The organism is Mycobacterium sp. M23085 (assembly GCF_045343915.1).
Taxonomy (GTDB): Bacteria; Actinomycetota; Actinomycetes; order Mycobacteriales; family Mycobacteriaceae; genus Mycobacterium.
The window spans coordinates 3,481,295-3,592,831 of the sequence record NZ_CP174280.1 but is presented as its reverse complement, the minus strand read 5'-3'; the positions used below and the strand labels follow the sequence as shown (position 1 = coordinate 3,592,831).

At 67.1% G+C, this 111,537-nt stretch carries 113 protein-coding genes, 5 tRNA genes, 1 other RNA gene and 3 pseudogenes (2 of these 122 only partly in view); 51 read left to right on the top strand and 71 right to left on the bottom strand.

What is annotated here, in order from left to right:
• A protein-coding gene (locus tag ACIUM1_RS16675) for a glutamate--cysteine ligase (RefSeq protein ID WP_406813743.1) crosses the window boundary here: on the top strand, nt 1-766 show its 3' portion. 710 nt of this gene lie to the left of the window's left edge; only the last 766 of its 1,476 coding nucleotides appear in the window; the start codon falls outside the window, past its left edge; its stop codon occupies nt 764-766.
• 71 nt (nt 767-837) lie between these two features.
• Here ACIUM1_RS16675 and egtE read toward each other — a convergent pair whose 3' ends face one another.
• The 12 genes from egtE to ACIUM1_RS16615 all read right to left on the bottom strand — a co-directional run bounded on the left by egtE (nt 838) and on the right by ACIUM1_RS16615 (nt 13,773).
• Entirely contained in the window at nt 838-1,944 is a 1,107-nt protein-coding gene (egtE, locus tag ACIUM1_RS16670; protein WP_406817715.1) for an ergothioneine biosynthesis PLP-dependent enzyme EgtE, read from the bottom strand.
• Between the two features lie 47 nt (nt 1,945-1,991).
• On the bottom strand, nt 1,992-2,957 hold the full coding sequence (egtD, locus tag ACIUM1_RS16665) for an L-histidine N(alpha)-methyltransferase (RefSeq protein ID WP_406813742.1): 966 nt from the start codon (nt 2,955-2,957) through the stop codon (nt 1,992-1,994).
• Complete coding sequence (gene egtC, locus ACIUM1_RS16660; RefSeq protein WP_406813741.1) at nt 2,957-3,667, bottom strand: ergothioneine biosynthesis protein EgtC; 711 nt, start codon at nt 3,665-3,667, stop codon at nt 2,957-2,959. Before egtC ends, egtD begins: the two co-directional genes overlap by 1 nt.
• Nucleotides 3,667-4,983 carry an ergothioneine biosynthesis protein EgtB gene (egtB, locus tag ACIUM1_RS16655; RefSeq protein ID WP_406817714.1) on the bottom strand — a complete coding sequence of 439 codons (1,317 nt, stop codon included), beginning with the start codon at nt 4,981-4,983 and terminating at the stop codon, nt 3,667-3,669. The genes egtC and egtB overlap by 1 nt, the downstream gene beginning before the upstream one ends.
• Before the next feature lie 98 nt (nt 4,984-5,081).
• A complete protein-coding gene (gene egtA, locus ACIUM1_RS16650; RefSeq protein WP_406813740.1) occupies nt 5,082-6,398 on the bottom strand; it encodes an ergothioneine biosynthesis glutamate--cysteine ligase EgtA in 1,317 nt (438 codons plus the stop codon).
• A 179-nt stretch (nt 6,399-6,577) separates the two neighbouring features.
• Nucleotides 6,578-7,204: a sensor domain-containing protein gene (locus ACIUM1_RS16645; RefSeq protein WP_406817713.1), complete on the bottom strand. Its 627-nt coding sequence runs from the start codon at nt 7,202-7,204 to the stop codon at nt 6,578-6,580.
• A gap of 77 nt (nt 7,205-7,281) precedes the next feature.
• Complete coding sequence (locus ACIUM1_RS16640; RefSeq protein WP_406813739.1) at nt 7,282-8,730, bottom strand: catalase; 1,449 nt, start codon at nt 8,728-8,730, stop codon at nt 7,282-7,284.
• 241 nt (nt 8,731-8,971) lie between these two features.
• Entirely contained in the window at nt 8,972-9,514 is a 543-nt protein-coding gene (locus ACIUM1_RS16635) for a hypothetical protein (protein ID WP_406813738.1), read from the bottom strand.
• A 154-nt stretch (nt 9,515-9,668) separates the two neighbouring features.
• Complete coding sequence (locus ACIUM1_RS16630; protein WP_406817712.1) at nt 9,669-10,106, bottom strand: hypothetical protein; 438 nt, start codon at nt 10,104-10,106, stop codon at nt 9,669-9,671.
• A 188-nt stretch (nt 10,107-10,294) separates the two neighbouring features.
• Nucleotides 10,295-11,446 carry a DUF4185 domain-containing protein gene (locus tag ACIUM1_RS16625; protein ID WP_406813737.1) on the bottom strand — a complete coding sequence of 384 codons (1,152 nt, stop codon included), beginning with the start codon at nt 11,444-11,446 and terminating at the stop codon, nt 10,295-10,297.
• 17 nt (nt 11,447-11,463) lie between these two features.
• Nucleotides 11,464-12,507 carry an aspartate-semialdehyde dehydrogenase gene (locus ACIUM1_RS16620; protein ID WP_406813736.1) on the bottom strand — a complete coding sequence of 348 codons (1,044 nt, stop codon included), beginning with the start codon at nt 12,505-12,507 and terminating at the stop codon, nt 11,464-11,466.
• Nucleotides 12,508-13,773: an aspartate kinase gene (locus ACIUM1_RS16615; protein ID WP_406813735.1), complete on the bottom strand. Its 1,266-nt coding sequence runs from the start codon at nt 13,771-13,773 to the stop codon at nt 12,508-12,510. It lies immediately after the preceding gene.
• A 293-nt stretch (nt 13,774-14,066) separates the two neighbouring features.
• Here ACIUM1_RS16615 and leuA point away from each other — a divergent pair, with 293 nt between their 5' ends.
• Entirely contained in the window at nt 14,067-15,923 is a 1,857-nt protein-coding gene (gene leuA / locus ACIUM1_RS16610; RefSeq protein WP_406813734.1) for a 2-isopropylmalate synthase, read from the top strand.
• A gap of 31 nt (nt 15,924-15,954) precedes the next feature.
• On the opposite strand, the gene ACIUM1_RS16605 is transcribed toward leuA, so the two are convergent.
• Nucleotides 15,955-17,595 (bottom strand): chloride channel protein, encoded by a 1,641-nt coding sequence (locus ACIUM1_RS16605; RefSeq protein ID WP_406813733.1) that lies wholly within the window; start codon nt 17,593-17,595, stop codon nt 15,955-15,957.
• Nucleotides 17,596-17,784: 189 nt separating this feature from the next.
• Nucleotides 17,785-18,780: a DEDDh family exonuclease gene (locus ACIUM1_RS16600; protein WP_406813732.1), complete on the bottom strand. Its 996-nt coding sequence runs from the start codon at nt 18,778-18,780 to the stop codon at nt 17,785-17,787.
• A gap of 79 nt (nt 18,781-18,859) precedes the next feature.
• On the opposite strand from ACIUM1_RS16600, the gene ACIUM1_RS16595 reads away from it, so the two are divergent.
• The 3 genes from ACIUM1_RS16595 to ACIUM1_RS16585 are packed head-to-tail and all read left to right on the top strand — an operon-like array spanning nt 18,860 to nt 21,231.
• Entirely contained in the window at nt 18,860-20,098 is a 1,239-nt protein-coding gene (locus ACIUM1_RS16595) for a MurT ligase domain-containing protein (RefSeq protein ID WP_406813731.1), read from the top strand.
• A 4-nt stretch (nt 20,099-20,102) separates the two neighbouring features.
• Nucleotides 20,103-20,807, top strand: coding sequence for a type 1 glutamine amidotransferase (locus ACIUM1_RS16590; RefSeq protein ID WP_406817711.1), 705 nt, complete (start codon nt 20,103-20,105; stop codon nt 20,805-20,807).
• A 1-nt stretch (nt 20,808) separates the two neighbouring features.
• Nucleotides 20,809-21,231, top strand: coding sequence for a hypothetical protein (locus ACIUM1_RS16585; protein ID WP_406813730.1), 423 nt, complete (start codon nt 20,809-20,811; stop codon nt 21,229-21,231).
• Nucleotides 21,232-21,242: 11 nt separating this feature from the next.
• On the opposite strand, the gene recR is transcribed toward ACIUM1_RS16585, so the two are convergent.
• Nucleotides 21,243-21,854 carry a recombination mediator RecR gene (gene recR, locus ACIUM1_RS16580; RefSeq protein WP_008263246.1) on the bottom strand — a complete coding sequence of 204 codons (612 nt, stop codon included), beginning with the start codon at nt 21,852-21,854 and terminating at the stop codon, nt 21,243-21,245.
• Nucleotides 21,855-21,868: 14 nt separating this feature from the next.
• Nucleotides 21,869-22,213: a YbaB/EbfC family nucleoid-associated protein gene (locus ACIUM1_RS16575; RefSeq protein WP_406813729.1), complete on the bottom strand. Its 345-nt coding sequence runs from the start codon at nt 22,211-22,213 to the stop codon at nt 21,869-21,871.
• Between the two features lie 98 nt (nt 22,214-22,311).
• Here ACIUM1_RS16575 and ACIUM1_RS16570 point away from each other — a divergent pair, with 98 nt between their 5' ends.
• Nucleotides 22,312-23,073: an Rv3717 family N-acetylmuramoyl-L-alanine amidase gene (locus ACIUM1_RS16570; protein WP_406813728.1), complete on the top strand. Its 762-nt coding sequence runs from the start codon at nt 22,312-22,314 to the stop codon at nt 23,071-23,073.
• Between the two features lies 1 nt (nt 23,074).
• Here the strand turns inward: ACIUM1_RS16570 and ACIUM1_RS16565 are convergent, their stop codons facing one another.
• A complete protein-coding gene (locus tag ACIUM1_RS16565; RefSeq protein ID WP_406813727.1) occupies nt 23,075-23,512 on the bottom strand; it encodes an SRPBCC family protein in 438 nt (145 codons plus the stop codon).
• An 81-nt stretch (nt 23,513-23,593) separates the two neighbouring features.
• Between ACIUM1_RS16565 and ACIUM1_RS16560 the strand changes: the two genes are divergently transcribed.
• The gene (locus ACIUM1_RS16560) at nt 23,594-24,997 is read left to right on the top strand and encodes an FAD-binding oxidoreductase (RefSeq protein WP_406813726.1); all 1,404 of its coding nucleotides are present in this window, start codon (nt 23,594-23,596) and stop codon (nt 24,995-24,997) included.
• Nucleotides 24,998-25,002: 5 nt separating this feature from the next.
• Nucleotides 25,003-26,313 (top strand): class I SAM-dependent methyltransferase, encoded by a 1,311-nt coding sequence (locus ACIUM1_RS16555; protein WP_406817710.1) that lies wholly within the window; start codon nt 25,003-25,005, stop codon nt 26,311-26,313.
• A 37-nt stretch (nt 26,314-26,350) separates the two neighbouring features.
• Here ACIUM1_RS16555 and ACIUM1_RS16550 read toward each other — a convergent pair whose 3' ends face one another.
• The 3 genes from ACIUM1_RS16550 to ffs form a co-directional block, all read right to left on the bottom strand.
• Complete coding sequence (locus tag ACIUM1_RS16550) at nt 26,351-28,216, bottom strand: DNA polymerase III subunits gamma/tau (RefSeq protein ID WP_406813725.1); 1,866 nt, start codon at nt 28,214-28,216, stop codon at nt 26,351-26,353.
• Between the two features lie 51 nt (nt 28,217-28,267).
• Nucleotides 28,268-29,572: an aminotransferase class I/II-fold pyridoxal phosphate-dependent enzyme gene (locus ACIUM1_RS16545; RefSeq protein WP_406813724.1), complete on the bottom strand. Its 1,305-nt coding sequence runs from the start codon at nt 29,570-29,572 to the stop codon at nt 28,268-28,270.
• Between the two features lie 82 nt (nt 29,573-29,654).
• Nucleotides 29,655-29,751: signal recognition particle sRNA small type (ffs, locus tag ACIUM1_RS16540), an RNA gene on the bottom strand.
• A 76-nt stretch (nt 29,752-29,827) separates the two neighbouring features.
• Here ffs and ACIUM1_RS16535 point away from each other — a divergent pair.
• Both ACIUM1_RS16535 and ACIUM1_RS16530 read left to right on the top strand, forming a co-directional pair.
• A tRNA-Ser gene (locus ACIUM1_RS16535) sits at nt 29,828-29,916 on the top strand.
• A gap of 88 nt (nt 29,917-30,004) precedes the next feature.
• Nucleotides 30,005-30,823 (top strand): hypothetical protein, encoded by an 819-nt coding sequence (locus ACIUM1_RS16530; RefSeq protein ID WP_406813723.1) that lies wholly within the window; start codon nt 30,005-30,007, stop codon nt 30,821-30,823.
• Here ACIUM1_RS16530 and ACIUM1_RS16525 read toward each other — a convergent pair whose 3' ends face one another.
• Together ACIUM1_RS16525 and ACIUM1_RS16520 are read right to left on the bottom strand one after the other, a co-directional pair.
• Complete coding sequence (locus ACIUM1_RS16525) at nt 30,824-31,564, bottom strand: enoyl-CoA hydratase/isomerase family protein (RefSeq protein WP_406813722.1); 741 nt, start codon at nt 31,562-31,564, stop codon at nt 30,824-30,826.
• A gap of 13 nt (nt 31,565-31,577) precedes the next feature.
• The gene (locus ACIUM1_RS16520) at nt 31,578-31,958 is read right to left on the bottom strand and encodes a hypothetical protein (RefSeq protein WP_406813721.1); all 381 of its coding nucleotides are present in this window, start codon (nt 31,956-31,958) and stop codon (nt 31,578-31,580) included.
• 201 nt (nt 31,959-32,159) lie between these two features.
• On the opposite strand from ACIUM1_RS16520, the gene ACIUM1_RS16515 reads away from it, so the two are divergent.
• Nucleotides 32,160-33,227 carry a dihydrodipicolinate reductase gene (locus ACIUM1_RS16515; protein WP_406813720.1) on the top strand — a complete coding sequence of 356 codons (1,068 nt, stop codon included), beginning with the start codon at nt 32,160-32,162 and terminating at the stop codon, nt 33,225-33,227.
• A gap of 112 nt (nt 33,228-33,339) precedes the next feature.
• Here ACIUM1_RS16515 and ACIUM1_RS16510 read toward each other — a convergent pair whose 3' ends face one another.
• Complete coding sequence (locus tag ACIUM1_RS16510) at nt 33,340-33,501, bottom strand: hypothetical protein (protein ID WP_406817903.1); 162 nt, start codon at nt 33,499-33,501, stop codon at nt 33,340-33,342.
• A gap of 61 nt (nt 33,502-33,562) precedes the next feature.
• On the opposite strand from ACIUM1_RS16510, the gene ACIUM1_RS16505 reads away from it, so the two are divergent.
• Genes ACIUM1_RS16505 through ACIUM1_RS16495 form a run of 3 tightly spaced genes read left to right on the top strand, consistent with a single transcriptional unit; the run spans nt 33,563 to nt 35,472 of the window.
• Nucleotides 33,563-33,736, top strand: a complete 174-nt coding sequence (locus tag ACIUM1_RS16505; protein WP_066954818.1) for a CsbD family protein — start codon at nt 33,563-33,565, stop codon at nt 33,734-33,736.
• Nucleotides 33,736-34,458, top strand: a complete 723-nt coding sequence (locus ACIUM1_RS16500) for a cutinase family protein (RefSeq protein ID WP_406813719.1) — start codon at nt 33,736-33,738, stop codon at nt 34,456-34,458. Before ACIUM1_RS16505 ends, ACIUM1_RS16500 begins: the two co-directional genes overlap by 1 nt.
• Nucleotides 34,459-34,485: 27 nt before the next feature.
• Nucleotides 34,486-35,472, top strand: a complete 987-nt coding sequence (locus ACIUM1_RS16495) for an SDR family NAD(P)-dependent oxidoreductase (RefSeq protein ID WP_406813718.1) — start codon at nt 34,486-34,488, stop codon at nt 35,470-35,472.
• 12 nt (nt 35,473-35,484) lie between these two features.
• Here the strand turns inward: ACIUM1_RS16495 and ACIUM1_RS16490 are convergent, their stop codons facing one another.
• Complete coding sequence (locus tag ACIUM1_RS16490; RefSeq protein WP_406813717.1) at nt 35,485-35,874, bottom strand: PPOX class F420-dependent oxidoreductase; 390 nt, start codon at nt 35,872-35,874, stop codon at nt 35,485-35,487.
• 248 nt (nt 35,875-36,122) lie between these two features.
• On the opposite strand from ACIUM1_RS16490, the gene ACIUM1_RS16485 reads away from it, so the two are divergent.
• Nucleotides 36,123-36,680, top strand: coding sequence for a TetR/AcrR family transcriptional regulator (locus ACIUM1_RS16485; RefSeq protein ID WP_406817709.1), 558 nt, complete (start codon nt 36,123-36,125; stop codon nt 36,678-36,680).
• A gap of 9 nt (nt 36,681-36,689) precedes the next feature.
• Here ACIUM1_RS16485 and ACIUM1_RS16480 read toward each other — a convergent pair whose 3' ends face one another.
• Entirely contained in the window at nt 36,690-37,892 is a 1,203-nt protein-coding gene (locus ACIUM1_RS16480) for a cytochrome P450 (RefSeq protein WP_406813716.1), read from the bottom strand.
• A gap of 220 nt (nt 37,893-38,112) precedes the next feature.
• Nucleotides 38,113-38,706 carry a TetR/AcrR family transcriptional regulator gene (locus ACIUM1_RS16475; protein ID WP_406813715.1) on the bottom strand — a complete coding sequence of 198 codons (594 nt, stop codon included), beginning with the start codon at nt 38,704-38,706 and terminating at the stop codon, nt 38,113-38,115.
• Between the two features lie 91 nt (nt 38,707-38,797).
• Between ACIUM1_RS16475 and ACIUM1_RS16470 the strand changes: the two genes are divergently transcribed.
• The 3 genes from ACIUM1_RS16470 to ACIUM1_RS16460 all read left to right on the top strand — a co-directional run bounded on the left by ACIUM1_RS16470 (nt 38,798) and on the right by ACIUM1_RS16460 (nt 41,171).
• Entirely contained in the window at nt 38,798-39,376 is a 579-nt protein-coding gene (locus ACIUM1_RS16470; RefSeq protein ID WP_406813714.1) for a PaaI family thioesterase, read from the top strand.
• A gap of 15 nt (nt 39,377-39,391) precedes the next feature.
• Entirely contained in the window at nt 39,392-40,156 is a 765-nt protein-coding gene (locus tag ACIUM1_RS16465; RefSeq protein WP_406813713.1) for an SDR family oxidoreductase, read from the top strand.
• A 187-nt stretch (nt 40,157-40,343) separates the two neighbouring features.
• A complete protein-coding gene (locus ACIUM1_RS16460; protein WP_406813712.1) occupies nt 40,344-41,171 on the top strand; it encodes a rhomboid-like protein in 828 nt (275 codons plus the stop codon).
• Here the strand turns inward: ACIUM1_RS16460 and ACIUM1_RS16455 are convergent.
• Both ACIUM1_RS16455 and ligD read right to left on the bottom strand, forming a co-directional pair.
• The gene (locus tag ACIUM1_RS16455; protein WP_406817708.1) at nt 41,112-43,124 is read right to left on the bottom strand and encodes a glycoside hydrolase family 172 protein; all 2,013 of its coding nucleotides are present in this window, start codon (nt 43,122-43,124) and stop codon (nt 41,112-41,114) included. The two genes, ACIUM1_RS16460 and ACIUM1_RS16455, sit on opposite strands and share 60 nt — an antisense overlap.
• A 923-nt stretch (nt 43,125-44,047) precedes the next feature.
• Entirely contained in the window at nt 44,048-45,079 is a 1,032-nt protein-coding gene (gene ligD, locus ACIUM1_RS16450; protein WP_406813711.1) for a non-homologous end-joining DNA ligase, read from the bottom strand.
• Between the two features lie 26 nt (nt 45,080-45,105).
• On the opposite strand from ligD, the gene ACIUM1_RS16445 reads away from it, so the two are divergent.
• Nucleotides 45,106-46,176, top strand: coding sequence for an ATP-dependent DNA ligase (locus tag ACIUM1_RS16445; RefSeq protein ID WP_406813710.1), 1,071 nt, complete (start codon nt 45,106-45,108; stop codon nt 46,174-46,176).
• A gap of 27 nt (nt 46,177-46,203) precedes the next feature.
• Here ACIUM1_RS16445 and ACIUM1_RS16440 read toward each other — a convergent pair whose 3' ends face one another.
• Nucleotides 46,204-46,494, bottom strand: coding sequence for a hypothetical protein (locus ACIUM1_RS16440; protein WP_406813709.1), 291 nt, complete (start codon nt 46,492-46,494; stop codon nt 46,204-46,206).
• Between the two features lie 114 nt (nt 46,495-46,608).
• On the opposite strand from ACIUM1_RS16440, the gene ACIUM1_RS16435 reads away from it, so the two are divergent.
• Complete coding sequence (locus ACIUM1_RS16435; protein ID WP_406813708.1) at nt 46,609-46,977, top strand: hypothetical protein; 369 nt, start codon at nt 46,609-46,611, stop codon at nt 46,975-46,977.
• Here the strand turns inward: ACIUM1_RS16435 and ACIUM1_RS16430 are convergent.
• From ACIUM1_RS16430 to ACIUM1_RS16410, 5 genes and pseudogenes are all read right to left on the bottom strand, one after another.
• Complete coding sequence (locus ACIUM1_RS16430) at nt 46,974-48,233, bottom strand: cytochrome P450 (RefSeq protein ID WP_406813707.1); 1,260 nt, start codon at nt 48,231-48,233, stop codon at nt 46,974-46,976. The two genes, ACIUM1_RS16435 and ACIUM1_RS16430, sit on opposite strands and share 4 nt — an antisense overlap.
• Nucleotides 48,234-48,268: 35 nt before the next feature.
• A pseudogene (locus tag ACIUM1_RS16425) lies at nt 48,269-49,174 on the bottom strand (haloalkane dehalogenase).
• A 1-nt stretch (nt 49,175) separates the two neighbouring features.
• Nucleotides 49,176-49,661, bottom strand: coding sequence for an NUDIX domain-containing protein (locus tag ACIUM1_RS16420; RefSeq protein ID WP_406813706.1), 486 nt, complete (start codon nt 49,659-49,661; stop codon nt 49,176-49,178).
• A 6-nt stretch (nt 49,662-49,667) separates the two neighbouring features.
• Nucleotides 49,668-51,023: a WS/DGAT/MGAT family O-acyltransferase gene (locus ACIUM1_RS16415; protein WP_406813705.1), complete on the bottom strand. Its 1,356-nt coding sequence runs from the start codon at nt 51,021-51,023 to the stop codon at nt 49,668-49,670.
• Between the two features lie 120 nt (nt 51,024-51,143).
• The gene (locus ACIUM1_RS16410) at nt 51,144-51,527 is read right to left on the bottom strand and encodes a DUF1330 domain-containing protein (RefSeq protein WP_406813704.1); all 384 of its coding nucleotides are present in this window, start codon (nt 51,525-51,527) and stop codon (nt 51,144-51,146) included.
• Nucleotides 51,528-51,697: 170 nt separating this feature from the next.
• Here ACIUM1_RS16410 and ACIUM1_RS16405 point away from each other — a divergent pair, with 170 nt between their 5' ends.
• From ACIUM1_RS16405 to ACIUM1_RS16395, 3 genes are all read left to right on the top strand, one after another.
• Nucleotides 51,698-52,783, top strand: coding sequence for a dihydrodipicolinate reductase (locus tag ACIUM1_RS16405; protein WP_406813703.1), 1,086 nt, complete (start codon nt 51,698-51,700; stop codon nt 52,781-52,783).
• A gap of 61 nt (nt 52,784-52,844) precedes the next feature.
• On the top strand, nt 52,845-53,618 hold the full coding sequence (locus tag ACIUM1_RS16400; protein ID WP_406813702.1) for an SDR family NAD(P)-dependent oxidoreductase: 774 nt from the start codon (nt 52,845-52,847) through the stop codon (nt 53,616-53,618).
• Nucleotides 53,615-54,223, top strand: a complete 609-nt coding sequence (locus tag ACIUM1_RS16395) for a TetR/AcrR family transcriptional regulator (protein ID WP_406813701.1) — start codon at nt 53,615-53,617, stop codon at nt 54,221-54,223. The genes ACIUM1_RS16400 and ACIUM1_RS16395 overlap by 4 nt, the downstream gene beginning before the upstream one ends.
• A 7-nt stretch (nt 54,224-54,230) precedes the next feature.
• Here the strand turns inward: ACIUM1_RS16395 and ACIUM1_RS16390 are convergent, their stop codons facing one another.
• Complete coding sequence (locus tag ACIUM1_RS16390; protein ID WP_406813700.1) at nt 54,231-55,220, bottom strand: D-2-hydroxyacid dehydrogenase family protein; 990 nt, start codon at nt 55,218-55,220, stop codon at nt 54,231-54,233.
• Between the two features lie 223 nt (nt 55,221-55,443).
• On the bottom strand, nt 55,444-56,364 hold the full coding sequence (locus tag ACIUM1_RS16385) for a zinc-binding alcohol dehydrogenase family protein (RefSeq protein ID WP_406813699.1): 921 nt from the start codon (nt 56,362-56,364) through the stop codon (nt 55,444-55,446).
• A 130-nt stretch (nt 56,365-56,494) separates the two neighbouring features.
• Between ACIUM1_RS16385 and ACIUM1_RS16380 the strand changes: the two genes are divergently transcribed.
• The gene (locus ACIUM1_RS16380; RefSeq protein ID WP_406813698.1) at nt 56,495-57,379 is read left to right on the top strand and encodes a ribokinase; all 885 of its coding nucleotides are present in this window, start codon (nt 56,495-56,497) and stop codon (nt 57,377-57,379) included.
• On the opposite strand, the gene ACIUM1_RS16375 is transcribed toward ACIUM1_RS16380, so the two are convergent.
• Entirely contained in the window at nt 57,369-58,793 is a 1,425-nt protein-coding gene (locus ACIUM1_RS16375; RefSeq protein ID WP_406813697.1) for a short-chain fatty acyl-CoA regulator family protein, read from the bottom strand. The genes ACIUM1_RS16380 and ACIUM1_RS16375 overlap by 11 nt on opposite strands.
• A 118-nt stretch (nt 58,794-58,911) precedes the next feature.
• Between ACIUM1_RS16375 and prpD the strand changes: the two genes are divergently transcribed.
• From prpD to ACIUM1_RS16355, 4 genes are read left to right on the top strand one after another with little or no spacing between them, the layout of a single operon-like run.
• Entirely contained in the window at nt 58,912-60,417 is a 1,506-nt protein-coding gene (gene prpD / locus ACIUM1_RS16370) for a 2-methylcitrate dehydratase PrpD (protein ID WP_406813696.1), read from the top strand.
• The gene (gene prpB / locus ACIUM1_RS16365) at nt 60,417-61,334 is read left to right on the top strand and encodes a methylisocitrate lyase (RefSeq protein WP_406813695.1); all 918 of its coding nucleotides are present in this window, start codon (nt 60,417-60,419) and stop codon (nt 61,332-61,334) included. Before prpD ends, prpB begins: the two co-directional genes overlap by 1 nt.
• Nucleotides 61,331-62,458, top strand: a complete 1,128-nt coding sequence (locus tag ACIUM1_RS16360; RefSeq protein WP_406813694.1) for a bifunctional 2-methylcitrate synthase/citrate synthase — start codon at nt 61,331-61,333, stop codon at nt 62,456-62,458. Before prpB ends, ACIUM1_RS16360 begins: the two co-directional genes overlap by 4 nt.
• Nucleotides 62,459-62,463: 5 nt before the next feature.
• Nucleotides 62,464-65,847: a pyruvate carboxylase gene (locus tag ACIUM1_RS16355; RefSeq protein WP_406813693.1), complete on the top strand. Its 3,384-nt coding sequence runs from the start codon at nt 62,464-62,466 to the stop codon at nt 65,845-65,847.
• On the opposite strand, the gene ACIUM1_RS16350 is transcribed toward ACIUM1_RS16355, so the two are convergent.
• The 3 genes from ACIUM1_RS16350 to ACIUM1_RS16340 are packed head-to-tail and all read right to left on the bottom strand — an operon-like array spanning nt 65,844 to nt 69,328.
• Entirely contained in the window at nt 65,844-66,770 is a 927-nt protein-coding gene (locus tag ACIUM1_RS16350) for an HpcH/HpaI aldolase/citrate lyase family protein (protein WP_406813692.1), read from the bottom strand. The two genes, ACIUM1_RS16355 and ACIUM1_RS16350, sit on opposite strands and share 4 nt — an antisense overlap.
• Before the next feature lie 16 nt (nt 66,771-66,786).
• Nucleotides 66,787-67,971 carry a CaiB/BaiF CoA transferase family protein gene (locus tag ACIUM1_RS16345; protein WP_406817707.1) on the bottom strand — a complete coding sequence of 395 codons (1,185 nt, stop codon included), beginning with the start codon at nt 67,969-67,971 and terminating at the stop codon, nt 66,787-66,789.
• Complete coding sequence (locus tag ACIUM1_RS16340) at nt 67,964-69,328, bottom strand: LLM class flavin-dependent oxidoreductase (RefSeq protein ID WP_406813691.1); 1,365 nt, start codon at nt 69,326-69,328, stop codon at nt 67,964-67,966. The genes ACIUM1_RS16345 and ACIUM1_RS16340 overlap by 8 nt, the downstream gene beginning before the upstream one ends.
• A gap of 67 nt (nt 69,329-69,395) precedes the next feature.
• Here ACIUM1_RS16340 and ACIUM1_RS16335 point away from each other — a divergent pair, with 67 nt between their 5' ends.
• Nucleotides 69,396-70,046 carry a GntR family transcriptional regulator gene (locus ACIUM1_RS16335; RefSeq protein ID WP_406813690.1) on the top strand — a complete coding sequence of 217 codons (651 nt, stop codon included), beginning with the start codon at nt 69,396-69,398 and terminating at the stop codon, nt 70,044-70,046.
• A gap of 18 nt (nt 70,047-70,064) precedes the next feature.
• On the opposite strand, the gene ACIUM1_RS16330 is transcribed toward ACIUM1_RS16335, so the two are convergent.
• The 6 genes and pseudogenes from ACIUM1_RS16330 to ACIUM1_RS16305 form a co-directional block, all read right to left on the bottom strand.
• Nucleotides 70,065-70,343 (bottom strand): hypothetical protein, encoded by a 279-nt coding sequence (locus ACIUM1_RS16330; RefSeq protein ID WP_406813689.1) that lies wholly within the window; start codon nt 70,341-70,343, stop codon nt 70,065-70,067.
• Between the two features lie 86 nt (nt 70,344-70,429).
• Nucleotides 70,430-71,401, bottom strand: a complete 972-nt coding sequence (locus ACIUM1_RS16325) for an LLM class flavin-dependent oxidoreductase (RefSeq protein WP_406813688.1) — start codon at nt 71,399-71,401, stop codon at nt 70,430-70,432.
• Nucleotides 71,402-71,414: 13 nt separating this feature from the next.
• Entirely contained in the window at nt 71,415-71,909 is a 495-nt protein-coding gene (locus tag ACIUM1_RS16320) for a VOC family protein (protein WP_406813687.1), read from the bottom strand.
• Nucleotides 71,906-73,144 (bottom strand): MBL fold metallo-hydrolase, encoded by a 1,239-nt coding sequence (locus tag ACIUM1_RS16315; protein WP_406813686.1) that lies wholly within the window; start codon nt 73,142-73,144, stop codon nt 71,906-71,908. The genes ACIUM1_RS16320 and ACIUM1_RS16315 overlap by 4 nt, the downstream gene beginning before the upstream one ends.
• A 14-nt stretch (nt 73,145-73,158) precedes the next feature.
• Nucleotides 73,159-74,430: a sulfotransferase family protein gene (locus tag ACIUM1_RS16310; RefSeq protein WP_406813685.1), complete on the bottom strand. Its 1,272-nt coding sequence runs from the start codon at nt 74,428-74,430 to the stop codon at nt 73,159-73,161.
• Nucleotides 74,431-74,528: 98 nt separating this feature from the next.
• Nucleotides 74,529-74,911: pseudogene (locus ACIUM1_RS16305) on the bottom strand (DUF2237 family protein).
• Nucleotides 74,912-75,042: 131 nt separating this feature from the next.
• On the opposite strand from ACIUM1_RS16305, the gene ACIUM1_RS16300 reads away from it, so the two are divergent.
• Nucleotides 75,043-75,528, top strand: coding sequence for a TM2 domain-containing protein (locus ACIUM1_RS16300; protein WP_406813684.1), 486 nt, complete (start codon nt 75,043-75,045; stop codon nt 75,526-75,528).
• 232 nt (nt 75,529-75,760) lie between these two features.
• The gene (locus ACIUM1_RS16295) at nt 75,761-76,894 is read left to right on the top strand and encodes a cellulase family glycosylhydrolase (protein WP_406813683.1); all 1,134 of its coding nucleotides are present in this window, start codon (nt 75,761-75,763) and stop codon (nt 76,892-76,894) included.
• Nucleotides 76,895-76,942: 48 nt separating this feature from the next.
• Here the strand turns inward: ACIUM1_RS16295 and ACIUM1_RS16290 are convergent, their stop codons facing one another.
• From ACIUM1_RS16290 to ACIUM1_RS16270, 5 genes are all read right to left on the bottom strand, one after another.
• Nucleotides 76,943-77,419: a CAP domain-containing protein gene (locus ACIUM1_RS16290; RefSeq protein ID WP_406813682.1), complete on the bottom strand. Its 477-nt coding sequence runs from the start codon at nt 77,417-77,419 to the stop codon at nt 76,943-76,945.
• A 118-nt stretch (nt 77,420-77,537) separates the two neighbouring features.
• Entirely contained in the window at nt 77,538-78,542 is a 1,005-nt protein-coding gene (locus ACIUM1_RS16285; RefSeq protein ID WP_406813681.1) for a glycoside hydrolase family 6 protein, read from the bottom strand.
• Nucleotides 78,543-78,613: 71 nt separating this feature from the next.
• A tRNA-Ser gene (locus ACIUM1_RS16280) sits at nt 78,614-78,703 on the bottom strand.
• Between the two features lie 29 nt (nt 78,704-78,732).
• Entirely contained in the window at nt 78,733-79,191 is a 459-nt protein-coding gene (locus ACIUM1_RS16275) for a nucleoside deaminase (RefSeq protein WP_406813680.1), read from the bottom strand.
• A complete protein-coding gene (locus ACIUM1_RS16270) occupies nt 79,188-79,709 on the bottom strand; it encodes a tRNA adenosine deaminase-associated protein (RefSeq protein ID WP_406813679.1) in 522 nt (173 codons plus the stop codon). The genes ACIUM1_RS16275 and ACIUM1_RS16270 overlap by 4 nt, the downstream gene beginning before the upstream one ends.
• Before the next feature lie 167 nt (nt 79,710-79,876).
• On the opposite strand from ACIUM1_RS16270, the gene ACIUM1_RS16265 reads away from it, so the two are divergent.
• On the top strand, nt 79,877-80,782 hold the full coding sequence (locus ACIUM1_RS16265; protein ID WP_406817706.1) for a prephenate dehydrogenase: 906 nt from the start codon (nt 79,877-79,879) through the stop codon (nt 80,780-80,782).
• Here the strand turns inward: ACIUM1_RS16265 and ACIUM1_RS16260 are convergent.
• The 5 genes and pseudogenes from ACIUM1_RS16260 to ACIUM1_RS16240 all read right to left on the bottom strand — a co-directional run bounded on the left by ACIUM1_RS16260 (nt 80,745) and on the right by ACIUM1_RS16240 (nt 84,778).
• Nucleotides 80,745-81,344, bottom strand: a complete 600-nt coding sequence (locus ACIUM1_RS16260) for a putative glycolipid-binding domain-containing protein (RefSeq protein WP_406813678.1) — start codon at nt 81,342-81,344, stop codon at nt 80,745-80,747. The two genes, ACIUM1_RS16265 and ACIUM1_RS16260, sit on opposite strands and share 38 nt — an antisense overlap.
• A gap of 4 nt (nt 81,345-81,348) precedes the next feature.
• Nucleotides 81,349-82,061: pseudogene (locus ACIUM1_RS16255) on the bottom strand (ABC transporter permease).
• A complete protein-coding gene (locus ACIUM1_RS16250) occupies nt 82,058-82,744 on the bottom strand; it encodes an ABC transporter permease (protein WP_406813677.1) in 687 nt (228 codons plus the stop codon). Before ACIUM1_RS16250 ends, ACIUM1_RS16255 begins: the two are co-directional and overlap by 4 nt.
• Nucleotides 82,745-82,746: 2 nt before the next feature.
• Nucleotides 82,747-83,859 carry an ABC transporter ATP-binding protein gene (locus ACIUM1_RS16245; protein ID WP_406813676.1) on the bottom strand — a complete coding sequence of 371 codons (1,113 nt, stop codon included), beginning with the start codon at nt 83,857-83,859 and terminating at the stop codon, nt 82,747-82,749.
• A gap of 1 nt (nt 83,860) precedes the next feature.
• Nucleotides 83,861-84,778: an ABC transporter substrate-binding protein gene (locus ACIUM1_RS16240; RefSeq protein ID WP_406817705.1), complete on the bottom strand. Its 918-nt coding sequence runs from the start codon at nt 84,776-84,778 to the stop codon at nt 83,861-83,863.
• 129 nt (nt 84,779-84,907) lie between these two features.
• Here ACIUM1_RS16240 and ACIUM1_RS16235 point away from each other — a divergent pair, with 129 nt between their 5' ends.
• Nucleotides 84,908-85,258: a lipopolysaccharide assembly LapA domain-containing protein gene (locus tag ACIUM1_RS16235; RefSeq protein WP_406813675.1), complete on the top strand. Its 351-nt coding sequence runs from the start codon at nt 84,908-84,910 to the stop codon at nt 85,256-85,258.
• On the opposite strand, the gene ACIUM1_RS16230 is transcribed toward ACIUM1_RS16235, so the two are convergent.
• Together ACIUM1_RS16230 and ACIUM1_RS16225 are read right to left on the bottom strand one after the other, a co-directional pair.
• Complete coding sequence (locus ACIUM1_RS16230; protein WP_406813674.1) at nt 85,255-86,304, bottom strand: phosphotransferase family protein; 1,050 nt, start codon at nt 86,302-86,304, stop codon at nt 85,255-85,257. The two genes, ACIUM1_RS16235 and ACIUM1_RS16230, sit on opposite strands and share 4 nt — an antisense overlap.
• Before the next feature lie 63 nt (nt 86,305-86,367).
• On the bottom strand, nt 86,368-87,006 hold the full coding sequence (locus ACIUM1_RS16225) for a histidine phosphatase family protein (RefSeq protein ID WP_406813673.1): 639 nt from the start codon (nt 87,004-87,006) through the stop codon (nt 86,368-86,370).
• 127 nt (nt 87,007-87,133) lie between these two features.
• On the opposite strand from ACIUM1_RS16225, the gene ACIUM1_RS16220 reads away from it, so the two are divergent.
• The 6 genes from ACIUM1_RS16220 to ACIUM1_RS16195 all read left to right on the top strand — a co-directional run bounded on the left by ACIUM1_RS16220 (nt 87,134) and on the right by ACIUM1_RS16195 (nt 92,577).
• The gene (locus ACIUM1_RS16220) at nt 87,134-87,805 is read left to right on the top strand and encodes a class I SAM-dependent methyltransferase (protein ID WP_406813672.1); all 672 of its coding nucleotides are present in this window, start codon (nt 87,134-87,136) and stop codon (nt 87,803-87,805) included.
• 71 nt (nt 87,806-87,876) lie between these two features.
• Nucleotides 87,877-88,935, top strand: a complete 1,059-nt coding sequence (locus ACIUM1_RS16215; RefSeq protein ID WP_406813671.1) for a phosphotransferase family protein — start codon at nt 87,877-87,879, stop codon at nt 88,933-88,935.
• Nucleotide 88,936: 1 nt separating this feature from the next.
• Nucleotides 88,937-89,701 (top strand): SDR family NAD(P)-dependent oxidoreductase, encoded by a 765-nt coding sequence (locus tag ACIUM1_RS16210; RefSeq protein WP_406813670.1) that lies wholly within the window; start codon nt 88,937-88,939, stop codon nt 89,699-89,701.
• Nucleotides 89,702-89,721: 20 nt separating this feature from the next.
• Nucleotides 89,722-91,005, top strand: a complete 1,284-nt coding sequence (locus ACIUM1_RS16205) for an acyl-CoA dehydrogenase family protein (RefSeq protein WP_406813669.1) — start codon at nt 89,722-89,724, stop codon at nt 91,003-91,005.
• A complete protein-coding gene (locus ACIUM1_RS16200) occupies nt 90,986-91,609 on the top strand; it encodes a TetR/AcrR family transcriptional regulator (RefSeq protein ID WP_406813668.1) in 624 nt (207 codons plus the stop codon). Before ACIUM1_RS16205 ends, ACIUM1_RS16200 begins: the two co-directional genes overlap by 20 nt.
• Nucleotides 91,609-92,577, top strand: a complete 969-nt coding sequence (locus tag ACIUM1_RS16195) for an NADPH:quinone oxidoreductase family protein (protein WP_406813667.1) — start codon at nt 91,609-91,611, stop codon at nt 92,575-92,577. The genes ACIUM1_RS16200 and ACIUM1_RS16195 overlap by 1 nt, the downstream gene beginning before the upstream one ends.
• A 9-nt stretch (nt 92,578-92,586) precedes the next feature.
• Here ACIUM1_RS16195 and ACIUM1_RS16190 read toward each other — a convergent pair whose 3' ends face one another.
• Nucleotides 92,587-94,467: an alkyl/aryl-sulfatase gene (locus ACIUM1_RS16190; RefSeq protein ID WP_406813666.1), complete on the bottom strand. Its 1,881-nt coding sequence runs from the start codon at nt 94,465-94,467 to the stop codon at nt 92,587-92,589.
• 171 nt (nt 94,468-94,638) lie between these two features.
• On the opposite strand from ACIUM1_RS16190, the gene ACIUM1_RS16185 reads away from it, so the two are divergent.
• The gene (locus tag ACIUM1_RS16185; RefSeq protein WP_406813665.1) at nt 94,639-95,124 is read left to right on the top strand and encodes a lipoprotein LpqH; all 486 of its coding nucleotides are present in this window, start codon (nt 94,639-94,641) and stop codon (nt 95,122-95,124) included.
• Here the strand turns inward: ACIUM1_RS16185 and ACIUM1_RS16180 are convergent.
• From ACIUM1_RS16180 to ACIUM1_RS16155, 6 genes are all read right to left on the bottom strand, one after another.
• Nucleotides 95,121-96,659 (bottom strand): sensor histidine kinase, encoded by a 1,539-nt coding sequence (locus ACIUM1_RS16180; protein WP_406813664.1) that lies wholly within the window; start codon nt 96,657-96,659, stop codon nt 95,121-95,123. The genes ACIUM1_RS16185 and ACIUM1_RS16180 overlap by 4 nt on opposite strands.
• Nucleotides 96,637-97,341, bottom strand: coding sequence for a response regulator transcription factor (locus ACIUM1_RS16175; RefSeq protein WP_406813663.1), 705 nt, complete (start codon nt 97,339-97,341; stop codon nt 96,637-96,639). Before ACIUM1_RS16175 ends, ACIUM1_RS16180 begins: the two co-directional genes overlap by 23 nt.
• 151 nt (nt 97,342-97,492) lie before the next feature.
• Nucleotides 97,493-97,648 carry a hypothetical protein gene (locus ACIUM1_RS16170; protein WP_406813662.1) on the bottom strand — a complete coding sequence of 52 codons (156 nt, stop codon included), beginning with the start codon at nt 97,646-97,648 and terminating at the stop codon, nt 97,493-97,495.
• A 23-nt stretch (nt 97,649-97,671) separates the two neighbouring features.
• Complete coding sequence (locus tag ACIUM1_RS16165) at nt 97,672-97,911, bottom strand: hypothetical protein (RefSeq protein ID WP_406813661.1); 240 nt, start codon at nt 97,909-97,911, stop codon at nt 97,672-97,674.
• A 105-nt stretch (nt 97,912-98,016) separates the two neighbouring features.
• Nucleotides 98,017-98,427 (bottom strand): MmcQ/YjbR family DNA-binding protein, encoded by a 411-nt coding sequence (locus ACIUM1_RS16160; protein WP_406813660.1) that lies wholly within the window; start codon nt 98,425-98,427, stop codon nt 98,017-98,019.
• 94 nt (nt 98,428-98,521) lie between these two features.
• Nucleotides 98,522-99,466: a class I SAM-dependent methyltransferase gene (locus ACIUM1_RS16155; RefSeq protein WP_406813659.1), complete on the bottom strand. Its 945-nt coding sequence runs from the start codon at nt 99,464-99,466 to the stop codon at nt 98,522-98,524.
• 426 nt (nt 99,467-99,892) lie between these two features.
• Between ACIUM1_RS16155 and ACIUM1_RS16150 the strand changes: the two genes are divergently transcribed.
• From ACIUM1_RS16150 to ACIUM1_RS16140, 3 genes are read left to right on the top strand one after another with little or no spacing between them, the layout of a single operon-like run.
• Complete coding sequence (locus ACIUM1_RS16150; RefSeq protein WP_406817704.1) at nt 99,893-100,891, top strand: phosphotransferase family protein; 999 nt, start codon at nt 99,893-99,895, stop codon at nt 100,889-100,891.
• A gap of 18 nt (nt 100,892-100,909) precedes the next feature.
• On the top strand, nt 100,910-101,383 hold the full coding sequence (locus ACIUM1_RS16145; RefSeq protein WP_406813658.1) for a hypothetical protein: 474 nt from the start codon (nt 100,910-100,912) through the stop codon (nt 101,381-101,383).
• Between the two features lie 9 nt (nt 101,384-101,392).
• The gene (locus tag ACIUM1_RS16140) at nt 101,393-101,965 is read left to right on the top strand and encodes an N-acetyltransferase family protein (RefSeq protein WP_406813657.1); all 573 of its coding nucleotides are present in this window, start codon (nt 101,393-101,395) and stop codon (nt 101,963-101,965) included.
• On the opposite strand, the gene ACIUM1_RS16135 is transcribed toward ACIUM1_RS16140, so the two are convergent.
• The 3 genes from ACIUM1_RS16135 to ACIUM1_RS16125 form a co-directional block, all read right to left on the bottom strand.
• Nucleotides 101,962-102,090 carry a hypothetical protein gene (locus tag ACIUM1_RS16135; RefSeq protein ID WP_267880497.1) on the bottom strand — a complete coding sequence of 43 codons (129 nt, stop codon included), beginning with the start codon at nt 102,088-102,090 and terminating at the stop codon, nt 101,962-101,964. The two genes, ACIUM1_RS16140 and ACIUM1_RS16135, sit on opposite strands and share 4 nt — an antisense overlap.
• Before the next feature lie 289 nt (nt 102,091-102,379).
• A tRNA-Arg gene (locus ACIUM1_RS16130) sits at nt 102,380-102,452 on the bottom strand.
• 43 nt (nt 102,453-102,495) lie between these two features.
• Nucleotides 102,496-102,584: transfer RNA gene (locus tag ACIUM1_RS16125), tRNA-Ser, on the bottom strand.
• 83 nt (nt 102,585-102,667) lie between these two features.
• Between ACIUM1_RS16125 and hisC the strand changes: the two genes are divergently transcribed.
• The 3 genes from hisC to ACIUM1_RS16110 all read left to right on the top strand — a co-directional run bounded on the left by hisC (nt 102,668) and on the right by ACIUM1_RS16110 (nt 105,570).
• Complete coding sequence (gene hisC / locus ACIUM1_RS16120; protein WP_406813656.1) at nt 102,668-103,735, top strand: histidinol-phosphate transaminase; 1,068 nt, start codon at nt 102,668-102,670, stop codon at nt 103,733-103,735.
• A 10-nt stretch (nt 103,736-103,745) separates the two neighbouring features.
• Nucleotides 103,746-104,207: a DUF4334 domain-containing protein gene (locus ACIUM1_RS16115; protein WP_406813655.1), complete on the top strand. Its 462-nt coding sequence runs from the start codon at nt 103,746-103,748 to the stop codon at nt 104,205-104,207.
• A 316-nt stretch (nt 104,208-104,523) separates the two neighbouring features.
• Complete coding sequence (locus tag ACIUM1_RS16110; RefSeq protein WP_406813654.1) at nt 104,524-105,570, top strand: IS30 family transposase; 1,047 nt, start codon at nt 104,524-104,526, stop codon at nt 105,568-105,570.
• Between the two features lie 34 nt (nt 105,571-105,604).
• Here the strand turns inward: ACIUM1_RS16110 and ACIUM1_RS16105 are convergent, their stop codons facing one another.
• Entirely contained in the window at nt 105,605-106,204 is a 600-nt protein-coding gene (locus tag ACIUM1_RS16105; protein WP_406813653.1) for a TIGR03086 family metal-binding protein, read from the bottom strand.
• Nucleotides 106,205-106,227: 23 nt separating this feature from the next.
• On the opposite strand from ACIUM1_RS16105, the gene ACIUM1_RS16100 reads away from it, so the two are divergent.
• Genes ACIUM1_RS16100 through ACIUM1_RS16085 form a run of 4 tightly spaced genes read left to right on the top strand, consistent with a single transcriptional unit; the run spans nt 106,228 to nt 109,689 of the window.
• Nucleotides 106,228-107,052, top strand: coding sequence for a crotonase/enoyl-CoA hydratase family protein (locus tag ACIUM1_RS16100; protein ID WP_406813652.1), 825 nt, complete (start codon nt 106,228-106,230; stop codon nt 107,050-107,052).
• A gap of 25 nt (nt 107,053-107,077) precedes the next feature.
• Nucleotides 107,078-108,316 (top strand): lipase LipE, encoded by a 1,239-nt coding sequence (gene lipE / locus ACIUM1_RS16095; protein WP_406813651.1) that lies wholly within the window; start codon nt 107,078-107,080, stop codon nt 108,314-108,316.
• Between the two features lie 29 nt (nt 108,317-108,345).
• A complete protein-coding gene (locus ACIUM1_RS16090) occupies nt 108,346-108,537 on the top strand; it encodes a hypothetical protein (RefSeq protein WP_406813650.1) in 192 nt (63 codons plus the stop codon).
• Between the two features lie 36 nt (nt 108,538-108,573).
• The gene (locus tag ACIUM1_RS16085; RefSeq protein WP_406813649.1) at nt 108,574-109,689 is read left to right on the top strand and encodes a hypothetical protein; all 1,116 of its coding nucleotides are present in this window, start codon (nt 108,574-108,576) and stop codon (nt 109,687-109,689) included.
• A 6-nt stretch (nt 109,690-109,695) separates the two neighbouring features.
• On the opposite strand, the gene ACIUM1_RS16080 is transcribed toward ACIUM1_RS16085, so the two are convergent.
• A tRNA-Ser gene (locus tag ACIUM1_RS16080) sits at nt 109,696-109,782 on the bottom strand.
• A gap of 37 nt (nt 109,783-109,819) precedes the next feature.
• Between ACIUM1_RS16080 and ACIUM1_RS16075 the strand changes: the two genes are divergently transcribed.
• On the top strand, nt 109,820-110,788 hold the full coding sequence (locus ACIUM1_RS16075) for an NAD(P)H-quinone oxidoreductase (RefSeq protein ID WP_406813648.1): 969 nt from the start codon (nt 109,820-109,822) through the stop codon (nt 110,786-110,788).
• A gap of 68 nt (nt 110,789-110,856) precedes the next feature.
• On the opposite strand, the gene ACIUM1_RS16070 is transcribed toward ACIUM1_RS16075, so the two are convergent.
• A protein-coding gene (locus ACIUM1_RS16070; RefSeq protein ID WP_406813647.1) for a cysteine desulfurase-like protein crosses the window boundary here: on the bottom strand, nt 110,857-111,537 show its 3' portion. 516 nt of this gene lie beyond the right edge of the window; 681 of the gene's 1,197 nt are visible here — the last part of the coding sequence; the start codon falls outside the window, past its right edge — the gene reads right to left on this strand; it ends in the stop codon at nt 110,857-110,859.

The following is a 111,537-nucleotide window of genomic DNA, read 5'->3' as shown; positions in this document are numbered from 1 at the left end:
CGAGCTGTTCGCCCAGTCCACCGACACCCGGCCCGAGGAGCTGAAAGCTCAAGGCGTGCGCCCACGAGTGTGGTTCGGCGAGCGGTGGATCGGCTCGGTCCTCGACCTGTACCGGGAAAACATCCGCTATTTTCCGTCCCTGCTGCCCGAGGTATCCGACGAGGACCCGGCCGCCGAACTGGCCGCCGGGCGCATCCCGCAGCTCTCCGAACTGCGCCTGCACAACGGGACCGTCTACCGGTGGAACCGTCCGGTGTACGACGTGGTCGACGGCCGCCCCCACCTGCGCCTGGAGAACCGGGTGTTGCCGGCCGGGCCGACCGTCATCGACATGCTGGCGAACTCGGCCTTCTTCTACGGCCTGCTGCGCAGTCTGTCCGAAGCCGACGACCCGCTGTGGAACAGCATGGATTTCGCCGTGGCAGAGGCCAATTTCCTGGACGCGGCGCGCTACGGCATCGACGCCCGGCAGCGCTGGCCCGGGGTGGGCGAGGTGAGCGCACGCGAACTGGTGCTCGACAAGCTGCTGCCGATCGCCGACGAAGGATTGCGCCGCTGGGGGGTCGACACCGCGGTGCGTGACCGGTTCCTCGGGGTCATCGAGGGCCGGGCCCGAACCGGACGCAACGGCGCCAGCTGGCAGGTGTCCACCGTGCGGGCACTGCAAGACGGCGGCATGAGCAGGGCCGCGGCGCTGGCCGAGATGCTGCGCCGGTACTGCGACCACATGCACGCCAACGAGCCGGTGCACACCTGGGATTCCTGACCGCGGGTCCGGTGGGCAGTACCGGAAGATCGACGAGATCCGGCCTACCTGGTGACGGCGCACAACGCCCGCTAGCCGGTCGCGGTCGCCGCGGTGGCGGCGATGAGCGCCTCGGCGAACGTCTCCAGGTCATCAGCCGTGATGTCCACATGCGGCGAAATCCGCAGCACCGGTTCGGTCAGCTCCAGCGGCGCACGCTGCACGCCGGCGAACGTGACCAGGATCCGTCGCTCGGCGAGCAACCAGGCCCGCACCGCCTGCGGATCCGCGCCGTCGTTGGGCACCAAAGTGGTGATGACACTGGGTTCTTCGACCTCTTCGACCACCGTCCAGCCGGCCACATCGGCCAGCACCGTACGGCTCAGGCCGCCCACCTCAGCCAGCCGTGCGTACACCGCCTGCGGCCCGTACGCCAGGTGTTCGCCCAGCGCCAGCGAAAATCCTACCCGCGCAGCGACATTGGCCTCGCCGAATTCCAGCTGTTGGGCCACCGTCGGCGAACCGTCGGTGCTGGCCCAGTCCGGCGCGGCCAACCGTGGGCGCAGGCTTTCCATCAGCTCCCGGCGCACCCCGAGCATCCCGACACCGCGCGGACCGGCGATCCACTTGCGCGACGAGGAATACGTCACGTCGGCATCCACCGCGCAGTCCACCTGGCCCAGCGCCTGGGCCGCATCGACGACCAGCGGCAGCCCCAACTCGCGGCAGAGCCGGGCGATCATCGAAACCGGTTGCACCACACCGCAGTGGCTGGCCACCGCGGTCAGGTGCACCAAGTCCGGCGGGTCGGTCTGTAAGGCCAGCGCCGCGTCGTCCAGCGCGACCCGGCCGTCTTCCAGGGTCGGCAGCAGCTGCCGGTCGAATCCGTGCGCGGCCATCATCGCCAGGTTCGGCCCGTATTCGCCCGGCAGGCAGGCCACCGTTCGGCGCTCTGCCGGCCAGCTGCCCAGCAGCAGGTCCAGCGAATTCAGCGAGCCGGTGGTGAAAACCACCTCGGCATCCGGCATCCCGGTCAGCGCGGCGAACGCAACGCGCCCGGCGTCGAGCACCGGGGTGGCCGCGTCCGCCGCGACGTAGCCCCCGAGCTCGGACTCGTTGCGGGCGTGCTGCGCGGTGGCCTCGATCACCGCGAGGCTCTGCCGTGAACAGGCAGCGTTGTCCAGGTGCAGCCCAGCCATCGGCGGGCGGGCCGACCGCCATTGTTCGGCCAGCGCGAGTCCCCCGGTCACTTGACGGCCAACGACAACCCGAAGTCGCCCGCCTCGTCGGTCCACCACCGGGTGCGGCGCAATCCCGCGGCGGCCAATTCGCCAGTCACCTTGTCGGAGCGGAACTTGCATGACACCTCGGTGAGCATCTCCTCGCCCGCCTCGAAGTCGACGGTCAGCCCGAGCGAGGCGACCCGCACCCGCTGGCGCCGGTCCGAGCGCAGCCACATCTCGATGCGTTCTTCCGCCGCGTTCCACCGGGCCACGTGCCGATAGGCGTCGACATCGAAGTCGGCGTCGAGTTCCCGGTTCACCACCGCCAGCACGTTGCGATTGAACGCGGCCGTCACCCCGGCGGCGTCGTCATACGCGCGCACCAGCCGCTCGGTGTCCTTGACCAGGTCCGTGCCCAGCAGCAAGCTGTCGCCGGGCCGCATCTGCGCGGACAGTGCGGCGAGGAACCGCGCGCGCGGCCCGGGCGTCAGATTGCCGATGGTTGACCCCAAGAACACGAACAGTCGCCGGCCGCCTTCGGGAATCTCGGTCAGGTGCTCTTCGAAATCGCCGCAGACGGCCTTGATTTCGACACCGTGGTATTCCCGCTGGATGGCCGCGGCGGCGGTGGACAGGATGCTGGCGTCGACGTCGAACGGGACGAACCTGCGCAACGAATGCCGGGCGCGCAGTGCGTCGAGCAACACGCGCGTCTTCTCCGAGGTGCCGCTGCCCAGTTCCACCAGGGTGTCGGCCTCGCTGGCCGATGCGACCTCGCCCGCGCGGGCGCGCAAGATCTCGGCCTCGGCGCGGGTCGGATAGTACTCGGGTAACCGGGTGATCTGGTCGAACAGATCGCTGCCCACGGAGTCGTAGAACCATTTGGGCGGCAAGGATTTCGGTGTCTTCTGCAGGCCGTCCAGCACGTCGCGGCGCAACGCGTGGTACGCGGAGTCGGCGGCCAGGTGGTTCGACAGCGACAGCGTCATCAAGATCCTCTCGACTGGTCCAGTGGCGTCAGCGTGACACCATCCGCGGTGACTTCGACAAGATGACGGTTTGGCACGTCCTCCCAGTCGGAGTCGTTGTCATAGGGCTCGCTGGCCAGCACCACACCGTCCGGGCGGCGCAGAATGGACAGCGTGTCCCCCCACGCCGTCGCCAGCATGCGAGAGCCGTTGGCGGCCAATATGTTCAGCCGGGCGTTGGGGTCGGCCGCTGCTATCTCGGCGATGGTGTGCGCCAAGGTGTCGAGGCCGCGCTCGAAGATGGTGGCCGCCAGCATCGCGCTGTCACAAACCGATTCGGCGCGCGGCGTCGCCGGCAACACGGCCCGGTCGACGATTCCGTTGTGCGACAACAACCATTGTCCATCGGTGAACGGCGCACACGCACTGGCCTCGATCGGCATGCCGACGGTGGCCGAACGCACCGCGGCCACCACGCAGTGGCTGCGCAGCCCGGGTGCGATGGAATCGAACGACACATCGCCCCACAGCGGCGCCTGGCTGCGCCAGCGGCGCGGCACCGAGCCCGTCGGTGAGCTGTCGAAAAACCCGACGCCCCAACCGTCGGCGTTGAGCAGGCAGTGCTTCTGGCGGCGCGGAGCATAGGACTGCACCCGCAGCCCGAACGGCGGGTCCAGCACCAGCGAGGAGACCGTGACGTCGGTCCCCAGCCAGCCCAGGTGGCGGCACATCAGGCGGGATCCCCGGCGTCGGAGACGTCCCACGCCAACCGGACACCGGAGAAGATCTGGCGCCGGTACGGGTGATCCCAATTGCGGAAACTCGGCCGGATGATGCCCGGCTCCACGGCCCACGAGCCGCCGCGCAGCACCCGGTAATCGCCGTCGAAGAAGGGTTGGGAATAGCGCTCGTAGAGCATCGGGACGAACCCCGGCCAGGGCCGCAGCGGGGAGGTGGTCCACTCCCAGACGTCGCCGAGCATCTGCTCGGCCCCGCACGCCGAAGCACCGCCGGGGTAGGCGCCGACGGGCGCCGGCCGCAGCGCCGTGCCGCCCAGGTTGGCCAGCGTGTCGTCCGGTTTGCGCTCTCCCCAGGGGTACCGGCGCCTCGTGTTCGTGGCCGGATCCCAGGTGCAGGCCTTCTCCCATTCCATCTCGGTGGGCAGCCGCGCACCGGCCCAGGCCGCGTAGGCCTCGGCCTCGAAATAGCTGACGTGCTGGACGGGTTCGTCGGGCGGGATGTACTCGACGTGGCCGAACCGGGTGCGGGTCGCGCCGTCGGAGCTCCAGAACTGCGGCGCGCTCAGGCCCGCGCCCTGGCGGTGCTGCCAGCCGCGCTCGGACCACCAACGCGGCTGGTCGTAGCCGCCGTCGTCGACGAAGTGCCGCCATTCGCCGTTGGTGACCGGAACCCGCCCGATCCGGAACGCGGGTAAGCCGACGACGTGCGCGGGGCGCTCGTTGTCCAACGAGGACGGCTCGCTGGCGGCGTCCACACCGAGCACGAACTCACCGCCGGGCACCAGCACCGACGTCCCGGCCAGACCGGCTCGACCGGACGGCAGCCCCGGCGCGTCCCGCAACAGCGGCGCGCCGCTGCGTAAGTTCAAGGCCTGCAGCATCGTCTCGTCGTGCTGGTTTTCGTGGCTGACCACCATCGCGTACACGAAGGCGGCCTCGTCGCCGGCGGGATCGTCGGGCAGCACGTCAAGGGTGTCGAGCACCGCGGACCGCACGGTCCGGCAGTATGCCCGCGCCTGGTCCGGTGACAGCAGCGGCAGGTCCACCCGGCTGGCGCGGGAATGCACGAAGGCGTCGTAGAGCCCCTCGACCGCCGGCGCCAACATTCCGGGCCGCGCGGGATCTCCACCTCGCAACAGCCACAGCTCTTCCTGCTGACCGATGTGCGCCAGATCCCACACCAACGGGCTCATCAAGGGGTCGTACTGCCTACACAGTTCGGCGTCGTCGAACTCGACGAGACGCAATGTCCGCGTCCGCGTCCGCGCCAAGTCGTCGGCGATCGCCTCCCGGCATAACGACCGCAAGCGCGGCGCAGCCGGGCGACGCGGGTCGGAATCATCGGGCGGTGACGACCGCAAGCGCGGCGGTGCCGCGCGACGCGGGTCGGAATCATCAGGAAAGGTCACCGCTCCCCTTGCGGGCATTGGGCCGCCTGGGAAAGCGCAGCCGCCAGACCGTGCTGAATCACCTGGTCGGCGAAGTCGTCGCCGGGACAGCGTCCCTGGTCGACCAGGCGGACCAACCGCTGCATCGAATCGCTGACTTCGGCCGGCGCCTTCGCGGCGGCAATGGACACGCACGCGTTGGCCGCCGCATACAGCCGACGGTCCCGCAGCCCCACCCGTGCCGCGGTGTCCCAGGCGGTGGCCACCGGCTCGACCGCCTCCGCCGCGACGTCGGCGGCGGCCGGGTCATCGAGCAGGACCGCCAGGGTGAACGCGACGGCCGGCCACAACGCGTCCGGCACGCTGTCCAGATAGCGGATCTCCAGCCACTGCCTGGGCCGCACCGGCGGGAACAACGTGGTGAGGTGGTATTCGAGATCGGCGACGCTGGGCCGACGCTCCCCGAGCAGCTGTCGGCCGTCCACCCAGTCGGCAAAGGGCACCCAATGGGTGACCGCCTCGGCGTCTGGATCGTGCACCAGCATTACCGGCGCCTTGAGCGCATACCGTGCCCAGTCGGTGCCCGGGTCGTCGCCGCTGGCGCCCAGGATGGGCCCGCAGCGTGCCGAATCCATCCGGCCCCACACCCGCTGCCGGCTCGACACCCAGCCGGTGAAGTCGCCGACCAGCATCGGCGAGTTGGCCGTGATCGCGATCATGGTGGGCCCCAACGCATGTGCCAGCCGCACCCGCGCGGCCCAACCCTCCCGCGGCCCGGCGTCCACGTTCACCTGGATCGATGCGGTCGAGGTCATCATCGCCGCGCCCGCTTCCCCGGAATGGCTGGTCGCGAAGAACTGTTCCATCGCGCGGTAACGGGCGCCGGGGTTGATGCGTTTAGGCGGCCGCAACGGGTCGGCGCCGAGGAAGACCAGGCCCAGCCCGGCCTCGGCAAACGCCGGCCGAAGCTCGGCCTGATCCCGGCGCATGGCCTCAATGGCGGGCACCACCCCGTCGGCCGGCGGCCCGGACAGTTCGACGGCCCCGCCGGGTTCCACGGTGATGCTGCTGCCCCCGGGCAGCGGGGGGAGCGCGTCGAGCACCGCGGTGATTTCGCTCCAGCCGGGTCGGCGGCCGGGGTCGGCCGGGTCGTGGCAATGGGCCTCCAACTCCAGACCCACCCGCCCCAGCGGGGCGTCCACCAGACATCCCTCGGCGATGTATTGCGCGACGGCCGCCGAATCGGCGAGCTCGGCGACGTTCAGCTCCGGGTCGGCACCGGCCACCCGCGATTCCGACGGCGAAGCCGCGGCAGTGATCGGCGCGAACGTCATATCACGATCCCTTCGGGCCCGGGCAGGCCTGAACGTGCACCTGCGGACCGCTTCCCTGCGCAGCTAATCGAACGATAATCGGCACTACTTCGTCTAGGGCTTCATCTATCAGAAGCCTCCGACATATTCCTTTCTCCGCTCGTGGGGTGCACGGGAAAGACGGTTACCCAATCGGCCGATTATTGACCCAGCGCGTTCTGCATCGCCCCAGCTAGCACGTTGACCGCGGGCCCGGCGTTGCCCGATTGGCACACTTTCGCCTGCAACAACACGTTTTCGCGCAGCCTGGTTTGATTGAAGCACCGCCGGTCGGTGCCCGCCTCCTGCTTGGTCCAGTTCTCGTCGGCCGGGCCGGCCGGCCCACCGTCGAACGACCACACCTGCGTGCTGCCGTTGTCGAGGTGGAGCGCGGTGGTCTGTCCCGAGCAGCCGACCGTTCGATCCACCACCCGATGAAAGGCCCGGCCCGCGGCGTCGTTGGTCGCGAACACCCCGACGGCCTGTTTGACCAGGTGCGTCTGGTCCGTGGCGGACGTCTGGGTCAGGGCACTGTTGAACGACGCCAGATCGGGGTCGTTGTACACCTCGGGCAGACCGATGTCGGCCCAGTTGTTGCACGCCGGCAGGTCCACCCAGTCACCCTGGCCGGGCTGGGTCGACACCGCTTCCCACCCCATCGGCCCACCGACGATGTTGCCGACCGACCCCTTGCCCAGGACGGCGTAGTTCACCACGCCCGGCTCCGACGGGTGCGCGGCCGCGACCGGCATTGCGACCGCGCCCGCCACAGCGATGCCGAGGGCCATCGCGGCCCCGCGGATCTCGGCAACTTGCGTAACCCGCGTGGTCATGCAGCGATCATGCCAGGCGCGCAGACGTGCGGTCAGCCCCCGTTGCCCCGAACGCCTTCCTCGACCTTCTTGCCGAGGTCGGGGTCGACATTGCGCCAATATTCGAACACCCGGGACAGCACCGGCTCCTTAACACCCTGAGAGACGTGGCCAATGATGTTGTGCGCCAAACGTTCCCTGGCCGCATCGTCGAGAACTTCGCGGACCATGGTGCCGGCCTGGCCCCAGTCGTCGTCCTCGGCGTGCAGCGTGTACGCCGCGCGGACCATGTCACCGTCGGCATGCCAACGGATCTCGGCGGCGCGTGCCGGGTCGGCGTGCGGCCCACCGTAGGAATTGGGCGCATACACAGGGTCGGAGACGTTCTTCACCCGCATGGCCCCGTCTTTGGAATAGCTGTTCACCTCGACCTTGGGCGTGTTGACCGGGATCTGCCGGTAGTTGGTTCCGAGCCGGGCGCGGTGCGCGTCGGAGTAGGAGAACCCGCGCGCCTGCAACATTTTGTCCGGGCTCAGCCCGGTGCCGGGCACGGTGTTATTCGGCTCGAAGGCCGCCTGCTCGATCTCGGTGTGGTAGTCGGTGACGTTGCGGTTCAGCGTCATCTTGCCGACGTCGATCAGCGGGTAATCGCTGTGCGGCCACACCTTCGTGAGATCGAACGGGTTGAACCGGTAGTTCCTGGCCTCCTCATACGGCATGATCTGCATCTTGAGCGTCCAGCTCGGGTATTCGCCGCGCTCGATCGCCTCATACAGGTCGCGCTGGTGGTAGTCGCCGTCCTCACCGGCCAGCCGATCCCCGTCTTCCTGGGTCAGGAAATCGACACCCTGATCCGTCTTGAAGTGGTACTTCACCCAGAAGATCTCGCCGGCGGCGTTGATCCAGCTGTAGGTGTGGCTGCTGTACCCGTTCATGTGCCGCCACGACTTGGGGATCCCCCGGTCACCCATCAGCCAGGTCACCTGGTGCGCCGACTCCGGTGACAGCGTCCAGAAATCCCACTGCATGTTGTGGTCGCGCACATTGCTTGCCTGCAGCCGCTTCTGGGAGCGGATGAAATGTTGGAACTTCAACGGGTCGCGCATGAAGAACACCGGGGTGTTGTTGCCGACCAGATCGAAATTGCCTTCGCTGGTGTAGAACTTCAGCGCGAAGCCGCGCGGGTCGCGCCAGGTGTCTGGGCTGCCCCGCTCGCCGGCAACGGTGGAAAACCTTGCCAGCATGTCGGTCTTGGTGCCGGGCTGGAACACCGCGGCCCTGGTGTACTGGCTGACGTCGTTGGTCACTTCGAAATGGCCAAATGCGCCACCGCCTTTGGCGTGTGGCTGGCGCTCCGGGATGCGTTCCCGATTGAACATCGCCATCTGTTCAATCAGGTAGTGGTCCTGCAGCAGAATCGGCCCGTCCGGGCCGATCGTCAGCGACTGATCGTCGCTCGGCGCAGCGATACCGGCATCGTTGGTGGTGAAACGCTCCGTCATTACGCTCTCTCCTCGTCACCGGGCTGAAAGCCGGCACTACCCGAGGTCGCACGCCGCAGCACCGAATCCGCTTGAGCATCAAGCATTTTCAGTACAGCGGTGCACGTCCCGGATCTCCCGGCCTGCACTCGAGTATTCCCCTCATTTCGCTCTGGTCAAGAAATCCGGGCAACGGGTGGGTTGCCCACTACGGGCTGATACCCATTCCGGCTCGACTTAAGGCGTGATGTGAAGCGCGCTGTTATGGGCGCGGTCCGGGCGCGGGGGGTGGGTTGGCACCCGGCGCTTGCCCTGGCCCGCCGGCACCCGGGCCGCCGACCGGTCCGCCGGGACCACCCGGGCCGCCGGGGGGCATCGGGACGATCAAGCCGGGACCACTGGGCCCGTATCCCCATGGCCCGTTGCCGGGCCCGCCCGGGCCACCGGGTCCGCCGTACCACGGGCCGTAGCCGCCGGGTCCGTATTGCCCGGGGCCGTTGCCCGGCCCGGGCCCGCCGGGGCCGCCCCACGGTCCGTTGCCCGGTCCGGGGCCGCCGGGCCCGCCCGGGTGGAACATGCCGTGGTGGTACTGGCAGTGGTGCTGGTGCTTCCAGATGAAGGCGCCGACGAAGAACACCGAGGAGAGGATGAAGACGATGCCCGCGACGATCACCACCCAGGCCGCCGCCGTGTAGAGCCGCGGCGGCTGCACGCGGTGCGGGGGTGGCGGCGGTGGCGCGGTCACGGGTGCGGCCGGGGTCGACTCAGCGGTTGGCTCAACTGGTGGTTCGGGTGTCTCGCTCATGCCTTGCCATATTGCCCCGGATGCCTGGTCCCTAACAGGTCTGGGCGACAAAATTGTGGTGAATCGAGACGCGGTGGTGAGACGCCGGTGATCGCAACAGACAGGTGGCCCGGCGCTCGCGGGGAGCGCCGGGCCACTGGTTGGTATGGGTTTTTCAGTTGGTCAACACGATGACGCTCGGGGCCTGTCCCGGTGCGCCGTGCGCGGTGGCCGCGGAGTGGAACACCGACGGCGGGAGCTGACCCGGGGCCATGCCACTGGGCCGTACGCCCGAGGTGGCCGGAGGAGCGGTGGTGGCTCCCGGACCGGTCTGTCCACCCTGACCGCCCTGGCCACCCGGTGCGCCCGGGCCGCCGAAGCTGCCGGGTCCACCAGGACCGCGGTGGTGAACCATCGCGTGGTGGTGCTTGTGGTGGTGGCCGTGGTGGCCGCCGCGGTGGCCAAGGATGAAGCCGGTGAAGAAGATGACCGCGACGATGAACACGATCCCGGCGACGATGGCGACCCACGCGGCGAGTTGGAAGACCCGCGGGGCCCGGTAGGCCGCCGCCGCTTCGGCGGCGACCGGTGCAGTTGCGGTGGAGTGCCGCACAGTGGGGGTTTCAGAAGTTTCACTCATGAGACAAATGATGAAGCCGTTAACAGTAGTGGCGGCTATGCGCTGCTTATGTAGCAGCTGTGAACCAAAACCCCCGCTCAGCGGGTGAAAAGCGCGCTCCGCCCCAGCGGTGCAAGCCCACCTGCAATCAGGCGAACCGAAGTGCGCGAACCGCGCCGACGTTACTCGGGCCGCAGCGGATTGACCGCGAACTGGATCACCCGGTACGGGGCGGCAACCCGGGCACGGGTGTCCCACTGGCTCACGAAGATCCGTAACTCGTCGAGCGTCGAACCGGGCGAGATGTAGCCGCCATACGGCTGCGCGAGCCGGTTGTCGTAGGGCGGCGGCAGGCTCTCCGCCGGGTCCGGCCACTCGTCGTGCTGCACCACGGTGGTGACCGGCGCGGCGCCCAGCGATGTCGGGTCGTCGGCCACCCGGACCTCCATGTTGCCGGTGACGGCATTGAAGTAGGACAACACCGTCTTGCCGTCGATCTGCCGGATGCACATCTCGCCCACCGCGTCCGGCCACAGTGGGGTCGGCGGCTTTCCCCAGCCCCCTTGCGGGCCGGCCGCCCAGCCCTGCCACCGCGACCGGTCGGTGAACGCCTGCGGGGTGGCCCGGTACAGCAGTACCGGGTCTCGGCGGGTGAAACTGTCGGCGACGATGTACACCCAGCCGCTCGGAGAGTCCGGGGTGGGTATCGGGTCGTAGTAGCCGCTGATCTGCGTCTGCGAGCCGCCCTGGTACGACGCGGGCCGCTTGGATCCCGGGATCGTCTGCCAGCCCGCGCGCGCCGGTTCGGCGGCCACCAGGCGGGAGGTCTGCGGCTCGAGGTTTTTGGTGGTCGTCACCATCAAGTAGTTGCGGCGGTTGATCTGCACCACGCCGGCGGGCAGCTGGGAGGCTCCCGGCGGGGCCGGGTCGGCCAGCAGCGGATTGCTGATGCCGGTCACCCCGGTGTAGCGCACCCCGCCGGGGTCGTCGACGGACGAGGTGTCGACGCGCAACGCCACCGGCGCGTACCACCCGCCGAACCCGACGCCTTGTCCGGCGAAGCTGTCGCCGCACACTTGGAGCAACTCGGCGGGGAACTCGACGAACTCACACAGATCGGTCGCGCCGATGCCGTAGTCGCCGGTCGGCGTGCCGGTTCCCGCGGTGGGGCCGATCCGCAGCACCTGACCGGGCGCCAGCGGCGGCAGCACCGGCTCGGGGGCAGGCGCCGCCGGGTCTGCGTGTGCAACGCTGGAAATCCAGTGCGGCAGAACCAAACACATCACGGCGAACAGTGAGCACCGCGCGACCAGGCGAGTGCGGGCTGAGCTCAACGAGCCCACCCGCGGATTCACAGCTGGGCGGCCAGCAGCTCGGCGATCTGGATGGTGTTCAGCGCCGCCCCCTTGCGCAGGTTGTCACCGGAGATGAACAAGGCCAGACCACGCCCCTCGGGCACCCCGGGATCGCGCCGGATCCGGCCGACCAGGGACTCGTCGACACCGGCGGCCGCCAAGGGGGTCGGCACGTCGACCACCTTGACGCCGGGTGCACCGTCGAGCAGCTCGCGGGCCCGCTCGGGTGACAGCGGCCGGGCGAATTCGGCGTTGATCGACAGCGAGTGGCCGGTGAACACCGGCACCCGCACACAGGTGCCGCTGACGGCCAGGTCGGGGATGCCGAGAATCTTGCGGCTCTCGTGGCGCAGCTTCTGGTCCTCGTCGGTCTCACCGGTGCCGTCGTCCACCAGGGAGCCGGCCAGCGGCACCACGTTGAAGGCGATCGGCGCCACGTAGGTCGTGGGCGCCGGGAACTGCACCGCGTTGCCGTCGTGCACCAGCTGCTCGGCGCCGTCGATCACCGCGCGGGCCTGGGTGGCCAGCTCCTCCACCCCGGCGATCCCGCTGCCGGAGACCGCCTGATAGCTGGACACCACCAGCCGTTGCAGACCGGCCTCCTCGTGCAGCACCTTGAGCACCGGCATCGCGGCCATGGTGGTGCAGTTCGGGTTGGCGATGATGCCCTTCGGTAGGGAACCGGCGCCCCGAACGTCCCGGTCGAAGTTCACCTCCGACACCACCAGCGGCACATCCGGGTCCTTGCGCCAGGCCGACGAGTTGTCGATCACCGTCACCCCGGCCGCGGCGAAGCGCGGCGCCTGCACCAGCGACATCGTCTTCCCGGCGGAGAACAACGCGATGTCCAGCCCGCTCGGGTCCGCCGTCGCCGCGTCTTCGACCTCGATCTCCTGGCCGCGGAACTCCAGCTTGCGGCCCTGCGAGCGTGACGACGCGAAAAACCGCACCGATGCCGCGGGGAAGTCCCGCTCGTCCAGCAACCTGCGCATCACCTGGCCGACCTGGCCGGTGGCGCCCACAACGCCGATGGCAACCATTTATCTGCCCGTCCCCGCATACACCGTCGCCGACTCCTCGCCGCCGAGCCCGAACGCTTCATGCAACGCCACGACGGCCTTGTCTAGTTCGGTGTCGCGGCACAGCACAGAGATGCGAATCTCGGAGGTGGAGATCAGCTCGATGTTCACGCCCACCTCGGCCAGGGCCTCACAGAAGGTGGCGGTGACGCCGGGGTGGCTGCGCATGCCGGCCCCGATCAGCGACACCTTGCCGACGTGGTCGTCGTAGAGCAGCTGGCTGAACCCGATCTCGTCCTTGAGCGCGTCCAGCTTGGCCACCGCGGTGGGCCCGCTGTCACGTGAACAGGTGAAGGTGATGTCGGTCTTGCCGTCCTCGACCTTGGAGACGTTCTGCAACACCATGTCGATGTTCACGTCGGCGTCGGCGAGCGCCCGGAAGACGCGGGCCGCATATCCGGGAATGTCCGGAATGCCGACAACGGTGACCTTGGCCTCGCTGCGGTCGTGCGCGACTCCGGTCAGGATGGGGTCTTCCATGGCTATGTCCTTGATCGATCCGACGACGACGGTGCCGGGGTTCTCCGAATACGAGGACCGGACGTGCACCGGAATGTTGTAGCGGCGCGCATATTCCACGCAGCGCAGCATCAAAACCTTGGCGCCGCAGGCCGCCATCTCGAGCATCTCCTCGAAAGTGACCGTGTTCAGCTTGCGGGCGTTGTGCACGATCCTCGGGTCGGCGCTGAAGATGCCGTCGACGTCGGTGTAGATCTCGCAGACGTCGGCGCTCAGCGCCGCGGCCAGGGCCACCGCGGTGGTGTCCGAACCGCCGCGGCCCAGCGTGGTGACGTCCCGGGTGTCCTGGCTGACACCCTGGAATCCAGCCACCAGCACGATGCGTCCCTCGTCGAGCGCGGTCTGCAGCCGTCCCGGCGTGACGTCGATGATCTTGGCGTTGCCGTGCGTGCCGGTGGTGATCACCCCGGCCTGCGATCCGGTGAACGAGCGCGCCTGGGCCCCCAGTGATTCGATCGCCATCGCCACCAAGGCGTTCGAGATCCGCTCACCGGCGGTCAGCAGCATGTCGAGTTCCCGCGGCGGCGGCGCCGGGCACACCTGTTGGGCCAGATCCATCAGGTCGTCGGTGGTGTCGCCCATCGCGGAGACGACAACGACGACGTCGTTGCCTTGCTTCTTGGTAGCGACGATGCGCTCGGCTACCCGCCGGATCCGGTCGGCGTTCGCCACTGAGGATCCGCCGTACTTCTGCACGACGAGCGCCACGCTTTTCCTGCCTCTCCGGCTCTGCGTACTTCAATTTCGGGGATGAGTCCACAACAGAATACGTGCCACCGTGTGGTGATTTACGTCGCAATACCTGGTTTCCTGGCCTGCGGATTCGTGACGGCCTCGGCGGCATTTTTACCGCGGCGCCTAAAGCGGTAAAGTGCAGGACGTGCAGCGGGTGCTCCTCCTCGGACGCCGCGACGGGGTCTGATCCAGACCGGCTTCCCGTCGCGGGTGTTCGCGATGCGCCGGTCTGAAGTTCCCCTTCTAAGACCCCCGGAGCAATCACCGTGACTTCCAATCCCGACGCGTTCAGCTCGGCACGCACCATCGTCCAGCCGGCGGCCCCACCGCGCCCCAGTCAGCCCACTTGGAACCCGCAGCGGGGCTCGTCGATGCCGGTCAACCGGTACCGGCCCTTCGCTGAAGAGGTCGAGCCCATCCGGCTGCCCGACCGCACCTGGCCCGACCGCGTCATCGCTCATGCGCCGCTGTGGTGCGCGGTGGATCTGCGAGACGGCAACCAGGCGCTGATCGACCCCATGAGCCCGGCACGCAAGCGCCGCATGTTCGACCTGCTGGTTCGCATGGGTTACAAGGAAATCGAAGTCGGATTCCCGTCGGCCAGCCAAACCGACTTCGACTTCGTCCGCGAGATCATCACCGACGGCGCCATTCCCGACGACGTCACCATCCAGGTGCTGACCCAATGCCGGCCGGAACTGATCGAGCGCACCTTCGAGGCGTGCCACGGTGCGCCGCAGGCCATCGTGCACTTCTACAACTCGACGTCAATCCTGCAGCGCCGCGTCGTTTTTCGGGCGGACCGGGCCGCCGTGCAAGCCATCGCGACCGACGGCGCGCGCAAGTGCGTCGAGGAAGCCGCCAAGCACCCGGGCACCCGGTGGCGGTTCGAGTATTCGCCGGAGTCCTACACCGGCACCGAGCTGGAGTACGCCAGGCAGGTGTGCGATGCCGTCGGCGAAATCATTGCGCCGACGCCGGAGAACCCGATCATCTTCAATCTGCCCGCCACGGTGGAGATGGCCACTCCCAACGTCTACGCCGACTCGATCGAATGGATGAGCCGCCACCTGGCCAACCGGGAATCGGTGATCTTGAGCTTGCATCCGCACAACGACCGCGGAACCGCTGTCGCCGCAGCGGAATTGGGCTACCAGGCCGGCGCCGACCGCATCGAGGGCTGCCTGTTCGGCAACGGCGAGCGCACCGGCAACGTCTGCCTGGTGACGCTGGGGCTGAACCTGTTCTCCCGCGGCGTGGACCCGCAGATCGACTTCTCCAACATCGACGAGATCCGCCGCACGGTCGAGTACTGCAACCAGTTGCCGGTGCACGAGCGTCACCCCTACGGCGGGGACCTGGTGTACACCGCGTTCTCCGGCAGCCATCAGGACGCCATCAACAAGGGCCTGGACCAGATGAAGGTCGACGCCGACGCCGCGAACACCGACGTCGAGGACATGCTGTGGCAGGTGCCGTATCTGCCGATCGACCCCAAGGACGTCGGGCGCACCTACGAGGCGGTGATCCGGGTCAACTCCCAGTCCGGCAAGGGCGGGGTGGCCTACATCATGAAGGCCGATCACGGCCTGGCCCTGCCGCGACGGCTGCAGATCGAGTTCTCCCAGGTGGTGCAGAAGATCAGCGAAGGGGAAGGCGGCGAGGTCAGTCCCAAGGCGATGTGGGACGCGTTCGCCGAGGAGTACCTGGCGCCGATCCTGCCGCTGGAGCGGATCAAACAGCGGGTCGAGGCCCCGGAGGACGACGAGGGCAGCACCACCGTCATCGCCACCGTGAAGATCAAGGGGACCGAGACGGAGATCACCGGCACCGGCAACGGCCCGCTCGCCGCGTTCGTCGACGCGCTGGGCGGCGTCGGCTTCGACGTCGCCGTGCTCGACTACTCCGAACACGCGATGAGCGCCGGTGACGATGCGCAGGCGGCCGCCTACGTCGAGGCTTCGGTGTCGATCGCGAGCGCGGCGCTGCCGGGCGAAGCGGGTCGGCACCCAGCAGGCCCGGTGGGTGGCCGGACCGTGTGGGGTGTGGGCATTGCTCCGTCGATCACGACGGCATCGCTGCGGGCCGTGGTGTCGGCGGTCAACCGAGCGTCGCGCGCCTGATCACACCCGTCCTGCGACCGCGAGCAGGCGCTCAACTCGCGCGGTCGCCGCGTGCGGCACGAGTGCGGGCCCAGCGCAGAACGGCACTGCGCGGTGGCTTGGGAAAATATGGAATCAGGTGCCGGGTCCGCTCGGTTTCTTCATTGAAATCGTGCAGGTGAGCGGTCAGCAGATCCTTGAGCAGCAGGTGGCCCTGGTCGGAGCCGTCCGGCGATACCACCTGCAGCGGCAGACCTTCGGTTTCGGCGAAAAGATTGGCGGCGTGCCGCAGGGTGGCCTGCGTGCTGACGGCACCGCCTCCCGGTTTGGGTGCGGGTCCGGTACGCATCACTTCGGCGACCAGGAATGCCTCCAACGGATCGGTGGTGTAATCGCGAGTCAGATGCATTCCGGTCCGCGTGATCTTCTCGGTGAGCACCGAGCGCGACAGCAACAGCACGGATACCAGGTAGGCGGCGATCGTGGCGATGATCACCGGGAGCATCGCGGGCCAGGCTCGGGTGAGCTCGAGGGTGAACATGATGGCCGCGAAGGGTGCCCGCATGAGGCCGCAGACCACGGCGGCCAAGCCCAACATCGCCCAGAATCCGGGGAACACGTGTGGAAACCAGTGTCCGACAAAGGCTCCGAGTGCACTGCCGATCATGAACACCGGAGCGAAGACACCTCCCGACGTTCCCGAGCCAAGTGACAGCGCCCAGATCGCGGTCTTCACCACGAGAATGCCGACTATCAGCGATAGACCGGCCTGCCCGGTGAGAATCGTATCGATCACGTTGTAGCCGACGCCGAGAGCGCGCGGTTCGATCAGACCACCCACACCGATGATCAGACCGCCGATCGCCGGCCACCACATCCAATGGATGGGCAGACGTGGAAACGCATTCTCGACCCAGAAAACAAGGTGCGACGCTCCGATGGCCACCACGGCGCCGGCTATTCCGATGACCACAGCCAACACGTCTATGGACCAGTGGATTTCGGGAATCCGCACACCGACCGGGAAGACGGGCCCGGCACCCAGAACGAACATGCGCACCACGGTGGCCACGGCGACGGCGCTGGCCACCGGGATTAGGCTTCGCGGCCGAAACTCGAAGAGTAGCAACTCAACTGCCAGAACGATGGACGCCAGCGGGGCGTTGAAGGTGGCGGCGATGCCACCCGCGGCACCGGAGGCGAGCAGGATCTTTCGTTCATCCGCGGTCAGGTGCAGGAATTGCGCGACAACCGAACCCATCGCGCCCCCGGTCATGACGATCGGCCCCTCCGCGCCGAACGGACCACCGGTACCAATGCTGATTGCCGCCGAAAGTGGTTTCAGGACAGCAACTTTGGGCTCGACACGGCTGCTGCCGGTAAGAATCACCTCGATCGTCTCGGGCATGCCGTGCCCACGAACCTGATCCGACCCGTACCGAGCCATCAGACCGATCACCAGACCTCCGGCGACCGGCGCACCCAGTATCAGCCACCACGGATGATGGTTTTGGGCGGGTGCCACCAGAGCATCCGAAACGCGTTGGTAGAAAACAAGATTAGTGACCAGCCCGATCAGCTTGAGTAAGCACCAGGCCACTAGGGCCGACAGGGCACCGATGAAGAGCGCGACCCCGCTGATCAGCAAAACCCGCCGATCGACAGCAAAATCCGCTAACCGTCCACCCGTCACAAAGGTTCCTCACTGGTGCGATCGACGATGCCCGCGTTGCGGTGCCCGCCGCAGTTTTTCGATCGTTTCCCTGAGAGGACCGCGCGCAGGATGCGTCGCCCGGCCAAGCAAATACTAACAATCCGAAACTGTCAGGTTCCCGACCGCCCGCTGGCTCTTTCCTGGGAGCTGCTCGGCCGAGGTGCCCGATCAGAACAGCGCGAGCTGCTGGTCCAGCGCGCTGGCGTCGGTGAATTCGTCCATGCTGGTGCCCCCGAGCACGGCGCCGACGCAGCAGTCCATGAACTGCGCGTCGGAGATCACCGGCACCCCCAGTTGCCGGGCGAGATAGCCCTTGCCCTGCTCGGGGGCGGGATCGTTGCAGACCACCAGCGAGGTTTCCCGGTCGACGGCATCGGTGTAGGCCAGCCCCGCGTGCAAGATCCGCTCCACGAGTTCCTCGTGGGTGCGCCCGACCTCGGCGGCCAGCGCCACCCGCATGCCCTGCACCAGCGGCCGGCCGCCGACGTAGGGGCCCGGGTTCAGGTACGGGCAGGGCATCCGGGAGGCCAGCACCTTCAGCGGCCGCAGCTCGTCGTGCGTCACCCGGCCGTTGGGCCAGCGGCGCCGGGTCACCGGGTGTACCGGCAGCCAGATATCGCCCGCGCGGGCCAGCTTGAGCGCCGAGGCCAGCACGCCGGTCAGCACCATCGCGTCGTCGAAGGCGTCGTGCGGGCGCTCCTGCGTGACGCCCCAATGCGCCGCCAGCGTCTCCAACCGCAAGTTGTCGAGGCCGAGATCCAACCGCCTGGCCAGCTCCACCGTGCACATGACGCTGTCGACGGGCAGTTCGGCCTCGGCCAATTCGGCCTCGGCGGCCAAAAACGCGTAGTCGAACGCCACGTTGTGGGCCACCAAGGTGCGGCCGCGCAGCACCTCGGCCACGTCGCCGACGATGTCGACGAACCGGGGCTGGTCTTCCAGCATGGCGGCGGTCAGGCCGTGCACGTGGGTGGGACCCGGATCCACGCCGGGGTTGAGCAGGCTCACCACCGAGTGTTCGACGTTGCCGTCGGCATCCAGGCCGAGCGCAGCCACGCTGATGATCCGTGCCTGACCCGGCCGGAAGCCGGAGGTCTCGACATCGACGACGGCCCAGCCCGCGTCCGGCTCGGTGGCCGGCCGACCCCAGGTCACCCCGCTCATGCACTGAGGATGGCATGGCGGACCGACATCATCCGGTCGCCGCGCGCCGTGTCGGGCCGCACACCTTTAAACTTCCCGGGTGATCACCACCCGTGCCCGTCTGGCCCTCGCCGCGGGAGCGAGCGCGCGGTGGGCGTCACGGGTGACCGGACGCGGGGCCGGCGCGATGATCGGCGGCCTGATCGCCATGACGCTGGACCGCTCGGTCCTCCGGCAACTCGGCTCCGGCCGGCGCACCGTCATCGTCACCGGCACCAACGGCAAATCCACCACCACCCGGATGACGGCGGCGGCTTTAGGCACGCTGGGTGCGGTGGCCACCAACGCCGAGGGCGCCAACATGGATGCCGGCCTGGTCGCGGCGCTGGCCGCCAACCGCGACGCGCCGCTGGCGGCCCTGGAAGTCGACGAAATGCACGTCCCGCACGTTTCCGACGCCGTCGAACCCGGTGTCGTGGTGCTGCTCAACCTGTCGCGCGACCAACTGGACCGGGTCGGCGAGATCAACGTCATCGAGCGGACCCTGCGCGCCGGCCTGGCCCGCCACCCTCAGGCGGTCGTCGTGGCCAACTGCGACGACGTGCTGATGACGTCGGCGGCCTACGACAGCCCGAACGTGGTGTGGGTGGCCGCGGGCGGTTCGTGGTCGAACGACTCGGTCAGCTGCCCGCGCACCGGCGAGGTCATCGTCCGCGACAAGGGGCACTGGTATTCCACCGGTGCGGACTTCAAGCGGCCCAGCCCGCAATGGTGGTTCGACGACCACACCCTCTACGGGCCCGACGGCCTGGCCCTGCCGATGCGGCTGGCCCTGCCCGGCGCGGTCAACCGGGGCAACGCCGCCCAGGCCGTCGCGGCCGCGGTCGCGTTGGGCGCGGGCCCCGCGGCGGCGGTGGCGGCGGTCTCGGCGGTCGACGAGGTCGCGGGGCGGTATCGGACCGTCCGGGTCGGTGCGCACCAGGTGCGCATCCTGCTGGCCAAGAACCCGGCCGGCTGGCAGGAGGCGCTGTCGATGGTGGACAAGCACGCCGCCGGGGTGGTCATCTCGGTCAACGGCCAGGTACCCGACGGGGAGGACCTGTCGTGGCTGTGGGATGTGCGCTTCGAGCATGTAGGGGAGGCCTGCAAAGGGATAGTGGTGGCCGCCGGGGAGCGCGGCACCGACCTGGCGGTGCGTCTCGGGTACGCGGGCGTCGAGCACACCCTGGTGCACGACACCGTCGACGCGATCGCGTCGTGCCCGCCCGGTCGGGTGGAGGTGGTCGCCAACTACACCGCATTCCTTCAGCTGCAGCGAGCGTTGGCGCGCCATGGCTGATTCGGTGGTGCGGATCGGGCTGGTGCTGCCCGACGTGATGGGCACCTACGGCGACGGCGGCAACGCGCTGGTGTTGCGGCAGCGACTCCGGCTGCGCGGCATCGCCGCCGAGATCGTCGAGATCACGCTGGCCGACCCGGTGCCCGAGTCGTTGGACCTCTACACGCTGGGCGGGGCCGAGGACTACGCGCAGCGGCTGGCCACCCGGCACCTGATCAAACACCCGGGCTTGCAGCGGGCCGCGGAACGGGGCGCTCCGGTTCTGGCGATCTGTGCGGCCGTGCAGGTGCTCGGGCACTGGTATGAGACGTCGGCCGGGGAACGCGTCGACGGTGTGGGCATGCTGGACGCGACGACGTCGCCGCAGCGGGCGCGCACCATCGGCGAGCTGGCGACCAAGCCGCTGCTGGCGGGCCTGACCGAGCGGCTCACCGGTTTCGAGAACCACCGCGGCGGCACCGCGCTGGGACCGGCGGCGTCGCCGCTGGGCGCGGTGGTCAAGGGCACGGGCAACCGGTCCGATCCCCCCGGCGACGGCTTCGACGGCGCGGTGCAGGGCAGCGTGATCGCGACCTATATGCACGGGCCGTGCCTGGCCCGTAATCCGCAACTGGCTGACCTTCTGCTGGGCAAGGTGGTCGGGGAGCTGGCGCCGCTGCCGATGCCCGAGGTGGACTTGCTGCGCCGCGAACGGCTGGCGGCACGCTGACGTGGGGGGCCAGCCGGCGAAGATCGCCTGTACCGCACTGTTCGCCGCGGCGGCGTTCGTCGCGTCGTCGACACCGGCGCGGGCCAACCCGGAAGTCCCGATCGGCCGGTACAACGTGCTGTACGCGGACAGCGACAAGCCGACCGCCTGGCTTTTCGCACCCTGCGGCTCGGACTGCACGCTGGCGACCTCGCAAGACGGCGGGACGTTCGTCATCAGCTGGGAGTTCGACCTCGCCAACGGGCGGTGGACGCACAGCGGCGTGGCGCAGGTACCGTGCCCGAACGGCGCCTCGGCCCCGGCGACCGTCAACTACAGCTTCGACGCCGTGTCACTCGCGGGCGAGGGCCAGACCACGTCGGACGCCTGCGGCGGAGAGCCGGTCAGGACATCTACCAGGTCGTTTCAACTGATCAAGGCGTGAGGGCCGCCGGCTCAGACCATGGCCCGTCGCCCGGCCAGCGCACGACCGAGCGTCAGTTCGTCGGCGAACTCCAGGTCACCGCCCATCGGCAGCCCCGACGCGATCCGCGTCACGGTCAGGCCCGGGATGTCGCGCAGCATCCGCACCAGGTAGGTGGCCGTCGCCTCGCCCTCGGTGTTGGGATCGGTGGCGATGATCACCTCGGTGATGTCGACGTCGTCGACCCGCTCCCCGATCCGGCTCAGTAGCTCACGGATGCGCAGCTGATCGGGCCCCACACCGGACAACGGATCGAGCGCTCCGCCCAGCACGTGATAGCGGCCGCGGAATTCGCGGGTGCGCTCGACGGCCTGGACGTCCTTGGGCTCCTCAACGACGCACACCTGCGACCCGTCCCGGCGGGGATCCGCGCAGATCCGGCACCGCTCGTTGTCGGAGACGTTGCCGCACACCGCGCAGAACCGCACCCCGTCACGGACCTTCGCCAGCACCGCGGTCAGCCGGTCGATATCCGGCGGTTCCACCGACAACAGGTGGAAGGCGATGCGCTGGGCGCTTTTGGGCCCGATGCCCGGCAGCTTGCCGAGCTCGTCGATCAAATCCTGGACGGGTCCTTCGAACATGTCGGTGGCGGAGCCTAGAGCCCCTGTGCCGGCGCGGGCGGTTGCCCCGGCGGCGGGCCGAAGCCACCGGCCAGCGACCCCAGCCGCTCCTGGGCCATCCGGGTGACCTGCTTGGACGCGTCTCCCATGGCGCCGACGATCAGGTCCTGCAGGGTCTCGACGTCCGACGGGTCGACGACGGAGGGATCGATCTTCACCGCGACCACCTCGCCGCTGCCCTTGACGATGACGCTGACCAAGCCCCCACCGGCCTGACCATGCACCTCGGCGTTCGCCAGTTGTTGCTGCGCCTCCATGAGCTTCTGCTGCATCTGCTGCGCCTGGGCCAGCAGCGCCGACATATCGCCTCCGGGTTGCATGACAATCCCCTCGCATCTTGGTCTCGAGTTGGTTTCGCTCGTGAGTCTCCGGCGATTCGGAACACCCAGCGTAGACCGCGCGGCGTTAGCTTTGCGCCGTGGACCTACGACTGAGCAGGCGTGTCGGCATCAGGACGATCATCTGCATGATCGTTGCTGCGTCGGCCATCATCATCCCGAACGCAGTGGCTGCCCCTTCCAGCATCGCCGGCATGGTGGTCTTCATCGATCCGGGCCACAACGGCTCCAATGACGCCTCCATCAACCGCCAGGTGCCCACCGGGCGCGGCGGCACCAAGGACTGCCAGACCAGCGGGACCGCGACCAACACCGGCTACATGGAGCACACGTTCAACTGGGACACCGCGCTGCGGGTCCGTGCCGAGCTGAACGCGCTGGGGGTCCGGACCGCCATGTCACGCGGCGACGATACCGGGCTGGCACCGTGCGTCGATGCGCGCGCAAACGCGGCCAACGCGCTGCGGCCCAACGCGATCCTGTCCATTCACGCCGATGGCGGCCCGCCGTCGGGCCGCGGGTTCCACGTCAACTACTCGGCCCCGCCGCTCAACCAGGTGCAGGCGGGCCCGTCGGTGCAGTACGCCCGGATCATGCGCGACCAGATGCAGGCCGCGGGCATCCCGCCGGCCAACTACATCGGCCAGAACGGTCTGTATGGCCGCTCGGATCTGGCCGGCCTGAACCTGGCCCAGTACCCGGCGATTCTGGTCGAGTGCGGCAACATGAAGAATCCCGCGGACTCGGCGCTGTTGGAGTCCGCCGAGGGCCGGCAGAAATATGCCGACGCAATGGTCCGCGGGGTCGCGGGTTTCCTGGCCTCGCAGGGCCAGGCGCGCTAGCTCAGCTCTCCAGTTCCTTCTTCAGGTTGGCCAGCACCTCGCCCTGAATCCTCTTCAGCCCCAACGGCGCAAAGGTTTTCTCGAAGAAGCCCTTCACACCGCCCGCACCCGTCCAGGTGGTCTTCACGGTCACGCTGGAGCCGGGCCCGGCGGGAGCGACCGTCCAGTTGGTCACCATGGACGAGTTCGCGTCCTTCTCGATAACGGTGTGCCCGGCCACATCGACGTTGACCTGCACGTCGCGCACCCGCGATTTGGTGGCTTGCAGCCTCCACTTGGCGACGGTGCCCTGCCCCTGCCCACCCTGCAGCACCTGGTAGTCGCTGTACTGCGGGGACAGGATTTTCGGACGGACGGTCTGATAGTCCGCGACCGCGGCAAGGGTTGCCGCGGGCTCCGCGTTGACCAGGATGGTGCTCTCTGCGCTCACCTGTCCCAAGGCGACCCCTCCTCACGATGATTTCCCCGGTGCCACCCTTTTCCACGGGTGCACGGGTTGTTGTCGAAGACTAGGGTATATGTGGTGCCTGTCCTTGGATCTGCACTCGCGGCCCACAAGTCCGGCGTTGACCGGATGTTGGCAAGTTATCGATCCATCCCGGCGACATCGGCCGTCCGGCTGGCCAAGCCGACGTCAAATCTGTTCCGCGCCCGCACCAAACGCGATGCGCCCGGTCTGGACACGTCCGGGCTGACCGGCGTTCTGAGTGTGGATCCCGAAACCCGCACCGCCGACGTGGCCGGCATGTGCACATACGCGGACCTGGTGGCCGCGACGCTGCCGTACGGCCTTTCGCCGCTGGTCGTCCCGCAGCTGAAGACCATCACCCTCGGTGGCGCGGTCAGCGGACTGGGCATCGAGTCGGCGTCGTTCCGCAACGGCCTGCCGCATGAATCGGTGCTGGAGATGGACATCCTCACCGGCGCTGGCGATTTGCTCACCGCCTCACGCACCCAGCACGCCGACCTGTTCCGCGCCTTCCCGAATTCCTATGGGACGCTTGGCTATTCAACTCGGCTTCGAATCGAGCTGGAACCCGTCGCGCCGTTCGTGGCGTTGCGGCACGTTCGATTCCGCTCGCTGCCCGACTTGGTCGCGGCCATGGAACGCATCATCGACACCGGTGGGCAGGGCGGGACGCCGGTCGACTACCTCGACGGAGTGGTCTTCAGCGCCGACGAAAGCTACCTGTGCGTGGGCCGGCGGACCACCACTCCGGGCCCGGTCAGCGACTACACCGGCAACAACATCTACTACCAGTCCATCCGGCACGACACCCCGGGCGTGGAAGCCACCAAGGACGACCGGCTGACCATGAATGACTACTTCTGGCGCTGGGACACCGACTGGTTCTGGTGCTCACGCGCATTCGGCGTGCAGAACCCGCGACTGCGACGGTGGTGGCCGCGCCGTTACCGGCGCAGCAGCGTCTACTCGAAACTGATCTCCCTGGACCGCCGCTTCGGGCTGTCCGACCGCATCGAGACCCGCAGTATTCGCTCGCCGGGCCGCCCGCTTCGTGAGCGGGTGGTGCAAGACGTCGAGGTGCCGGTCGAACGGACCTGCGACTTTTTGGAGTGGTTCCTGGAAAACGTGCCCATCACGCCAATCTGGTTGTGCCCGTTGCGTCTACGTGACCACCAAGGCTGGCCGCTGTACCCGATGCGACCGGATCACACCTACGTCAACGTGGGCTTCTGGTCGTCGGTGCCGGCCGGCCCGACCGAGGGCGCCACCAATCGGATGATCGAAGCCAAGGTGGGCGAGTTCGACGGCCACAAGTCGTTGTATTCGGACTCGTTCTACTCCCGCGAGGACTTCGACGAGTTGTACGGCGGCGAGGCCTACAACACCGTCAAAAAAACCTATGACCCCGATTCTCGTTTACTCGACCTCTACGCGAAAGCGGTGCAACGGCGATGAACTCAATTCGGGAGACCAAAGAACCCCACCGCTCACCCACCGGCAAACTGAGCATGGCCGAGATCCTGGAGGTCTTCGCCGCGACCGGTAACCATCCGCTGAAGTTCACCGCGTACGACGGCAGCACCGCCGGAAGCGAAGACGCCGAACTGGGCCTGGATCTCCGCACCCCCCGCGGCGCCACCTACCTGGCCACCGCGCCCGGCGAACTCGGCCTGGCCCGCGCCTACGTGGCGGGTGACCTGCAGGCCTACGGCGTGCATCCGGGAGATCCGTACCAGCTGCTGAAGACGCTGACCGACCGGGTGCAATTCAAGCGGCCGCCGGCACGGGTGCTGGCCAACGTCGTCCGTTCGTTGGGCATCGAGCGGTTGGTGCCGGTGCCACCACCACCGCAGGAGACCCGCCCCCGGTGGCGCCGGGTCGCCGACGGGCTGATGCACACCAAGACCCGCGACGCCGAGGCCATCCACCACCACTACGACGTCTCCAACACCTTCTACGAATTGGTGCTGGGTCCGTCGATGACCTACACCTGCGCGGTGTATCCCGACGCCGAGGCGACGCTGGAAGACGCGCAGCAGAACAAGTATCGGCTGGTCTTCGAAAAGTTGCGGCTACAGCCGGGCGATCGGCTGCTCGACGTCGGCTGCGGCTGGGGCGGCATGGTGCGGTACGCCGCGCGCCGCGGCGTCCGGGCGATCGGCGCCACCTTGTCGGCCGAGCAGGCGAAGTGGGCGCAGCGGGCGATCGCCGACGAGGGGCTGGCCGAGCTGGCCGAGGTCCGGCACTCCGACTACCGCGACGTCGGCGAGGCGCGGTTCGACGCCGTCTCCTCGATCGGGCTGACCGAACACATCGGCGTCAAGAATTACCCCGCCTACTTCGGGTTCCTGAAATCGAGGCTGCGCACCGGCGGTCTGCTGCTCAACCACTGCATCACCCGCCACGACAACACCTCCACCTCGTTCGCCGGCGGGTTCACGGATCGCTACGTCTTCCCGGACGGCGAGCTGACCGGCTCGGGCCGCATCACCAGCGCCATCCAGGACGCCGGCTTCGAGGTGCTGCACGCGGAGAACTTCCGCCATCACTACGCGATGACGCTGCGCGACTGGTGCCGCAACCTGGTCGAGCACTGGGAGGTGGCCGTCGCCGAGGTCGGTTTGCCGACCGCCAAGGTTTGGGGCTTGTACATGGCGGCGTCCCGGGTTGCGTTCGAGCAGAACAACCTTCAGCTCCATCACGTGCTGGCGGTCAATGTCGACGCGCGGGGCGACGACGACCTGCCGCTGCGGCCGTGGTGGACGCCCTGACGCACTAGCCGACGGTCGCCACTAGCCGACGGTCGCCCTAGCCGTTGTCGATGCGGCGGGCGCCCAGCTCGTTCTGCAGCAGTTCGAGCGCGACCTCTTCGGGGTCGCGGCGCGGCGCCGACGGCTCGTCCCGCACCGCCTCGGCGAGCATGTGTTCCTCTTCGTCGCGGCGCGCGGAATCCGCGTCGGGTGCGGGCTCGGCCACGGTGGGTGGCACCGGGCCCGCTCCGCCGGCGGCGGGAGGGGGTGTCGCGGCCGCCGCCGGTGCGGCGGCCTCGCACCGCACCCGCCAGTTGACGCCCAGCGCGTCTTTGAGCGCTTCGGCGATGACGTCGGCGTTGCGCTGTTCGCACAGCCGCTTGGCCAGCGGCGCCGATTCATGGCTCAGCACCAACGTGTTGCCCTCGATCGCCCGCACGGTCGCCCCGGCCAGCATCACCTCGGTGGTGCGGCTGCGCTGCCGCACCTTTTCGCGCACCGTCGGCCACATGCTGCGTACCGCGGCGGTGTTGAGTTCGCCCGGCGCAGAAGCTGATTCGGCTGCGGGCGCCGGCGCGGGAGGCGCAGCCGGTTGGGGCGCGGGCGCCGCGACCGGTTCGGGTGCCGGGGCCGGCTCGGGCGCGGGCCGCGGTTCGGGCTTGGCGGCGGCCGCCGCGGACGGCCGGGTGAACCGGACGGGCGGCTCGGGTTCGGCCGGCGCCGGCGCGCTGCGCGGCGCCGCGGCGGGGGCTTCGGAGGCGGGAATGGACATGTCCAGCCGGGTCTCGATCCGCTCGACGCGTTGCAGCAGCGCCGACTCGGTGTCGCTGGCCGAGGGCAGCAGCAGGCGCGCACACACGACCTCCAGCAGCAGACGCGGCGCCGTCGCACCGCGCATCTCGCCCAGGCCCGCCTGCACCACCTCGGCGTAGCGGGTCAGGGTCGCCGGCCCGATCCGGGTCGCTTGGTCACGCATCCGCTCCAGCACGTCCTCGGGTGCGTCCACCACGCCGCGCCCGGCCGCATCCGGGACGGCCTGCAGCAGGATCAGGTCGCGGAACCGCTCGAGCAGATCGGTGGCGAAGCGCCGTGGGTCGTGGCCGGCATCGATCACCGACTCCACGGCACCGAACAGCGCCGCGGCATCGGCGGCGGCGAGGGCGTCCACGGCGTCGTCGATCAGCGCCATGTCGGTGGCGCCCAGCAGGCCCAATGCCCGCTGGTAGGTGACGTGGGCGCCTTCGGCGCCGGCCACCAGTTGGTCGAGCACCGACAGTGTGTCGCGGGGCGAGCCGCCTCCGGCGCGGATCACCAGCGGGTAGACGGCGTCGTCGACGGCAACACCCTCCTGCTCGCAGATCCGCCCGATCAACGACCGCATCGTCTTCGGCGGCAACAACCGGAACGGATAGTGGTGGGTGCGCGAGCGGATCGTCGGCAGGACCTTCTCCGGTTCGGTGGTGGCGAAGATGAAGATGAGGTGCTCGGGCGGCTCCTCCACGATCTTGAGCAGCGCGTTGAAACCCGCCGTGGTCACCATGTGCGCCTCGTCGACGATGAACACCCGGTAGCGGGACTGTGCCGGCGCGTAGAACGCGCGGTCGCGCAGCTCGCGGGTGTCGTCCACACCGCCGTGGCTGGCCGCGTCGAGTTCGACCACGTCAATGCTGCCGGGGGCGTTGGGCGCCAGCGCCTGACACGAGTCGCAGACTCCGCACGGTGTGGCCGTCGGACCCTGGGCGCAGTTCAGCGATCGGGCCAGGATGCGCGCCGAGGAGGTCTTACCGCAGCCGCGCGGGCCCGAGAACAGGTACGCGTGGTTGATCCGGCCGGCGTCCAGGGCGACCGACAGCGGTTCGGTGACGTGCTCCTGTCCCACCACTTCGGCGAAGGTTGCCGGACGGTACTTGCGGTAGAGGGCCACGGTCAGCAGGCTACCGGCGACCGGCGACGACGGCCGGACAGGCGTCCGCGCTCAGCGCGCGCTCGACGCGCCGGTGACGACACCGGGGTTGAGCAGGTGCTCCGACGCTGCCAGCAACGCGCAGGTGGCCAGGCCGTCGACCGCGTCGCGCAGTTCCGGCAGCGACGGGAAGGTCGGCGCGATCCGGATGTTGGTGTCCTTGGGATCCTTCCGGTACGGGAACGACGCGCCCGCCTCGGTCACCGCGATACCGGCGTCCTTGGCCAGCGCGACGGTCCGCTTGGCCGTGCCGGGCAGCACGTCGAGGCTGATGAAGTAGCCGCCCTTGGGGTCGGTCCACGACGCGATCTTGGACTCGCTGAGCCGCTGATCCAGGATCTCGGCGGCCAGCGCGAACTTCGGCGCCAGGATCTGCTGGTGCTTCAGCATGTGCAGCCGCACCCCGTCGGCGTCGCGGAAGAAGCGCAGGTGCCGCAGCTGGTTGACCTTGTCCGGTCCGATCGATTTCTTCCCCGCATATTGCAGGTACCAGGCGATGTTGCCCAGCGAGCCACCCAGGAAGCTGACACCGCCGCCGGCGAAGGTGATCTTCGAGGTGGACGCGAACACGTAGGGCCGATGCGGATTGCCGGCCGCGGAGGCCAGCCCGAGCACGTCGACCTGCCGGATGAAGTCGTGCGTCAGGGTGTGTACCGCATACGCGTTGTCCCAGAACAGCCGGAAGTCGGGTGCCGCGGTCCGCATCTGGACGAGCCGCAGGACGTTGTCCCAGGAGTAGGTGACCCCGGTGGGGTTGCCGAACACCGGCACCGTCCACATGCCCTTGATGGCCGGGTCGGCGGCCACCAGCTCTTCGATCAGGTCGACGTCGGGCCCGTCGGACAGCATCGGGACGGGAATCATCTCGATGCCCATCGTCTCGGTGATGGCGAAGTGGCGGTCGTAGCCGGGGACCGGGCAGAGGAACTTGACGCTCGGTTCGTCCTTCCAGGGCCGCTGCGAGTCCACGCCGCCGTACAACATCGAGAAGGCGACCAGGTCGTGCATCAGCTCCAGGCTGGAGTTGTTGCCCGCGATCAGGTTCTGCACCGGGATGCCGAGCAGCTGCCCGAAGATGGCCCGCAGCTCGGGCAGGCCGTGCAGGCCGCCGTAGTTGCGGGTGTCGGTGCCCTCGCTGTCGCGGTAGTCGTCGCCGGGCAGGCTCAGCAGCTGGTTGGACAGGTCCAGCTGGGCGGGAGCCGGTTTGCCGCGGGTCAGGTCGAGGGCGAGCTTTTTCGCCTGCAGGTCCGCGTAATCCTGCCGGTGACGAGCGTTCGCGGCCGCGAGCTCGGCGGGGGTGAGAGACTCCAGCGACACCGTGAACCCTTTCGCTGATCGGCATTAGTGGCGATCGCAAGCGCGGCTTAGCCGGGCGCGGTGGGTCGCCACTCATGATGCACAGTAGGGGACCCCGCGCACCCGACAGAGCCCATTGACCCTTGCTGCCTTCCGGCCCTGGGGGAGTTCACAGGATAGACGCCGCGCGGGGTCCAGCGACGAGTCTAATACCTGCCGCGGAGCCGACGACGAGCAACTGGCGGGGGCCCTCCGGCCCTCGGTTACCATGGCCACGGAGGATTCGCCTAGTGGCCTATGGCGCTCGCCTGGAACGCGGGTTGGGTTAACAGCCCTCGCGGGTTCAAATCCCGCATCCTCCGCCATTGATCCGCCAAGCGGACATGCACGAATTGATATGGATTCGGGTCGGCCGGCTTTAGGCTGGCCTGGATCACCAGCACGAGGAGGGGTATGGGGCGCAAGGTCGCCATCCCGTGGCACGCGTCATTCTCGATCGCTGCCGGCGTCCTCTACTTCCTTTTCGTGCTGCCCCGCTGGCCTGAGCTGATGGGCGATACCGCGCACACGTTGGGGACGGCGCTGCGCATTGTGACGGGTGCGCTCGTCGCGCTCGCGGCGCTGCCGGTGGTGTTCACCCTGCTGCGCACCCGCAAGCCCGAGTTGGGGACGCCGCAGCTGGCCCTGTCCCTCAGGGTCTGGTCGATCGTGGCCCACGTGCTGGCCGGGGTGCTGATCATCGGGACGGCGATCAGCGAGATCTGGTTGAGCCTGGACGCCGCCGGACGGTGGTTGTTCGGGATCTACGGCGCCGCGGCAGCGATCGCGTTGCTCGGCATTTTCGCCTTCTACCTCGCCTTCGTCGCAGAACTGCCCCCGCCGCCGCCCAAGCCGATCAAGGCGAAGAAGCCCAAGAAGCGCCGCGTGCGGCGCAAGGAGGGTGACGAGGCCGAAGCCGAAGAAACCGAGGACGAGACGGACGAGGCGGAGACCGCCGCCGCAGCCGACGAGACCGAGGAACCCGAGCAGGCCGAGCCGGCGCCGGCGCCCGGCGACGTCACGGCCGAAACCGCCGAAGCCACCGAACCTGAGGCCGCAGCGGAGCCGACGACCGAGGCGGCAACCGTCGAGGACACCGCCGAGAAGGCCGACGAGGATGACGAGTCGAAGGCCAGGCTGCGCAACCGCCGCCCGACCGGCAAGGGATCGCATCGGATGCGCAGGCGCACTCGGGCCGGCGTGGCCTTGGACGAAAACACCGACGAAGACTAGTCAGCGGCGCCGCAGCCGCTCCACGTAGTCGGCGATGCGTCGCAGCGTGTCGTCACTGCCCCACATCCGGCCAACTTCGTCGTCGACGCCGCGGGCCTCATGGATCCGCGCCATCGTCGGGGCGTGCAACTGGGTCTTCGTCTGCCGGTAGGCGTCGGCCGGAATGCTGCCCAGGTCCGACGCCTCCGCCACGGCCACCTCGATGAGCTCGTGGTCGACGACGCGGTGGGCCAGTCCGCGTGCCACGGCTTCCGCGCCCCGATAGTTGCGGCCGCCCAGCAACACCTCGTCGGCGTGCGCCCCGCAGGCGTAGCGCATGACCTCCAACGCGGCGACCGGGAACGGTACCCCCACGCGCACCTCGACAGCGCCGATCGGTGCCTCGGGGCTGATCAGGCGACGGTCGCAGGCGCACGCGAGCACACAGCCGCCCGCGATGGCGGCGCCGTTGATCGCGGCCACGGTTGGCCCCGGGTAGCTGAACATCGCCTCGAACGCCCCGGACAGGGCGGGGACCAGCCGATCGGTGTAACCGGCGCCGCCCTGCACCACGCGGTTGAGGTCGACGCCGGCGCTGAAGGCGCGCCCGGCGCCGGTGATGACCAGCGCGCCGCCGTCCGAACGTGCCAGCTCGCGCACCGTCGACGCCAGCCCTTCGAGCAGCTCGACATCCTGCGCGTTGACCGGGCCCGACGACAGGGTCAGCACCTGCACGGTTCCCACGGTGTCGATGTCGATCACGTCATTCCTCCGATCAGCGGCTGACGGCCGCGAGGACCACCGGAATGTCGGTGTTCTCGTCGGTGTGATAGCTGGCGCAGACGCGGTGGTAGCCGTCGGCGATCTGCAACGAAACCCCGGTCATGAAGTCACCGCGCACCAGCAGGATGGGTGACAGCGGCAGGCCCTTCTCGATCTTCGTCAGGTCGGCCGCGACGTGGGGGTTGTCTGTCGGCAGCAGGCTCAGCTGCGCGGCCCGTAGGATGTCTTTGGCTTTTCTGTGCGTCACCGTTCCAGACTTCAGCTTCTTCAACACCTTCTTCACGGTCTGCCCGTCCGCAAGCATGGTGAGATAGTCCGCTGCCGCCGGAAAGTCATGGGCCTCCGGCTTTTCCAGCCACTTCACGCTGAGCATCTCGGTCCTCCCGCTGCCGGCTCCGACATCGACGCAGCCTACCGGCCCGGGCTTCGATCGCCCCGCTGTGCGGGCCGGCGTCGTCGTGTCCGCTTCGATGATTCGCGGGTGGTGGATCTGGTGTCGGCCGGTGCGAATCTTGGCCTCTGAATCTGCCTATTAGGCCTACTAAGAACCCTGATCATTCCCTATGCTGAGCGAGTGCCAAACAGATATCGCGTCGTCCAGTGGAACACCGGGAACGTCGGCAAGTGTTCGCTGAAATCGATCGTCACCAACCCCACTCTGGAATTGGTGGGCTGCTACGCCTGGTCGCCGGAGAAGGCCGGGCGCGACGCCGGTGAACTCGTCGGGATTTCGCCGGTCGGCGTCACGGCCACCAACGACATCGACGAGCTGCTGGCGCTCAAGCCGGACTGCGTCGTCTACAACCCGATGTGGATCAACGTCGACGAACTGGTCCGCATCCTGTCCGCGGGCGTCAACGTGGTGACCACGGCGTCGTTCATCACCGGGCACAACCTCGGCGACGGCCGCGACCGCATCCTGGAGGCTTGCGAGAAGGGCGGATCCACCATCTTCGGGTCGGGTGTGAGCCCGGGCTTCGCCGAACTGTTGGCCATCGTGTCGGCCATGGTCTGCAACCGGATCGACAAGGTCACCGTCAACGAGGCCGCCGACACCACCTTCTATGACTCCCCGGAGACCGAGAGGCCGGTCGGCTTCGGTCAGCCGATCGATCACCCGGACCTGCCGGCGATGGCGGCCAAGGGCACGGCCATTTTCGGCGAGGCCGTCCGGCTGGTGGGCGACGCGCTGGGCGTCGAGCTCGACGAGGTGCGCTGCGTCGCTGAGTTCGCCCAGACCACCGAGGATCTCGTGATGGCCTCCTGGACCATTCCCGCGGGACACGTCGCGGGCACCTACATCAGCTGGCAAGGGATCGTCAACGGCAAGACGCTCATCGACCTCAACGTCCGGTGGAAGAAGGGACAGACACTCGAACCCGATTGGCAGATCGACCAGGACGGCTGGGTCATCCAGGTCGACGGCCAACCGACGGTCACCACCAAAGTCGGCTTCCTGCCGCCGCCATACTTCGAAGCCACCACGCTCGAGGAATTCATGGACCTCGGCCACATCATGACGGCGGTACCCGCCATCAACGGGATCGCCGCCGTTGTCGCCGCGGCGCCGGGCATCGCCACCTATGCCGATCTTCCGCTGACACTGCCGCGCGGCAACGCGCATGTCAGCACTGATCGGTGAGCGCGCGCTCCGTCACTTTTGCGGCCGCGACGGCCTCGGCGGCGTGTGCAGCGAACGGGCAACGCCCGCAACGGATTCCATGTCGGAAGCTGGGGCGCAGCAACGCCGGAAGCTATCGGCCGGAATCCTCCGGGGGCTCGGGTTTTATGGCGGGGGGTTGTGCGGTGGGCGAGTCCCTCAGATAGCGCCTCAGCCGCAGCAGTTGATTGACCACCATGCCGATGCCGAGCAGCATCAACCCCGCCACCACTGCCACCACTATTGCGGTGCTCACATGTCCATGATGACAGGCCAGGGGGTTTGGATGGCTGCACCTGCCGGGTAGCCACAGCGGCATGAGTAACGAAGACAAGCTGAAGAACAAGATCGAAGACCTCGGTGGCCGGGCCAAGGAGGCCGTCGGCAAGGCGACCGGAGACCACGACACCAGGGACGAGGGCAGGGCGGATCAAGCCAAGTCCAGCCTGAAGGACGCCGGTGAAAAGGTGAAAGACGCCTTCAAAAAGTAATGCGCGGTCGCAAGGCGTCGGCCGTCGAGTGCGCGGGCCGACGGTGGGCTCTCGCGCTCTGCGCCGCGGCGGTGGCCGGCTCGCTGGTGTCCAGCGCGCCCGTTCCGGCCGCGGCGGCCGAGCCGTGTCCCGACGTCGAGGTGGTGTTTGCCCGAGGATCCGGCGAACCGCCCGGCGTCGGCGGGATCGGTCAGCCCTTCATCGATGCCTTGCGCGCGCGGATCGGCGGCCGGTCACTGGCCGTCTACCCGGTGAATTACCCTGCCAGCACTGACTTTTCGAATCCTGACTTCCCCGCGACCGTCATCGACGGTATCCGGGACGCCAGTTCGCACATCGAGTCGATGGCGGCAAACTGCCCGAATACCAAAGAGGTGCTCGGCGGCTATTCGCAGGGCGCCGCGGTGGCCGGCTACACCACCTCGGCCGCCGTGCCCCCGGGCGTGCCCGCGTCCGCCGTGCCGCCGCCGATGCCGCCCGACGTCGCCACGCACGTCGCCGCCGTGACGCTGTTCGGAACGCCGTCGGGCCAGTTTCTGCAGAAGTACAACGCACCACCGCTGACCATCGGACCGTTGTATCAGTCCAAGACGCTCGAGTTGTGCGCGAAGGGCGACCCGGTCTGCGGCAACGGCGACGACACCAACTTCGCCGCCCACACGTCGTATCCGGTCAACGGAATGACAAACCGGGCCGCCGACTTCGCCTCCAGTCGTCTCTAGAATTCGGCGGTCTTGCAGAATGAGCCGATGCGGGTTCTGATCACGGGCGGTACTGGATTCGTCGGCGGCTGGACCGCCAAGGCAATCTCCGACGCGGGGCACTCCGTGCGGTTCCTGGTCCGAAACCCGGACAAGCTGAAGACCACCGTCGCCCGGCTGGGCGTCGACGTTTCGGATTTCGCCGTCGCCGACATCACCGACCGGGTGGCGGTACGCGAGGCGTTACAGGGATGCGACGCGGTGGTACACAGCGCCGCGCTGGTCGCCACCGACCCGCGCCAGACGCCTCAGATGCTGGCCACCAACATGCAGGGCGCTCAGAACGTCCTGGGCCAGTCCGTCGAACTGGGGCTGGACCCCATCGTCCACGTGTCCAGCTTCACCGCGCTGTTCCACCCGGACCTGGAGACGCTGACGGCAGACCTGCCGGTGGTGGGCGGTGCGGATGGATACGGAACGTCCAAGGCGCAGGTCGAGATTTACGCCCGGGGCCTGCAGGATGCGGGTGCGCCGGTCAACATCACCTATCCGGGCATGGTGCTCGGTCCGCCGGTCGGCGACCAGTTCGGTGAGGCCGGCGAAGGCGTGCGGGCGGCCGTACAGATGCACGCGATTCCCGGGCGCAGCGCCGCGTGGCTGATCGTCGACGTCCGCGACCTGGCCGCGCTGCACGCGGCGTTGCTCGAGCCGGGGCGCGGACCGCGCCGCTACACCGCCGGCGGTCATCGGGTGCCCGCGGCCGACTTGGCGAACCTGCTCGGCGAGGTCGCCGGGACACCGATGGTCGCCGTCCCGATCCCGGACACCGCGCTGCGGGTGGCGGGCGCGGTGCTGGATCGGGCGAACCGTTTCCTGCCCTTCGAGACGCCATTCACTTGGGCCGGAATGCAGTACTACACGCAGATGCCGGCGTCCGACGATTCTCCGAGCGAGCGCGAACTCGGCATCACCTATCGGGACCCCAAAGAGACCGTGGCGGACACCTTCGAGGCCATTCGCAGCGAAGGCGGCTGACCGCGGGCCGCCTCAGCCGGCGGGTTTGATCTCCAGTCCGACGTGGAGCTTGTCTATGCCGCCGCGCACGATCGAGTGCAGGTAGAACCACGGCGCGTGGTACCAGTACCGCTTGAGGACTGCGTTGTAGACGCGTCGCGTCTCGGATTTCGGCAGCACCCGGGCGACGGCTTCGACCTCTTCGCCCTTGGGCTTGCCCAGCGCCGCGCTCTTGGCGATCGTCACCCGGGGAGTGTTGTTGATGCGCTTGGTTTTCCACGACCCGTCGTCGGTGATCACCAACAGTTTGTCGTCGCCGTCGGGCACGCCCCAGACCGGAGTGGGCTTCGGACGCCCGTCCTTGGTGAATGTCGTCAACAGCAAGTACTTGGACTGGATAACGTCCTTGAAGCTGGGGGCCACCGGTGTTCCTTAGCTGTGGATGGATCGCCCCGTCACTATCCCCGATATTTAAGAGACTTAAACTTGACCGGCAGTCGCCCGGTCGTCACGTGGCGGACTGAAATGGATTAGCTCACCGTCGAGGTGCGAGCATGTCAGCTATCTGGCTTGGGCGGTCGCCCAAACCGGATAGCTGACAGTTTCTGTGATAAGACCACACTGTGACCGCATCGCACCGAGCCAAGCCGCGTGATTCGAACACTCGCGACATGCTGGTGGCGGCGACCAGTCAGATCATGCTCGAGGAGGGTTACGCCGCCGCCACGTCGCGCCGGATCGCGGCCAAGGCCGGGGTCAAACCCGCGCTGGTGCACTACTACTTCCCGACGATGGATGAGTTGTATCTGGCCGTCTTTCGCCGCGGGGCCGCTAGCTACCTGGAGCGCCAGCAGAAGGCGTTGGCCTCCGACCGACCGCTGCACGCCTTCTGGGCGACACTCATCGAGCCCAAAGACACCAGGCTGCTGCTGGAATTCATGGCACTTGCCAACCACCGCAAGGAGATTCGGTCCGAGCTTTCAGCGTGGTCGGAGCGCTGGCGCGAACAGCAGACCACCGCGCTGAACTTCATCGTGCGCGAACACGAGCTCGATCCGGACGAGTTCCCGCCCGCGGCCCTCGCGGTGGTCATCGCCTCGATAGGGCGCACCCTGATCCTCGAGCAGGGACTCGGCACCCATGGTGGGCACGACGAGGCGGTCGCGTTGGTCAACCGCTTCCTGAACCGATTCGAGATGCCCGCCCCGAAGAAGCGCCGCAGGACCTGACGCGGCCGCTCAGGGCAACACCACGCGCAGCCGCTCCCAGCCACGCACGGTCGACGTCGACGCCAATTGCGCCGTGTCATAATCGATCTCCCATTCGGGCCACCGGTTGAGGATCTCGTCCAGCGCCACGCGGCCCTCGAGGCGGGCCAGGTTGGCGCCCAGGCAGTAGTGCACGCCTTTGCCGAACGTGATGTGCGAGATGTTGTCGCGCCGGATGTTGTAGGTGTCCGGATCGGTGTAGCGGCGGTGATCGCGATTGGCGGCGCCGAACAGCAGCAGCATGGCGCTGCCGGCCGGCACCGTCGTGCCGTAGCAGTCGAAATCCTTTGTCATCCACCGTGCGACGTGTGGACCGGTGGGTTCGAATCGCAACGTCTCGTCAATGGCCCGGGTCAACAGTGACCGGTCCTCATGGACCGCGCGGCGCTGGTCGGGATGCTCGGCGAGCACCTTGGCCAGCCAGCCGATCAGCCTGCCGGTGGTCTCGTTGCCCGCCCCGGCGACCACCTGCGTGTAGTGCAGCACCTCTTTGCGGGTCAGCTTGCGGCGCACCCCGTCCTCGTCGTCGAATTCGACGTTGAGCAGCGTCGTCATCAGGTCGTCCGACGGGTTCCGGGAGCGCCACTCGACGTAGTCGGCGTAGATCCGGCCATCGGCGATAGCGTCGGCATCGGCGACCTTCAGCGGCGCCCCCGGATTGGTGCGCAGGTTGGCGTCATTGGCGTCGCGAACCGAGATCTGTTCGGATTCGGGGATTCCCAGCAGCATCCCGATCACGCGCATCGGCATCATCGACGCGAGTTCGGCGATGATGTCGAAGCCCCCGGAGCCGACGAGCGGGTCCAGACATCGCACACAGTATTGCCGAATCTGATCCTCCAGGGCGGCCATCCGGCGGGGGGTGAAGACCCGCGACATCAATCCGCGCAGCCTGGAGTGTTCCGGCGGATCCTGGAACATCATCACGCCGCCGGGCATGTCGAATTGGGATTGGACGAGCTCGAGGATGTCGCTTCGCCGGTTGGAGAAGGTCTCCCAGTCGGCCAGGCCGTGCTCCACGTCGGAATACCTTGATAGGGCCCAGAAGTCGTAACGCCTGTTGTAGTAGATCGGCGCCTCATCGCGCAGCCGCGCGTAGATCGGATAGGGGTTGGCATTGATGTTGACGTCGTAGGGGTCGTAGTAGACGTCGGTATCGTTGGTGACCGTCATCGATGCTTCCTTACTTCAGACAGCTGTTGGCCACGACCGCCAGCGCAACCCTCCGGTGGTGCACCGGGCCTCGTCGGGGCCAGAAACAGCACGACGTCCGCATCCGTCACCAAGGCGACCTTGCCGTCCATCCGGCACACAGCACCCTCCACTCGACGAATTTGGGCGATCGCCCAAAAGTGCGGCGCAGGCCATGTCTAGCAGCTGCAGGACGAGTCCGTCAAGACCTCAGGGCCGCCTCGATCAGCGTTGCCGCGGCGGCGCGCGCATGCACCACGGGCGCGGTGTCATTAAGCGACGTCGCCATCGCGGTGGCGCCCTCGAACAGCACGGCCAGCTGCTGACCGAGCAGATGGGGGTCGGCGGCACCGGCCTCGCGCGCGACACCGATGAGACGGTCAATGAACGTCCGCTTGTGGGTGCGCACGATGTCGTCCGTCGTCGGCAGCGATCCGGCTGATTCCACGGCGGCGTTGTGAAAAGGGCAGCCGCGCACGATGTCTGACGGAGGTAGGTCGAAGATAGCCAACAGGCGCTCGCGGGCGGGAAGGTCGACGTCGGCGAGGCGCCGTTCGGTGGGTGCGCCGCCGCGGGTCTCGATGTCTCGCAGGTAGTTATCGACGAGCTCGTTCTTGCTGGCGAAGTGCTGGTAAAGCGTTCGCTTGGAAACGCCGGCCTCTTGAGCGATGAGTTCGACCCCGGTCGCGTGAATGCCGTTGCGGTAGAAGAGCCGGCCCGCGGCGCGCTCGATGCGTGCGCGTGCGCCGCGCCCGCCGGCCGGACGGGCGGGTGGTGCGGCTACGCTCATGGTCATCATCGTACACCGTTCGGTTTACAACTGGACCCTTGATTGCTAGCCTTGCCCTGAAATTGTAAACCGATCAGTTTTCTCCGAGGGGTTTGGCATGGTCCATTCGGACACTCGCGTCGGCGAGTCCGAGGCAGCGGGATGGGGCGAGCCTCAGTCGCGGCTGATCACCTGGCGCGACCCGATCACCACCCAGGCCACCGTCGCGTCGATGTCCGGCCTTGCGTATTGGCGCGCGGTGTCCGGCGGCGAGTTGCCGCCCCCACCGATCGGTGAGCTCGTCCAGATGCGCGTCACCGAGGTCCGCAAGGGTCACATCACCTTCACCTGCACACCCGACGGGTCCATGTACAACCCGCTGGGAACGGTGCACGGCGGCACCCTGTGCACATTGTTGGACACGGTTACCGGCTGCGCCTTGCACACCACGCTCGCGGCGGGCTTCGGGTACACGTCGGTCGAGATCAAGGTCAACTACCTCAAAGCCGTCACCGTCCCCAGCGGTCCACTGACCGCGGTTGGCACGGTGATCAAGGCCGGTGCGCGCATCGGGTTCACCGAGGCGAAGGCCACCGATGCATCCGGCGCGCTCGTCGCGACCGCGAGCAGCACGCTGTTGATCTTCGAATTGCCGAGTCGCACAGCTGAATACAACGGCAGCAGCAAGCACGACTGAAGGGACCGGCACGCCATGACTTCCGTTTTGATCACCGGCGCCAACCGCGGCATCGGCCGCGCCGTCGCCACCGAGTTCGCCGCCCGCGGCCACCGCGTGGTGGCCACCGCCCGTGATCCCCGCACACTGGCGGATCTCGACGCCGCCCGGCGGCTGCCGCTCGATGTCACCGACGACGCCAGCGTCACCGCGGCCGTCGACGCCGCCGGCGACATCGACATCGTCATCGCCAATGCCGGCGTCATCGTCTACGCCGCCGTGGAAGCCACGCCGCCGGCCGAGCTGCAACGACTGCTCAACCTCAACACCGTCGGCGCGATCAGGGTGGCTCAGGCGGTGCTGCCGCAGATGAGGTCCCGAGGCGACGGGAAGCTGTTGTTCATGTCCAGCGTGCTCGGACGCGTCGTGCTGCCGCCCGCCGCGGCATACGCGGCGACGAAGTGGGCGCTGGAAGCTTTGGTCGAGGCGCTGGCGATCGAGGTCGCGCCGTTCGGGGTGCAGGCCGCGCTGCTGGAGCCTGGGGCGGTGAGCTCCGGGGCGCTCGACGACGTCACCACTTACACGCTCCCCGACGATCCCTACGCGGCGATCCTGCGGGGTGGCGGGGCACGCGCCGGAATGATCACCCCCGATCAGGTCGCGGCCGAGGTGGTCGATGCCGCCGAGAAACCGCAACTGCCGCTGCGCATTCCGATCGGCGGGGCGGCCAGGGCGCTGCTGACCGCTCGCCACGCGGCTCCCGACGATGCCCCGTTCATCATGGGAGCAGTCGAGAGGTGATGGTCGGTTGGCGCCTGACAAAGCGGCGTTGCGGCGCGTCATCGAGCCCTGCGATCACTTCTCTTTCGATCACCTCTCTTTAAGGAGTCGTCACGGCGCCGTCGAACTCCGTGAAGTTTCGCGGCACGGGTGTGAAGGCTTCGTTAACAATGAGGCACGCGGCGCGCCGGACCGGCACCGTAGAAATATGCCACTCGCCGCTACCCAAGCGCCGCTGCGCTGGGCTCAGGCGCCGCTGCGCGCCATGCCCGGCGCGGGGTCGATTCGGGTCACGGCCGGCTACGCGGTCATCTTGCTCACCATCCACCTCATCCTTTCGGTGCTGGGACCGCATGCGCACGAGGTCGCCGTAAGCCGAATGAGCACAAACGTTCACAACCTCGGGCGCGGGCACCTGGGCACCTTGATCGGGAGCGCGTTCATCGACGACGGCGGCGATCTGTTCTTCTGGCTGCCCGGCCTGGTCTGCCTGCTGGCTTTGGGCGAACTCATGTGGTGCGGACGGCATTTGCTCGTCACCTTCGCCGTCGGCCATATCGGTGCCACGTTGATCGTGGCGGTCGGACTGGTCGCCGCCATGGAAAGGGGGATGCTGCCGGCCTCGGTCGCCCGCGCCAGTGACGTGGGGATCAGTTACGGCGCAGTCTGTGTGCTCGGCGCGCTCACGACGGCGATCCCAGCGCGCTGGCGGGGGGCCTGGGCGGGTTGGTGGTTGGGCAGCGCTGCGGTGGCGGCCGCAGGGGCGGACTTCACCGCGGTCGGGCACGTGGTGGCGCTGCTGCTCGGCATCGGATTGTCCTTACGGATGCGCTCGCCAGCCGTCTGGACACCGCTGCACCAGGCCTTGCTGGTGGTCGGCGCCACGTTCGGCTACCTCTTGCTCGCCGGGCCTTCGCTGCTGGCGCCGGTCGGCGGGTTCGCCGGTGCGCTCGTCGGGCTGATTACCAACCGCTCCCTAGTCAGAGGGCCCCGTCAGTGTGTCGATGTGGTAGCGGCTGGCGGTCCACGGCGGTGAATCGGCGGTAGGCGTCAACGTGAATGTCAGCTGCGCCTTGCCGTTGGTGACCGACTGTGGCACCAGGTAGGTGTCGTCCAGCCAGCGGTGAACGGTGTTGCTGCGTGGCTGCAGCCAGTTCCCCGTGAGCACGCCGTCGACCGCGACGTCGGCCGATTGGAAGCCGGTGGCTTGATCGGATGTGCGGCGCAGCAGGATGCCGTGGTTGTCCGGATCGATCTGCATGTGAAACGTGATCGCGCCTTGGGTGGCACGCACCGAGCCGACGACGGGCAGCGTGTCCTGAGTGCCTTCGTATTCGCTGACCAGTAGTCGATCGGTCGCGTCGGAATCGGTGTAGCCGTGCAGGACTCGATTGACGGGATCGGTGGGGCTGAGGTCGTCGCCGGCGGTGATGCCGGCGTCCGGCTGGGTATAGAGGAATGCGGTTGAGCTGTAGTCGGGTTGGACCATGTTCCTTTTGCCGTGCTCGATGCCGAATCGGATCGCCGAGTGATAGCCGATCGCGTCGGCCAGCATGATCCGGTAGGCGGCGACGCAATAGTCGGCGCATCCGCCGACGGCCGTGCGCTGATCGGGCTGACCGTTGAGTGGGTCGCTGAAGTGGGTGCCGTTCTTGAAGTACCAGCCGCCCTCGTAGAGGTCTTCGGTGCCGGTGCCGTACCACTGCGGAGACGCCGCGCCGTCGGTGTAGACCCGCTCGGCGCCCTCGAGGAAGTAAGGGGCATCGTCACTGAACGCCGTTTTCGTCCGATAGCCATGAATGGTGTGACTGACACCGACGAATTTGCCGCGCCCCTGTTCCTCGGCGAAAACCCAGTCCTGGCCGGGGGTGGTCGGCCCGGCGTGTGAGCGCGCGGTGAAGTAGCCGGCGCGGCCGCTGCTCAGCGCGGGCGCCCACTGGGCGCCGGGGGCGGTCGCTACGTCGCTCTCGATCCCGGTCACCGGGTCGGAGCTCGCGTTGACCAGTGTGACGCGCGCCGAGCGCGCGAAAGGCATGGGCCACCAATCGGATAACGCCACCGAGCCATCGGGTGCTGTGCTGGCCGCGAACATCAGCGATCGCACCGGGTTCGCGCCGAGTCCGGCGCCGAAGAATTCCCCCAGTGGGGAGTCGACCGTGGTTCGGCCGTCGAATTCGACCTGCAGCCGCAATCCGGTCAACTGTCGAGCCGCCGGTTCGGGCAGCTGCAGCCGCAGCGCCGAGATGGTGGCCGGTCCGGTCGATTCGGCGATGGTTTGTCCGGCGCCGGCGGCCAGGTCGATGACCCTATTGCTGTGCGTTGCATCGGCTGCCGCCGGTTTGGGATCGATCGTGCCCGCGGACCCCAGCGTGTTCAGCACATCGAGCGCGGGGTCCGACGGTGAGAACGTGGTCACCCCGTCGGTGTCGGGAAATTGCCGATAATCAACGTGGTAATACTCCAAATGGGATGCGACGCTGACCCGCATCGACCGCCGATAGGGCATCGGCACCTTGATGTAATCGCCTCCCGGCGACTGCGCCGCGTTGGCCACCAGCGGCCATACGAACGGGGCGCCCAATTTGCCGTCGACCAACGATTGCAATGGTGTGTCGACGACGGCCTGCCCATCCAGTTCGATGCGGACATTTCCGAGCGCGCGGACGTTGCCGCCGTCGCGGGTCAACCAGATCGAATCGAGTTCTCCGGCACCGTGATCCTCGGCGATGACGCAGCCGGCGCCCCCCTGCGCCAGACAGCCGCCACTGCCGTTGCGATTGCCGGTGGAGATGTCAAAATCGCCGCCGCTGCGATCAAAGCTCGACACCTGCAGGGTCTGCGAACCGGGCTGCAAATAAGGCAAGAGGTCCAACCGGCGGTACGTGTCCCAGCCGACGATTCTTTCGCCGGATTGGTTTGTCTTGGGCGAGGCCGGCTCGGCACCGGCCGCACTTGCACCGAAGATCGCTAATAGCAGCAACGAGAGCACCGCGGAACAGACCCGCGCTGCGATCGACATAGCAACCGAGCCTACTTTTGTCGGCCGCGCCGGCAGGTGCACCGCCGCCATTCCCTAACCAAAGCGGGTCGATCCATACCCATAGTTAATGCGGAAGCTGAATTGCATACCGGCGGTTGGCTTTAGCGGCGCACAACACGTTGCACCGTGCCCGCGACTCGACGAAGACCAAGCCTCAGACCCAGGCAATTACCCGACTTTCGGCACAATAAGACCCGATTTTCATGGGCATTTTGATCAACTCACGCGGTAGTTGAATTCAAAACCGGCGGTTGCCCCCCGCCGACCTTCCCGCCAGGTGACGTATTCGCCGAAATTATTCATTCCCATACTCATCGGAACACTCACCGGGTAGTATTTGCCCTCTCGGGCGTAACATTTCTGCTACGAATGGAGTGGTCATGTCTGGTCTGAAATACAAAGTCATCCTTGGTCTGGTCCTCGCCTTCACCGCCGTCGCGGCTTCCGGCTGCACGACGCCGATAACAATCGACTGCGGACCGGACCTCACCTGCACAGGGTAAGGCTTGCCGGGTTACCGGCAGGATCTCAACTACTCGCACCCATTACTTGGCAGGCCCCTATTCGGGCGTATTGAGTGCTCCCCCAACGGCATTGGGTGCAAGTTCCAGTACGGCCACCTGCCGCTACGCGCCGCGTAGCGGCAGGTGCCGTGACTGAATCCGGTCGACGATTCGGGTTTGCAAATCCCGCATTGTCACAGTGACAAATCGCCTTAAGCCCCTGCGGCGCAACAGAATCACTCCGCGGGGCATCCCGAGTGATTAGCGTGGGGTTCCTTACCTGGGCACAGTGGCTTATCTATGCGAGAGGGCTAAACGCGCGCCGATCGCGGCCGAGGACGCCGGCGCCAATCGTTCAACAGATTCCGGCTAGCCTTTTTCCTGTTTGAGATCCCGATCCCTGCTCGGCTGAACTCGTTTGGGCTCGCCGGGCATTTTCGGATAGTTCGGCGGATACGGCATGTCCCCGAGCCCGCGCTCTTCGTCGGCCTCGGCCATCTGCAGCAAGGAAGCGATCGATTGCGCCGCATCATCCATTGCGCCCCAGGGGTCTTTGCGATCCCTGACCAGATCGGGCACGGTCGCCATGGTGTAGTCGTCCGGCTCCGCGCGGGCGAGCTCCTCCCACGTCAGTGGCATCGATACCGTCGCGATCGGGGTGCGCCGCACCGAATATGCCGACGCCATGGTTCGGTCCCGGGCGTTCTGATTGAAGTCGATGAAAATGCGCTCGCCGCGTTGTTCCTTCCACCAGGACGTGGTGACGGCATCGGGCGCGCGGCGCTCGATCTCGCGAGCCAGGGCGATGCCGGCGCGGCGCACCTCGACGAAATCCCAGTCGGTCGCGATCCGGAGGAAAACGTGGATCCCGCGGCCGCCCGATGTCTTCGGGTATCCCACCAGACCGAGCTCGTCGAGTAATGGCCGCAGCACGTCGACCGCGACGGTGCGCGCCTGCTCGAACGCCACACCGGGCTGCGGATCCAGGTCGATGCGCAGTTCGTCGGGATGGTCGGTGTCCGGGCAGCGCACCTGCCACGGGTGGAAGGTGACGGTGCCCATCTGTGCGGCCCACACCACCGCCGCCGGGTGGGTGACCTTCAGGGCGTCGGCCGTCCGCCCGGACGGAAAGGTCACCCGGCACGTCTGCAGGTAGTCGGGGTGATGCGCAGGGATCCGCTTCTGGTAGATCTCCTCGCCGTCGACGCCGTCCGGGAACCGCTGCAGATGGGTGGGCCGGTCGCGGAGCGCGTCGAGCATCGGCCCGCCCGCGACGGCACGGTAATAGTCCACCAGGTGCCGCTTGGTGCCCTTCGACCCCAGCTCGGGGAAATATACCTTGTCCGGATTGGTCAGGCGCACCGCAATGCCATCGACGTCGAGCTCTTCTGCAGCAGCCATACCTCCGATTCCAGCACAATCAGGCTATGGACCTCCCTGTCATGCCGCCGGTGTCGCCGATGCTGGCGAAGTCGGTTCGCTCAATACCTCCCGACGCGTCGTATGAGCCCAAGTGGGACGGCTTCAGGTCGATCTGTTTCCGCGACCACGACCAGGTCGAGCTGGGCAGCCGCAATGAACGGCCGATGACGCGCTATTTTCCGGAGCTGGTCGCCGCTGTCAGGGACGAGCTGCCGAAGCGCTGCGTGATCGACGGCGAGATCGTCATCGCCACCGACCACGGGCTGGATTTCGAGGCGCTGCAACAGCGCATCCACCCGGCCGACTCGCGGGTACGCATGCTCGCCGCGGCCACGCCGGCGTCCTTCATCGCGTTCGACCTGCTCGCCCTGGGCGACGACGACTACACGCGACGGCCCTTCAGCGAGCGGCGCGCCGCCCTGGTCGATGCCTTGGCGGGCTCGGGACCCTCGGTCCACATCACGCCGGCGACCACCGAGCTGGACACCGCGCATCGCTGGTTCGACGAATTCGAGGGCGCCGGCCTCGACGGCGTCATTGCCAAGCCGCTGGACATCACCTACCAGCCGGACAAGCGGATCATGTTCAAGATCAAGCACGAGCGGACCGCCGATTGCGTGGTCGCCGGCTATCGGGTGCACAAGTCGGGGGCCGGGGCGATCGGTTCGCTGCTGCTGGGGCTCTATTCCGATGATGGTCAGCTCGCGTCGGTCGGCGTGATCGGCGCGTTCCCGATGGCCGAGCGGCGGCGGCTGTTCGACGAACTACAGCCGCTCGTCACAGATTTCGAGAACCACCCGTGGAATTGGGCCGCGCACGAAGCCGGCGAGCGGACCCCTCGCAAGAACGAATTCTCGCGCTGGAATGCCGGCAAGGATCTGTCGTTCGTGCCGCTGCGGCCCGAGCGGGTGGTCGAGGTCCGCTACGACCACATGGAGGGCCGGAGGTTTCGCCATACCGCGCAGTTCAACCGGTGGCGTCCGGACCGCGAGCCGCGCTCGTGCACCTACGACCAGCTCGAACAACCGGTGACGTTCAGCCTCGGCGAGATCGTGCCGGGGCTCGGTGCGGGCTAGAACGGCGCCCATCCACGATGGGGCGGCTCAGCCGTCGATGTGCGTGGGTGGGTCGGCGAAGGCGAAATCCGACGGGTTTTGGCCGGGACCCATCACATTGCAGTGATTGTCGGGCACCAGGTATGAACTGGCGCCGTTGGGAACCAAGCGGGTGACTGCCACGCAACGTTGCCAGGTGCCGTCCGGCTGGACGGGTCCGTCGCACTTACTGAGCACGGGACCCCCATACAGGCAGCCAGCGCCCGCCGGCGGCGCCGCGGCGATCAACTGTGCGGCCATCAGTAGGGCGGCGGATCCTCCGACGATGCACCGCTTCATGGTCGCCTCCCGTCACATCGCCGCTGGGGCCATCGCCGACGCTACCGCTTGTGCAGGCGTAAGCCGACGGTTTGGCCGCGTTTGGCCCCGACCCAAAGCGGGCACGCGGCCAGCATGTCAGTCACAGCCTTTCAAGATCTGCCGCTGGCCGATCGTGACCGCAAGTGGGACGGCGACGCGGCCGAAAAGCGGGTGCGTAAATGGGCCGGTGCAGAGGACAGGCCGAACGAGAAATACCGCGACGCGCACGTCTGGTATGACAGCGACAAGAAGGACAACTTCACGGCCTACAAGCTGCTGATCGCCGATGTCATCGACGGCGACCTCAAGGCCGTGCCACGCGGAGTGATGGCGGCCGGCGCGATCATGGACGGCGCGCGGGGCGGCATCGACGTGCCCGAGGCCGATGTCGACCGCATCAAGAGCCACCTGGCCAAGTACTACAAGAAGATGGGCGAAACCCCGCCCTGGGAACGCGGTTAGACCGAGATCATCAGCTGCGACAGCCCGCGCAGCGTGACATTGGTCTTGTACTGCGGCTCACCGTCCAACCGGGCGTTCGGGAAACGCGCCGTCACCGCCGACAGGGCCACCCCGGCCTCCAGCCGGGCCAGCGGGGCGCCCAGGCAGTAGTGTGCCCCGCGGCCGAAACCTAAGTGCCGCATGCCCTTCCGATCCGGGTCGAAGACGTCCGGTCGATCGTATTCGGCGGGATCACGCTGGGCAGCGGCTGTCAGCAGCATCATGATGTCGCCCGCGGGCACGTCGATGCCGCCGATTGTCATGTCGTCGGCCGCAGTTCGGGCGATCATCTGCACCGGCGGGTCGTAGCGCAACGTCTCCTCGATGACCGCCGGGGCACGATTGGCGGCGGCCCCGAGTGCGGCCCATTGCGACGGCTGGCGCAGCATCGCCAGGACCGCGTTGCCGATCAGGTTCACCGTGGTCTCATGACCGGCGACCAACAACAGCACACAGGTGGAGACGATTTCCTCCGCGCTCAGCTGATCACCTGACTCCTCCACCGCGATCAGTCCGGACATCAGATCGTCGCCGGGCCGCGAGCGTCGCCGGTCGATCAGACCGTGTAGGTAACCGCGCAACCACATTCCGGCGTCCATCCGCTCTTTCAGGTTGTCCGACGGCGTTCCGGTGAAGGCGACGAACGGGTCCAGCGATTGCGCCAGCAGCGCTGACACCCGGCTGAATTGCGGCTCATCCTCGATCGGTACGCCGAGCAGCCGGCAGATGACCGCCACCGGCAGTGGATACGCGAGGTCCTCGACGACTTCGAATTGCCCCTTTTCCGCGATCCGGTCGAGCAAGCCGTCGATCAGCGCGGTGATGTCGGGTTGCAGCGCGTTCACCACCTTCGGCGCGAACGCCTTGCTGACCAACTTGCGCAGCCGGGTGTGATCCGGCGGGTCCAGAAACAAAAATCCCGGCGGGGTTTGTGGTGGCGCCTCGGCGCCGGCTTCGATGAGCTGTCGGGTCTGCGCCTCGATTTGCGCGCGGGCGGCGGTCGACTTGAGCCGGTCGTTGCTCGACGACGGGTGGCGCAGGGCGTCGTCGCAGTCACGGTAGGTCGAGAACACTGCGAGGTTGCCCTCGGGCACCGCGAACGATCCGCGTTCGCGAAACTGCGCGAACAGCGGGTAGGGGTCGGCGCGGACCGCCGGGTCCAACAGCCGTACCAACGACTGGTCGGGTCTGGTGGACTCGGCAGGTGCGGTCGGCATCCTGACATTGTGCCCGCCGCCCAGCGGCGCCCCGCTCAGCGGCGCAAGAACTCCACGATGTGACCGGCCAGTTCCGCTCCGGCGTCCTCCTGCAAGAAATGTCCGGCGCCGCGGATCACCGGGTGGTCGATTCCCTGTGCACCGCGCATCTCGCGCTGGAAGATGGCGGCCATCGGTCCGGTGATCGGGTCGCTGTCGCTGAAGGCGACCAGCATGGGTGTCGGGCTTGCGGAAAGATTGGCCCACGCGGTCTTGTTGGCCGTCGCGGCGGGATCATCCGGTGAGGTGGGCACCAGGCCGGGCATGGCGCGCGGCCCGGCGCAGTAGTCGTCGGTCGGGAACGGCGCGTCATAGCCGGCGCGCTCCTACTCGCTCAGCCGCCGGCGACAACCACCCTGCACGAACGCGCCGACGTCCAGCCTCGGCCCCGACGTGATGGCTTCGCGGAAGCGCCACCAGACGTCGGCCATGGGCTGCTCGCCGTTGGGCAGCCCGGTGTTGGCGACGACCACTCCGCTGAAGCGTTCGGGATGCTCAGCGGCAAGCCGCAATCCGATCAGACCTCCCCAGTCCTGGCCCACCAGAGTGACGTTACGAAGGTCGAGGACATCGAAGGCCACCGCTCGCATCCACTCGACATGGCGGGCGTAGCTGTGGTCTTCGCGGCGGGTCGGCTTGTCCGAACGGCCGAACCCAACCAGGTCCGGGCAGATGACCCGATGACCCGCGGCCGCCAGTATCGGGATCATCTTGCGGTACAGATATGACCACGACGGTTCGCCGTGCAGCATCAGGACGGGATCGGCGCTTTCCGGGCCGTCTTCGACCCAGGCCACTCGCAGCGCGTCGCCTTCACCGTCCGGCACGTCGCAATACCTTGGGGGGTAAGGGAAGTCGGGTATACCGTCGAACCGGTCGTCGGGTGTTCGCAGCGTTTCCATGTCACGTCCCTTCGGACAGTCCGACCAGGCCCGGGTCCGCCATCAAGCGATCGAGAAAGCCGTGCTGGCCCTTCAGCAATTTGATGCGCGCGGTCGCCACCGCGAACCAGCCCACGCGATCAACCTCGGGAAACTCCCGCAGCGTGCCCGACCCTTTGGGCCACTCCAATTCGAAAGTGTTGCTGTGCGCCTCGGTGATATCGAGGTCGCCGCGCACCGCGAAGGCCGTCACCACCTTGCCACCGGATTGCTTGAGCTGGCCGAGATCGTGGCGGGGGCCGGCCGGCACCGCCAGGCCCAGCTCCTCGCGAAACTCCCGCTGCGCGGCCGCCCAGGGATCCTCCCCATCGGTGTACTCCCCTTTCGGGATCGACCACGCGCCGTCGTCTTTTCGGGCCCAGAACGGTCCACCCGGATGGGCGATCAAGACCTCGACGACGCCGCCGCAGGTTCGGTACAACATCACGCCCGCACTCAGTTCGGCCATCGAGTCCTATTCTCCCACAGCACGTTCCAGATCCTTGAGGGAGGACTCCAGGTGTGCGAGCAGGCGTTGCAGGTGCGGCACGCTGCGCCGGCATCCCACCAGACCGAAGTCCAGATTGCCGGCGTTGTTGGTCAGGGTGATGTTCAGCGCTTGGCCGTCCAGCGCGATCGACAGCGGGTAGTTGCCGTCGAGGCGGGCACCCCCGTAATAGATCGGCTGGGTCGGTCCCGGCACGTTCGAAATGATGATGTTGAACGGGGGCGACGTCGAGCTCACCCAGCCCGGGACCGCGTTCAACGCCAACGCTGACGTGTTGACGGCGGACAGCGCCAGTGCCTGAAACCGCGGCAGCTGTGAGAACACTTTCTTATTGCTACGCATCGATTCGCTGATGGTCAGCAGGCGCTGCGCGGGGTCGTCGGTGTGGGTCGCGAGGTTGCACAGGATGGCGCCGACCAGGTTGCCGCCGGCGTCGGCCTCCTCTTCGGTACGCAGGCTCACCGGAACCATGGCGATCAGCGGCGTCTCGGGCAGCGCGTCGTGTTCGAGCAGGTAATAGCGCAGGGCGCCTGAACACATCGCCAAGACCACGTCGTTCACCGTGACTCCTGCGGCCTTCTTCACACCTTTGATGCGGTCCAGCGACCAGGACTGCGCGGCGCAACGGCGAGCGCCGCCGATCTTGACGTTCAACATGGTCTTCGGCGCCCCGAAGGGCAGGGTCAGCTGCTGCTCGAGCAGCGCCGCACGCGCCAATCCGAGTGTCGAGGGGGCAAGCGCGGCAAGAGAACCCACCGTCCGTGCCACTGAGCTCAATGGATTCGGCGGGCCGGATTTCCGCTTGGGTTTGCGCAGGCTCCATGGGGCGCGGATCTCGACGTCGCCGGGGTCGGTGGTCAGTGCGCGCTGCATCAGCTTCTGCGCGGAGACGCCGTCGATCAGCGCGTGATGAACCTTGGTGTAGATCGCGACCCGCCCGTCTTTCAAACCTTCAACGATGTGTGTCTCCCACAGGGGGCGGTGCCGATCCAGCAGGCTGCTGTGCCACCGCGAAGTGAGTTCGAGCAGTTCGCGGACCCGTTTCGGGGCCGGCAGCGCCGAACGCCGGACGTGGTAGTCGATATCGATGTCGTCGTCGTACGACCAGCCCAGGTTGGCGATTCCGCCGACGAAGCTCGCGGGGTGTTTGCGGAACGTGGGCTGGAAATCTCGCTGAGCGGCCAGGCTTTTGTAGAGGTGACTACCGAAGCCGCGACCGGCGCCCGGCGGGGGCACGAACAACTGCAAGCCTCCGACATGCATGGGATGTTCGCGAGATTCTCCCAGGAGAAAGATCGCGTCGGTGGGCTTTATCAGTTCCATCCACCCATTACACCCATTTCGGCCTGATCCGGAAAGCCATTGAGAGGTCGGATCGTCGCCGGGCCCGCAGCTGGATGGCGGCAACGCCGGGCGGCCCCGTCCCCGACGGACGGCGTCAGGTCACTCGGATGCCATCGACCATGTCGAGGTCGCGATCAAATCGCCGCGTTCCAGGCCGGCGGCGCGATGCTCGTGCACCTTGGCGTACTCCTGTGTGGTCACCATGTCGATGAAAGCCTGCGGGGTTGGGTACTCGACCACGAGAATCGCGTCCCACCAAGGCTTTTCGCCTTCGCCGATCACCACCGACGGCGCTTTCCCGGCATAGCGCAGCTTGGCGCCCACCCGTTGCAGGTGCGGGACCACTTCTTGGCCGTACCGCAGGTAGCTCTGCAGGCCGCCGTCCGCTTTGAACTTCAACAGGTTGACCATCACCACCGGCGCATCAGCCGGTCGCGCCGCGAGCGCCGCGAACTGCTCGGGCGTCGGCTCCAAACCGCTCATCTGAATCTCCTTGCGCTGGTTTAGTTTTGGGGGCCCCGATGCCGTCACAGCCGATCGGTGACGGTCTTCAGGAAACCACCCGATCGTTGACAGTGACTGTCATCAAGTCATAGCCTGCCATTTCATTCGCCGCCGTGTAAAGGCCGCACTGTCCGTCCAGGAGGTCAATGATGAGTCGCCCATCCAAGCTCCGTGTCATCCAGTGGGCCACCGGGGGCGTGGGCAAAGCCGCCATCGAGTGCGTCATCAATCACCCCCAACTGGAACTCGTTGGATGCTGGGTACACAGCGCGAGCAAGAAAGGTGTCGATGTCGGCCAGATCATCGGGAAACCGGACCTCGGCGTCACCGCCACCACCAGCATCGACGAGGTACTGGCGCTGGACGCCGACTGCGTCATGTACAGCCCGCTGATACCCAACGACGACGAAGTCATCGCCATCCTGCGGTCCGGCAAGAACGTCGTCACACCGGTGGGCTGGGTGTACCCCGATCCGGACAACAAGCGTCACCAGGCCGTCGTCGACGCCGCGATGGAAGGCGGTGTGACGCTCCATGGTTCAGGCATTCACCCCGGTGGCATCACCGAGCGATTCCCGCTCATGGTGTCGTCACTGTCGTCGGCGATCACCCACGTGCGTGCCGAGGAGTTCTCCGACATCCGCACCTATAACGCACCGGACGTGGTGCGCCACATCATGGGCTTCGGCGGTACCCCCGAAGAAGCCACTCAAGGGCCGATGGCCGGTCTGCTCGAAGCGGGCTTCAAGCAGTCGGTGCGGATGATCGCCGATCACATGAGATTTCGAATCGATCCCAACATCAGGACCATCCAGGACGTAGCCGTGGCGACCGCGGACATCGACTACGATCCGTTCCCCATCACGACCGGCACCGTGGCGGCGCGCCGGTTCCGTTGGCAGGCACTGGTCGACGGCGAGCCGGTTATCACCGCGGCGGTCAACTGGTTGATGGGGGAGGACAATCTGGACCCCGCCTGGAATTTCGGCGGGCGGGGTGAACGCTTCGAGGTGGAGATCACCGGCGATCCCGACGTGAGCCTGACCTTTAAGGGCCTGCAACCGGAGACCATCGCGGAAGGCTTGGTGAAGAATCCGGGCGTCGTCGTTACCGCCAACCACTGCATCAACGCCATCCCCGACGTGTGCGCCGCCGAGCCGGGCATCAAGACCTACCTGGACTTGCCGTTGTTCGCCGGCCGCCCGGCCCCGGGGCTCGCCGCGGGCAACCCATGACCGAGACGAGCGGGCTCGACGACATCTCTCGCCGCCTGCAGTCGCAGATGGAACCAGCCCGATGAGTTACAGCCACCCCGATTCGATGCGCGGGCACGTCGCGATCGTCACCGGCGCCGCCCAGGGCGTGGGTAAGGGCGTCGCCACCGCCCTGCTCGAACGCGGTGCGGGCGTGCTGCTGGTCGACATCCAGGACGAGGCCCTGCACCGGACCACCGCCGAGCTGAAGGCGCTCGGGCGGGTGGAAGAGCTCGTCACCGACCTGCGGGATCCGGGCAGCGCACAGCGGATCGCGGCGGCCGCGGTGGACGCCTTCGGCTCGGTAGACGGCCTGGTCAACAATGCCATCGCCACCAACGAGCCAAAGGCGTTCGTCGACATCACCATCGAAGACCTGGCCCTCGGCTACGACGTCGGCCCGCGTGCCACCTTTCTGCTGATGCAGGCCGTGTACCCGTTGATGGTCGAGGCCGGCGGTGGTTCGATCGTGAACCTCGGTTCGGGGACGGGAACCGGCGGTGAGCCCAAGTGGGGCGGCTATGCCGCCGCCAAGGAAGGCATCCGCGGGCTGTCGAAGGTGGCGGCGCTGGAGTGGGGGCGCGACAACATTCGCGTCAACGTCATCTGCCCCTTCGCCGAATCCGACGGTGTCAAGTTCTGGAAGTCGTTCGCGCCCAAGGAATACGACAAGGCCGTGGCGCGGGTGCCGATGAAGCGCATCGGCGATGTCCGCACCGACGTGGGTGCGCTGGTGGCGTTCCTGCTCGGCAGTGACGCCACGTTCATCACCGGGCAGACCATTCACGTCGACGGTGGGATCGGTTGCTTCCGATGACCCTTCCCACCAGACCAGTGTCGCTCCGCGACCGGCAGCGCGCACAGATCCGTGCCGATATCCGGCGTGCGGCGTTCCGGCTGTTCGTCGAGCGCGGGTACGACGCGGTGACCACCGAGGAAATCGCTACGGCGGCCGGAGTTTCCCCGCGCACGTTCTTTCGCCATGTGCCGAGCAAGGAAGAGCTTCTCCTCGCGCCGGTGCGCTACGGCGGCGCCGCGATCGTCAATCTGCTCGAGGGGCGTCCCGCCGGCGAGTCACCCGATGCCGCGCTGATCAACGCCATCATCACGCGGACGCGGTCATTCGAGCAGGCCGACACCGAAGAATGGCGCGAAGCCCTGCTGGTGGTCCCCGACCTGCTCGACAAGGTCACGGTTCACCGGCCGGCCGATAAGGAGCGCGCTACCAAGCTCATAGCGGAGCGGATGGGGGTGACTGCGGATGCCGACCTCCGGCCGGGCCTGCTGGTCCAACTCGCATTCGCGGCAGCAGATTTCGCCTTCCAACAATGGGTGCGACAGTCCGGGAAGCCGCGGCCACTGGAGCGTTACGTCACCGATGCGCTGGAGGCGGTCAGAAGTCCGCACTGGAGGCGGAAATGACCGGGTTTCAACCCCGCTGCGCCGCTTCGGGATTGGCGATCCTGATGGGCTTTCCGTCCAGCCAGGCCACCACCGATTCCACCGTGTCGGAGTAGAAGGCACCCAGCATTTCGCGGGTGACGTACCCCAGGTGCGGGGACAGGGTCACGTTCGGAAGCGACCGCAGCCGATGGTCTCTCGGCAACGGCTCGACGTCATAGACGTCCAGCCCGGCGCCGGCGATACGGCCGGCCTCCAATGCCGCCAACAGTGCCGACTCGTCGACGATCGGGCCGCGGGAGGTGTTGATCAGGTACGCGCGCGGCTTCATCAGCGCAAGCTCGGATTCACCGACCAGTCCCCGGGTGCGATCCGATAACACCAGATGGATGGAGACCACATCCGAGGCTTCGAACAACGCGGCCTTCTCGACCCGTCGTGCGCCCACGCCCGCGGCGGCCGCCGCGGTGAGATTCTGGCTCCACGCAATGACTTCCATGCCGAACGCCGTGGCGTATTCGGCCATGCGCCTGCCGACCCTGCCCAGGCCGAGCAGTCCCAGGGTCTTGCCGGACAAGGTCATGCCCGCGCTGCGCTGCCAGCCGCCCTCGCGCATGTTGCGATGCTCGTCGGCGAGGTTGCGCACCGTCGCGATCATCAGCCCCCACGCGAGTTCCGGTGTGGCGTCGCGCATGGACCTGAATCGGGGGTGGGTGAAATCCGACTGCGCCACCAGAACCGCGTGTTCGGTGGCCGCGGCCATGTCCAGGTTGGGCAGGCTGCTGCCGACGATTGTTATCAGCTTCAGCTGCGGCAGCCGCTCGATCAAGGCCCGTGGAAACGCCATCCGCTCTCGCATGGTGCACACCGCATCAAACGGCCGCAGCGCATCGGCCGCCTCGTCCTCGCCAAGATGGCGATCGAAAACGGTTACCTCGGCCCGCCGTTGCACCGGCGACCAGTCTGCGACCTGCAAGGCCACGCCGGCGTAGTCGTCGAGGATCGCTACCTTGGGCATGACATGTCTTCGGTCCAGTGCATGGCCCACTGGACCACTACCTCGTCTGTCTCGTCAAGGCCGAGACGACATCAGCGGCGCCGACGGCGTTCAGCGGGGCTTGCTGTCTCTCGTCGGATTGGGCATCGCGACTATCGCCGATAGCCCATTCGCCGCCGAAACGCCCAATGCCCGAAGCCGATCCGCCCTGCCAGGGCATCCCAAAACGGTGGGTATCGTCCGGTCATGGCACCACCGCGATCTTGACATGCGGGCCGGACTGTTGTGCGCGCCACGCCTGGGCGGCGTCTTCGAGTGAATACCTTTGTGTCTCAACGCTGATACGGCCGGCGGCGGCGTGCTTGGTGATCTCTTCATAGCCCGCGCGCATCGCCTCCGGCCCCATGGCGTCGTTGAGATGGCCGACATGCGTGCGGCCAGCCAACGCGCGGAACGGCACCTCGGCAGTCGGCCCGGCGCCCTCGCCGACGGTGATCAGCGTCGCGCCGTTGGCCGTCGCGGCGAGTGCGGCCAGAAAAGGCTTGCCGTAGACCAGGTCGAGGACCACGTCATAACCGTCGCCCGCCTCGGCGCGCAGCGCCCGCGCGTCGTCGTCTCCGCCGAGTTGCACCGTGGCGTCCGCGCCCAGGGCGCGGGCCTGCTCAAGCGCGTCGGGATTGCGGCCCGCACCGATCACGCGTCCCGCGCCCAGCAGCCTGGCGACCTGTATGCCGATACGGCCGACCACTCCGGTAGCTCCGAGGATGAGAACCGACTGGCCACGCGACACGTCTGCGTGCCGGGTCAATGGCAACCACGCGGCCAGCCCTGCGATGCCGCACGCCACCGCCACGTCGTCGTCGAGGCCGTCGGGCACGGAAACGGTTTTCTCGGGATCGACGGGACAGCGTTGCGCCCATGAACCGAACGGAGCCGGCGGTGCGTTGAAGTAGACCCGCTTGCCGTCGAGCGTGCCTATCCCCTCCCGGCCGACCACCGATGGAATGACCGGTTGGCCCATTTTTCCGGAGGCCAGCTCGAGGTCCACCGGGTTGCAGCCGGCGAGGACGACCTCGACGATGCCGTCCGGGGAACCGCGATCGGGCTCATCGAAGTCTCGAACTGTGGGGACCTCGCCCACCGCCTCCAAAACCGCCGCACGCATCTTTGCCTTCCCGTTTGGGTATCGGATTCCAGCACTGACGCAAGGGGTTTCCGCCTGCGACGGATCGAAACAGTTCAGCGTGGGGCCAGCGGCAATTGTCCGTCTAACGAAAAGTGGGCACTGTGTACTCATGAGCGTTGTGGTGATCGGTCAGATCGCGGGCGACCTGGTGCTGCGTACCGACGGGCCGCCGTCGACCGACTATTCCGTCGCGGTCTTGCAGCGCAACGAGTTACTCGGCGGCAAGGGCGCCAACCAGGCCGTCGGCCTCGCACAGCTGGGGGTGCCGGTCGCCCTCATCGGCGTGGTGGGTGACGACCACGCCGGCGCGGCGGTGCTGCAGCAAGCGCAACGCGACGGCATCGACATCGGCGGTGTCGCGCGCCGCGGCACGACGGCGCTTCTGATCGATGTCGTCGGCCGACCAGCCGAACGCATGCTCATGGAAGATGTCCCGGAAAGTTCGCTGGTCGTCGTCGCGGACCTCGACCGGGCGGCTTCCCTTTTCGGGGCCGCCGACACCGTGTCGATTCAGTTGCAGCAGCCGACCGCCACAGCCATGGTGGCGGCGCGGCGCGGGCGGCAGCGGGGACTGCGGGTGGTCGCCGATGGCGTCCCGGACCCGTCGATTCGCGCGGACCTCCTCGCAGCGGTCGACGTGATCCGCGCCGATGCCACCGAAGCGTCGCTGCTTGCGGACCGGGAAATCACCACGGTGGAGCGGGCCCGCGAGCTGGCCGAGCACCTGCTGGCCTGCGGTCCGGAACTGGCCGCGATCGCGGTGCCCGGGGTTGGTGATCTCGTGGCGTGGCGCGGCGGCAGCGAGGTTTTCGAATTCGCCAAGGTGAAGGTGATAGATCCGACCGGAGCCGGTGACGCGTTCGTGGCCGGTCTGATCGCCGCCCTGCGTGACGGTGCCACACCGCGGGAGGCCGGCCGCCGGGCATCGTCGGCCGCCGGCGCCACGGTGCAGCACCTCGGCGGACGACCCGATCTGACCGCACTCAGGGCGTAATCGCCGGCGGATACGGCAGATCCGTGCTGCTGTGCGGGTCGACGTATACCGGGCGACCGAGATACGGGAAGGCGCGTTGCGAACAGGCCGGCCGGTCGCAGATCTTGCAACCGGCGCCGATCGGCACGATCGATTCGGCGTTGGTCGGATCGATGCCGACGGAGTAGATGAGTTTTTCGGCGTGGGCGACGTCGCAGCCCAGACCGATGGCGAAGCTCTTGTCCGGTCCGAGGTAACGGCTCGGCTCCGTCGTGGTGGTCCGGGCGATCCAGAAGTAGGTGCGCGCGTCGGGCATCTGCGCGACCTGTGTCAGGAACTGGCCGGGCCGGGAAAACGCGTGGTGCACCACCCACAGCGGGCAGTTCCCACCGACTCGGGAGAAGTGAAATGCCGTGGCGGACTGTCGTTTCGAGATGTTCCCGGCGCTGTCGGTGCGGACGAAGATGAACGGGACGCCGCGGGCATTGGGGCGTTGCAGGGTGGACAGCCGATGGCAGATGGTTTCGAAGCCCACCTCGAATCGTCTTGCCAGCTGGTCGATGTCGTAGCGGACACTCTCGGCGGCTTCGAGGAATCGCAGGTAGGGCAACAGTAACGCGCCGGCGAAATAGTTGGCCAGGCCGATGCGGGCGACGCCGCGAGCATCGTCGCTGAGCTGATCGTCGCCGGCGATGATGCCGGTGATCAGCCTGTCCTGGGTCAGCAGGGCGATCTGCGTGGCGAGCTGGAAGGCGCGCTGCCCCGGGTACAGCCATCGGGCCAGATACAGGATTCTCGATTCGGGCGCAAACAGCCGTTTGGAGTTGGGATCCAGCACCTGGCCGTCATCGACCACCACCGCGACACCGAGTTTCTCGGCAAGCAGCCCCGCCAACTGGCCGTCGAGACCGCCGATGCGCAACCGGTTTTCGTTGAACAAGCCTTCGGCCGCGACGTCCAATTCGCCGATGTAGTTCTTGCGGTCGTAGAAAAAGTCACGGACCTCTTCGAAAGGCATCGGCTGTTGGGACATCGCCGACGTGTCCGGGGTTTCCACGTTGGCGCGACTGTGCAGCGCTTCGAGTTCGGCGGTGGTGTCGTGCAGCCGACGGTGCAGATTGACCAGCGTCTGCCCGACGGCCGGCATGCGGGCGACCAGTTCCTCGACTTGGCCGGACGTAGCGGACGTGTCGGCCAGAACTTCACGCAGGTCCGACACCAGGCGGGCGTCGGATTCCGGAGCAAAGTAGTGGGTCGGCAAGTCGAACCGCTCGGCAAGGGCCAGCAGCACCGGAACGGTGATCGGGCGCTGATCGTTCTCCAGCTGGTTGACGTAGCTCGTCGACAACCCCAGGACGCGCGCCAGTGCCACCTGGGTCAGCCCCTGCTCCTCGCGTAGTCGCCGTAGCCGCGCTCCGGCGAACGTCTTCGCCACCCGTCACACGGTACGCCCGCTCCTTTCACAACATTCGCAAAATTCTGCCGACAAGGACACAGGATTACGCTCTTACAGGGCATTTACCCGCCACCCGGCGGTGCGTACTGTGCGGCATATGCGGATCCATGACGTTCGAACCCGGCGCAGCGCCGACGACTTCCCTCGTGTAGAGCACCTGGCCTGGAAGATCGCCGAGGTCGCGGCCGACCCGGTCGCCGTGCCCGCGGACACCGAGGCGATGGTGATCAACCGGATCATCGACAACGCCGCGGTGTCGGCCGCCTCGGTGACCCGCCGCCCGGTCGCCGCCGCCCGCGCTCAGGCCCAGGCCCACCCCAACTCCTTCAAGGGCGCCAAGGTCTGCGGCATCCAGGGCGACTACTCCCCGGAATGGGCGGCCTGGGCCAACGGCGTCGCCGTGCGCGAGCTGGACTTCCACGACACCTTCTTGGCAGCCGAATACTCCCACCCGGGCGACAACATCCCGCCGCTGGTGGCCGTCGCCCAGCACCTCGGGATCGGCGGTGCCGACCTGATCCGGGGCATCGCAACCGGTTACGAGGTCCAGATCGATCTGGTCAAGGGAATTTGCCTGCACGAGCACAAGATCGACCACGTGGCGCACCTCGGCCCGTCGGTGGCTGCCGGGCTGGGCACCATGCTGCGCCTGGACAAAGAGACCATCTACCAGGCGATCGGCCAGGCGCTGCACCTGACCACGTCCACCCGGCAGTCACGCAAGGGCCTGATCTCCAGCTGGAAGGCGTACGCCCCCGCCTGGGCCGGCAAGGTCGCCATCGAGGCCGTCGACCGGGCCATGCGCGGCGAGGGTGCGCCCGCACCCATCTGGGAGGGCGAGGACGGGGTGATCGCCTGGCTGCTGTCGGGTCCGGAACACACGTATCAGGTGCCGCTGCCCGAGCCGGGCGAGCCCAAGCGCGCCATCCTGGACAGCTACACCAAGGAGCACTCGGCCGAATACCAGAGTCAGGCGTTGATCGACCTGGCCCGCCGGATGAGGAACAGCATCGGCGATCTGGACCAGATCGCAACGATCGAGCTGTACACCAGCCATCACACCCACTACGTGATCGGCACCGGATCGGGCGATCCGCAGAAATTCGACCCGGATGCTTCCCGCGAAACGCTGGATCACTCGGTGATGTACATCTTCGCGGTGGCGCTACAGGACGGAACCTGGCACCACGAAAGGTCTTACGCGCCGGAGCGGGCGCACCGTCCCGACACCATCGAGCTGTGGCGCAAGATCTCCACGGTCGAAAATCCGGAATGGACTCGGCGCTATCACTCCTCGGATCCCGGCGAGAAGGCGTTTGGCGCCCGCGCCGAGGTCACCCTCAAAAACGGTGAGCTCATCGTCGACGAGATCGCCGTCGCCGACGCGCATCCGCTGGGGGCCAGGCCATTTGAGCGCAAGCAGTACATCGGGAAGTTCACCGAGCTGTCCGAGGGTGTCGTCAGCGACACCGAGCGGCGACGCTTCCTGTCGGCGGTCGAAGCCCTTCCCGGCCTGCAACCAGGCGCGCTGGGCGCGTTGAACATCACCGTCGGTCCACTGGTCCTGGCCGACGCAGCCACGACCCCGCCCGGGATCTTCTGATGAGCGGACTGATCGGCGGCACCGCGCCCGCGGCGGCCAAGCGGGCGCACTTCCGCGCTGCGCTGGAAAGCGGCCGCTTGCAACGGTTTCCGGGCGCGTTCTCGCCGCTGGTGGCCAAGTTGGTCGCCGAGCTCGGCTTCGACGGCGTTTACGTGTCCGGCGCGGTGCTGTCGGCCGACCTCGGCTTGCCCGACATCGGCCTGACCACCCTGTCCGAAGTCAGCGGTCGCGGCGCACAGATCGCCTCGGTTACCGACCTGCCCACCCTGATCGACGCCGACACCGGTTTCGGTGAACCGATGAGCGCCGCGCGCACCGTAACGGTGCTGGAGGATGCCGGGCTGGCCGGCTGCCATTTGGAGGACCAGGAGAACCCCAAGCGGTGCGGGCATCTCGACGGCAAGGCCGTGGTGCCGGTGAGCGAGATGATCAAACGGCTGCGGGCCGCGGTGGCGGCCCGCCGCGACCCGAACTTCATCGTCTGTGCCCGCACCGATGCCGCCGGAATCGAGGGGGTGCCCGCGGCGATCGACCGTGCGAAGGCGTATGCCGACGCGGGCGCCGACCTTATTTTCACCGAGGCCCTGTACACGCCAACGGAATTCGAGCAGTTCCGCGCCGCCGTGGATACACCGTTGCTGGCGAACATGACCGAGTTCGGCAAGTCGGAGCTCTTGACCGCCCAACAGCTGTCCGACATCGGCTACAACGTGGTGATCTACCCGGTGACCACGCTGCGGCTGGCCATGCACGCCGTGGAGGCCGGCCTACGCGAAATCGCCGACGCGGGAACCCAATCGGGTCTGTTGGACCGCATGCAACACCGCAGCAGGCTCTACCAGCTGCTGCGCTACGCCGATTACAACCAATTCGATTCCGACATCTACAACTTCGCCCTGCAAGGAGTCGTGCAATGAGCGCCGTCGAAGACAACAGACCCCGCATCTATAAAGGCCTGGCCGGTGTCGTTGTGGACACCACCGCCATCTCCAAGGTGGTACCGGAGACCAACTCGCTGACCTACCGCGGCTATGCCGTGCAGGACCTCGCGGCGCATTGCAGCTTCGAGCAGGTTGCCTACCTGCTATGGCATGGAGAGCTTCCCGACGACCAACAGCTCGCGCTCTTCGCCCAGCGGGAACGAGCGGCCCGCCGGCTGAACCGATCTCAGCTGTCGTTGTTGGCCAAGCTGCCCGAGACCTGCCACCCGATGGACGTGGTGCGCACCGTCATCAGCACCATGGGCGCCGAGGACCCGGATGAGGACGACAGCAGCCCCGCGGCCAACTACGCCAAGGCGCTGCGGATGTTCGCGGTGCTGCCCACCATCGTCGCCGCCGACATGCGACGGCGGCATGGCAAGGAGCCGATCGCGCCGCACAGCCACATGAACTACGCCCAGAATTTCCTGCACATGTGCTTCGGCGACGTGCCCGAGCAGGTAGTGGTGGACGCCTTCGAGCAGTCGATGGTCCTCTATGCCGAGCACAGCTTCAACGCGTCGACCTTCGCAGCCCGGGTGGTCACCTCCACGCAGTCCGACATCTACAGCGCGGTCACGGCGGCCATCGGCGCGCTGAAAGGCCCGCTGCACGGCGGCGCCAACGAGGCCGTCATGCACGACATGCTCGACATCGGCAGCGCCGACCGGGCCGCGGAATGGCTGCGGGGCAAGCTGGCTCGCAAGGACAAGATCATGGGCTTCGGCCATCGGGTGTACAAAAATGGCGACTCCCGGGTGCCCACCATGAAGGAGGCGCTCAAGCGCGTCGCCGCGGCGCGGGACGGCCAGAAGTGGCTCGACATCTACGAAGTACTGGAGAAGGGCATGGCCGATGCCAACGGCATCAAACCCAACCTGGACTTCCCCACCGGACCGGCCTATTACCTGATGGGCTTTGACATCGGCGTCTTCACCCCGATCTTCGTGATGAGCCGGATCACCGGGTGGACGGCACACATCATCGAGCAGACCGCGTCCAACGCGTTGATCCGTCCGCTGAGCGAGTATGTCGGACCTCCGCAGCGCGCTCTATCGTAAGTACCGTGTTTGCGAAGGTACTGGTCGCCAATCGCGGAGAGATAGCGATCCGCGCGTTCCGCGCGGCCTATGAGCTGGAAATCGGAACGGTCGCGATCTACCCCTACGAGGACCGCAATTCCGTGCATCGGCTGAAGGCCGACGAGTCCTATCAGATCGGCGAGGAGGGCCACCCGGTTCGCGCCTACCTGTCGGTCGACGACATCGTCGCGACGGCCCAGGCGTGCGGCGCGGATGCGATCTACCCCGGCTACGGCTTCCTGTCCGAAAATCCGGACCTGGCGGCGGCATGCGCGGCGGCTGGGATCACCTTCGTCGGCCCGAGCGCGGAGGTGCTCGAGCTGACGGGCAACAAATCGCGGGCGATCGCGGCGGCGCGGGAAGCGGGTCTTCCGGTGCTGGCATCCTCGGCACCGTCGACGTCGGTGGACGAACTGGTGGCCGCCGCCGAGGCGATGACCTTCCCGCTGTTCGTCAAGGCCGTCGCCGGGGGCGGCGGACGCGGGATGCGCCGGGTGACCGACGCCGCGTCGCTGCCCGAGGCGATCGAGGCGGCCAGCCGGGAGGCCGAATCCGCGTTCGGGGACGCCGCCGTGTTTCTCGAGCAGGCGGTGATCAATCCGCGGCACATCGAGGTTCAGATCCTGGCCGACACCCACGGCAACGTCATGCACCTCTACGAGCGTGACTGCAGCGTGCAGCGCCGCCACCAGAAGGTCATCGAGATCGCGCCCGCCCCCAACCTGGATCCTGAACTGCGGATGAGGATCTGCGCCGACGCGGTGGCGTTCGCGCGGCACATTAATTACGCCTGCGCGGGCACCGTGGAGTTTCTGCTCGACGAGCGCGGCAACCACGTGTTCATCGAGATGAACCCCCGCATCCAGGTGGAGCACACGGTGACCGAGGAGATCACCGACGTCGACCTGGTGTCGGCGCAGCTGCGGATCGCCGGCGGCCAGAGCTTGGAAGACATTGGCTTGAGCCAAGACTCGATCGTGCCGCACGGCGCGGCGCTGCAGTGCCGGATCACCACCGAGGATCCGGCGAACGGCTTCCGCCCCGACACCGGCCGGATCACCGCATACCGCACCCCTGGCGGCGCGGGCATCCGGTTGGACGGCGGCACCACGCTGGGTGCGGACATCAGCGCGCACTTCGACTCGATGCTGATCAAGCTGACCTGCCGGGGCCGCGACTTCGCCACGGCGGTGCGCCGGGCGCGACGGGCGGTCGCGGAGTTCCGGATCCGCGGTGTCTCGACGAATATTCCTTTCCTGCAGGCGGTTTTGGACGATCCCGACTTTCAGGCCGGCCGCATCACGACGTCGTTCATCGAGGAGCGCCCCCAGCTACTCACCGCGCGCAGCTCCGCCGACCGCGGCACCAAGATTCTCAACTACCTGGCCGACGTCACCGTCAACAAGCCACACGGTGAGCGTCCATCGGCGGTATACCCGCATGACAAGCTGCCCGACATCGACCTGTCGGCGGACCCGCCCGCGGGATCCAAGCAGCGGTTGACCGAACTCGGGCCGGAGCGTTTTGCGGCCTGGCTGCGCGAGTCCCGGGGCGTCGGGGTTACCGATACCACCTTCCGCGACGCGCACCAGTCCCTGCTGGCCACCCGGGTCCGCACCAGCGGGTTGATCAAGGTGGCGCCCTATATCGCCCGGACGACTCCGCAGCTGCTGTCGATCGAATGCTGGGGCGGGGCGACCTACGATGTGGCGCTGCGGTTCCTGAAGGAGGACCCGTGGGAGCGGCTCGCCACGCTGCGCGAGGCCCTGCCCAACATCTGCCTGCAGATGCTGCTGCGCGGACGCAATACCGTGGGCTACACGCCCTACCCGGAGACGGTCACCACGGCGTTCGTCGAGGAGGCGACGGCGACCGGCATCGACATCTTCCGGATCTTCGATGCGCTGAACAACGTCGACTCGATGCGGCCGGCCATCGACGCCGTGCGGGAAACCGGGGCGGCGATCGCCGAGGTGGCGATGTCCTACACCGGTGATCTCAGCGATCCGGCCGAAAAGCTGTACACCCTTGACTATTACCTGAAGCTGGCCGAACAGATCGTCGACGCCGGGGCACACGTGCTGGCGATCAAGGACATGGCCGGGTTGCTGCGGGTGCCGGCGGCGGCAACGCTGGTCTCGGCGCTCAAGTCCCGCTTCGATCTGCCGGTGCACGTGCATACCCACGACACCCCGGGCGGGCAACTGGCCACCTACGTAGCGGCCTGGCACGCCGGCGCCGACGCCGTCGACGGCGCCGCGGCCCCGCTCGCGGGCACCACCAGCCAGCCCGCGCTGTCGTCGATCGTGGCCGCCGCGGCCAACACGGCGTATGACACCGGGCTGTCGCTGCCGGCGGTCTGCGACCTGGAGCCGTATTGGGAGGCGCTCCGAAAGGTGTACGCGCCGTTCGAATCCGGGCTTCCCGCCCCCACAGGGCGGGTGTATCACCACGAGATCCCCGGCGGCCAATTGTCGAACCTGCGCCAGCAGGCCATCGCGCTGGGGCTTGGAGACCGGTTCGAGGACATCGAAAACGCTTACGCGGGAGCCGATGCCATTCTCGGGCACCTGGTCAAGGTCACACCGTCCAGCAAGGTGGTCGGCGACCTGGCGCTGGCGCTGGTGGGCGCGGGCGTCAGTGCGCAGGACTTCGCCGACGATCCCGCCCGCTATGACATCCCGGACTCGGTGATCGGCTTTTTGCGCGGCGAGCTCGGTGACCCGCCGGGCGGCTGGCCCGAGCCGCTGCGCACCAAGGCACTGGAGGGCCGCGGCCCGGCGAAGCCGGAGCAGGTGCTGACAGCCGAAGACGAAAAGGCTTTGGCCACACCGGGGCTCGACCGGCAGGCGGCGCTGAATCGGTTGCTCTTCCCCGGGCCCACCAAGGAACTCGAGGACCACCGCGAACAATACGGTGACACCTCGCGGCTGAGCGCCAACCAGTTCTTCTACGGGTTGCGCCACGGCGACGAACATCGCGTCGAGCTGGAGCGCGGTGTGGAGCTGTTGATCGGATTGGAGGCCGTCTCCGATGCCGATGAACGCGGCATGCGCACCGTGATGTGCATCCTCAATGGGCAGCTGCGTCCCGTCGTGGTGCGTGACCGCAGTATCGCCTCGGACGTGCCCGCCGCCGAGAAGGCCGACCGCGCCAACCCGGACCACATTGCCGCACCCTTTGCCGGCGTCGTGACGGTGACCACCGAGCTCGGCGAGGAAGTCGAAGCCGGCCAGACCATCGCGACGATCGAAGCGATGAAGATGGAAGCCGCCGTCACCACCCCCAAGGCGGGCAAGGTCGCACGGATTGCGGTTTCGCAGACCGCCCAGGTGGAAGGTGGCGACCTCTTGGTGGTGATCGATTAGCGGTGATCGCGAGCGCGGCTGCTCGTGATCAGAGCGGCGCGCGCCAGCGTCTGCTCGGCTTGCTTCACGTGGGCCGCATCAACCAGGACGCCGTTCACCCCGACGGCGCCGCGGCCGTTGGCTTCGGCTTCCCGGTAGGCGGCGACATTGGCTTGGGCGCGGGCGATTTCGTCGGCGGTCGGGGCATAGACTTCGTTGGCGACGGGCACCTGGTCGGGGTGGATGGCCCACTTGCCGGTGTAGCCGAGCAGCGATGCGCGCCGGGCGTCGCGCTCGTATCCCCTGAGGTCCCGGTAGTCGGGGTACGGTGCGTCGATTGCGTCGACGCCGGCGATGCGCGCGGCCACGATCACCTTGTTGCGCGCGTAAGCCCAGAATTCGCCGGGATATTCGCCGAGCGGGACGAAGTTGGTGTCCACTCGCGCGCCCTGCGACAGCGAGAAGTCCCCCACGCCGAAGATCAGGGCGTCCAGCCGAGGGCTGGACGCCGCGATCTCCTCGACGTTGGCCAGGCCCTCCACCTCTTCGATGAGAACCTCGAGCCGAATGGCTTTGTCCAGGCCCAGTTTCGCCTCCAACTGGGTGAGTAGCACGTCTACCCACCACACGTCGCGGGCCCGCCGGGCCTTCGGAATGATGATTGTGTCGAGATTCCGACCGGCCTTGGTCACCACATCGACGACGTCGTCGTGACACCACTGGGTGTCCAGACCGTTGATCCGGATGGCGCGGGCGGTGCGGCCCCAGTCGATGTCGTTGAGCGCGGCGATCGCCTTGGCGCGCGACTCGTCCTTGAATGCCACCGGCACCGCGTCCTCGAGATCGAGGAACACCAGGTCGGCGCAGCACCGGGCGCCCTTCTCGAACATGTTGTCGTTGCTCGCTGGCACCGCGAGTTCGGAACGACGGAGCAGATCTGTCACCGGTGATATCTTTCTGTCACAGCACGCCGCGGGCGCGCAGTTCGTCAATGTCGTTAAGAGTCAGGCCGAGTAGCTCGCCGTACACTTCGGCGTTGTGTTCGCCGAGGCGGGGCCCTAGGTGGCTGACCGTGCCGGAGACCGCTGAGAAGCGCGGAACGGGAGCCTGCACCTTCACGGGCCCGAGTTGCGCATCATCGACGGAGATGAACACCTCACGATGTGCCAGCTGTTCGTCGGCCACCAGGTCGCCGATGTCGTAGACCGGGGCCGCGGCCACCTCGTGATTGTCAAAGACCTCCATCGCCTCCGAAAGAGTCTTTGTGGCAACCCAATCGGCGACCACGGCGTCGACCTCACGAGTCCTGGCCAGCCGACGCTGAGGGTCTGAGAAGTCGGGGTCCAGCGCCAGGTCGTCTCGCCCTATCGCCCGGAAAACCCTCAACGCCAGCGCCGGCGAGCTTCCGGACATGGCCAGCCACCGTCCGTCGGCCGTCTGATAGGTGTTGCGCGGCGCCGAAATATCCCACCTGTTGCCGGACCGCTCGGGCACCAGGCCCAACTGGTCATAACCCAACAACGTCTGTTCCAGCAGCCTGGCCAGCGGGTCGATCAGGTTCACGTCGATCAGCTGACCCGGCCCACCGTGCACGTCGCGGTGATACAGCGCCATCATCACCGCGTAAGCGGCGTTGAGCGACGCGACGCCGTCGGCCAACATGAACGGCGGCAGCGTGGGAGGGCCGCCGGCCTGGCCGGTGATGTGCGCGAATCCGCTCATCGCCTCCCCCAGCGTGCCGAACCCGGGGCGCTGGCTCTTCGGCCCGGTCAGCCCGTAACCCGTGATGTGCAGCATCACGATCCGGTCGTTGACCGCGCGCAGGCTCTGGTAGTCGAGCCCCCACTTGCGCACGGTCTGCGGACGAGTGTTGATGATGACGACGTCGGCGTGCTGCACCAGTCGGCGCACCAGCGCCTGACCCTCGACGCAGCGCAGGTCCAGCGTGACCGAACGTTTATTGCGCGACAACGACTTCCACATCAGCCCGACCCCGTCGCGCTGATTGCCCCAACCCCGGATCGGATCCCCGTGTCTTGGTTCCTCGACCTTGATCACGTCGGCCCCGAATTCGCCCAGATAGGTCGCCACCAGCGGCGCGGCGGCCAGGGTGGCGAGGTCGAGTACCCGCAGCCCGTCAAGCATTGGCACCGCCAGCCACCTGCGGATTCAATGGGCGTTGCAGGCCAAGGTGTCCGCGCAGCGTCGACGACTCGTACTCGGCGCGGAACAGCCCCCGGCGTTGCAGTTCTGGAACCACCATGCGCACCACATCTTCGAATGCCCCGGGCAGATGCGTTGCGGCCAACACGAATCCATCGCAGGCTCCGGCTTCGAACCAGTCCGCCATCTGATCGGCGACCTGCCGGCCGGTGCCGACGAAGCGCGGACCCTGCAGCAAGGTGGCGCGATGGTTGGCGAGGTCGCGCAATGTGACAGTGTCACCACCGATGTGGGTGCGCAGGTTCTGCACCAGCCCGCGGATGCCGGAGACCGAGGCGAGCAGTTCGTCGGTCACCGGGTCGTCGAGATCGTGTTGCGCGAAGTCGTAATTCATCAGCTCAGACAAGAGCGTCAGGGATGCCATCGGATGAACCAGATCATCGAGGAACATTGCTTCGCGCTCCTTGGCGTGGGTCTCCGACTCGCCGACGACGGCGTACGCCATCGGACAGATGCGAACCGCGGCAGGATCGCGACCGGCGTCGCCGATGCGGTCCTTCTGGTCCGTGTAGTTAATGCGCGCAACGTCGATGCCCGGATCACCGGTGAAGATCAATTCGGCCCAGCGCGAGGCGAATTCGCGGCCCCGTCCTGATGATCCCGCCTGGATTATGACCGGGCGGCCCTGGGGCGTGCGCGGCACCGTCAACGGCCCGCGCGCCGAGAAGAACTCGCCAACGTGGCCCAGCTCGTGCACCTTGGCGGGGTCCGCGTACTGTCCGGCTGCCCGGTAGTGCAGGACGGCGTCGTCCTCCCAGGTGTCCCACAGGCCGGTCACCACATCCATGAATTCGTCGGCGCGGTCGTAACGTTCGTCGTGTCCGAGGTGGGCGTCGACGCCGAAGTTCTGCGCTTCGCTGTCGTTGACCGAGGTGACTACGTTCCAGGCGGCGCGCCCGCCCGAAAGGTGATCCAGCGAGGCGAAGGTCCGCGCGACGTGGAAGGGTTGGTAATACGTCGTCGAGTAGGTGGCGCCCAGCCCGATCTTCGAGGTGGCTTGGGCGAGCACCCCGAGGATCACGCTGAGGTCCAGTTTGACCGGGCGGGCGCCGTAGCGGACGGCTTCGTCGACCGAACCGCCGTAGACCCCCGGCATCGCCAGGCGATCATCGAAGAACATCAGGTCGAAGCAGCCCTCTTCGAGCTGACGGCCGATCTTGGCGTAGTAGGACGCGTCCAGATAGCGGTGTTCGGTCGCCGGGTGCCGCCACGAGCCCGCGTAGACGGAAGTGCTGCCGGCCTGCATGAAGGCGACGAGGGCCATCTTGTCGGTGCGCATTTTTGAAACGTAACATCTGATATTTCAGATATCAAATGCTAAATCTGTCGTTTGGTATTCTGCGCCGGTGGCGGGCATCGACATTTCCGGAACCGTTCGCGAGCGCGCCGCCCGCGAACTGCGCGACCGCATACTCACCGGCGCGCTGCCCGCCGGATCGCGGATCGATCTCGACGCCATCACCGAGGAATTCGCGACCAGCCGCACGCCGGTGCGCGAGGCGCTGCTGGAGCTGTCATTCGAAGGACTGGTCCAGGTCGCCCCGCGCAGCGGTGTGACGGTGCTGGGCATCACCCCGGATGACGTCCTGGACAGCTTCACCATTCTTGGTGTGTTGACCGGCCAGGCCGCGGCCTGGGCCGCCGCGCGCATCGAGGCGCCAGAGCTCGAAACGCTGCGCGGACTCGCGGCCGATGTCGTCGCGCGGTCCGGCGACGACAGCATCGGGCAGGCCAACTGGCATTTCCACCAGATGATCCACCGTGCTGCACACTCGCCGCGGCTGATGAATCAGATCAAGCAGGCCGCCCGAGTGGTGCCGAGTAACTTCCTCACCTTGTTCCCCGAGCACGAGAAGCACTCACTCGACGAACACCAGGAGTTGTTGGACGCTCTGGGTGACAAAGACGCCGAGCGGGCACGCACCATCGCCGAGCGCCATGTGCTGGACGCCGGACGCTCGCTGGCAGAATGGCTGGAGCAACGCGGCGTCGGTTAGCGCCGTTGCCAGGTCCGATCAACCACCGCCGCCGGCTCCCCCGCCGCCGCCGGCCCCGCCACCGCCGCCAGCCCCGCCACCGGCGCCACCCCCGGCTGGGAGGCTTTCGCCGGTGCCGCCGTACGGCACCTGGGGTGCGGGGTGCGCGGGTGACGGAGTCGGGTTGACCGACGTTGGCGTCGCCGGGGCCTCGGGAGCGGTGGCCGAAGCAGTCGTGCCCGCACCCCAACCGATCGCGAGCGCCAACATGGCGGTGCCACCGGCTATCGCCATCGTCTTCTTCGCCCCAGAGTTCATCGGATCTCCCTTTCGCCTCTGCGCTTGGCTGCGGCTGAAATACCCGCGATGCGGGCCCGTAATCGGGAGTTCTGAATTAGGTGCGATCAGGTGAGGGCGGGCAGGACCTTCTCGGTGAGCAACTGGACCGACTTCCACGCTTCGTCGACCGGCATGCCGCCGACCAGCGGGTGCATGACGAGCGGGCCGAAATTGTCCGCGTCGCGCACCTCCGCGATCAGCTGACCGGGAGTGAGGAAACGATATCGTCCCGATGCCCTGACCTCGTCCACCGTCTGGACACCGGGCAGGTGCATCAGCGAGCGCTGGTCGGTCGACCACCGGCCGTAAGTGACTGCCTCCCAGAGGATGTGGTCGCCCAGTTCGGCCCATGCCCGGTCCGGATCCTCGTGCAGGTAGATCATCCCGCGATTGACCGGGCCCGGCATGAGGATGAACGGTGACGTGCCGGCCTCGGCGCACAGCTCGCGGTAGTAATCGGCAATGTCGGGCAGGTAATCGGCCAGGCTGAGGGGCAGCCGGAACCGGGCTGCGCGGCGCGCCGTGGCGCGAGCGCCACCGCCGACGTACAGCGGCGGATGCGGCCTTGTCCAGGTGCCGGTGCAGATTCCGTTTTCGCGGTCGCCACCGGACCAGACGGCCAGCATCCGCTCGAGCAGGGCGTCCATCAGCACACCGCGCCTTCCGAAATCGGCTCCTAGAGCGTCGTATTCGACGGCTCGATAGCCCAGACCGACCGTGGTGTGCAGGCGCCCGCGGCTCATGTTGTCGACGAGCGCGATGTCTTCGGCAAGCCGCACCGGGTTCCACAGCGGTCCCAGCGCGCAATCGACGCTCGCGATCAGTGTCGAGGTCCGGGCCAAGAACATCGCCGCGGCCATGATCGGGTTGCAGCTCCAACCGTGCCCGGTCGCGTGATGCTCGTCGACGCTGATGGAGGTGATGCCATGGGCCTCGCCCCACTGCCCGAGCTCGAGCGCCGCGGACAGGAGCTTGCTTTGCGTACGTGGATCCCCTTGTGGCGAAGCGAAGTTGAAGCGCAGCACCGTCAAGAGCATTGGTCGTCCCGCCTCACGACGCGTCCGGTCCTGCCGCCGCCTGCAGGAACGCCGGAAAGTCCGGGAACAGTGCACGGTCGACGATCTCGATGCGGGTTCCCACGGCATCGACGTAGTAGGCGAACAGTGCCAGATCCGGCTCCGAAGCTGGTCCAGCGGTGTCCGCCGTCGCCTCAAAGGTGAAGCCGTTGTCTTCCAATATCTTCGCGCTCTCGGCAAGATCGTCCGTCCAGTAACCGAGGTGGTGAACCGCGTTGCCGGGTGCCGCCGTCCAGGCCGTCCCCGGTACCTCCCTGATCAGCTCGACGTGCGGCGCCTGCAGCGAATAGACGAAAGTCGAAGTCACCTCGCGGGTTCCGCTCGTCGTGCGGAACGGCAGGGTGTAGCTCACCGGGGTGATCCAGCGATAGCCGGCCAGCGCGGTCAGCCGCCCCATCGCCGCATCGAGGTCGGGCACGATGATCCCGGTGTGATAGAAGTCCTCGGGCCGTAGTGCGCATGCCGTCATGCGTTCCTCGCTATCTGGTTGCGGAGCCAAGCACTTTCCCAGAAATTCGTGCTGCTGGCCAGCAGCTTTTCATGGGCTTCCCGCAGCACGTCGCGAGCCCCCGGATGATCCGCCGGGACAAGCTCGGCGAGGTGGATGGCCTGCAGCGCACGATCGGCCGCCAGATGCGCCCGGGCCCGCTCCACCAACGCATCGGCACCGGCCAGCTCGACCACGTCGGCGGCGACGGAGTCGAATCCGACCGGGTATAGCTCGGTGGTCGATTCGTGGTGGAACCAGCCCGAGTAGTTCTCCCAGACGGCCCGCACATCCCAGTCGACTTTGCCATAGCCCTGGCCCACTTCACATTCCGCGGGCAGGGTGATCTCCCGCATCAAGGTGCGGACGTCTTTGCCGGCGTTCATGCCGGCGACGGTCTGATCGTGAATGTGCTGGATGGCGTCGCGCAACCGGGTCAACTCCGCATTGATGCGATCGGCACCCTTGACCGGCTCGAAGTGTCCGGTCACCAGCAGGTCGGCTTGCAGGCCGCGGACCCGCTCCACCGACGCGACGGCCGTCAACGCATCCCGATACCTGTCTCCGCGCATGGTGACGAGATTGGGAACATGTCCGAATAGCGGCCCGAAGGTATTCCCGCACAGACAGATTCGTTCTTCAGGCAGCCAGATCACCAATGAGTCGGTGGTCTCGCCGCCGGGCACGGCAATCAACTCCATGCGCCGGCCACCGACCTCCAAGCAGAGGGTGTCCTCGAAGTCGATGTCGACGTCGACGTCGCTCTGGCCGGCCAGTCGGGTGGTTCCCAGGCGCCGCTGGATGGCCTGGATGCCGTTGGCCAGGGTGTCTTTGAAGGCGAAGGCGCTGCGGTTGGCCCGGTACGGGATCAGCCGGTCGTTGTCGTCTCGCCAGGACTTCCAATTCGCCTGCGCGACAACGACCGTCTCGGGATCTCGTACGCTGTCCAAGCCGCCGACATGGTCCACGTGTCCCTGCGTGAAGATGACGTAGCGCACCGGTGACGAGTCCACGGCGTCGAAGTTGGCGCGATGCACGGGCCCCTCGAAGCCCATGCCGGTGTTGACGATCACCCGTCCCTCGGTCGTGGTGAGTAGATACGAGTTGGACAAGCCGGGCGAGCACCACAGTCCGGTGGCGATCTCTTCGGCCTTCTCGGCCGAAGCCGGGCGCATCGCGTCGGCACCCGGCCTGGTCCGGTAGACAGGTTCGGACATCGCAGGTGACTCCTTCATTCGGGACGGACGTCGAACTTGTCGAAATAGAAGCCGAAACGGCTGCGCAGGTCCTCGGCGGAGGCGCCGAAGTGCCGCTCCAGTTCATAACGGATCCGGCCGTGTTTGCCCCGCGGATTACCATCCAGGTAGTGCTGGAAGCGTTGCTGCACCTTGGGCGGTAAGTCGACGCCGGCGCATCGGTAAAGCCGTTCAAGCACCGGCATTTCATTGCCGTTGAGCTGATGAAAGTTGATGTCGATGCCGCGTTCGGACGCCACCAGCTCGCGGTCGCGTACACATGCGCTGAGCAGCCGGTGCACGCGGTCGCTCCAATACTCCAGCAGCCATTGGGGGTCAATGCTGCGACGGCGCAACCGATCCGAGTACGCCATCATGGTGATCGCGGATTGGATCACCGCGACGGGATCTCGGTGGGTGAAAGCCACCGTGGCATCGGGGAAGGTCGCGATCAGCGGGCCCAGCTGTTCGCAGTGCTGCGGACTCTTGAGCACCCACGTCCGCGGCCCGCGCAGAAAGGTCAACGCCTGCAGCACTTTCTTCATGTAGGCGTAATGCCGGGCTTGATCGAGACCCAGGTAGTAGTCCCGCCAGTCGGGCACGCGCGCATGCCATTCCAGCACGTACGAGGCCAGATCGAGGTCGAGGAGCTCCACTTCCTCCTCGATCGCCTCGGGGAACCGGTCGTGCATGGCGGCCACCACGGGCGCGCTCGCCATGAGCGCATCGTGTTCCGATTTGGCGCGCGCGTACCGGGGATCGACGCCGAAGATGTCGGGGCCCTGCCCGAGCGCGGGGATGGGATCCTGGCTCTCCCAATACGGCAACGCGCGCCGGCGCGGGTCGGAGGCAATGAGATTGACCAGATGCGTGGTGCCGGAGCGCGGCATCCCGACGACGATGAATGGCCTCTCAATGGGGATGGACTCGATCTCGGGATACCGCCGGATGAGCTCGGTAAGCGACAACCGGTTGCGTAGCAGGCGCACAATTCGTTGGCGCAGCGAGCCACGGGTGAGCTGGCGCAGGCCTTCGTCGCCCTCGATCGCCGCGACGTGCGCGCGCAGGCGTTCGCCGAAGCCGTCGCTGTCGTCGAGGTGAACGGACCCGGCTACCAGGCCGGTCTGCTCTACGGCCTCCGCGAGCATCCGGTCGATGTCGAGGCTCACGGGCCTGGCTTCGGTGAATTCGAAAATCTGCCGCTGCACGTCGGTCAGCTGCGGCGCGGTCAAGTCGTCGAAGTCGATGTCGTCAACCGCAGACCCCACTCCGAACCCCTCTTCGACGCGTCAGGTGAGAAATATGACACAGACGCTAGCCGCGGTGGAGATACATCGGTCATCCACCTCACCGGCGGAGCCCGACGCTAAAGGTTGGCCAGATCGTCCGGAACGTCCACCTGGTGTTCTTGCAGCGCCTCCAGTGGCACCACTTCGAGCGTGCGCTCGTGAGTAGCAGCCAACACCACCGGCGCGGCGCACCCGTCGTGGTGAGCGCGCAGCCAGTTCAGCGCCGTCACGCACCAGCGGTCACCCGGGAGCAGGCCGGGAAACCGGTACTCGGGCACCGGCGTCAACAGGTCATTGCCGATGGAACGCTGGTGCTCCAAGAACTCCGCGGTCATCACCGCGCAGATCGTGTGCCAAGGTCCTGAGGGCCGGTCGAGCAACAACCGTCGCGGTAGAAACCGGTCAGCGGGTCTGTGCCGCACGCTTCCAGCGGACCGCCTAACACATTTCGATCGGGCACCCGCTCAGTATTGCGCTCTTCGGGGCGAAGTTATAAGTAATCGCACATACTGCGCTGTCAGGTTTTTCCGACGCTGGTGCCGGCGGCCGCCGGTGTGGACGCCCGGACGGCGGACGTGTTAACTCGAATCGATGTCGACACCGCCCAACCCACCCGAGAATCGTCCCGATGAGCCGCCCTGGGGGTGGCAGCCGCCGCCCGGTTACGGATCACAGCCGAATCCGTACGCCCCGCCGCCACCGCCGGGGTACCCGCCCCCACAGGCTTACCCCGGCCACTCCGGCTATCCGGGGTATCCGGGATACGCCGGCTATGTTGACCCGCAGGCGCCCTTCGGCCGGGATCCGGTTAGTGGGCTGCCGCTGTCGGACAAGTCTGCTACCACGGCCGGCTTGCTTCAGCTGTTCCTCGGCGTGTTCGGCATCGGCCGCTTTTATATCGACTCGACTCAGATCGCGGTGGCGCAGCTGTGCCTCGGCCTGTTCGGAGTCTTGTTCAGCCTGTTCTGTTTTCTGGGTTTCCCGGTCCTACTCGGCAGCATCGTCTGGGCCATCGTCGACGCGATCTTGATCTTCACCGGCAGCGTCAAAGACAACCACGGTCGCAAGTTGCGTTAGATGCTTGAGACTGGACAACGTTTTGGATTGTCCGGCAACATGTTTGGCGTCTCCTTGGCGCGAGATTTTAACCTGGGCAGGTGCGCAACGGCCTGGGGCGCGCCGGTGCCGGTGGTTACGGATTGGTCACGATCACGGCGGAAAGTCGCCGCTCGATGACGGTGCTGACGAACCTGCCGCGACGCGCTGAGTAAATCCCGGGGAAATCGCCCCGAAAACTTATCGTCACATCGTGGAACGACGCACGGCCCTGAAACTCCCTCTGCTACTGGCGGCGGGCGCCGCAGTTGCCCGGATGCCCCGGGCCTCCGCGGAGGAAACGGGCCGGTGGTCACCCGAGCGCGCCAACCGTTGGTACCAAGCGCAGGGCTGGCTCGTTGGAGCAAACTACATTCCGGCCAACGCCATCAACCAGCTCGAGATGTTTCAGCCCGATACCTTCGACCCGCGGCGCATCGACACCGAGCTCGGCTGGGCGCAGTTCTACGGCCACAACACCGCCCGGGTGTTCCTGCATGATCAGCTCTGGGCGGCCGATCAGCGCGGCTTCCAAACGCGCCTTGGGCAATTCGTCGACATCGCGGCGCGCCACCGCATCAAACCACTGTTCGTGTTCTTTGACTCCTGCTGGGATCCGCAGCCCCGAGCGGGACGCCAGCGCGCGCCCAGACCCGGCGTGCACAATTCGGGGTGGGCGCAGAGCCCGGGCGCCGAGCGCCTCGGCGACCCGAAGTACATCCCGGTCATGCGCGACTACGTCACCGCGGTGATGACTCAATTTCGCAACGACAACCGGGTTTTGGGCTGGGACCTGTGGAACGAGCCCGACAATCCCGCGCGCCAATACCGCAATACCGAACGAAGCGATAAGGAGCAACTGGTCACCAACCTGCTCCCCCAGGTCTTTCGCTGGGCGCGGGCGGTGGATCCCAGCCAGCCGCTGACAAGCGGTGTGTGGCGCGGGGATTGGGGTCAGCCACAGGGGCGCAGCGCGATAAGCGACATTCAGTTGGCCAACGCCGACGTGATCACCTTCCACTCCTACGCCGGGCCGGCCGGGTTCGAGAACCGGATCAACGAGCTCACCCCGCTGGGCCGTCCCATCCTGTGCACGGAATACATGGCGCGACCCCAGGGCAGCACCGTTGAATCGATCCTGCCGGTCGCCAAGCGCCACAACGTCGGCGCGATCAACTGGGGCCTGGTCGCCGGCAAGACCCAGACCTATTTCCCTTGGGACTCATGGGATCACCCCTACACCTCGGTCCCGAAGGTGTGGTTCCATGACCTGATCAGGCCCGAGGGACGGCCGTTCCAAGACATCGAAGCGCTGACGGTGCGAAAGCTGGCCGGTAGCCAGACCTGAGAAGACCCGCACGGCCGTGGCACTAAAACAGCCTGTACCGCAGTGACTTTACGACGCCGCGAAGTCGCCGACTGCGGTCATCTTGTTGCCGTCCCAGGCGGTGGCAAAGCCGCCCGCGTTATATGCACAGTTCAAAATGATGTCTCGGTGTGGCGGACTCTGCATCCACATGTCGAGCGCTTCCTTGGGAGTCGCAGCGGATCCGGTGCCCCAGAAGACGATCTCACCGGAGTACCTGGTTCTGTAGCCCGCAGCGGTGATTCGCGCCTGCGGTGACGAGCCATCCGAACCGATGTGTCCGCTCAGCCCGTTGCGCAGCATGTCGTCGGCGTGCTGCTGCGCCGCTTCCGTCAGGCGCGGGTCGTCGCTGATCGGCCCGCATCCCGGGCGAAGCCGGTTGATGCCGTTGTACAGCGCCGTCGCCGCATCGTCTGCGCGCGCGACCAAACCGGCGACTGCGCTGGAACCGGTGATGAGCACCGTGCAGATCGAGAAGACCGCGAAGAACTGAAGTTTCCTCGTCATGTTGCCTCGTGCCCGCATGCTCGGTTTATCTGTTTTTGGTAACGAAATGTTACCGGCCTGCGACCATCAAGGGGCGAGAAATCCAGAACCCGTTCGCGGACTCAGGCGCGAGCGCCTATCAGTGCCCGACGTTATGGACCAGATCGATGGCGTACTGATTCACGAAGTTGCCCGCCGGCGGATCACCTTTGCCGCATGTTCCATCGGACTCACCGGGACGTTTGATCCACAGGTAGGCGTCGGCGTGCGCGCCCGCGGTAGCCGCGGTCGGCGGGGTACCCAGGGCCCGGCCGCTCGGATTGCACCAGTTGAGCTCGGAGTCGGGTGCCGGCCCGGCACCGTTGCGCGACGTGTCGATCACGTAATGCGAACCATTCGTGAGCCCCGAAATGGCCTCGCCGTAGCCGATTTCGTCCTCGGTGGTGAAGAAGTTCGCGGTGTTGACGCTGAAGCCGCGGGCGTGGCCGACGCCGGCCTGGTTGAGCCTGGCGGCCATGTCCTCGGGGCTATGCCAGCGCAGGTGACCGGCATCGATGTATACGGCCGCGTTCGGATCTCGGGTGAACGTGTCGACGGCGTAACGAACCAGGTCGAAGCGTTCCTGGCGCGCATCACCCGACAGGCAGTCGGCCATGGCGAGCGCATCTGGTTCGACGATGATGGCCACCCGCGAGGCGCCCACACCGGACGCAATGCCGTTGATCCACCCCCGGTAGTCGTCGGCCGACGCCATGCCACCCGCGGCGAAGCTGCCGCAGTCGCGGTGCGGGATGCCGTAGACCGCCAGGACCGGGATGGCGCCGGCGGCGTTCGCGTCACCGACGTACTTTCCGACCGTGCCCGCCGAACCGCCCGGGACGATCCAGTACGCCTGCGGCGTGTTGGCGATGGTGGTCAGCTCGGGACTGGGTGGATCGGCGCTCTGCGCGGCGCGCATGGCGGCCGACGTCGGGTTGACATAGAACGGCGCCCCGGCCAACGGGTCGCCGTCGGCGACCAAGCGCATCGTCGGGGCGGAATGGACCTGCATCGGGTCGACAACCAGACCCAGGCCGGCCAAGGCCGCAGCCGTGACGAAGGGGACGATCCACCGCGCGGCTACACCAGCAGCTGAAAAGTTCACCTCAGGAAAATTAGTGGGTCGCAAGCATCGGGCGCCAATCGGCCCGGGCGGGTGATGGCGCAGCTAGGTTTTGGCGGTGGCGGAGGGATTTGAACCCTCGGACGGTTTTAGCCGTCACACGCTTTCGAGGCGTGCTCCTTAGGCCGCTCGGACACGCCACCGCCGAGCAGCTTACCCAACCGAGGGCCCGTCACCCCAATCGCTGGCGGGCGAAGAAGGCCTCCAGTGGCGCGGCACACTCCTGCGCCAGCACACCACCGCGCACTTCAGGGCGGTGATTGAGCCGCCGATCGCGAACCACATCCCACAACGATCCGACCGCTCCCGTCTTGGGCTCCCAGGCCCCGAACACCAAGCGACCGATGCGCGACAGCACCAGCGCGCCCGCGCACATGGTGCACGGTTCGACGGTGACCGCCAGCGTGGCGCCCTGCAGCCGCCACCCGTCACCGAGTACCCCGGCCGCCGCGCGCAGCGCCAAGATCTCGGCGTGGGCCGTCGGGTCACCCAGGGCCTCGCGGGCATTGACCGCGCGGGCCAGTTCGATCCCGTCGGCGCTGATCACCACCGCACCGATGGGCACGTCACGAGGACCCGCCGTCGCGGCAGCCGACAGCGCGGACCGAATCAGGTCTTCGTCAGCGATCACCGACCGAGGCGGTCGATCACCGCCGACAGCTGATCGGCGAAGCCCATCTCGCGGGCGATGCGGCCCAGCTGCTCGTCGGCGTACAGATCGGTCTCGTCGACGATCACCCCGAGCACCGCCTCGGGCAGCCCGATGTCGGACAGCAGGCCCAAGTCGCCCTCCTCGAAGGGATCCGAGTCCTCGAGGTCTTCGGGATCGATGTCGGCGTCCAGCTTGTCGAGCACTTCCGCCGCGATGTCGTAGTCCAGCGCGGCGGTGGCGTCCGAAAGCAACAACCGGGTTCCCGACGGCGCCGGCCGCACGATGACGAAGAATTCGTCGTCCACATCCAGCAGCCCGAAAACCGCCCCGGAACTGCGCAATTCACGCAGCTCCGTCTCGGCGGCCGCCAGGCTCAGCAGCGACTTACGGGCCATCGGAGCACAGCGCCACTGCCCCTCTTCACGCACCACCGCGACGCCGAACCCGTCCGGCGTGTCCGCGGACAGGCCTTGGGCAGAGGCCCGTTGTGCTCCCATGGCCGCTTACGGTAGTCCCCGACCAGGCCGCTGACCAGATGGCTCCCGCCACCACCAGATCTGACGCCGCCGTAGCCGACCGGATGTGCCAACCTTGAAAAGTGGCGAGCACTCGAACCAAGACACCGGTCTGCGTGCTCGGGCTGGGTCTGATCGGTGGCTCGATCATGCGGGCCGCCACGGAAGCCGGCCGTGAGGTGTTCGGCTATAACCGCTCGGTAGAGGGCGCGCAGGCCGCGACCGCCGACGGCTTTGACGCCAGCACCGATCTGACCGCGACTTTGTCGCGAGCCGCCGACTCCAGGGCCTTGATCGTGCTGGCCGTGCCGATGCCGGCGATGGCGGGCATGCTCGCCCACATCAAAGGCGCCGCCCCGGCGTGTCCGCTGACCGACGTCACCAGCGTCAAACAGGCGGTGCTCGACCAGGTCGTCGCGGCCGGTCTGCGGGAACGCTTCGTCGGGGGCCACCCGATGGCGGGCACCGCCCATTCGGGTTGGACCGCCGGGTATGCCGGGTTGTTCGCCGGGGCCCCGTGGGTGGTTTGCGTCGACGATCACGTCGACCCGGCGGTCTGGTCGACGGTGGTGACCTTGGCGCTGGACTGCGGCGCGGTGGTGGTGCCGGCCCGCTCCGACGAACACGACGCCGCGGCGGCGGCCATCTCGCATCTGCCGCACCTGCTCGCCGAGGCGCTGGCCGTCGTCGCCGGCGACGTCCCGCTGGCCTTTGCGCTGGCCGCCGGCTCCTTCCGGGACGGGACCCGGGTGGCGGCCACCGCGCCGGACCTGGTCCGGGCGATGTGCGAAAGCAACTCCGACCAACTGGTGCCGACGGCCGACCGCGTCATCGAGTTGCTGACCCGCGCCCGCGAATCACTGGCTGCCCATAATTCGGTCGCCGAGCTCACCGAGGCCGGCCATGCCGCGCGGACGCGTTACGACAGCTTCCCGCGCTCCGACATCTTCCACGTCATCGTCGGCGCGGAGAACTGGCGTCAGGAGTTGGCCGCCGCGGGCCGCGCCGGCGGGGTGATCAGATCCGCTCTGCCAAGCCTGGATAGTCGACGATGAATCCTTCATCGTCGACGCTCACGGTGGTGTCGGCGATCGGCGAGCGCAACTTGATCTCGTCGGGGCTACCGGTGCTGCTGTAGCTCACGGTGTCCGCGGTGATGGACATCTCGGGCACGTTCACATAGACCACGGGCAGCGTGACCGAGGCCGCTCGCTGGTGCAACCCGAGCCGTCGGATAGGCAGCGCGTTGAAGAACGGGCTGAACTCCACGTCGACGTCGAGAGCACCGTTGTAGGCCGCGCGGCGTTCGCCCTGATGGTCGGTGACCAGCCACATGTTCTCTTCGTCGCGGGCGAAGGAGAAGACGCGCTCGCGCTCGGCCAGAGTCACGGTCATCCCGAGCCGCTTGGTGGCACCGGCCTCATCAGTCAGCAGGTCGTAGTAAGCGCCGAACGCCGGGTGGGAGTCGGTGGCGGCGGCAATGATGCGGCCATTGGCCTTGATCCTGTTGCCGGACACCTGGACTCGTACCGATTCCATTCGAGGAGCATCCTGTGCGCGCCAGGTGAGCATCGCCTGCCACACGCGGCGAGACGGTTCAGAGGGGGCTGCGTTCACTCATCTACCGTAAGACGTGCCCGCCAACCGCGGCGGAAGTGCCCGGTGTGTTCGCCGCATCCGCCCTGTGCCCGGCACCGCGACCCATACCGCCAGAGCCAGCAGTCCGTCGAGCACCAGCGCCAACGCCGCTACCATCAGCGCCCCCACCAGGGCGAGATGAAACTCACGTTCTTTGACCCCGTCGATCAGGTACCTGCCCAGGCCGCCGAGGCTGGCGTAGGCGGCCACCGTTGCGGTGGCGACCACCTGCAGGGTCGCGTTGCGCAGCCCGCCCAGGATCAACGGCAACGCGTTCGGCACCTCCACGCGCAGCAGCACCTGCGCCTCGGTCATGCCCATCGCCCTCGCGGCATCGACGACCGTCGGCTCGACATTGGCGATTCCCGCATAGGTGCCGGCCAACAACGCCGGCACCCCCAGCAGCATCAGCGCCACCAGCGACGGCCCCAGGCCCAGCCCGAACAGCAGGGTCCCGAACAGCAGCACCCCCAGCGTCGGAAGCGCCCGCAACCCGTTGACGGCTCCCACCACCAGCAGGCTGCCCCGCCCGGTGTGGCCGATGATCAGGCCGACGGGAATCGCGATCAGCGCCGAGGCGCCCACCGCCAGGGCGGTGTACTCCAGGTGCTCCAGGATGCGCGCCGCGAGCCCGACCGGCCCCGTCCAGTTGTCGGCGGTCAGCAGAAAAGAGACCGCCCGCGCTACGAAGTTCATCGCGCTCCGCCCACCACCGGCGCAACGACCGAGCGATGGCCGGCGCCGCGCGTCGCGGATGCCCACGGTGTCGCCAGCCGGCCGGCCAGCACGATGAACACGTCGATCACCACCGCCAGCACGAACAGCGCAAGGATGCCGGCCATGATCTGATCGCTCTTGTTGGTCTGGTACCCCTGGGTGAACCAACTGCCCAGCCCACCGATGCCGATGACCGAACCGACGGAGACCATCGCGATATTGGTGACCACCACCACCCGAAGCCCGGCGATGAGCACCGGAACAGAAAGCGGCAGTTCGACTTTCAGCATCCGTCTGATCGACGAGTAGCCGACCGCGGTGGCGGCGTCGCGAACCTGCGCGGGCACCGCGTCCAGCGCCTCGAGCACCGCACGCACCAGCAGCGCGGCCGTGTAGGCCGTCAACGCGACCATCACGTTGGCCTCGTCGAGGATGCGAGTCCCGATGAGCATCGGCAACACCACGAACAAAGCCAGTGACGGGATGGTGAACACGACGCTGGCCGCCGCCGTCGTCAGCCGACGCGCAAATCGCTTGCGTTGCACCAGCATGCCCAGCGGCAGCGCGATCGCCAGCCCGATCAGCACCGGCACCAACGACAGCCGCAGGTGCACCACGGTCAGCCCCCAAGCGTCGTCGAGATGGGTCAGCAGATAGTGCATCGCTATGTTCTCCGAGGTTTCGCCGAGCCCAACCGTCGAGAGTCCACCGCGGCCAGCACGTCGGCGGCCAGCACACCGCCGATCACCTTGCCACCGTCGTCGACGGCGACACCAACGCCCGACGGCGAGGACAGCGCCGCGTCCAGCGCCTGGCTCAGATTGCCCCGCGGCCGAAACAACGATCCGACCCCGCTCATGCTGTCGGACAACGCCGCACCGTCGCGGTGCCGACGCAGTCCCCGGTCGTCGATCCAGCCGATCGGAACTCCGGCGTGGTCGACCACGACGGCCCAGCCGTCGGAAAGCTCTGCCGCGGAGAGCTTCTCGGCAGAGATCCGTTCGATGTCGTGCAACGGCAGCCCATCGGCATCGAGGAGTTGCAGCCACCGATAACCACGCCCCAGACCGATGAATCGGGACACGAAATCGTTGGCCGGGCGTGACAGCAGCCGGGCGGGATCGTCGTACTGCTGTAGCGAACCGCCCTTGAACACCGCCACCCGTTCACCGAGCCGCAACGCCTCATCGATGTCGTGCGTGACGAAGACGATCGTCTTGTGCAATTCACCCTGCAACCGCAATATTTCGTTTTGCAGGTCGTGGCGAACCACCGGGTCGACGGCGGAGAACGGCTCGTCCATCAGCAGGATCGGCGGGTCGGCGGCCAGCGCGCGCGCCACGCCGACCCGTTGTTGCTCGCCACCGGAGAGCTGCGCGGGATAGCGGGTCGCGAGTCGAGCGTCCAGCCCAACCCGTTCGAGCACCTCGTAGGCGGCCTTGCGGGCGGCCCGGCGTGGCTGACCCCGCAGGACGGGAACGGTTGCCACATTGTCGATTACCCGTTGGTGGGGCATCAGCCCCGCGTGCTGGATGACGTATCCGATGCCCAGGCGCAGTTTCACCGGGTCGTGGCTGGACACGTCGACGCCGTCGATCGTGATGGTGCCCGAGGTGGGCTCGATCATCCGGTTGATCATGCGCAGCGCCGTGGTCTTGCCGCTTCCGGAGGACCCGACGAACACGGTCAGCTTGCCGGTGGGGACGGCCAGGCTGAGCTGGTGCACGGCGGTGGTCCCGTCGGCGAAGACCTTGCTGACATCATCGAAGATGATCAAGTCATCCTCCGATCGGGTGGTTGAAGCCGTTGTCCCCGACCCAGTTTCGCGCCGCCTGGTCGGGGTCGATGCCCGAGTTCCCCGACACCGCGGCGTTGAGTCCGGCGACACCCGAGGTGGTCAGCTTCGCCGACACCGCATCCAGCACATCCTTGAGCCGGCCTGACTGCTTCTGCGAATTGACCAGCGGCACAATGTTTCCGGCCAGAAAATTGTGCTCGGGGTCGTCGAGCACCACCAGATGGTTCTGCGGTATGGCCGGAGACGTGGTGAAGATGTTGGCGGCGTTCACCCTTCCTTCGATCAGTGCACGCACCGTGACCGCGCCGCCGCCGTCGTCGATCGCCACGAAGTGGCCCGGCTTGATGTCGAGTCCGTACTTCTGCCGCAGCCCGGGCAGCCCGGCCGGCCGGGTGGCGAACGCCGCGGGCGCCCCGAATCGCACGTCGGCCGAATGGACGGCCAGATCCCCGATTGCCTTCAAGTTCCAGTAGGTCGCCGTCTGCCCGGTCACGGTGACCGTATCGGTGTCGGTGGCCGGAGCGGGCGTCGTGATTGACAGGTCGCCGGGCAGGCGCTGGTCGAGCTCGCGCTCGACCGCGTCGAGCGTGGTGGCGGTGGACTGCGGCGCAAAATAGAGCAACAGATTGCCGATGTACTCCGGCACCAGGTCGATGGAATGGTCTTTCAGCGCAGGGATATACGTCTCCCGGCTGCCGATGCCCATTCGCTTCCCCACCTCAAAACCGTTGGCCTGCAAGGCTTGTGCGTAGATCTCGGCGATGATCTGCGATTCCGGGAAGTCACCGGAGCCGACGACGATGGAGTTGCGGCTTCGGACCTGCGTTCCCAATGGATCGGAATTGCTGCACGCCGCAACGACGGACATCGCCATGAGTAATGCTGCCGCCCGTGTCATCACGTTCCACAGGCGCGGCGCTGCCGTCATACCGCCGACCCTAACGCCCCAATCGCACCGGCGCCGCCCGCCAGGATTGGTTGCGGCGAATCGGTTTCATTCTGCTCCGGATAGGGCAAAGATGGCAGTATGAGCAGCCAAAATCCTGCCTCGCCCGGGCAACCGCCCCCGAAACCCGCCCCCGCGGCCACGACCGGCGCACCCGCCAAGGAACCGGCCATCGGGTTCACCCGCGCCGGCGCGCTGTGGTCGTCGCTGATCGGCGGCTTCGTGATCCTGATCCTGTTGCTGATCTTCATCACCCAGAACACGACGCCGACGGACTTCCAGTTCTTGGGGTGGCACTGGAGCCAGCCCAAGGGTGTGGCGATCTTGTTGGCGGCCGTGGTGGGCGGGCTGATCACGGTCGCGGTCGGCACCGCACGAATCCTGCAACTGCGCCGCGCGGCCAAAAGGCAGCACGCGGCCGCCGTCCGCTAGCCGGGCAGCTTGGCCAATTCGGCCAGACCCCGGGAGATCAGCGGCGCCACCACCTCGGGTGCGTGCTCGGAGTCGCCGACGCCGCGTGCCTGATCCGACATCCGCCGGCGGAAGTCGATGCCCGCGGCGATGATGGCGAGCTTGAAATAAGCCAGCGCCATGTAGAACTCCCAATGCGCCAGCGGTATCCCGGCCACCAGCGAATACCGGTCGGCCAGTTCGTCGGCCGTCGGCAACAGCGGTGACGTCCACGCGGCCTGCGCATTGACGATCAAATCCAGGGCGGGGTCGCGGTACACGCACATCAGGGCCGCGTCGGACAGCGGATCCCCCAGCGTCGAGAGCTCCCAGTCGACGACCGCACGAACCTTCGTCGGGTCGTCGGCGTCCAGAATCGTGTTATCGATCCGGTAGTCGCCGTGCACGATCGACGTGCGGCTCTGCTGCGGAATGGCCTCGCCCAGGCCGGCATGCAGTCGCTCCACGTCGGCATCGCGCCGATCGTCCGGCAACCGCACCAGCGACCATTGCGAGCCCCATCGCCGCACCTGGCGCTCCAGATAGCCGCTGGGCTTACCGAAATCGGCCAAGCCGACGGCGTCCGGGTCCACATTGTGGAGGTCCACCAGCACCCGGATCAACGAGTCGACACAACCTTCGATGACGGTGTGACTGAACGATTCGAGTTGACCGCGACGGCGCACCACCTGCCCGGCGACGAATTCGACGATCTGGAAGGGCGCGCCCAGCACCGAGTCGTCGTTGCAGAGCCCGATCGTGCGCGCCACCGGAACCGGTGTGTCCTGCAGCGCCGCAACGACGCGGTACTCGCGCGCCATGTCGTGCGCCGACGGGGTCAACCCGTGCAGCGGTGGCCGGCGCACCAGCCAACTGGTGCTGTCGTCGTAGACGCGGAACGTCAGATTGGAGCGCCCGCCGGAAATGAAGTCCGCCCGCAACTCGCCATCGCGCCCGATCCCGAGCGAGCGCAGGTAGGAGTCCAGCGAGGCCAGGTCGAGCCCCTCGAGTTGGTCAGCTGAGGTCACCGGACTTGTCTACCACCGCCGCGCCCGACCCGGTGCACCACCTGCGATTTGCCGGTCTTTCACTCATCGCGCACCGCGGCCCGCGTCGTCGTCGAGCAGCCTTTGGTTTCGCGGCAACAGGTCCCAGACGTGTTCGGTGGTGTTGACCGCGGCGACCGTCGGCTGACCGGACCGGGAGAACAACAACCGGGTGACCGACGCGTAGTCGACGGGAAAGGACAGCAGCCGGGCGGTGCCGAGGATTTCGTGCAGGAGGACGTTGATGACCCCGCCGTGGCTGAACACCGCGACCGTGTCGTCGGGGTCGCCGGCGGCGACCAGGTCGTCGACCGCGGCGCGCACCCGGGCCCGGAATGCGTCCTCGTCGACCGCGCTGGGCAGATGTCCCTGGGCCAGGCGCGCCCACTCTTCGGGCATCTCCGCCCGGATCTGCTCGACGGGAATGTACACCGGCAGGTCGCGGTCGTACTCGGCGAAGCGATCGTCGATCTCGACGGCCAGCCCGCGATCCGCTGCCACCGGTTCGGCGGTCTGGATCGCTCGGCGCTGCGGACTGCTCACCACTCGCGCGATCGGAAACCTGGCGAGCGCCTTGGGTAGTCGCTCGATCTGGGCCAACCCTTGCTCCGACAGGTCCGGATCGGAACCTTGGCCGTGTTCGCTGCGCAGCGGCAGCGCGTGCCGGACCAGAAGCACTTGCATGTTTCGTCCTGTCTCGTCGAAAGGTTGTGCCGGTCCGAAGTCTCTCATCGCCCCTTGCCCGTCGCCCAGGGCGTGCACAATGACATCGCTGTACCCAGCTCAGCGAGCTCGATGCCGAGGAGGACGGATGACCGAACCGGAGAGGGATTGGGACGCCACCTACCGGCAACCGGCGCCCCCGCCGTGGAGCATCGGCCGGCCGCAACCGGAACTGGCGCTGCTCATCGATGAAGGCAAGGTGCGCAGTGAGGTGCTGGATTCCGGTTGTGGCCATGCCGCACTTGCGCTGACGCTTGCCGCACTCGGCCACACGGTTGTCGGCCTGGACGCCAGCGCGACCGCGATCGCCGCCGCCACCGCCGCGGCCGCCGAGCGCGGACTCACCACGGCGACGTTCGCTCAGGCCGACGTCACCGACTTCGATGGCTATGACGGCCGCTTCTCCACCATCCTGGACAGCGGGCTGTTTCACGCGCTGCCGCCCGACCGGCGCCAAAACTATCTGTGGTCGATCTTTCGGGCCGCCGCTCCAGGAGCGTCGCTGTACATCCTGGCCTTCGCGGCCGGCGCACTGGACGACGCTCATTCGGACCGGCCGGGGCCGCCCGGGTTCAGTGAATCCGAGTTGCACGACGCCGTCGCGACCATGTGGCGGGTCGACGACGTTCGCGCGGCGAAGGTGTACGGCAGAGACGACACGACCGGGTCGCCCGATGGTCCGCTGGCCCACCTCGACCATGACGACGAGGGCCACTTCATGGCGCCGGGGTTCCTGCTCAGCGCGCACAAACCGGGCTGATGGCCGTAGGCGGCCAGCTCGGAGAATGCTATTCTCCGGATGGAGATTCTGATGTGTAGGAGGGTTGGCCGGTGGCTCACGTGGGTGAAGCGGGACTCGACGCGGGCGTGCTCGCCCGGTGGCTGGATGCCAACGGTGCGCCCGGTGCTGGCGAAGAGCCACAGCTGACCCAGCTGAAGGGCGGTTCGCAGAACACGCTCTATCTGATCGAGCGTGGCGGCCGCCGGATGGTGTTGCGGATGCCCGGTGCCCGCGCCGACGCGGCGCGCATCGACGGGCTGCTGCGGGAGATCCGCCTGGTGCGGGCGCTATCCGGCACCGACGTCCCGCACGCGGCGCTGATCGCGGCCGACGACACCGGCGGCGTTCTCGGGATGCCGTTCTACGTCATGCAGGCGATCGACGGGTGGAGCCCGATGGATGGCGGGTGGCAATCTCCGTTCGACACCGACCTCGAGGCCCGGCGCGGCCTGGCCTTCCAATTGGTCGACGGCGCCGCCAAGCTGGGCCGGGTGGATTGGCGCAAACAAGGACTCGAAGGCTTCGGCCGCCCCGATGGATTCCACGAGCGGCAGGTCGATCGCTGGCTGGCGTTTCTCGATGCCTACCAGGTCCGCGAGCTGCCGGGCCTGGACGAGGCGTCCGACTGGCTGCGGCGCAACCGTCCGGCGAAATACCGGGCCGGCATCATGCACGGCGACTATCAATTCGCCAATGTGATGTTCGCGCATGGCGAGCCGGCGCGCCTGGCCGCGATCGTCGACTGGGAGATGACCACCGTCGGCGATCCGCTGCTCGATCTGGCGTGGTGCCTGCTGGGCTATGACGGTGAAAAGCCGCGCGAGGACGGCTTTTATCTCGACATGCGCGGGATGCCCACGCGCAGCGAGCTTTTGGACCACTACGAGACGGTCAGCGGGCTGTCGACCGAGAACATCGACTACTACCTGGTGCTGGCCAACTGGAAACTGGGCATCGTGCTGGAGAAGACGTATGCGGCGGGGGTGAGGACCGGAGGCCAAAAAGGAGGAGTCGACCCGAAAATCACCGACGCGTTCGGTCCGATGATTCTGCAGCTCATCGCGACGGCGGCCGAGTTGTCTCGATCGCTACCCACCACGGGGTCATGAAATGGGTTACGCCGATCAGCTTTTCGACCTCACCGACCGGGTAATCCTGATCACCGGGGGCAGCCGCGGACTGGGGCGTGAGATGGCTTTCGGCGCGGCCCGTTGCGGCGCGGACGTGGTGATCGCCAGCCGTAACATGGACAACTGCGTGTCCACCGCCAAGGAGATCGAGGCCGAGACCGGGCGCTCGGCCATGCCGTATCAGGTCCACGTGGGGCGCTGGGATCAGCTCGACGGTCTGGTCGAGGCGACCTACGAACGATTCGGCAAGGTCGACACGCTGATCAACAACGCGGGTATGTCCCCGTTGTACGACAAGCTCACCGACGTCACAGAGAAGTTGTTCGACGCCGTGGTGAATCTCAACCTCAAGGGCCCATTCAGGTTGTCCGCGTTGGTGGGTGAACGCATGGTGGCGGCCGGCCGCGGCTCGGTGATCAACGTCAGCACGGCCGGCTCGCTGCGACCGACGCCTGACATCATCCCCTACGCCGCGGCCAAGGCCGGGCTGAACGCCATGACCGAAGCGTTGGCGAAGGCGTTCGGGCCGGCGGTGCGGGTCAACACGCTGATGGCCGGGCCGTTTCTCACCGACGTGAGCAAGGCCTGGAATCTCGAGGCCGCCGAACAGAATCCGTTCAAGCATCTTTCGCTGCAGCGCGCCGGCGACCCGCGTGAAATCGTCGGGGCGACGCTGTTCCTGGCGTCCGACGCGTCCAGCTTCACCACCGGCTCGATCCTGCGGGCCGACGGCGGAATCCCTTAACGAGCAGGAGGTTGAGCGAGATGTCCTGGGACTTTTCTACCGAACCGGAATTCGAGGAGAAGCTCGAGTGGATCCGCGGGTTCGTTCGCGACGAGGTGCAACCACTCGAGGTGCTGTTCCCCGGCTGCGAGTTCCTGCCGCTGAACGACGAGCGGCGCCGCATTGTCGATCCGCTCAAGCAGCAGGTGCGCGACAAGGGTTTGTGGGCACCGCATCTGGGGCCGGAATTGGGAGGCCAGGGATTCGGCGCGGTCAAGCTGACGCTGATCAACGAGATCCTGGGCCGCAGCCCGTGGGCGCCGATCGTGTTCGGAACCCAGGCGCCTGACACCGGCAACGCCGAGATCATCGCCCGGTTCGGGACCCAGGAACAAAAGGACCGCTATCTGTCGGGTCTACTGTCCGGGGAGATCTTCTCGTGCTTCTCGATGACCGAACCGCAGGGTGGCGCAGATCCGCGGGTCTTTACCACCCGCGCCGTCCGCGATGGCGACGAGTGGGTCATCACCGGGCGAAAGTACTTCTCCTCCAACGCCGCCGTCGCCTCATTCTTCATCGTCGTCGCGATCACCGATCCCGACGTGCCGGTCCACACCGGCGCCTCGACGTTCCTGATCCCGGCCGGCACCGAGGGGCTGGTCCTGGAAGCCAATCACCACCTGGTCGGGGCCGACCCGCATGAACCGGGGCATTCCCTGGTGCATTACAACGATGTGCGAGTGCCCGCCGACGCGTTGCTCGGCGAGCCCGGCCAAGGCTTTCTGATATTGCAGACCCGGCTGGCCGGCGGGCGGCTGCATCACGCGATGCGCTCCATCGGAATGGCGCAGCGCGCCGTCGAGATCATGTCGCGCCGCGCGAAAAGCCGCTTCACCCAGGGCAGTCTGCTGGCCGACAAACAACTGGTCCAGGAGTTCGTCGCCGACTCCTACACCGAGCTGATTCCGTTCCGGCTGACCGTCCTGCACGCCGCGTGGCTCATCGACAACGGCGACGAGCGTGCCGCACGCGCCGAGATCGCCGCCTGCAAGATCCTGGCATCACAGGTGCTCAAATCGATTGCCCTGCGCGCCATTCAGGTGCACGGGGCGCTGGGCCTCACCGACCAGCTACCGCTGGTCAACGTCTTGCTGGGCGGCATCGCGCTGGGCCTGGCCGACGGGCCGACCGAGGCGCACAAGGTCAACCTGGCCCGGATGCTGCTCAAGGACTACGAGGCCGAGGAAGGCGACTGGCCCAGCGAGATGCTCGACGTGCGGCGCGCCGCCGCCCGCGCCAAATACGGTGAGCTCGTTGACCTCTAACCGCGTGACCGCCGCGGTCGAGCGGGCACTGGATGACCGCCAGCGGGAGGCCACCGAGGAGGTGGAACGCATCCTGGCCGCCGCGGTGCGCGTCATGGAACGCGTCGCGCCCGAACCACCGCGGGTCAGCGACATCGTCGCCGAGGCGGGTTCGTCGAACAAGGCGTTCTACCGCTATTTCGCCGGCAAGGACGATCTGATCCTGGCCGTCATGGAACGCGGGGTGGCGATCGTGGTCTCGTACCTCGAGCACCAGATGGCCAAGGAAGCCAATCCGCGCGACAAGGTCGTGCGGTGGATCGAGGGCACGCTGGCCCAGGTGGCCGACCCGCACCTGATCAGCATGACCCGAGCGGCGGCCGGTCAGATGTCGGCCGGGACCAGTTGGCGTGTGGCCGACCGGGAGATGATGCGGCCGCTCCGCGAACTTCTGGTGGAACCCATTGCGGCACTGGGCAGTACCGACGTCGAGCGTGATGTCGAGGCGGTCTTCAGCTGCACCGCGTCAACCATGCGCCGCTATGTGGGCTCGGCCGAGGAGCCCGGCCCCGACGACACCGCACACGTGGTGAGGTTCTGTTTACGTGGATTGGGGGCCAGTTGATGCGCGCGGTGGTCTGTCGTTCCTATGGCACACCGGAGGACCTGGTGATCGACGACGTGCCCGACCCCGTTGCGGCCCCCGGCCAACTGCTGGTGCGGGTCCGTGCCGCCGCGGTCAACTTCCCCGACGTGCTGTTCATCGCCGGCAAGTATCAGGTCAAGATTCCGCCACCGTTCATACCCGGCAACGAGATCGCCGGCGAGGTCATCGCGGCCGGTGACGGGGCGCCGTTCCGTCCAGGACAACGGGTTTCTGGAACCACGTTCGGGGCGTTCGCCGAACAGGCGCTGCTGGACGCGAGCCAAGCCGAGCTCATGCCCGACGATGCGGATTTCGCCTCGGCCGCGGCCTTCGGCGTGACCTACCGCACCGCCTATCACGCGCTGCGCTCGACCGCCGCGGTAACACCGGGTGACTGGGTCGTCGTGCTGGGGGCTGCGGGCGGCGTGGGCCTGGCCGCCGTCGACCTGGCGGTCGCGATGAAGGCCCGGGTGCTGGCCGCGGCGTCGAGTGCGGAAAAGCTCGAGCTGTGCCGGCAGCGCGGCGCCGAGGCGACCGTGGACTACGACCGCGAGGACCTCAAGACGCGGATCCGCGAACTCACCGGTGACAGTGCGCGCGTCGTCCTGGACCCGGTGGGAGGACCGTATTCCGAGCCGGCGCTGCGCGGGCTGGCGCGCGGCGGCACCTTCGTAACGCTGGGCTACGCGGCCGGCACGATCCCGGCGATTCCCCTGAATCTCGTTCTGCTCAAGGACATCTGCGTGCGGGGCATGGAGATTCGCACCTTTATGACGGACCGGCCCGACGACGCCGTGCGCGACCTGCGCGAGCTGGCGCAGATGTTCGCCGCCGGCACGGTGCGACCGTACATCGGCGCGCGATTCCCGCTGTCCGAGACGGCCGCGGCGTTGCGCCATGTGGCCGACCGCAAGGTGTTGGGCAAGGTGGTGATCGACGTCGCGTGACCCTCGCACTCATGGCGTGACGATGTTGAAATTCGGATCTGGGCCGTCGACCACGCTCAGCAGGGTCTGCAGCGCGGTCTGATCACCGGAGAGCTCAAAGCCAGGCGAGCTGAAATCGCCCATTGTCACGGCGAGCAGGCGAACCTTGTTGGCCAGCTTGATCGTAACGGTGGCCGTCGCGGTATCGGGCGCCGCTTTGCGGCGCACGAGCACCCCGTTGCGCAGGGTCAGCCGATAGTTGACCGCGGTATCGACGAAGGTGATGTCGATTGCGATGTCCAGATCCCAGCTGCGCGGCCCGTTGACGCGAATCGCCAGGCCGTCGAAGATCTGCTCCGGCGTGAGCTGCGACATCATGGTGGGGGACGCCACCTGGGCCGCGGTGCCGAAGTTGCCGTCGCGCAATTCCTTTGCCCCGCTTAAGAAGAAGTTGCGCCAGGTCGCGTTTTCGGCACCGTAGGCCAGCTGCTCGAGGGTGTCCGAGTACAACGCGCGGGCACCCGGATGCGCGCTGTCGGTGAAGACCGCGTGGTCCAGCAGCGTTGCGGCCCAGCGGAAGTCTCCGGATTCGAAGGCCTTGCCGGCGAGGTCGACGACGCGGTCGATCCCGCCCATCGCCTCGACATACCGGGGCGCCAGCGCATCCGGTGGATGAGGCCATAGCCGGGCGGGGTTGCCGTCAAACCAACCCATGTAGCGCTGATATATCGCCTTGACGTTGTGGCTCACCGACCCGTAGTAACCGTGCGTGTGCCAGGCCTGTTCGAGTGCCGGTGGCATCTGGAACATTTCGGCTATCTCGACACCGGTGTGGCCCTGGTTGAGCAGTCTCAGCGTCTGATCGTGCAGATACGCGTACATGTCGCGCTGCAACGATAAGAACGCGACGATGTTGTCCCTGCCCCAGGTCGGCCAGTGGTGCGATGCGAACACGACATCGGCGCGATCGGCAAACGTGTCAATCGCTTCGGTGAGATAGCCGGACCATGCGTGCGGATCGCGCACCAGCGCGCCGCGCAGGGTCAGCAGATTGTGCAGATTGTGCGTCGCATTCTCGGCCATACACAGGGCGCGGAAACGCGGGAAATAGAAGTGCATTTCGGCGGGCGCCTCGGTACCCGGCGCCATCTGGAACTCGATCTCCACGCCGTCGACGGTGTGTGTTTCACCGGTGGTGCGAATGTCGATCGTCGGCACGATGACGGCGACCTCGCCGGTGGAGGTCGCCTGGCCCAGCCCACAGCCGACCTGATCCATCGGTCCCCGCGCCAGCTGGGCGCCGTACATGTACGTCGCCCGGCGCGTCATTGCCGGTCCGGCATAGACGTTTTCCTGCACCGCGTGCTCGACGAAACCCTCGGGCGCCAGGACCGCCACCGCACCGGCGTCCACGTCCGCCTGCGAAATGACACCCAATACGCCGCCGAAGTGGTCGACGTGGCTGTGGGTGTAGATCACCGCGACGACGCGGCGCTCGCCACCGCGGTGGGTGCGATACAGCGCCAGTGCCGCCGCCGCGACTTCGGTGGACACCAACGGATCGATGACGATGATGCCGTTGTCGGATTCCACGAAGGTGACGTTCGAGATGTCGAAGCCGCGAACCTGGTAGATGCCAGGCACCACTTCGTAGAGGCCTTGCTTTGCGGCCAGGGTCGACTGTCGCCAGAGGCTGGGATGGACCGACGTCGGCGCGGGACCGCCCAGGAACGAGTAGGCGTCGTTGTCCCACACCACCCGTCCGTCGGCCGCTTTGATCACGCACGGGGACTGGGCGGCAATGAACCCCCGGTCGGCGTCGGCAAAATCCGTTTCATCATGAAAAGGCAGACCGCGGTCGCGATGGGCCAATTCGATGACAGCGCTGGGAGGCTTGTGGTCCACCGTCATACCTTGCCATTAATGCGCCATCACGAAAGCGGTTCCGACGGAATTTCCGCCGACTGAATAATGAACAAAGCAACAATTTCTTCGGGTTCTGGATCCCCGTCCAGTTAACCCGCATACTGCCCAGACGGCCCTCAATGCCGAGGACCGCAACTATTGGGCAAAGGAGAACAGGTGAAGCGTCAACTGACGGTGGCGGTGGCCGGTGCGGCAATTTTTGCCGCGGGCATTTCCGGCTGTTCGAGTAACAACAAGTCGACCCCAGGCAGTTCCTCGAGTACCTCAGGTACCAGCGCGTCGGCGAGCTCAGGTGCAGCCTCCGGTACCAAGGTCACCATCGACGGCAAAGACCAGAACGTCACCGGCTCGGTCGTGTGCACGAACGCCGGCGGCACCGTCAACATCGCGATCGGCGGCGCGGCGACCGGCATCGCCGCCGTGCTCAGCGACGGCAACCCGCCACAGGTGAAATCGGTTGGGCTGGGCAACGTCAACGGCGTGACCCTGGGCTACACCTCCGGCACCGGCCAGGGCAATGCCTCCGCCAGCAAGGACGGCAACACCTACAAGATCAGCGGCACAGCCACCGGGGTGGACATGGCCAATCCGATGCAGCCAGTCAACAAACCATTCGAAATCGATGTGACCTGCAGCAGCTAGTCAGGTGAGGCGCCTTGGGCGCCTTGGGAATTGGACGCGGGCGGTTGCCATCCGTTGGGTGGCAACCGCACCGTGAACTCGGTCCGTCCCGGTGCGCTGTCCACCGCGATAGTCCCGTTGTGCGCCTTGACCACCGCGGAGACGATCGCCAGGCCCAGTCCGGTGCTGCCGCCCTTGCGAGAGCGCGAGGAGTCGCCGCGGGCGAACCGTTCGAAGACCTCGGATTGCAACGCCGCCGGGATGCCGGGCCCGTTGTCGATCACCTGCAGGACGGTGTGCGACGGCTCGGTGCTCAGCCGCGTCGTCACCACGGTGCCGGCCCCGGTGTGGACGCGGGCGTTGGCGAGCAGGTTGGCCAACACCTGATGCAGCCGCGCCGCGTCCCCGGTGACGACCACCGGTTCTTCGGGCAGGTCGAGTTCCCATTGATGGTCGGGTCCGGCGACGTGAGCGTCGTTGACCGCGTCCACCGCCAGCCGCGACAGATCCACCGGTTCCCGTTCCAGCGGGCGGCCGGAGTCCAGCCGCGCCAGCAGCAGCAGGTCCTCAACGAGGCGCGTCATCCGCTCGGTCTCGGAGGCCACCCGGCTCATCGCCTGCGCCACCGCCTCGCGGTCGTCGCCCATCCGCTGGGTCAGTTCTGTGTAGCCGCGGATCGCCGCCAGCGGTGTGCGTAACTCGTGGCTGGCATCGGCGACGAACTGGCGAACCCGCGTCTCGCTGGCCTGCCGCGCCGACAGCGCGGCGGCGATGTGGTCCAGCATCTGGTTGAGGGCCGCACCGAGTTGTCCCACCTCGGTGGCGGGGTTCGCGTCGGATTCGCCCACGCGCATGGGTAATTCGACCTCGCCACGCGCCAGCGGCAAGCCGGCCACCTCGCTCGCGGTTTGCGCGACGCGGCGCAACGGGGCCAGCGCCCGCCTGATGATGATCACACCGGCCGTGGTCGCGGCGGCCAGCGCGATGACCGTGACGATCCCGAAGATGACCAGCATCCGCATCAGGGTGGCGTCGATGTTGGACATCGACAGACCGGTGACGATGACGTCCCCGCCGTTTCGGCTCGGGGCCGCGACTACCCGGTAGCGACCCAGCCCGTCGAGGTTGAGGGTGACCGGCTTGCGGCCTCCGGCGATCCCGGACAGCTGCTGCTGGGCGGTCGGGGTCAGCTCGGCCCGTTCGCCGCTGCTGGTCGTGTAGCCCGCGTCGACCGTGTTCCCGTGGCTGACCACCGCGGCGACCATGCCCGCCGGCTGGCCCGGGGCGTCCAGGAAGCGCGGGCCGGGACCCGGCCTGGGATAGACGTGCTGGTGCCGCCAGCTCGAATGCGGCGGCTCGGGGTACATGAGCGCCGAGCGGTAAGAGGTGCCGGCCAGTTGCCCGTCGAGCTGGGCCACCAGGTGGTGCAGCAGCGCCAGTTCGGTCGCCGCGGTGATGCCGACACACACGACGGCCAACACAACGATCTGGCCGACCAGCAACCGCAGCCGAAGGGACCAGGCCCTTCGCTTCTCAGCGGGCCGGCTTGAGGACATAACCCGCGCCGCGCAGCGTGTGGATCATCGGTTCGCGGCCGTTGTCGATCTTCTTGCGCAGGTAGGAAATGTACAGCTCGACGATGTTGGACCGGCCGCCGAAGTCGTAACTCCACACCCGGTCCAGGATTTGGGCTTTGCTCAGCACCCGTTTGGCGTTGCGCATCATGAACCGCAACAGCTCAAATTCGGTAGAAGTCAACGCAATTGGCTCGCCCGCGCGGGTGACCTCATGGCTGTCCTCGTCGAGCACCAGATCACCCACCACCAATTGCGCGCCGCTGTCCACGGTCGTCACCCCGGTGCGGCGCAACAGCGCCCGTAGGCGCAGCACGACCTCTTCGATGCTGAACGGCTTGGTGACATAGTCGTCGCCACCGGCCGTCAGCCCGGCGATGCGATCTTCGACGGCGTCCTTGGCCGTCAGCAGCAACACGGGCAGTTGCGGGTTCTCTTCGCGAAGTTTGTGCAAGACGTCGAGGCCGCTCATGTCGGGCAGCATCACGTCCAGAACAACCACATCGGGCCGCTGCCGGCGCGCGGTCGCGATGGCCGACGCCCCGTCACCGGCGGTGGAGATGTTCCAGCCCTCGTACCTCAGCGCCATCGACACCATGTCGGCCAGGACGGACTCGTCGTCTACAACTAAAACGTTAATGGGGTTGCCGTCTGCACGACACATAACAACCCGCTCTACGGAGGCTCGGGGCTGCGTCACAAGTTCCAGTATCCGCCGCGGACTGAGCCAATGCTATGCCGAAGCTTTGCGTGGCCTGTGAAACGGATCGTGCGACTGCTGAGCAGTCGCGCGATCCGTTCTTGTGCCGAAGCCGTTAATACCAATAGCGGCGACCGGCGACCGGGCGGCCGACCGAGCCGAGAATCCACAGGACCGCGCCGATGACCAACAGCACGATGCCCAGCGTGATCAAAATGGATACGTGGAAAAAATATCCAAGGATAAGCAGGATGATCCCTAAGATAACCATGTCGAATTCCTTTGAGTGAGCGGTTAGAGGTTGATCGATTGCATTGAACTTGGTTGCGGCAGATGGCAATCCGTGACTTTTGGATTGGCACCGAAGTAATTCAAGGGTCCAGCGATCACGGTGACCGCAACCGTGCCCGCCGAGGCGCAAGATGAGTTGTCGTTTTTGAAGTAGTCGCGCTGCCACGCCGCGAAGACTCCGATCAGCAACCACACCAACGCAACCGTCCCGATGATCCCGCTGCCACGCATCGTGACCTCCAATGTGGACGAGAAGAAGTTTTCTCGTGGACGTGACATTACCCATTTGACGTCTGTCTAAACATGCAATGGGTTATGCGGCAGGGCTTGTCGGTAGGGCATAAAGCCTCAGACATGCTCTGCGAGCCAGGTGGCGGCCCGCTTCTTCGACGCCCGGGACAGCCAGGCGTCCTGGATCAGCTCAGCTAATTCGGTTTTGCTGATTTCCGCCAGCCGACTGGCGCGCACCAGGACCGACGGGTGACCGTCGAAGTGGTCCGTGGTGAAGAACGGCGACGCGGGATCGGAAATCAACGCCAGCTTGTCGCTCTCGGATTCCACCCAGAGCATGATTACGTCCGCATAGCGCTCGCCGGTGTCGGGATCGGTCGCGTCGGGCCTAGGCGAGCGGAAGAAGACGAAGGACTTCCCGCCCACCTGGTAAATGGCATTGCCTTTGGGACCCTCCAGGCGCTGAACGTGCGGCATCGCGGCGGCGATCTCATGCACGTCGCTGACCCGGGCGCGTCGAGCAGCCATAACGGGCAGGCTACCGGGCGACCACCGGTTCAGTCGTTACCGCAGCGAGAGTCGTTGCAAGAACGGCAGTTCGGGGCCGGCCGCGCCGGGGCGATCAGCGCGCTGTGCGCCGCGCAGACACGTAGAGGGTGGGCGGCATCGAGTCCTCAGCACCCTGCGGAATGCTGCGGCCGTACCGCGCCATCAACTCCGCGAACGACGCCGTCGTGACGTCCCAGCCGCGGTCACGCAGCCAGCCGTCTACGGGCGTCCGCTCCTCGGGGTACCAGAGGTCGTCGAAGTCGGTGACCTCGGTGTTGACCAGTTCCGCGGCCGCGGCCCGCATCCGTCGCATGTCGTCGCGCTGGCGCTGCACGCGGTCGGGGTCGGTGAAACCCGAGTCGGGAACGTTGGACGCCAGCCAACTGCCCTCGACGCTCAGCGAGTCGATCCGCTCGAACAGCAGGTCCTGGGCCTGCGCAGGCAGGTAGCGGACCAAGCCCTCGGCCGACCAGACCGCCGGCTTGGAGGCGTCAAATCCGGCCTCCTGCAAAGCTTTCGGCCAATCCTGGCGCAGATCGATCGGAACGTTCACCAGTTGCGCCCTGGGCTCGGCGCCGTGCTCACGCAACGTGTTGGATTTGAATTCCAGCACCTTGGGCTGGTCGAGTTCATAGACGACGGTGCCGTCGGGCCACGGCAGCCGCCAGCTGCGTGCGTCCAGGCCGGCCGCCAGGATCACTACCTGCCGAACGCCGGCGTCCGCGGCGCCGAGGAAGAACTCGTCGAAGAACGCTGTCCGGGTGGCCATGAAGTCGACCATCAGCTGAAGGCGGTTACGCAGATCCGGCTCGATCTCGCCGGCCTTGGCCAACAGCGCCGGGTCCGCATAGATGCTCCACATTCCCTCGCCCGCCGCGTCGACGAACACGCGTGCGAACGGATCGTTGATCAGCGGGTTCTCGCTCTCGGTTTCCGCCGCGCGAGCTGCGGCGACACCCAGCGCCGTGGCGCCGACGCTTTGCGTGATTTCCCAGGAATCGTTGTCAGTCCGCGGCATCGCCAGTTCCCTTCCCCAGAAAGTAAGTTATGCACACTATTCTTCCAGTCGCCGCCGCCGGGTGCCGCCCGTCGCCGCTGCCCCAGCCTTTTTCTCAGACGGTCCACAGGTTGCAAGGGAGTGCCATGACGCCCACCCCGTCGCCTACGCCGAGGATGCCGTGCCGCTCAGCCCGGCCGGCGTCGCCCGCGGCACGGACGCCATCCGATTCTTGGCGAATTGCTCGCCGATCTACCGGATGCCAACTGGGACTTGCAAATTCAGCTTTTGGAGTGGGCCGCCGATCCGTCCGCCGACCGGGTTGACGACGCTGCTGGCACTTCCGTGTTCCACGGTGGCATGATCCGAGCGCAAACCGTCCGACACACGCCGCACCCGAAGGGCCGAGAAGTGGACCACGTGAATCTGGAAGCCGTTGCGGAGTGGATGTCCGGGCAGGGACTCGGCGATGGGCCGCTACAGGACGTTTCCGGCGTCACCGGCGGAACCCAGAACGTCATGCTGCGGTTTACCAGGGCCGGCCGGCCCTACGTGCTGCGGCGCGGGCCACGGCACTTGCGGCCACGCAGCAACACCGTGATCTTGCGCGAGACGAAAGTCCTTGCGGCACTGGCCGGTACAGACGTACCCCACCCACACCTGGTCGCCGCCTGCGAGGACCCGGGCGTGCTGGGCGACGCCGTCTTCTACCTGATGGACCCGGTCGACGGCTTCAATGCGGGCGGAGGCCTGCCGCCGCTGCACGCCGGCGATGCCACGGTGCGCCACGGCATGGGCTTGTCGATGGCCGACGCGCTGGCCAAGCTGGGTGCCGTCGACCACGTCGCGGTGGGTCTCGCCGATTTCGGCAAGCCGGAGGGCTTCCTGGAACGCCAGGTGCCGCGCTGGCTCTCGGAGTTGGAGTCCTACAACGAGTACGACGGCTACCCCGGGCCCGATATCCCGGGCATCGAGGAGGTGTCGTCCTGGCTGGAACGGCACCGGCCGGCCAACTGGACGCCGGGCATCATGCACGGCGACTACCACGCCGCCAACGTGATGTTTTCCCGCACCGGACCCGACGTGGTCGCGATCGTCGACTGGGAGATGTGCACGATCGGTGACCCGCTGCTGGATCTGGGCTGGCTGCTGGCCACCTGGCGTCAGCCCGACGGTTCCAGCGTGTTCAGCCACGCCCTGGGCGGGCAGGCCGGACTGGCCAGCACCGACGAGCTCTTGGAGCGCTACGCCGCCAACACCGCCCGCGACCTGTCGCACATCACCTGGTACACCGTGCTGGCCTGCTTCAAGCTCGGGATCGTGATCGAGGGAACGTTGGCCCGGGCCTGCGCGGGAAAGGCGGAGAAGGAGGTCGGCGACCAATTGCACGCGGCCACGGTCCATCTGTTCGAGCGGGCGCTGGGCCTCATCTCCAGCGAGGGCTGACCGACTAACATCCCTCTCGTGCCGCCTTATCCTGAGGAACCGGATTTCTACTCCGAGCCCACCGCGGCCGCGCGGTACGGCGGGAATTACGAGCCCGAGCCGCAACCGCCGGAGCCCCCGACGCCGTGGTACCGGCGCCCGGCGGCGCTGGTGGCGGCCGGCGCCATCGGGGTGATCCTGCTGGGTGCCGTGGTGTTCGCGGTGGTCAAGCTCACCAGCGGCTCGCCGGCGCCGAGCCCCGCAACGACGACGACGCCCGTCCCGTCCACCACGGCGCCGGTGACCACGACGGAGCGGGCGCCGCGGCACCACAAGGGTGGCGGCGGTGGGGCGCCGACGGAGACGGTGACCGAGACGGCGCCGCCGCCGAGCACCGACACCGGCACGACGACTGAGCCGCCCACCACGGTCTCACCGAGCACCGAAACCAGCACCGTCACGCAGACGGTGACCGAACCGCCCCGCCGGGGGCCGTTCCAGCCGCGTCCCTAGCGCGGCGACGTGCGTTCGAGCGACGGCCTGGTCCGCCCGGCATCGGCGGCGGATGCCGTTGCGTGCCTCGCCATTTACCGCCCCTACGTCGAGCACACGGTGGTCAGCTGGGAGTTGGAAGCCCCGACCGAAAACGAGATGACGGCGCGCATCGCCGCTGCCCAAGTGAGCCACGAATGGCTTGTCCTGGAACGCGATCACCGGGTGGTCGGCTTCGCCCACGGGCACGCCTTCAATCGCCTTGCCACCTACCGCTGGTCCACCGAGGTCGGGATCTACCTCGACGTGAGCCACCGCCGCACCGGCGGGGGCCGCGCCCTCTACACCGAGCTGCTGCGCAGGCTCGCCGAGCGCGGCTATCGGCAGGCGTTCGCCGGCATCACCCAGCCCAATGAGGCCAGCAACGCCTTCCACCGGTCGTTCGGATTCGCCGATGCCGGTCTATACCGGCGCGTCGAGTGGAAGCACGACAGCTGGCACGACGTCGCGTGGATGCAGCTCGACCTGCGAGCCGGCGCCGAGCCGAATGAGGCACCCGGCCCGATCATTGCGCCGGACCGGGTGCGTGAGTCCGGGGTTTAGCCGCCGGCCCCGCCACCGCCCAAGAAGCCGCCACCGGCGCCACCACCAACGAAGCCGCCGCCGGCGCCGCCACCCAGGAAACCGCCGCCTGCGCCACCACCGATTTGCTCAATGCTGATTGTCATGGGCGGAAAATATCGGCGAAAATCCGCGCCCACAAGAAACTGGGTCTTAACGATTCGAATCATTTCGGCTTGCCAAACCCCGCTAGTGAGCGCGCCCGTCTCCGACTGTCGATCAGGAGCTGCCACTGCTGCGCCCGGACCGCAGCCCAGTACTTTTGTGATTGCTCGACTTCAGGAGGCGGCACCGGATGTCGTCGGTGATGTTGTCGTGGAGATAGCGGGTGAGTTCCTCGCCGATCTGGCCGTTGGCTCCCATCAAGCATCACCCGACGTCATACAAATCACAAAGCGCGCCCGAAGGGATTCGAACCCCTAACCTTCTGATCCGTAGTCAGATGCTCTATCCGTTGAGCTACGGGCGCCTGTTCTTCAGTTGTCATTCCGTGTTGCCGCTAAAGGATCTAGCGGAGGCGAGAGGATTTGAACCTCCGGTCCCCTTTGAGGGGGACAACTCATTAGCAGTGAGCCCCATTCGGCCGCTCTGGCACGCCTCCCTTGGACTTTCTGAGGGTACCGACCCCTTTCCGGTCTCGCGGAACCGGCCATACTGTACACAGTCGCGACATAAACTGTCGAAGTGACCGCCCGCCTGCGCAACGAACTGGCCGGACTGCCAGTGTATGTCCCCGGCAAGAACGTGCCGGGCTCCATCAAACTGGCCAGCAACGAAACCGTGCACGGCCCGCTGCCCAGCGTGCACGCGGCCATCGAGCGTGCGGTTGCCGTCGTCAACCGCTATCCGGACAACGCCAGCGTGGACCTGAAGGCCGCGCTGGCCATGCACCTGGGTTGCGATGTCGCGCCCGAGCAGATCGCGGTCGGTAGCGGTTCGGTCACCTTGTGCCAGCAGCTGGTTCAGATCACCGCCGCGGCCGGTGACGAGGTGATGATCGGCTGGCGCAGCTTCGAGTGCTACCTGCCCATCATCCAGGTGTCCGGCGCAACCACCGTCAAGGTGCCGCTGACCGACCACACCCACGACCTCGACGCGATGCTCGCCGCGATCACCGACCGCACCCGGCTCATTTTCGTGTGCAACCCGAACAATCCGACGTCCACCGTCGTCGATCCGGACGCACTGACGCGCTTCGTCGAGGCCGTACCGCAGCACGTTCTGATCGCCATCGACGAGGCCTATGTCGAATACATCCGCGACGGCATGCTGCCCAACAGCCTGGAACTGGCCCTGAGCCGTGGCAATGTCGTTGTACTGCGCACCTTTTCGAAGGCCTACGGGCTGGCGGGGCTGCGCGTCGGTTACGCGGTAGGCCATCCCGACCTGATCACCGCGCTGGACAAGGTCGTCATGCCGTTCGCGGTGACGAACGTCGCGCAGGCGGCAGCCATCGCGTCGCTGGAGGCCTCGCACGAGCTGATGGCGCGCACCGACACGCTGGTGGCCGAGCGCACCCGCGTCAGCACCGCGCTACGCGAGGCGGGTTTCGAGCTGCCCCCGTCACAGGCCAACTTCGTCTGGCTACCGCTGGGCGAGCGCACCATGGACTTCACCGAGCAGGCCGCCGAGGCGCGCCTGGTCGTGCGGCCGTTCGCGGCTGAAGGCGTCCGTGTCACCATCGGTGCGCCGGAGGAAAATGACGCGTTCCTGCGTTTTGCCCGCGATTGGATTGCCCGCACCGAATCGTAAGGAGTCGCTCGTGGACGTCGCGCGAAAGAAGTTCACCGAGTTCAAAGAGCGCAGCGGCGCTATCGCGGATTCCGAGCTCGACGACTTCTGGGCGGAGCTTCAGCCGGCGACGATCGAGGACATGCTCGGCGAGTGGAAGGGCGGCGAATTCCAGACCGGCCACAAGATGAACGGTCAACTGGAAAAAGCCGGGTGGTACGGCAAGACCTTCAAGTCGGTCCGTGACGTGCAGCCCCTGGTCTGCTTGGACGCCGACGGCAACAAGTTCTCCAACGTGGAGATGGGCAAGGGTGAGGCCAGCCTCTGGCTGGAGGACTTTCGCGGAGAGGTCACCGCCACCATGGTTTACGACGGCCAACCGGTACACGATCACTTCAAGAAGATCGACGACGACGCCGTGATGGGCATCATGAACGGCAAGGGCGTCCGGGATAACGGCAAGTATTACTACTTCTACCTGGAACGCGAGTAGGTCTGGGCGCTCGAGTGTGAGCTCACGGCGTCGGGTGTGCGTCCGCGGTGGCGACACGGCGGGCGGTTTCCCGGGATCGATGCAACACATCGTCTGTGTGAGGAGTGTTGTGGGATCTCGTTTGTATCCGCCGTCGACGGTTTCTGCGTTTTGGGATCAGGTTCGCGCTGGTGTCAGTGTTGCTGAAGCCGCTGCGGTCGTGGGCGTGTCGGAGCACGCCGGGCGTTGTTGGGTCGCTCAACGTGGAGGTGTGAAGCCACGATTGAGCAAACGAGTCACTGCGGGGCCCAGGCCACGGCTAACCCAGCGTGAGCGAGTGGAGATCCAGGTCGGCGTGGGCCGCAACGAGTCGTTGCGTTCGATCGGCCGGCGGTTGGGTCGGGCGGCGTCGACGATCAAGCGGGAGCTGGACCGTACCGTGCGCAACCGCTATGACGGTCGCAAGTCGGGGTATCGGCGCAAGCAGCGCTTCGGGGCCCGCCAAAGCGGCACCACGGCCACGGTGCACTACGACGCGCTGGCCGCTGAGCGGTTGGCCGGGCAGCGGGCGCGTCGGCCCAAACCCGGCAAGCTCGGTACAGATGTCCGGTTGCGCCGGGAGGTGCAGACTCGATTGCGGTTGCGCCACAGCCCGCAGCAGATCGCGCGGCGGTTGCGGTGTGACTTTCCCGACGATCCGGAGATGTGGGTGTCACACGAGGCGATCTATCAGGCGATCTACGTACAGGGGCGGGGTGCGCTGCGCCGCGAGTTACACCAGTGCCTGCGCACCAAACGCGCACTGCGCCGCCCCCAGCATCAGCCCGGCACTCGCCGTGGCCGCATCCCAGGCATGGTCAACATCAGCCAGCGCCCACCCGAGGTCGCCGACCGCGCCGTGCCCGGGCACTGGGAAGGCGACTTGATCCTGGGCAGCACCGAATCCGGCTCGGCGATCGGCACTCTCGTGGAACGTTCCACCCGGTTTGTGATGCTGCTGTATCTGCCCGACAACCACGGCGCCCTGGCCGTGCAGAACGCCATAGTCGAAAAGATGACGGAACTGCCCGAGCACCTGCGCCGCTCGTTGACCTGGGATCAGGGCAGCGAAATGGCCAACCACATCGCCATCGCCAAAGCCACCGACATCTACTTCTGCGACCCGCACTCTCCCTGGCAACGCGGCAGCAACGAAAACACTAACGGCCTGCTGCGCCAGTACTTCCCCAAAGGCACCGACCTGTCCCTGCACGGCCCGGGCATCCTCGACAACGTCGCCGCCGAACTCAACGGCCGACCCCGCCAAACATTGGACTGGAAAACACCAGCCGAAGCACTCAACGAACTACTGTCAAAAAATCCACCTGTTGCAACGACCGCTTGAAGTCGCCCCGTACGAACACGCCGTGGCTGCACACTCAACGCCGTGGCTTCACACTCGCCGGGTCGCGGCCGGTGAACGCGACCAACTGCTCGAGCGCGCCGGCGTCGGCTGGGACGTCGACCGGGTCGGCGAATCCGGCTTGACCGCGTGACTCCGGCGTAATGATCTTGCGCGCCAGCCCCAGCACGTATTCGGACAGCGGCTCGGGCGCGTTGATGTCGTGTCCCACCGCGACGGCGTAATCCCAGGCGTGAACCAGGAATTCGATCGACAGGATGCCGCACGCCCTGTTCGCGGGCATCTCCCCCTTGCCGAACGGCACCGAACCGTCCAGACCGTGGCGATGCCAGGCGTCCAGCGCCGGCCGCGCCGCGGCGATCACCTGGCGCTCCACCGAGTCGCCTTCCTCGCGTTCCGGAATCTTTGCGCCGACCATGCCGCCGACACCCGAGATCGCGGTGAGCAGATGCCCCGTCAGCTCCGACACGTCGAATTCCGTACACGGGGTCCGCCGCGACAGGTCGTCGGCCGCGATGGGGTGCAGCACCCGCTGCAGCACTCCCAGGGTGTCTTCGGCGCTGTGCAGCTCGTCGGTGGGCGGGGAATGCGGTCCGGGTCGCAAGTCAGGAGCCATATTCGCCACGCTACGGTCTCGATATGGCGCAAGCATACGAATCCGTCACCGTCGAGACCAAAGACCACGTCGCACAGGTGACGCTGATCGGACCGGGCAAGGGCAATGCGATGGGGCCGGCGTTCTGGTCGGAGATGCCGGAGCTGTTCGCGGCGCTGGACGCCGACCCGGAGGTGCGCGCAATCGTCCTGACCGGCTCGGGCAAAAACTTCAGCTACGGCCTGGACGTGCCGGCGATGGGCGGTTCGTTCACCCCGCTGCTGTCCGGCGACGCGCTGGCCGGCCCGCGGGCGGTGTTCCACCGCGAGGTCAAGCGCATGCAAGCCGCGATCAGTGCGGTCGCCGACTGCCGGACCCCCACCATCGCCGCGGTGCACGGCTGGTGCATCGGCGGCGGCGTCGACCTGATCTCTGCCGTGGACATCCGCTACGCCAGCGCCGACGCCAAGTTCTCGGTGCGTGAGGTCAAGCTCGCCATCGTCGCCGACGTCGGCAGTCTGGCCCGCCTGCCGATGATCCTGAACGACGGACACCTGCGTGAGCTGGCGCTGACGGGCAAGGACATCGACGCGGCCCGCGCGGAGAAGATCGGTCTGGTCAACGACGTGTACGACGACCCCGAGGCGACGCTGGCCGCCGCGCACGCCACCGCCGCGGAGATCGCCGCCAATCCCCCGCTGACCGTGCACGGTGTCAAGGACGTCCTCGACCAACAGCGCAGTGCGGCGGTCTCGGAGAGCCTGCGCTACGTCGCGGCCTGGAACGCGGCCTTCCTGCCGTCCAAGGACTTGACCGAGGGCATCTCGGCGACGTTCGAGAAGCGCCCGCCACGGTTCACCGGCGAATGATCGCACGCCACGTACCCTCGCTGGGGTGACGACACCAGACGGCAAGATCCGCCTCCCAGCCGACCTGGACGCCGTGACGGCGATCGGCGCCGAAGACCATTCCGAAGTCGACAGCGCCGCCGTCGACCGGATCTGGCAGGCCGCCCGGCACTGGTACCGCGCCGGCTTCCACCCCGCCATCCAGCTTTGCATCCGTCGGCACGGCCGCATCGTGCTCAACCGTGCGATCGGCCATGGCTGGGGCAACGCCCCGAGCGATCCGCCCGACGCGGAGAAGATCCCCGTCACGCCCGACACACCGTTCTGCGTGTACTCGGCGGCCAAGGGGATCGCGGCCACGGTGGTGCACATGCTCGTCGAGCGCGGCGTCTTCTCGCTCGACGACCGGGTCTGCGACTACATACCCACGTTCACCAGTCACGGTAAGCACCGGATCACCATCCGGCACGTGATGACACACAGCGCGGGGCTGCCGTTCCCCACCGGCCCCAGGCCCGACGTCACCCGCGCCGACGACCACGAATACGCGCAGCAGAAGCTGGGCGAGCTGCGGCCCCTCTACCGTCCCGGGCTGTTCCACATGTACCACGCGCTGACCTGGGGTCCGCTGGTGCGCGAGATCGTCTACGCGGCCACCGGCAAGGAGATTCGCGAGATCCTGGCCGCCGAGATCCTCGACCCACTCGACTTCCGCTGGACCAACTTCGGCGTCGCGAAGCAGGACGTCCCGCTGGTGGCGCCCAGCCATGCCACCGGTCGAACGCTGCCGCCGGTGGTGGCCCAGATCTTCCGCAAGGCGATCGGCGGAACCGTGCACGAGATGATCCCGTACACGAATTCGCCGATGTTCCTGACCACCATCATTCCGTCGTCCAACACGGTGTCGACCGCGCAGGAGATGTCGCGGTTCGCCGAGATATGGCGCCGCGGAGGCGAACTCGACGGCGTGCGGGTCATCAGCCCGGAGACGATGTACGGTGCGGTAACCGAATGCCGAAGGCTGCGACCGGATTTCGCGGTCGGCCTGCAGCCGGCCCGCTGGGGCACCGGGTACATCCTCGGCACCGACCGGTGGGGGCCGTTCGGGCGTAACGCGCCGCACGCGTTCGGCAATCTCGGCCTGGTCAACATCGCGATCTGGGCAGACCCGGCGCGCGGACTGGCCGCGGGCGTGGTGAGCAGCGGCAAGCCCGGGCGCGATCCGGAGGCCAAGCGCTACACCGCCCTCATGGACAAGATCGCCACCGAGTTCCCCGCCGGTTGACACCCCGCTTCGGTGGGAACACTGCCAGCATGGCTACCTACCGAGTGCTCAATCCGAAGGGCGATGTCGTCGCGACCAAGGACATCGAAAGCGCCGACAAGGCGCACGCATGGTTCGCAGACGAGGCGGTCGAGGGCAGCGAACTGGGCTGGCGCATGGAAGTCGAGGAAAACGGCGAATGGCACTTCTTCGACAGCAGCGAAGGCGATCGCAGCTACTAGGGTTTGGGTCCCGACGGGCGGGGCACCCGAAAAGGCATGGACTCTGGCCGCTTCCGCAAGCTGCTCGACGCATCAGGGCCATTCGCGTCGGTCTCCTTCGATGACTCGCACAACACCCACGACGCCGACGCTCAGCTCGAACTGAAGTGGCGCGCACTGAAGGAGGACCTCGAAAGTCGGGGCGCCCCCCAGGCTGTCACTGAGGACATCGAGCGCGCCGTGCTGGACGTGCATCCACCGATCGGGCGCAGCGGGCGGGCTGTGGTGGCCGGCGCCGAAGGTGTACTGCTCAATGAACACCTTTTGCGGCCACCGGCGCAGGCAGTCGTCCGCTTCTCCGACCTGCCGTACATCATGCCGATCGTCGAATACGGCTTTCACCACCCCGACTATCTGCTGGTGGAAGTCGACCACACCGGGGCGGACATCACCCGCAAGGTCGGCTCCACGCTGCACAAGGAGACCGTCGACGGCGGCGGTTACCCCGTCCACCACGCCGCCGCGGCCGAGTCCGCGGGCTACGGTGATCCGCAACAGCGCAGCGACGAAGCCGCCCGCAAGAACATCCGCGCCGTCGCCGACCGCGCCACCGAACTCGCCGACGAGGCGAACATCGAGCTGATCTTCGTGGTGGGTGAGGTGCGCTCACGTTCCGACTTGCTCGCCGCGCTGCCGGAGCGGATCAGCCAGCACGTCGAACAGCTGCATGTCGGAGCGCGCCACAGCGGATATGACGCCGAGGAAGTGCAGCGCGCCATCGAAGCCGCGTGCCTACGCCGGCATCTGAGTGTGATCGACGATGCAGCCGAGCGGTTCACCGCCGAGCTGGGCCGGCAATCCGGGCTGGCCGCCGAGGGTCTGGACGCGGTGTGCTGGGCGCTGCGCCTGGGCGCGGTCGACACGTTGATCATCGGCGAAATCGGTGACGCGACCGTGGTCGCGGACGAAGCCTTGACGACGGTTGCGCCCAACGAGAACGTGCTGTCGGAGCAGGGCGCCGCTCCCGAGAAGACGCTACGGGCCGACGAGGCCCTACCCATGTTCGCGGTTTCGATCGACGCAGCGCTGGTGCGCACCGACGAGCGGATCGCACCGGCCGACGGGATCGGCGCGCTGCTGCGCTACCCGCCGCCGCACCCGCCTGAGGGTTGACACGAGCGGTGGCGGAGGGATTTGAACCCCCGGACGGTGTTAGCCGTCTCTCGCTTTCAAGGCGAGTGCATTAGGCCGCTCTGCCACGCCACCGCTGCTTAGGGTAGCCGGACTCGGTAGCGTGGCGACCATGCGCGCCATCGTCGCCGAATCCTCCGAGCAACTGTCCTGGCAGGAGGTGCCGGACGTATCCGCCGGGCCGGGCGAGGTACTGGTCAAGGTCGCCGCCGCCGGCGTGAACCGCGCCGACCTGCTGCAGGCCGCCGGCAAATACCCCCCGCCGCCGGGAACCAGCGAGATCATCGGCATGGAAGTGTCCGGCGTCATCGCCGATACCGGCTCCGGTGTCACCGAATGGTCTGTCGGACAGGAGGTTTGCGCGCTGCTCGCCGGGGGTGGATACGCCGAGTACGTCGCCGTTCCCACCGGCCAACTGCTGCCGATTCCGGACGGCGTCGATCTGATCGACGCGGCCGGGTTGCCGGAGGTGGCCTGCACCGTGTGGTCGAACCTGGTGCTGACCGCGCACCTCTGCGAAGGGCAGCTGCTGCTGATGCACGGTGGGGCCAGCGGCATCGGCACCCATGCGATCCAGATCGCCCGCGCGCTGGGCGCCCGGGTTGCGGTCACCGCCGGGTCGGAGGAAAAGCTGCAGACCTGCCGCGACCTGGGGGCGGAGATCACCATCAACTACCACGACGACGACTTCGTCGCGCGGCTGCAGGAGTACGGCGGCGCCGACGTGGTCTTCGACATCATGGGTGCCTCCTACCTGGACCGCAACATCGACGCCCTGGCCAGCGACGGGCAGCTCGTCATCATCGGCATGCAGGGCGGCGTCAAGGGCGAGCTCAACATCGGCAAGCTGCTGGCCAAGCGGGCACGGGTCATCGGCACCACGCTGCGGGGCCGTCCGGTCAGCGGACCGAACAGCAAGAGCGAGATCGTGCAGGCCGTGACGGCCAAGGTATGGCCGATGATCGCCGACGGCCGGGTGCGGCCGATCATCGGCGAGCGGATACCCATCGAGCAGGCCGGCGAGGCCCACCACAAGCTGGCGGCGGGCGAGGTGCACGGAAAGGTCGTGCTGACCGTCTAGCCCGGGGCCCGGCCATCGATCGGCCGGATTCCCGCCCTGCGCGCACAAGCGATAAGGGTTTGGGGACCTCAGCCCAGCGACGCCAACGCGCGCACCAATTGGTCGACCTCGGCCGTCGTCGAATAATGCGCCAGGCCGACGGTGACCGCACCGCCAACGTCGTTGACGCCCAGCACATCCAGCGCGCGGGAGCTTTCGTTGGTGACGGCCAGGATCCCGTTGTCCGCCAGGCGCTGCACGACCCGTTCGGCGGGGACGCCGTTCAACGCGAAGCTGACCACCGGAATCCGCACCTCCGGCCGGCCGATCACCATCACCAGCGGCAGCGAACGCAACGACGCCATCAGGTAGTCGTAGATCCGGTTCAGATACGTCGTGGCGGACTGCATCGACACAGCCAGACGCTCGCGCCGGCTGCCGCGGGCGGACTCGTCGAGCGACGCCAGATACTCGATGCTGGCCACCACCCCGGCCAGCAGACCGAACTGGTGGGCGCCGACCTCGAGGCGCGCGGGCCCGACCGCCTTGGGGTCCGGCGAGATGGAACTGAACGTGTTGAGCAGCGCCGGATCGCGGAACACGATCGCCCCGATCGGCGGACCGCCCCACGCCGCGGCGTTCACCGCCACCACGTCGGCGTCGGTTTCCTTGGCGTCGAGCAGCCGGTAGGGCGCCGCGGCGGAATGGTCGACCACCACCAAGCCGCCGACGTCGTGCATCAGCTTGGTCATCGCACGCAGGTCGGTGAC

Excerpts from the sequence above, each read along its gene's own strand:
- egtE (WP_406817715.1), bottom strand. The coding sequence starts at position 1,944 with ATGGCTGGGCTGCACCTGGACAACGCTGCCTGTTCACGGCAGAGCCTC.
- egtD (WP_406813742.1), bottom strand. The coding sequence starts at position 2,957 with ATGACGCTGTCGCTGTCGAACCACCTGGCCGCCGACTCCGCGTACCAC.
- egtC (WP_406813741.1), bottom strand. The coding sequence starts at position 3,667 with ATGTGCCGCCACCTGGGCTGGCTGGGGACCGACGTCACGGTCTCCTCG.
- egtA (WP_406813740.1), bottom strand. The coding sequence starts at position 6,398 with ATGACGTTCGCGCCGATCACTGCCGCGGCTTCGCCGTCGGAATCGCGG.
- ACIUM1_RS16645 (WP_406817713.1), bottom strand. The coding sequence starts at position 7,204 with ATGGCCCTCGGCATCGCTGTGGCGGGCGCGGTCGCAATGCCGGTCGCG.
- ACIUM1_RS16640 (WP_406813739.1), bottom strand. The coding sequence starts at position 8,730 with ATGACGGAGCGTTTCACCACCAACGATGCCGGTATCGCTGCGCCGAGC.
- ACIUM1_RS16635 (WP_406813738.1), bottom strand. The coding sequence starts at position 9,514 with ATGAGCGAGACACCCGAACCACCAGTTGAGCCAACCGCTGAGTCGACC.
- ACIUM1_RS16620 (WP_406813736.1), bottom strand. The coding sequence starts at position 12,507 with ATGGTTGCCATCGGCGTTGTGGGCGCCACCGGCCAGGTCGGCCAGGTG.
- ACIUM1_RS16600 (WP_406813732.1), bottom strand. The coding sequence starts at position 18,780 with ATGAGCGGGGTGACCTGGGGTCGGCCGGCCACCGAGCCGGACGCGGGC.
- recR (WP_008263246.1), bottom strand. The coding sequence starts at position 21,854 with ATGTTCGAAGGACCCGTCCAGGATTTGATCGACGAGCTCGGCAAGCTG.
- ACIUM1_RS16575 (WP_406813729.1), bottom strand. The coding sequence starts at position 22,213 with ATGCAACCCGGAGGCGATATGTCGGCGCTGCTGGCCCAGGCGCAGCAG.
- ACIUM1_RS16530 (WP_406813723.1), top strand. The coding sequence starts at position 30,005 with ATGGGGCGCAAGGTCGCCATCCCGTGGCACGCGTCATTCTCGATCGCT.
- ACIUM1_RS16520 (WP_406813721.1), bottom strand. The coding sequence starts at position 31,958 with ATGCTCAGCGTGAAGTGGCTGGAAAAGCCGGAGGCCCATGACTTTCCG.
- ACIUM1_RS16505 (WP_066954818.1), top strand. The coding sequence starts at position 33,563 with ATGAGTAACGAAGACAAGCTGAAGAACAAGATCGAAGACCTCGGTGGC.
- ACIUM1_RS16500 (WP_406813719.1), top strand. The coding sequence starts at position 33,736 with ATGCGCGGTCGCAAGGCGTCGGCCGTCGAGTGCGCGGGCCGACGGTGG.
- ACIUM1_RS16495 (WP_406813718.1), top strand. The coding sequence starts at position 34,486 with ATGCGGGTTCTGATCACGGGCGGTACTGGATTCGTCGGCGGCTGGACC.
- ACIUM1_RS16485 (WP_406817709.1), top strand. The coding sequence starts at position 36,123 with ATGCTGGTGGCGGCGACCAGTCAGATCATGCTCGAGGAGGGTTACGCC.
- ACIUM1_RS16480 (WP_406813716.1), bottom strand. The coding sequence starts at position 37,892 with ATGACGGTCACCAACGATACCGACGTCTACTACGACCCCTACGACGTC.
- ACIUM1_RS16475 (WP_406813715.1), bottom strand. The coding sequence starts at position 38,706 with ATGACCATGAGCGTAGCCGCACCACCCGCCCGTCCGGCCGGCGGGCGC.
- ACIUM1_RS16470 (WP_406813714.1), top strand. The coding sequence starts at position 38,798 with ATGGTCCATTCGGACACTCGCGTCGGCGAGTCCGAGGCAGCGGGATGG.
- ACIUM1_RS16465 (WP_406813713.1), top strand. The coding sequence starts at position 39,392 with ATGACTTCCGTTTTGATCACCGGCGCCAACCGCGGCATCGGCCGCGCC.
- ACIUM1_RS16460 (WP_406813712.1), top strand. The coding sequence starts at position 40,344 with ATGCCACTCGCCGCTACCCAAGCGCCGCTGCGCTGGGCTCAGGCGCCG.
- ligD (WP_406813711.1), bottom strand. The coding sequence starts at position 45,079 with ATGGCTGCTGCAGAAGAGCTCGACGTCGATGGCATTGCGGTGCGCCTG.
- ACIUM1_RS16445 (WP_406813710.1), top strand. The coding sequence starts at position 45,106 with ATGGACCTCCCTGTCATGCCGCCGGTGTCGCCGATGCTGGCGAAGTCG.
- ACIUM1_RS16440 (WP_406813709.1), bottom strand. The coding sequence starts at position 46,494 with ATGAAGCGGTGCATCGTCGGAGGATCCGCCGCCCTACTGATGGCCGCA.
- ACIUM1_RS16435 (WP_406813708.1), top strand. The coding sequence starts at position 46,609 with ATGTCAGTCACAGCCTTTCAAGATCTGCCGCTGGCCGATCGTGACCGC.
- ACIUM1_RS16430 (WP_406813707.1), bottom strand. The coding sequence starts at position 48,233 with ATGCCGACCGCACCTGCCGAGTCCACCAGACCCGACCAGTCGTTGGTA.
- ACIUM1_RS16420 (WP_406813706.1), bottom strand. The coding sequence starts at position 49,661 with ATGGCCGAACTGAGTGCGGGCGTGATGTTGTACCGAACCTGCGGCGGC.
- ACIUM1_RS16415 (WP_406813705.1), bottom strand. The coding sequence starts at position 51,023 with ATGGAACTGATAAAGCCCACCGACGCGATCTTTCTCCTGGGAGAATCT.
- ACIUM1_RS16410 (WP_406813704.1), bottom strand. The coding sequence starts at position 51,527 with ATGAGCGGTTTGGAGCCGACGCCCGAGCAGTTCGCGGCGCTCGCGGCG.
- ACIUM1_RS16405 (WP_406813703.1), top strand. The coding sequence starts at position 51,698 with ATGAGTCGCCCATCCAAGCTCCGTGTCATCCAGTGGGCCACCGGGGGC.
- ACIUM1_RS16400 (WP_406813702.1), top strand. The coding sequence starts at position 52,845 with ATGAGTTACAGCCACCCCGATTCGATGCGCGGGCACGTCGCGATCGTC.
- ACIUM1_RS16395 (WP_406813701.1), top strand. The coding sequence starts at position 53,615 with ATGACCCTTCCCACCAGACCAGTGTCGCTCCGCGACCGGCAGCGCGCA.
- ACIUM1_RS16390 (WP_406813700.1), bottom strand. The coding sequence starts at position 55,220 with ATGCCCAAGGTAGCGATCCTCGACGACTACGCCGGCGTGGCCTTGCAG.
- ACIUM1_RS16385 (WP_406813699.1), bottom strand. The coding sequence starts at position 56,364 with ATGCGTGCGGCGGTTTTGGAGGCGGTGGGCGAGGTCCCCACAGTTCGA.
- ACIUM1_RS16380 (WP_406813698.1), top strand. The coding sequence starts at position 56,495 with ATGAGCGTTGTGGTGATCGGTCAGATCGCGGGCGACCTGGTGCTGCGT.
- prpD (WP_406813696.1), top strand. The coding sequence starts at position 58,912 with ATGCGGATCCATGACGTTCGAACCCGGCGCAGCGCCGACGACTTCCCT.
- prpB (WP_406813695.1), top strand. The coding sequence starts at position 60,417 with ATGAGCGGACTGATCGGCGGCACCGCGCCCGCGGCGGCCAAGCGGGCG.
- ACIUM1_RS16360 (WP_406813694.1), top strand. The coding sequence starts at position 61,331 with ATGAGCGCCGTCGAAGACAACAGACCCCGCATCTATAAAGGCCTGGCC.
- ACIUM1_RS16345 (WP_406817707.1), bottom strand. The coding sequence starts at position 67,971 with ATGCTTGACGGGCTGCGGGTACTCGACCTCGCCACCCTGGCCGCCGCG.
- ACIUM1_RS16340 (WP_406813691.1), bottom strand. The coding sequence starts at position 69,328 with ATGCGCACCGACAAGATGGCCCTCGTCGCCTTCATGCAGGCCGGCAGC.
- ACIUM1_RS16330 (WP_406813689.1), bottom strand. The coding sequence starts at position 70,343 with ATGAACTCTGGGGCGAAGAAGACGATGGCGATAGCCGGTGGCACCGCC.
- ACIUM1_RS16325 (WP_406813688.1), bottom strand. The coding sequence starts at position 71,401 with ATGCTCTTGACGGTGCTGCGCTTCAACTTCGCTTCGCCACAAGGGGAT.
- ACIUM1_RS16320 (WP_406813687.1), bottom strand. The coding sequence starts at position 71,909 with ATGACGGCATGCGCACTACGGCCCGAGGACTTCTATCACACCGGGATC.
- ACIUM1_RS16315 (WP_406813686.1), bottom strand. The coding sequence starts at position 73,144 with ATGTCCGAACCTGTCTACCGGACCAGGCCGGGTGCCGACGCGATGCGC.
- ACIUM1_RS16300 (WP_406813684.1), top strand. The coding sequence starts at position 75,043 with ATGTCGACACCGCCCAACCCACCCGAGAATCGTCCCGATGAGCCGCCC.
- ACIUM1_RS16290 (WP_406813682.1), bottom strand. The coding sequence starts at position 77,419 with ATGACGAGGAAACTTCAGTTCTTCGCGGTCTTCTCGATCTGCACGGTG.
- ACIUM1_RS16270 (WP_406813679.1), bottom strand. The coding sequence starts at position 79,709 with ATGGGAGCACAACGGGCCTCTGCCCAAGGCCTGTCCGCGGACACGCCG.
- ACIUM1_RS16265 (WP_406817706.1), top strand. The coding sequence starts at position 79,877 with ATGCGGGCCGCCACGGAAGCCGGCCGTGAGGTGTTCGGCTATAACCGC.
- ACIUM1_RS16250 (WP_406813677.1), bottom strand. The coding sequence starts at position 82,744 with ATGCACTATCTGCTGACCCATCTCGACGACGCTTGGGGGCTGACCGTG.
- ACIUM1_RS16240 (WP_406817705.1), bottom strand. The coding sequence starts at position 84,778 with ATGACACGGGCGGCAGCATTACTCATGGCGATGTCCGTCGTTGCGGCG.
- ACIUM1_RS16235 (WP_406813675.1), top strand. The coding sequence starts at position 84,908 with ATGAGCAGCCAAAATCCTGCCTCGCCCGGGCAACCGCCCCCGAAACCC.
- ACIUM1_RS16225 (WP_406813673.1), bottom strand. The coding sequence starts at position 87,006 with ATGCAAGTGCTTCTGGTCCGGCACGCGCTGCCGCTGCGCAGCGAACAC.
- ACIUM1_RS16220 (WP_406813672.1), top strand. The coding sequence starts at position 87,134 with ATGACCGAACCGGAGAGGGATTGGGACGCCACCTACCGGCAACCGGCG.
- ACIUM1_RS16210 (WP_406813670.1), top strand. The coding sequence starts at position 88,937 with ATGGGTTACGCCGATCAGCTTTTCGACCTCACCGACCGGGTAATCCTG.
- ACIUM1_RS16205 (WP_406813669.1), top strand. The coding sequence starts at position 89,722 with ATGTCCTGGGACTTTTCTACCGAACCGGAATTCGAGGAGAAGCTCGAG.
- ACIUM1_RS16195 (WP_406813667.1), top strand. The coding sequence starts at position 91,609 with ATGCGCGCGGTGGTCTGTCGTTCCTATGGCACACCGGAGGACCTGGTG.
- ACIUM1_RS16190 (WP_406813666.1), bottom strand. The coding sequence starts at position 94,467 with ATGACGGTGGACCACAAGCCTCCCAGCGCTGTCATCGAATTGGCCCAT.
- ACIUM1_RS16180 (WP_406813664.1), bottom strand. The coding sequence starts at position 96,659 with ATGTCCTCAAGCCGGCCCGCTGAGAAGCGAAGGGCCTGGTCCCTTCGG.
- ACIUM1_RS16175 (WP_406813663.1), bottom strand. The coding sequence starts at position 97,341 with ATGTGTCGTGCAGACGGCAACCCCATTAACGTTTTAGTTGTAGACGAC.
- ACIUM1_RS16170 (WP_406813662.1), bottom strand. The coding sequence starts at position 97,648 with ATGGTTATCTTAGGGATCATCCTGCTTATCCTTGGATATTTTTTCCAC.
- ACIUM1_RS16160 (WP_406813660.1), bottom strand. The coding sequence starts at position 98,427 with ATGGCTGCTCGACGCGCCCGGGTCAGCGACGTGCATGAGATCGCCGCC.
- ACIUM1_RS16155 (WP_406813659.1), bottom strand. The coding sequence starts at position 99,466 with ATGCCGCGGACTGACAACGATTCCTGGGAAATCACGCAAAGCGTCGGC.
- ACIUM1_RS16150 (WP_406817704.1), top strand. The coding sequence starts at position 99,893 with ATGTCCGGGCAGGGACTCGGCGATGGGCCGCTACAGGACGTTTCCGGC.
- ACIUM1_RS16135 (WP_267880497.1), bottom strand. The coding sequence starts at position 102,090 with ATGACAATCAGCATTGAGCAAATCGGTGGTGGCGCAGGCGGCGGTTTC.
- ACIUM1_RS16105 (WP_406813653.1), bottom strand. The coding sequence starts at position 106,204 with ATGGCTCCTGACTTGCGACCCGGACCGCATTCCCCGCCCACCGACGAG.
- ACIUM1_RS16100 (WP_406813652.1), top strand. The coding sequence starts at position 106,228 with ATGGCGCAAGCATACGAATCCGTCACCGTCGAGACCAAAGACCACGTC.
- ACIUM1_RS16090 (WP_406813650.1), top strand. The coding sequence starts at position 108,346 with ATGGCTACCTACCGAGTGCTCAATCCGAAGGGCGATGTCGTCGCGACC.
- ACIUM1_RS16085 (WP_406813649.1), top strand. The coding sequence starts at position 108,574 with ATGGACTCTGGCCGCTTCCGCAAGCTGCTCGACGCATCAGGGCCATTC.
- ACIUM1_RS16075 (WP_406813648.1), top strand. The coding sequence starts at position 109,820 with ATGCGCGCCATCGTCGCCGAATCCTCCGAGCAACTGTCCTGGCAGGAG.